Below are 84,412 nucleotides of genomic sequence, written 5' to 3'. Positions count from 1 at the left end.
ACCATCCTCCAAGGCTAAATACTCGTAATCGACCGATAGTGAACAAGTACCGTGAGGGAAAGGTGAAAAGAACCCCTGTGAGGGGAGTGAAATAGAATCTGAAACCGTGTACGTACAAGCAGTGGGAGCCCTTTTTAGGGTGACTGCGTACCTTTTGTATAATGGGTCAACGACTTACATTCTGTGGCAAGCTTAACCGAATAGGGTAGGCGTAGGGAAACCGAGTCTTAATAGGGCGAATAGTCGCAGGGTGTAGACCCGAAACCAGGCGATCTACCCATGGCCAGGCTGAAAGTTAGGTAACACTGACTGGAGGGCCGAACTCACATCTGTTGCAATAGATGGGGATGAGCTGTGGGTCGGAGTGAAAGGCTAATCAAGCTTGGAGATAGCTGGTTCTCCCCGAAAGCTATTTAGGTAGCGCCTCATGTAATTTACTTCCGGGGGTAGAGCACTGTTTCGGCTAGGGGGTCATCCCGACTTACCAACCCGATGCAAACTCCGAATACCGGAAAGTATTATCATGGGAGACACACAGTGGGTGCTAACATCCATTGTGGAGAGGGAAACAACCCAGACCGCCAGCTAAGGTCCCCAAATTATCGCTCAGTGGTAAACGATGTGGGAAGGCATAGACAGCTAGGATGTTGGCTTAGAAGCAGCCATCATTTAAAGAAAGCGTAATAGCTCACTAGTCGAGTCGGCCTGCGCGGAAGATTTAGCGGGGCTCAAGCGATATACCGAAGCTGCGGATGTGTATTTTAAAATATATGTGGTAGGGGAGCGTTCTGTAAGCCTGTGAAGATGGACTCGTAAGAGCCGTTGGAGGTATCAGAAGTGCGAATGTTGACATAAGTAACGTTAATGCGAGTGAAAGACTCGCACGCCGAAAGACCAAGGTTTCCTGTTCAACGTTAATCGGAGCAGGGTGAGTCGGCCCCTAAGACGAGGCAGAGATGCGTAGTCGATGGGAATCAGGTTAATATTCCTGAACTCTCGTATCATGCGATGGAGGGACGGAGAAAGCTAGACCAGCTGGTGATTGGTATGCCAGTGTAAGCAGGTAGGTAGAGATCTTAGGCAAATCCGGGATCTTAATACTGAGACGTGAATGCGAGGAGCTTACGAGCTCCGGAGTGGTTGATGCTATGCTTCCAAGAAAAGCTTCTAAGCAATAGTGATATGAGAACCGTACCCCAAACCGACACTGGTGGTTGGGATGAGAATTCTAAGGCGCTTGAGAGAACTCGGGTGAAGGAACTCGGCAAAATCGTACCGTAACTTCGGGAGAAGGTACACCTTCCTAGGTGAATGCTTTACGCAGTAAGCTCTGGAAGGTCGCAGTGAAAAGCTGGCTGCAACTGTTTATCAAAAACACAGGACTCTGCAAACACGAAAGTGGACGTATAGGGTCTGACGCCTGCCCGGTGCTGGAAGGTTAATTGATGGGGTTAGCGTAAGCGAAGCTCTTGATCGAAGCCCCAGTAAACGGCGGCCGTAACTATAACGGTCCTAAGGTAGCGAAATTCCTTGTCGGGTAAGTTCCGACCTGCACGAATGGCGCAATGACGGCCAGGCTGTCTCCACCCGAGACTCAGTGAAATTGAAATCGCCGTGAAGATGCGGTGTACCCGCGGCAAGACGGAAAGACCCCGTGAACCTTTACTATAGCTTTACAGTGGATTTTGAATCTTTTTGTGCAGGATAGGTGGGAGGCTTTGAAGCAGCGACGCTAGTTGTTGTGGAGCCATCCTTGAAATACCACCCTGAAAGATTTGGACTTCTAACTTAGGCCCATGATCTGGGCTAAGGACATTGTATGGTGGGTAGTTTGACTGGGGCGGTCTCCTCCGAAAGAGTAACGGAGGAGTACGAAGGTACCCTCAGCCCGGTCGGAAATCGGGCTTATGAGTGCAAAAGCAAAAGGGTGCTTGACTGCGAGACAGACACGTCGAGCAGGTACGAAAGTAGGTTTTAGTGATCCGGTGGTTCTGTATGGAAAGGCCATCGCTCAACGGATAAAAGGTACTCCGGGGATAACAGGCTGATTCCGCCCAAGAGTTCATATCGACGGCGGAGTTTGGCACCTCGATGTCGACTCATCACATCCTGGGGCTGTAGTCGGTCCCAAGGGTATGGCTGTTCGCCATTTAAAGTGGTACGCGAGTTGGGTTCAGAACGTCGTGAGACAGTTCGGTCCCTATCTGCCGTGGGCGTTGGAAATTTGAGAGGAGCTGCTTCTAGTACGAGAGGACCGAAGTGGACGTATCTCTGGTGTTCCGGTTGTCATGCCAATGGCATAGCCGGGTAGCTACATACGGACGGGATAACCGCTGAAAGCATCTAAGCGGGAAGCCTTCCTCAAGATAAGATTTCCCTAGGGGTTTAACCCCTCTGAAGGTCCGTCGAAGACTACGACGTTGATAGGTTGGGTGTGTAAGTGCAGTAATGCATTGAGCTTACCAATACTAATTGACCGTGAGGCTTGACCATATAATAGGTCTTAGACAATTTGTCTTACAATGAGACATGAACGTTTCCAAAGTTAAAACGAAGAATACAGTCTACTTGCTGTTACTAACCAACTAATCAAATTTATTCGTGAGTGGAGTATTTAATACTTCAAACACAAACCAGTTTTCCTGGAGACAATAGCGCTATGGAACCACCTGATCCCGTCCCGAACTCAGAAGTGAAACGTAGCAGCGCCGATGGTAGTGTGGGAGTTCCCATGTGAGAGTAGGTCATTTCCAGGGCTTAATACAGAAACCCCTAGTTCAGTGAACTAGGGGTTTTTCTTTTATAGCAAATTTATACAACACTAAGGGTGAAGTGTTATAGTTATAAGCAATCTATTTGATGATTTTATTCATGCTTGATAAATATCAATGAATCTTTTATGTAATACTTTAATGTAAAAAGATAGGGGAAGTAGTAGTGAATTATAATGAAGCAAAATTATTTGTAGCAGATATTTGCGCAAAGGGTAAGGAGAATATTGGACAATTAGATTTATATAGCTATATATTATGTAATGAATTGCAAGCAGTGATTAATATGATCACAACCTTAGAAGGGTATGAGAGAGAAGAGGCTCATAGTTGGGAATATGGCTATCTTTTAGGTCAAGCAATAGGTACTCTTGATACTTCTGATGCTTGGCTTATTTATTTTGGTCAAGTAATGGGGGCAAGCGGTATCGATCTCCAAAATATATATGAAATTTTGAATCAAAAGTTAATAACATTGCACCCTGAATAGTGACATATTAGAGGACAGAACTGGTGAGCCAAATTTCTCAGAATATCGCTGTGTTGATCGATGCCGATAATACATCTCATGCACTAATAGGGGCTATTTTAAAAGAAGTTGCCAAATATGGAACACCTTATGTTAAGCAAGTCTATGGTGACTGGAGTTCCCCAGCTCTTAAAAATTGGAAAGAAAAATGTCTGAGCTATGGATTAGTTGCAATTCAGCAATTTTCTTATACCACTAATAAAAATGCTACAGATATAGCCATAGTCATTGACGCTATGGATTTACTACATAGTCAGCAATTTGATGCTTTCTGTATTGTTTCGAGTGATAGTGATTTTACAGGATTAGTATCTAGAATTCGTCAGAATGGTATTAAGGTTTATGGAATAGGTAAGCAATCTGCTACGGAAGCTTTTCGAAAATCTTGTGATAAATATATTTTTATTGATAATTTATTGATGAGAGAACCAATAGATAATGGCAACAAATCTGCTAATGCAGATAATAAAGAGGTTTGGGATCAAATATCTTTGAGGTCAGATTTGTCATTATTAAAATTGATTCGTAATGCTATTAAAGAACATGATCAAGATACAGGATGGGCAACTTTAGGAATTGTCGGAACTTATATTAATAAAGTAAATCCTGAATTTGATTCTCGAAATTATGGCTATTCAAAATTATCGGAACTGATTGACGCGATCGGCCTGTTTAAATTGGCGGCGCAAAAAAATACTCTTCGTATTGCTTGCGAGTTGCCTAAGAGTGAATTAAAGAAAGTGCGACAAATTATTAAAATGCATAGCTATGACGAGAAAGATGAAAACTCGTTAAATAAAAATCTAATAGGGAGGGCCTTTAAAGAGAGGGGTATTCATTATAAAGAGGCTTTTGGTTGTAATTCTTTGACTTCTTTTTTAGAGAAAATTTATAAATAGTTGATTTTATAGATCTCTAGATATATTAACATGATTATTCATTTATAGATAAACATATTATAAACTATATATTATTAATAATTTTTGTAGTATTATATATTTTACTAAAGTTATATAGTCATATAAATATCATCTAGTTATCCTGTTTATGTGGCTCGATGGGATATTGTTTAGAGTTAAATATATTTATTCAATCTTGGAGAGTATTATGAGCAACAAGAGTGATACATCACTTGAAAAAAAATCACAGTGGAAACGTATAGCGCAGGAGATGTTAGCGCAAGCAGGAATAGAGATTAATGGCTCTAATCCTTATGATCTACAAATACATAATGAAAATTTTTATCAGCGTGTCTTGCAAGAAGGATCTATAGGATTAGGCGAAAGCTACATGGATGAGTGGTGGGATTGTGAACGATTAGACCTCTTTTTTACCCGTGTCTTAAGCGCTAAACTTGATCAGAAGCTCCCCAAAAATTGGCGTGATATAGCTCGTATTATTATAGCTCGTATTTGGAATTTGCAAACTAAGAGTCGAGCTTGGATTGTGGGTAAAGAACATTATGACTTAGGAAATGATCTTTTTTCTAGAATGCTAGATCCTTATATGCAATATTCTTGTGGATACTGGGCGAAAGCTACCACTTTAGAAGAGGCACAACAAGCTAAATTAGATTTGATCTGCCGTAAACTAGATTTAAAGCCCGGCATGCGCTTATTGGATATAGGTTGTGGTTGGGGTGGATTATCTGCTTATGCAGCAACACACTACGGTGTATCTGTTACCGGAGTGACAGTCTCCAAAGAACAACAGAAATTAGCACAAGAGCGTTGCCGAGATTTAGACGTAAAGATATTGCTACAAGATTATCGTGATCTTGATGATCAATTTGATCGTATCGTTTCGGTCGGGATGTTTGAGCATGTTGGTCCTAAAAATTATTCTGAATATTTTGATGTTGTACGTAAAAATATTAAGGAAGATGGTCTGTTTCTACTGCATACCATAGGTTCTAATTATAACAAGATCAATGTTGATCCTTGGATCGAAAAGTATATTTTCCCTAATGGTATTTTGCCATCAATCCAAGGAATTGCGAATGCAAGTCAAAGTAAGTTTATAATGGAGGATTGGCATAATTTTGGTGCAGATTATGATCGAACCTTAATGGCATGGTATGAGCGATTTGTGAATGTTTGGCCAGAAATTGAGAATAATTACACACCAAGATTCAAACGCATGTTTAGCTACTATCTTCTTGCTTGCGCGGGTGCATTTAGAGCTCGTGATATTCAATTGTGGCAAATTCTTTGGAGCCCAAATGGTGTTGATGGTGGTATTAGAGTCCCTCGTTAATCTATCAAACTTTAAGTTAAGCTAATTCATAAAAGATAATCCCCTAATATTGATCTATAAAATTATTAGGGGAATCTTTATTATAGTTCTATGTCAATAACAATATAGAGACAAGAAATAGTCATTTAGATTATGAGAATCCATTAAATTATGCTGTGATTTTTTCTGCTTGGAGCGATGACATCTTTTTAAGAATAAAGTTCAGGAGTAGGCCGTAAAGCGGGAGGAAGAAGATAGCACAAATCAATAATTTAAACGCATAATCCACGAGAGCAATTTCCTGCCAATTAGCCGCCATAAATGGATCATCGCTTTGATAAAATGCAATGAAGAAGAAAACGATTGTGTCTATAAAGTTACCGGCAATTGCCGCTGCACTGGGCGCAACCCACCAACGGTGATTTCTGCGAAGATAACTAAAAACAGTAATGTCCATTAATTGTCCCACAAGATATCCAGCAAAACTAGCAAGTGCAATTCGTGCGACAAAAAGATTGAAAGTTGATAGCTCATTAAAACCTAGCCATTCGCCTTTGAAAAAGATCACTGAGATAACATAGGAGATAATAAGTGCCGGAATCATCACGACAAAAATAATGCGGCGTGCAAGTGAAGCGCCAAATACTCTAATGGTTAAATCTGTGGTGAGGAAGATGAAGGGGAATGTGAAAGCGCCCCAAGTAGTATGAAATCCGAATATGGTGAAGGGAAGTTGTACAAGATAGTTGCTCGAAGCAATAATCAGAATATGAAAGAAAGAGAGCTGATAGAGCGCTCGTCGTCTCTCCGCTTGCGTAAATTGATACATAAATTTTAATTCCTTAGTTTTTTTGCGTGGGAGGTTCTCGAACCACGAGGTGCTGTATTGTAGCCTAAAGTGGAGTAATAAAAAAGCCGCAATAGTATGCGGCAATTAGACAAATAATTTGTAGTTATTTACACGATATCCATAACCTATCTCGAGTTATTTAACTATTGGCTCTAATATTTGACATCATTGACCACATCATTAATATTCTTATGATCCTTTTCTGTAAGGATGTAGTCTGTCACTTTGATGTTCCATTTTTCATCTTTACACTGCAGACCTTGTAGATTGCAACCATCTACAGAGTAAGTTGCAATTCCTAATGAACCAAAATTATTGGTAAATTCTGCGTGTGAAGATGGGCGTAAAATAACTTGAATAAATTCATACCCTTTTGCTTCATAAGACTGAGCCGCTAATTTTAATGTGGCTTCTCTATCACTTTTAGTAACAGCCTCCGGTGCATAGATATCGACAACAATCGCTTTTTTATCGTTATCTGTAATTGGTGTCTCTTTTATAGTGGTAATCTCTGCTGCATGTAGTGATGATAAGAAGGAGAGTGCTAATATTGTTAACAAACTTTTTTTCATGACTAAAATCTATCCTCATATTTTTTGATAAATTGATATTGCGGCTAAAAAATGGAACGTATAAATTAGAAAAAGCCTTAATACTTTTAATTCTAATAAGTTATTTTTTGTTCATATTTGTCATATAATAATATACTTTCCCTTTTTTGTCTCTGAAAGAATGTTTGTTTTGGGTGTAGTACCGTTTTTAATAAGAATACTGTGAATATATATTTATTTAGGTACAGATAATCTCTTTTCTATCGCATTTTGTAACGCAATAATTTCTTGCGTAATAGCTGGAAATTGCGAGATAATTGGCACTGGTCTAATGGTTATTGGATTATTATATTGTAGGGAGTTTGCTAATACTTCAAAGAGATAGATTAGAGAAGCAATTTCCGATTCGGTCGGTATATTTCGGTGATCCACTTCGGCCGCATGCTCTAATAAAAATGCAATCTTTTCAATAGAATAGATGATCGGCCAGTAGTATTCGATTAGCGCTTTTTTAAGCGGAATTTCGCCAGAGGCAGCATCATACAGTGCTGTGAGATTTGTAACATTCGTTCGCATTTTGATAATACGATCATGGATTTGTTGGTGAGAAGAAGATGTTTCTGGAGAGAATAGAAGCAATAACATTTGAGATTGATTGCGAAGCGTGCGCATCATGATCCGCGGGATTCTAAGCGATGCAGTTCTTCTACCCATTAAAATAACGCCAATAAGGCCAATAATACTACCAATGATTACATCGATCATGCGAGCACTTGCAAAGTAAAAAGCGGAAAATTCTCCGCCGGTAATTGTTTCTGCAAGAATTAACGCATTGGGTGTAATAAAGATAATGGCAAGTCCATAATTTTTGACAATAAAAAGTTCAGTGAGCGCTGTAAATAATAGAATGGAGAGTGCCACCGCATAGCCTGAGGGGTGAAAATGGAGAATAATTGTGGCGATGATAATGCCGAGTATTGTTCCCATTGAGCGTTGCAAAGCTCTATGGAATGTAGCAATCATTGAGGAGCCAGACATCACGGCAACACAAGATAGAGGAATCCAGTAGGATCTAGTAAAGTCAAAGCTATGGGCAATAATGGTCGCAATAGAGGTGATAATACCAAATCGAATAGCGGTAAGAAAAACAAGAGAGTTACGATCAAGCGTATTGAGCAAAATCTCTTTGATTGTAATGCGTTTTTCTAGAGAAATAGGTTTCAGATTTTCGGCAGGATCATTGATGATATTCGCCATAGTCTGATAATAGTTTTGTAACGCTATGTCCGATAGCTGTGGAATGGTGAAAAGTGAGGATTTTTTGAGGTTGTTTTTTAAAGCGCTTTCAATTTGTTCAATCAATGCTAAACATTCATCGGGAAGTTTCTCTTTGTGTTCTGCATAATGACTCATAAGATAGAGAAAATACTCATTTCCTGTAATGGTTAAGTGTAATAAACGTTGATATGTTTTTGAAGGAGAACCAGGTAGTTCCCCACTCATCAATATCTCTAAAGTATCCCGTAACAAGCTCATTGTTTTATATTTTTCATCATGAAATTGATCTGTACCGATACTTGCAGTAAAGCGATGAAGTTGATGATAGGCATTACTGACAGCCTTAATCTCAGGGCGATGAGGATTAATCAAAAAACCGCTCATAGCAATTAGCCAAGAGAGAAGCGCCCCTAGTGCAACTAATCCTGCACGGAAAAAAGCCCCTTGTAGATCTGTGATAGGCATATCGGCAGTGAGGGCAAATACCATGATAAAAAAGATGGCTGAAGGACCGATAAACTTTAGTGCATTAAAGATAAAGATCATGACGGTGGCAATGAGTCCAATTAAGATGATCATTGCTATGGGGTAGGGTGCAACAATAGAGCCTAAAAAAGCACATAGTACAATCATCAACCCCACAAATAGAAGTCGTTTGGCAAGATGAGCATAGGGCAAGCGAAAGGCATACAAATAGGTGAATCCCCCTAAACCTGTCATTAGTCCATACTGAAGTTGATTAAACCACAGTCCAATAAAAATCGGTAACGACATTGCTAAAGCTGCGCCGATAGCCCTCTCCCAAGGGAATGGGCGATTATTGACGGCAATGGCGGCTTTAAATATTTGCCTAGCTTTTTGTAATCCGTTCATTTTTAATCTCTATATTTATGCTGAATAACAATATTATACGTGATTTTTAATTTTTTCTTGTGATGAATAAAAAATTAGGTTATAGATAGAAATTAGTTCAAAATAACTCTAGTTTAGTTTGGCTGATAGCAATTGATATAAGGAGGTTTTGAAAGAATATTACAACTGCCTTTTACGGAATTTAATTTGTGTCTTGCTGTTCACTTTTTCATTTAACTGGGACTTTAAAATACCATGGCAATTAATCATCAAATAGAAGCATTTATCTCTGCGCTTGCAACAGACCGGTATTATGTTTGGGATCACTTTTTGGATTCAAGTGAAATTCAAGCAATCAGAGAGGCCATCCCCGATAATGAACTACATGAAGCACGTATCGGCCATAAAGATACTTTACAAAATAATAAAGCGATTCGAGGCGATCAGACATTGTGGTTAGATACGAAAATGGCGCCGCCTATTCAAGATTACCTTGTGAAAATGGATGAAATCCGACAGATTTTGAATAGAGAGTTTTTTTTAGGTTTGAAAGATTTTGAAACGCATTTTGCTCGTTATGAGCCTGGTACTTACTATAAAATGCATATCGACAATCCTAAAGGAGTAAGTCGAAGAAAGGTGACGACGGTACTCTATCTCAATGAAGATTGGAAACCTGGCGATGGTGGTGAGTTAGAGGTCTATAATTTGGCACAAGAGAAGATACTCACTGTAGAACCGATTGCCGGGCGCATTATCTTTTTCTTATCAGAAGATTTTCCGCATGAAGTTACTACGACAAATGTGGTGCGGGATAGTATTACAGGTTGGTATCTCACAGAAAAACTGTTGTAACCATTGAATAAGCCTATTGTCTATTCTTTAGAAGAAAGGGAGCATTCCAAGGGATTTTGCGGTACAATATTGCACAAATTTTTAGATCAATCTCTCTAGGTTAAAGCAAGGAAATGTAACGAATTGCAGTGTTTGATAATCACTTGTTTTTCAAATTAAAATTTTGCATTTAACCATACTAATAAAGGTGAAAATGAGTTTCACCATTTAAAGGTTTCCTTATGAAATTACTTCACGATAGAATTATTCAAGATGGCTTAGCTTTTGATGATGGTACATTAAAAGTCGATAGCTTTATCAATCATCAAATGGATCCTATTTTAATGAAATCCATTGCGGTTGAGTTTGTTCGCCGTTTTGCTAATTTACCTATCAATAAAATTATTACGATTGAAGCAAGTGGTATTGCACCGGCAATTATGCTCGGTTATCTACTTGAATTACCTGTTGTTTTTGTGAAAAAGAAAACCCCAAAAACAATGGAGAAGATGTATCTCTCGTCGGTTTACTCTTACACTAAAGATCGTACTTATGATGTCTGTGTCAGTGAAGAGTATCTCTCTAAGGAAGATAACGTCCTCTTTATTGATGACTTTTTAGCAAATGGCAATGCGGCATTAGGTGTGAAATCGCTCATTGATCAAGCGGGTGCTACGCTCTATGGCATGGGCTTTATCATTGAAAAGAGTTTCCAAGAGGGCCGGGATCGCTTGCTAGCGGAGGGTATTAATATCCAATCTCTAGCGCGTATCTCTTCACTTGCCGGCGGTAAAGTGCAATTTGCAGCAGAACCTTAAAGTTTGATGATATAGAAATATTGATATAATTCGCGAATCCCAATCGCTACAGTGATAAAACCTATAGTGGTAAGTAGGGACTCGCAAAATTAGAGTAAAATCCGGCGCATTTGCGATCTCTTATGGGTAGGAATACATTATGAGGGGGCAAATGCGTATTTGTTTAAGGTCGTGGTTAATTAGGGAAGGGATGCAGATTAGATTAAAAGAGATCGATCTGTTGATCTTTAGAAGGGCAATATGGATATATTATTGATAACGCTTAATGCACGTTATGCTCACGCTTCATTAGGGCTTCGTTATCTCAAGGCGAATCTCTATGAATTAGAAGATCGGGCAGAAATTTTAGAATTTACGATTCAGCAGAATCGGGAGTCAATGCTTGAAGAGATTCATAAGAGATCCCCTAAAATCGTCTCTTTTGGTCTTTATATCTGGAATTTTAATGAAACAACGGCTCTTATTCAGGATTTACGGGCATTAATGCCGGACTTAATTATCAATATTGGTGGGCCGGAAGTCTCTTATGAATATGAAACAATCGCTATTTTTCCATTAGTGGATTACCTCATTACCGGTTGGGGAGATGTTAGTTTTTATCAATTAGCCAAATCGATTCTATTAGAGGGGAAACCTTGGCCAACGAAGGTTATTAAAGGGGTAGAGCCCCCGTTAGAAGAGATTAAATTACCTTATTATCTCTATAATGAGGAAGATATCGCCCATAGAACGGTCTATATTGAAGCTTCTCGAGGTTGTCCCTTTAAGTGCGAATTTTGTCTCTCGAGTTTAGATAAGACGGCGTGGCGCTTTCCTTTAGAGCCTTTTTTGGAAGCGATGGAGGATCTCTATCGAAGGGGCTTGCGGCAATTTAAGTTTGTTGATCGCACATTTAATCTAAAGAAAGATTTTACTTTAGCGATTTTAGATTTCTTCCTTGATAAAATTGCTGATAATCCCGAAGAGCCACTATTTTTACATTTTGAGTTGGTACCGGATTACCTTTCAGATGAACTTAAAGCGAAAATTTTAGAGTTCCCGGATGGATCACTGCAATTTGAAATTGGTATTCAAACCTTAAATACGACAACTCAGCAGTTAATCTCTCGGCGAACAAATCTGCCGGTTGCTAAGGAGAATATCTCTTGGCTCTCGAAAAATACTGATGTGCATCTGCACGTAGATCTTATTGTAGGATTACCTGATGAGGATTTAACGAGTTTTGCACAAGGATTTGATGAGCTCTGGTCGTGGGAGCCTCAAGAGATTCAAGTAGGTATCTTAAAGCGGTTAAAAGGTGTACCGATTATCCGTCATAGTCAGGAATTTGAATATCGTTTTAGCCAAGTGCCACCTTATTCCATTTTGCAAAATAGAGATATGCCATTTACAACTGTAATGGAGATGGAACGTTTTGCTAAGTTTTGGGATAGTGTCGCTAACTCTGGCCGTTTTAAAGCGATTTTACCTATTATTTTAGAGAGTCAACCTTTCAAACATTTTAGCGCGCTATCGCAATCACTTTATCAAGCGTTTGGCCGCAGCTATGGTATTGCGTTAGATCGACTTTTTAGGGCAATTTTTGATCATTTAGTAAATGAGCGAGCATTGCCGGAAGAAGTTGTGCGAGAGGCGATGCGTGAGGATTTTCTACGTACCGGTATTAAAGGTTGGCCTAAATATTTAGGTGATCGTCCCGATGCTTTATTATTTGCACAAGAAACGCCGGCGGAACAAGCGGCAAAGCAAGCATTACCACAAAGACAACGACAACATCGCACTGGATAGAACGGCTTCCTTGCCTCGATCAGCCGATGTGCCGGCATTTAGATAAGCTTATTTTGAACCGATCTTGTTATAATGAGATATTCAATCAAGGGGTAACTCAATCGGAGAATCGGTGTAGAGCATTGAGCGATTTAAACTTTTAAACGGTTGTAATTGCCACTGTTCTTTTTTGGCTAATGATTGAAGGGATTCCCATTTTTCATCTGTGGGTTTAGGGATAAAGAGGCAAGCCCCCGTGCCGGTAATATAGGGAGATAATTCAACCGCTTCAAGTTTTGTCATAATGGTTTGCATAACTGGATAATGCGCAAAGATAGCGGGCAAACAATCATTGATAGCACGGTCTTCTGTAAAATATTGCTCGGTAAAAAGAGGGCTATTGCGAATTAGATGCGGGCTTTCGAAGATTTCTTTGGTACTAATATGAATGCCGGGATTGATCAGAATAAAATCAGACTCAGGAGGTTCAATCGGTGTTAATTGCTCGCCAATCCCCTCAGCCCAAGCACTTTTGCCATAAATAAAGATTGGCACATCTGCGCCGAGTTGTTTGCCAATTTGAATAAGCTCGTCTGTGGTAAGGTAGAGTTCCCACAATTGATTGAGCACAACTAGAGTCGTTGCGGCATTAGAGCTTCCCCCACCAATGCCGGCACCCATAGGTAGATGCTTAATAAGATCAACCGTGACCCCTTTCTCAATTTGGCTATATTCTTGCAGGGCAATCATAGCGCGATAGATCAAATCTTCCTCAAGCGGGAAAAGTTCGTGATCATAATCGAAATGAATCTCACCAGTATCATTGACCTGAAAACCAATTTCATCATAGAGATTGGTAAATTGAAAAATGGTTTGTAAATAATGATAGCCATTCGCTTCTTGTCGAATAATACGAAGCATACGATTGATCTTTGCCGGAGAAGGGAAGTAGAGCATAGTAGAGATCCTATAATTCTATAACAAGTTTTCTAGATTGTGTCGCTATCGATATGATAATGAGAGATATGCATTACAGTATGCATTGTTTAATGGATAATCCAATTATCAATCAGGAAGCGTAAACGAATATCATTACCGCGCGTTAAAGTCATTTTAAGGGGAAGTTGCATACCATTTTTCTCAATCCATTCCTGGTAACTAACTGTCCAGCCATCTTCTTTAAATTGTTTAGGGAGACCTTTATCGTCGAATACAACCTTAGTATCCGGGTGAGTTGTCTTACCTTTGATCCATTGTTGAGAACCTGATACAGGCCAATCAACGCCGGTGAGGTTCGCAAAAAGACGATCAGGGTTTTTATCTTTGAAAGTTTCTTCATCAATAGTAATACTGGTTTCTTGATCATCAATGGCAATATCGACGCGACCTTGTGCGAAAGGGCCTTGAATAATGATATTAATAGCTTCATTTTTAGCCTGTTCAATCGCAAAGCTCACCTGACCACTTTGAGTGGGGTGCTTTATGGCTGTTCGACCAAATACTTTATAACTTTCAGCATCTTCTATTGTTTCGTAGATAGGGACAGTACAGGCTGATATCAGTAGAGCAAGTGAAAAAGGAATAATTTTTAGTCGTTTCATAGTTTTTTTTACAAAATTTGATAGAATTGTTTGCGTTATTTTAAGAGACGGATAAGTTGCTAGTTTATAATAAATGTATAAATTCTGTTGCTTATTCTACACTTTGAAATTGATTATAGACAGAAGTCTAGGTGAGTAAAAAAAACTCAATGCTTTCTAAAAAATCGCTAGACAAATTATAAAAGATGTCTATAATAGTTGTTCTTCAGATGGGCTATAGCCAAGCGGTAAGGCAGCGGGTTTTGATCCCGCCATCCCCAGGTTCGAATCCTGGTAGCCCAGCCAAATTTATAAAGGTATTGCACTGTAATTGAGTTGATTATGTCAAAGAAAAGATTACAATTCGTGGCAATACCTTTTTTCTATTTTAATCCCCCCACTTTACTTTATTTAATAGAGGATTCTTTGTAATGAGCAGCAAAGACCAGATGATGGTGTTTACCGGAAACGCCAATCCAGAGTTAGCTAAGAAGATTGTTAAACATTTAGGGCTTGAATTAGGAGATGCGACTGTTGGCCGCTTCTCAGATGGAGAAGTAATGATCTCTATCAATGAAAATGTACGGGGGAAAGATGTCTTCTTTGTACAGCCTACCTGTTTCCCAACAAATGATAACTTAATGGAGCTTCTGGTTGCGTGTGATGCGCTTCGTAGAGCATCTGCAGGTCGTATTACGGCGGTCATTCCTTATTATGGTTATTCGCGTCAAGATCGTCGTCCTCGTTCAGCGCGCGTACCGATCTCTGCTAAAGTTGTGGCGAATATGATTACAAGCGTGGGTTGTGACCGCGTATTAACAATCGATCTTCACGCTGATCAAATTCAAGGTTTCTTTGAAATTCCTGTAGATAATATCTATGCTTCATCTGTTATTCAAGCAGATATTATGAAGCACGATGCTTCTAATATTACGGTTGTTTCTCCTGATGTAGGGGGTGTACTTCGTGCGCGTTCTGTTGCAAAACAGATTCCCGGCGCAGATTTAGTGATTATCGATAAACGTCGTCCTGCGCCGAATGTATCTGAAGTGATGAATATTATTGGCGAGGTTAATGGTCGTGATTGTATCATCGTTGATGATATCGTTGATACGGCAGGGACTTTAGGCGCAGCTGCTCAAGTATTGAAAGAGCGTGGAGCTAAAACAGTTAAAGCTTACTGTACACATCCGATCTTCTCAGGTAAAGCAATCTCTAATATCGATAATTCAGGTTTAGATGAGATGATTGTGACAGATACAATTCCTCTTCGTGAAGAAGCTAGAAATTGTGCAAAAATTCGTGTGCTTTCTATTTCTGATATTATCGCGAATACAATTCAACGCATTCATGAAGAAGAGTCTGTAAGTACCCTTTTTACCCATGAATAGTTGTTTATATTAGAGTTTTGTTGATTAACGACAAGTTCTAATAAATAGAGATCAAAAATATTCTAGACGTATATTCCTGAAAGGGATATACGTTTTTTGTTATGACATTTTTGAGTTCTGGCAGAAGCAGTGTAGTAATGGAAGAAAAACCATTGTGGTACTGATTTTTTTGTTGAGAATCCCCGCAATTAGACAGTCTATGATATCCTATCTTTCTTAGAATTATATGATCATACAATGACTAAAAAGGAGTTCTTATGACTCGACGTGTATTTTGTGTCAAATTGCAAAAAGAAGCAGATGGTATGCCAAGACAGATGTATCCTGGTGAATTAGGTAAACAAATATTTGAGAATGTCTCTAACGAGGCTTGGCAACAATGGCTTAGAGCACAAACTATCTTAATTAATGAATATCGTATTAATCCGCTTGATCCTAAATCTCGAGAATTCTTAGAGCAACAGATGCATGATTTCTTTTTCGGAAGTGGTGCAGAAGTGCCAGAGGCATTTGAGCCGGAATAATGAATTTGTGATTTAGAAAAAAGTAATAAAACCTTGACCTAACTATTAAAACAGGTTAAGGTTTTTTTATGACTACGAAAAATAACACCTTACTACAACTACGACTTATTCTGCTGTAACCGCAATGGTTGCAGCGTAAATTAGCTTTTGTTCATTAAAAGCGTGTAAATAGCAGTTCAATTATCTAAGCGTTAATACAGTTTAAATACAATTTACATTTTAAGTCTTACTAGGTGTTGTGATGCAATATATTTCCCTATTCTTACTAGATGCTAGCCGATTCCGACGTTTAATTGAAATAATTAGTTATGGTTATTTTCAAGTTGTTATTCGTCAATATAAAATATTACGTTGGCATGTATTTACCTATACATTGCGACTTTATTTCAGAATATAAATGAGATTAATCACAAAAAACTATGTAATCTCGGGCATCATATGACAATATTTCACATTTTATTGCTTAAAATAGACAGTAGTTGAGCCAAAAATGAGATGAAGTTATTTTGAAGTGATTTATCCGTAACTACGAGCAGCTAAAATAAAATATTCATTAAGATTTAAAAAGATTTTAAAAAAGATAATAACACTGAGTTTAAAGAGGAAATAACACAATGATCACTAATCCTGAAGTTAAATATCAACGATTTGAGGCTCCTAATTATCAAAATCGAACCTGGCCTAATAAAGAGATTACGAAAGTTCCTCGTTGGTTGAGTTCTGACCTTCGTGATGGCAATCAATCACTCATTGAGCCGATGAATGTGGAGAAGAAGCTTCGGATGTTTGATCTTCTGATTGAGTGTGGTTTTAAGGAGATTGAAGTAGGGTTTCCTTCCGCTTCAGAAACAGAATTTAATTTTGTTCGTAAGCTCATTGAAGAAGGGCGTATTCCGGATGATGTGACGATTCAAGTTTTAACACAAGCTAGACAAGATCTGATTACGAAGACATTTGAATCCTTGAAAGGTGCGAAAAAAGCCATTGTTCATTATTACAATGCGGTTTCACCGACTTTTAGACGAGTAGTCTTTAAGATGGAGAAGCCTGAAATTAAAGCGCTTGCTGTAAAAGGTGGTGAGATGATTAAGGCAGAGTCATTGAAGTACCCTGATACTGAATGGTTTTTTGAGTACTCACCTGAGATCTTCTCTGATGCGGAGCTTCCTTTCTCTTTAGAGGTTTGTGAAGCAGTTTGTGAAGTCTTTAAACCCACGCCTCAAAAACCACTCATTTTGAATCTTCCTGCAACGGTAGAGGTTTCTACACCTAATGTATATGCCGATCAAGTCGAATGGTTCTGCGATCATATTAGTTGCCGGGATTCTGTTGTGATTAGTGCGCATGTTCATAATGATAGAGGTTGTGCAGTTGCGGCAACAGAGTTAGCATTAATGGCTGGCGCAGATCGTGTAGAGGGTTGTCTTTTTGGTCATGGTGAGCGTACAGGAAATGTGGATCTTGTCACTGTAGCATTGAATATGTATTCTCAAGGGCTTCATCCGGGGCTTGATTTTAGTAAGATTAACACCGTTGTCAGAGAAGTGGAATATTGTACCGATCTTCCGGTTCATCCTCGCCATCCCTACGCAGGTGAATTGGTCTTTACAGCTTTCTCGGGCTCTCATCAGGATGCAATTCGAAAAGGGCTTGCTGATATGAAAGAGAACCCGGATCAATATTGGCGTGTTCCTTACTTGCCGATTGATCCATTTGACTTAGGTCGTTCTTATGAGGCAGTTATTCGAGTGAACAGTCAATCAGGGAAAGGGGGCGTGGCTTATCTATTGGAAGAAGATCATGGTATTGAATTACCACGTCGTTTACAGATTGAATTTAGTAAGGTTGCTCAGCTCTTTGCCGATAGAGAAGGTGTTGAACTGACTTCTGAGCGTTTATACAGCATCTTTGAATCAGAATACCTGAATGCAACACCGGCTATAGAGATCTTAATGCCGATCGATATCGAAGAAGATTCTGATGGTAATACGCATATGCAGTTGAAATTGAAAACAGCGGGTGGAGAAAAATCTTTAGATGCGAAAGGTAATGGACCTATCGCAGCATTTGTCCATGGTATTAATGAGATCTTTGGTTGGAATGTTGACGTTGTGGATTATAATGAACATTCAAGAAGCCAAGGATCTACAGCGGAAGCGGTTTCTTATGTAGAATTGCAGATTGAAAATAGAACACTCTTTGGTGCTGCAACTCATGTGAATACTTCTCGCTCATCGTTAAAAGCGGTCGTCTCTGCGATTAATCGTGCAATTGCACAAGGCTTTTTAAGCATGTAATGATTATAGAATCAGGATAGTTACTATACTGAGGTCATTTCTTTCGAGAAATGACCTTTTTATTAGGATTTAATACTGTTTATGGAGGGCTTGTAGTATAGTAATGTCGGTTCAAAATAAGCATTATTTAAATGCCGGCGCATCGGTTGTAATAAGTAAGGAAGCCGTTCTATCCGGCATCTTGCAAGTGTTGTTTTGCACTGTTTTATGTTTTTTAAAATCTCGCAATAGCTGATGAAAATCATTTTTTATTAAATCAAATTTATTATAAATAGGTAACTCGCAGCTATAATAAATATATTTAAAATAGCAAATAAATGATTCAATATAAATATATGTAAATTTAATATTATTAATATGCAGATATAAATAATATATAGTGTATATAATTATAATACTCTATGTTGAAAGTCGCCTATTTTCAATGGGTTTGAAGCTATAAGACTGCAGGTTCTTTATTCGATAGGGGCGTACTTAAGTCTATTTCTAGGATATTTATTCAACAAGTGATGCAATAAAATGGTAGAATCTTTAAATCTTAAAGCAAATTAAGCGTATGGAGTTATACAATCAAATTTTGGATTGTATCAAGTTCATATTCGTGAACGATCATTTTCATTGACTATTAGAAAGAAAAATACGTTATGACAAATTTATTTACCTCTGAATCAGTTTCTGAAGGACATCCGGATAAGGTTGCAGATCAGATTTCTGATGCCGTTCTTGATGCAATTATCAAGCAAGACAAAAATGCGCGTGTAGCTTGCGAAACGTTAGTTAAAACCGGTGTTGCCATTGTTGCTGGTGAAGTTAGTACTAATGCGTGGGTAGATTTAGAAGATTTAGTCCGCCATGTGATTACTGATATTGGTTATGATTCCTCAAAAGTAGGATTTGATGGTAAGACCTGTGGTGTTCTTAACATCATTGGTAAACAGAGTAGTGAGATTGCCCAAGGGGTTGATCGACAATTACCTGAAGAACAAGGTGCCGGTGATCAAGGCTTAATGTTTGGTTATGCTTCTAATGAAACAGACGTGTTAATGCCTGCGCCAATTACTTTTGCACATCGTTTGATGGAGTGCCAATCTGAAGCACGTAAAAGCCGTCAGTTGTCCTGGCTTCGCCCAGATGCAAAGAGTCAGGTTACATTGGCTTATAATAATGATGGTTCTATTTCCCACATTGATGCTGTAGTCTTATCAACACAGCACGATGAGGAAGTGAAAGCGAAAGATCTTGAAGAGGCTGTCATGGAGCTGATTATCAAGAAAACATTGCCGGCAGAATGGTTAACTAAAGAAACTAAGTATCATATCAATCCAACCGGAAGTTTCACTATTGGTGGACCTGTGGGGGATTGTGGTTTAACAGGGCGTAAAATTATCGTCGATACTTACGGGGGTATGGCGCGTCATGGTGGTGGCGCCTTCTCTGGGAAAGATCCCTCTAAAGTAGACCGTTCAGCCGCCTATGCAGGTCGTTATGTTGCTAAAAATATCGTAGCAGCAGGGCTTGCGGATAAATGTGAGATTCAAGTATCCTATGCAATTGGTGTCGCGGAGCCAACGTCGATCTCTATCACAACATTTGGCACGAATAAAGTCCCTGAGGCATTAATAGAAGAACTTGTGCGTAAGCATTTTGATCTTCGTCCTTATGGGATTGTGAAGATGCTTGATCTTCTACATCCGATTTATCTACCAACCGCAAGCTATGGCCATTTTGGTCGCAACCCTTATGAGATTACTTATAAAGATAGTAATGATCAATTGGTGAAAGCGACGGCATTTAGTTGGGAGAAAACGGATAAGGCAGAGCTTCTTCGTGCAGAGGCAGGATTACCGCTCTAAGTTATTTAAGTTAGATGATGCTATTATTGAGTAATCTTTTAGATTAAAAGCGCTAAATAACAGCAAGTTGAGCAAATTAAAAGCAGTAGACAATTCGATTATTCTTGACTTTAAAATGGAAAAAGCTAGAATAATCCGTTGTCTTAGTATGAATTTGATGCTCGCATTAAAAACTTTTTAATTGCGAGTGTTGTCACTTATATAAAATTAAAGGAATTAAGCATGAAACGTACATTTCAACCAAGTTTAATCAAAAGAAAACGTAATCATGGATTCCGTGCACGTATGGCAACTAAAAACGGTCGTAAAGTAATCAACCGTCGCCGTGCTCGTGGACGTGCGCGTTTATCAGCATAATAAAGTATAGAGTCTATATACAGATTCAAGGCGCTTGTTATTGATTAAATAATAGGCGCTTTTTTATTTTTACCGTTTGAATAGTGTTCTACTGTTTAAGTTTTTATGGATATAAATGATATGAAGTATGGTGATAATGGATAGTTTTCGATTTGAACGAACAAAGCGGCTTTTAACCGCAAAGGATTATCAAATTGTCTTTGCTTCAAATCAATCTTTTAAAGATCGAGATTTCTTGATTTTAGTTCGAAAACAGCTATTATCAGAGCATATTGAAATATCATCGGATATAACGTTGGGGGTTCCAAGATTAGGATTGGCTGTTTCTAAAAAGAACTTTAAAAGAGCGGTGGATCGAAATCTTATAAAACGCGTTATTCGAGAATCTTTTCGCTTACATCAACAGGCGTTGATGGGACTTGATATAGTCGTGATGAGCCGAGCAACAACAAATGTTCAAGACTCAAAGCGCTTACATCAATCACTCGCACATCATTGGGGGCAGATTATAAAAGCGACCCAAGATCGAGCAAATTAGTCAGAGTGGGCGAGGATGGATATTCTTAAACCACTCAAGTTATCTAAGAATGTGGGACAGAGATCAATTAAGTGGGTAAAATATGCAAATCATCTTAATTTGGCTCATAAAAGGCTATAAACTCTTTTTGAGTCCGCTTGTGGGGAATCAATGTCGGTTTGAACCTACATGCTCAACTTATGCGCTAGAAGCCATTACGCGCTATGGTGCAATCAAGGGGAGCTGGTTGACAATCAAACGCCTTGTTCGTTGTCAGCCACTTTGCAAAGGAGGAGAAGATCCTGTACCTTAGATCTTCTCTATTCATGTTTAACGTTAATTAAAGAAACAATTTATGCAGAATAATCAGCAGCGTCTTTTTCTCTTATTGATTTTAGCTGGCATTATCTATTTTCTCTACACGAAATGGGATGCTTATAAGAATCCAACACCCGTTGTTGAAACAGAACAAGTTGTCACAACTAATCAAGCAGATGGTTCAAGTGCTGTACCGAGACTTGGTTCATCGCACTCTGAAGGGCAGCATGTCGCAAATCTTGACGACTACATTACGGTTGTAACAGATCTCTATGAAGTCAAAATTGCAAAACAAGGTGGGGATATCATTGAAGCTGGGCTTCTTAAATACCCTGAAAGTTTAGAAGCACAAGATGTTCCTTTTAAAATTCTTGATAACTCACCCAAATTATTCCAAGTAGCCCAAACAGGTCTACTTGCAGAGAGTGAGAATGGTTCAGTGCTTCATACGGATAGCTATTTTACTTCAGGTGCAGACCATTATGAGATGGCTGAAGGGGATGATTCTCTTATTGTGCCGCTTACTTACGTTGATCCCGAAACTAATTTAGCAGTGACAAAAGTATATGAGTTTAATCGTGATCATTATACGATTGGCTTCTCACAACAAGTGGAAAACCGCTCAAGTCAAGATTGGGTAGGTCGTGAGTATCGTCAAATAGCAACTAAAAAACCGCATAATCCTAAGGGTAGTGCAATAGGTGCTTCAAGCTTTGACGGTAGTGTATTCTCATTGCCACATAATGATTATAAGTATGAAAAACTTGCTTATGAGAAGATGACGACTGTTGAGCGTGGATTTAACTCAGAAGGTCGAGAAGTGACCCGTCATAATCCTAAAACTTTTGAAGGTGATGCGGGCTGGATTGCGATGATTCAGCAATACTTCGTAGCCGCTTCGGTAGCAGGTAAAGATAAAGAAGCGACAAAGCAGACGCAAAATATTATTCAAACTTTCCAAATTGGTGATTATAAAGATATTTCGCAAAATACTTATGTCATCAGCATGATGAATAAGAATCCTGTGACTATCAAACCCGGTGAGTCTTATAACTTTGAAAGTCGTTACTTTATGGGGCCAAAGCTTAAAGAGCAACTAGAAGAGACAGCAGATTACTTAGATTTAACGCTTGATTATGGTTGGTTTAGTCCGATTTCTGAATTAATGCTCTGGATTTTGAAATTCTTCCATTCATTTATTGGTAACTGGGGTTGGTCAATTATTCTCCTAACCTTAACGGTTAAGCTAGCACTCTTCTACTTTGCAAATAAAGGTTATACCTCAATGGCGAAGATGCGTGCAGTGGCACCGAAGCTTGCTTTGATTAAAGAGGAGTATGGGGATAATCGTCAGAAACAATCTGAAGAGATGATGAAGCTCTATCGTAAAGAGAAGATCAATCCTCTAGGTGGTTGTTGGCCGATCATTATTCAGATCCCTGTCTTTATTGCACTATTCTGGATGTTGATGGAGAGCGTTGAGTTACGTCAAGCGCCTTGGATTCTCTGGATTAAAGATCTCTCATTAAGAGACCCATACTTTATCCTGCCTGTGATTATGGGTGTTACGATGTTCTTCCAACAACGTCTAAATCCTGCACCGACAGATCCGATGCAGCAGAAAGTAATGAAATGGTTACCGGTAGTCTTTACCTTTATGTTTATGTGGTTTGCAGCAGGTATCGTTCTTTACTGGATTACCAATAACTTACTCACGATTCTTCAACAATCGTTCATTATGAAACGTGTTGAACGTGATATTAATAAACATAATCACAATTAAGAGCTTGAGATATGCTTACTACCTTTCGACAGAGATCGAGTAGCGAGAATTTCAATCAAGTTCCACAGTGACAATAGACAATCCCCTATATGGGGATTGTTTTTTATAAGAGGTTTTTGAATGTTAAAAGATCAAACAATTGCGGCAATTGCAACAAGTACAGCTATCGGTGGAATTGGTATTGTACGTATTTCTGGTAGTGATGCAGTTAATATCGCAAAAGCGATGACGAAGATTACAGAATTTAAACCGCGCTATGCTTATTTTTCCCCTTTTCTAAAAGAGGATGGGGAAGTCATTGATGAAGGGGTTGTTATCTTCTATCGAGGACCTAATTCATTTACCGGGGAAGATGTAATTGAGTTGCAAGGGCATGGAGGTTTGATTGTACTCAATCGTGTACTTAATCGTGTGCTTGAATTAGGGGCGATAATGGCTCGTCGAGGGGAGTTTTCAGAACGTGCATTTTTGAATGGTAAGCTTGATTTAGTCCAAGCTGAAGCGATTCATGATCTGATTGTCAGTCAAAGTGAAGCTCAGGCACGGGCGGCAATGAACTCATTGACGGGGAATTTTTCCCATAGAGTGAATGCGTTATTAGAAACGCTTATTAAGATGCGTGTCTATATCGAAGCTGCTATTGATTTTAGTGAAGAGGATATCGATTTTATCTCTGATGGTAATGTTGTTTCAGGATTAGAGAATCTTCATCAACAAGTCTCACAACTATTACAATCTGCCGGGAATGGTAAAGTGCTAACTGATGGCTTGAAAGTTGTTATTGCGGGGAAACCCAATGCCGGTAAATCTAGCTTACTGAATGCGCTTTCAGGAGAGGAGAGTGCGATTGTTACGGAGATTGAGGGGACAACTCGAGATGTGCTCAGAGAGCGTATTATTATTGATGGTGTTCCTCTTTCGATTATTGATACGGCAGGGCTTCGAGAGACAACGGATAAAATTGAAGCAGAAGGTATTAAGCGTGCGAAAAAAGAGATGGAGAGTGCAGATTTAGTATTGTGGATGCACGATGATAATGAACCTTTTGTGGGAATAGATGCCGACATAGAGGCTCTGAAGATCCCCACGATTATTATCCATAATAAAGCAGATCTATCCGGCAACAATATTGGCCGTACAGAGAGTCATATTACAATTAGTGCTAAAGATCTACAGGGGATTGAGCTCGTTAAAGCAGCGATTCTTGAGTATGCGGGTTTTGAATCACAGGAAGGTTTATTTAGTGCTAGAGAGCGTCATTTACAAGCATTAAAGCGAGTATTACAACATTTTGATGTTGCATTAGGTCTGATTGGTGAAGCAGTTGCCATTGAGCTAGTTGCGGAAGAGTTACGTTTAGCGCAAATAGCATTAGGTGAGATTACTGGTGAGTTTAGTTCTGATGCATTATTGGGCGAAATTTTCTCAAATTTCTGTATTGGTAAATAACCTAGAGTTAATGGTACGAAAGCGATCTTAAGCTAGGGTTTTAGATTAATAGTAAAGAGAGGGAGATCTATGTTATCTAAGGAGAATTTAGTCAAACTTGCGACCATGAAAATGCCCTTTGGTCGCTATCAAGGTCGTTATTTGATTGATCTTCCTGAAGAGTATTTATTGTGGTTCAATCGCCCGGATAAAGGTTTCCCAAAAGGGGAGCTTGGCGCATTGATGGAACTTGCTTTGATGCTAAAAGTGGATGGTTTAGATCATTTAGTGAAACCTTTGAAGCTAATGTAAGAAGGCTGTTGAAGGTGAGTTGACTGTTCGAGTGAATGATCTATGGTCATTACTCTCTATGATTGCTAGTAACCATTTATTAGTAGATCATTAGTAAAATATGGTAGATGTTGTAGAGATTGATGCTGATAGAGCCGCAATAAAGTAAAAGCCCTCATTTGAGGGCTTTTGTACGTTACTGATTTATAGCTGTTAATCAGTCAATTAAAAGACATATTTTAAAAGGTTTATTTTTTGATTAAATCACCTACTGCATTTTTAGTATCTTCTACAGTTTTGTTCATTGCATCTTCAGCTGCTTTTTTCATCTCATCAGCAATTTCAGCGGCTGCTTCTTCTGCTGCTTTTTTAGCCTCTTCAATTTTATTCATGTTGTCGCCTGCTTTTTCAGCGGCTTCAGCTGCTGCTTTTTCAGAAGCATCTACAGTTTTTTCAACGCTTTTAGCCGCAGCTTCTTTCGTTTCAGCAACTTTTTCAGCTGCTTTATCGGCTACTTTCTCTTGCGCTTTAGCGGCTTCAACTGCTGCTTTCTCAGCTTCTTTAGCGGTTTTATCTGCAACTTTCTCAGCTTGTTTAGCTGTTTCCTCTACTTTTTTAGCAGCTTGATCTGCAGCATCTTCTGCCTTCTTGGCAATTTCTTCAGCTTGTTTTACAGCTTCAGGGCTATCTACTTGTGCTTTTGCCGCCTCTTCAGCTTGTTTTGCAGCTTCTTCAGCTGCTTTTTTCTCAGCTTCAGCTTTAGCTTTTGCCTCAGCTTCTGCTTTTTTAGCCGCTTCTTCTGCTTTTTTAGCTTCAGCTTCAGCTTTTGCTTTTGCCTCAGCTTCTGCTTTCTTAGCCGCTTCTTCGGCCGCTTTTTTGGCTTCTTCAGCTTGTTTTACTGCTGCTTCTTCCGCTTTTTTAGCATTAGCCTCAGCTTGTTTTGCAATTTCTTGGGTTTCTTTCACTGCAGCTTGTGCTACAGGATCTTTGTTTTCGTCAGAACAAGCAACCAAACCTGCAAACGCGATTGAGCTAATTAAAAGTAATTTAGTGAAATGTTTCATTTTATTTGTATCCTTATTTTTTATAATAAATATCAGTGAGTAAACGCTTATGGTAATTATACTACCATATTGCTAAACCAAGTCGGTACTAATACTATTTAGTAGTTAAGTCCTTAAAAATCATAAAATAATACTTATGCAGTTATGAATTGTACTCTATTTTAGCTTCAAAAAAAAATAGAATAATTTTTTAGAAATTCTTTTTAGAATGCTAATGGGGTTTGATTTTTTAATGGGAAGCATATAGTGGAAAAAAGCATAGTAGAAAAAGAATAGTTATAATATTTGTTAATGTATAAATCACCAACCGCCGGAAGCACCACCACCGCCACTTCTACCGCCACCACCACTTCGGCCACTAGAGCTGCCACTTGATCGACTGCTTGACCCGCTAGAACGAGATCCGCCGCGACTTGTACTAATGCTGCCATTACCGATAGCAATATTAATGGGGCGTTTCATCCAACCGAGGGTTAAGGCAATCGTCTGTATTAACAAGAGCCCAATGCCAATTAAGATACCAATAGGGGATCCCATCATCAAGGTCACAGCAAACCCTAAGATGATTGAGGATGGAAGCGCAGCAAAGAGCGATTGAAACCAGCGATATTTCTTAAAAGAGGTGGAATGATAGAAGAATTGACCAATAAAAATTACCATTCCCGCACCGACGCCGAGTAAGAGATTTTCGAGAAATAATCCTATGAAAATACCGCCGACAAAGGCGGAACCTGCCGCTTTAAGTGCGGCAATTTTGAAGGGAGCAGGTTGATCTTTTGGAACATTAAGGCTTTTTTCTAAATTCTTGGCTCTCTCTTCCCACTTGGTCATTTTTGAGGGCATTGTTTGTGTAATGGTTGCCGGTGCTTGATGGTTATCGATGCCCCCTTTAGTCAGCTTATTGCCTTGCTGTCGGCGATGTTCTTCCCAACTGATATTGTTAGAAGCGGTTTGCCGGCGCGCAAAGAGAAAGGTCGCAAGCCCAATAAAGAGGACAAAACCACCCCCAATTAAGAGTAGATATCCCCCAAAAGAATTGAAAAGAGAAAATGTCTGATGAGATTGATTAGCCGTGGATCTATTACCGGTTTGATTTGTGGCGGGGATAAAAGGCGCATCTTTAAGGGAAGGAAGCGCTTCCCCCTTAATTTGACTAATAATCGCATCGACTGCTTGATCAATGCCTTGACTAAATTGACCAATCTTAAATTGTGGCACTAGATACTGATCGATAATCTGTTTTGCTAGTAGATCCGGAATAGCTCCTTCTAAGCCATAGCCCGTTTCAATACGCATCTGCCGATCATTGACCGCGACTAGTAAGAGTAGGCCATCATCGATCCCTTTACGACCTAATTGCCACGATTTCATCACTTTTACGCCATAATCGACAATATCTTCTCCCTCAAGAGAGGGAATAATGAGTACCGCAATTTGGGAACCTGATTCTCGCTCTAATTGCATAATCTTGCGATCAATTTGATCTTGATCGACCGCAGAGAGTAAACCCGTCTTATCCATCACGCCGGCAGTGAGAGGGGGGATCGCAGTTTGTGCAATACTCAGCTGGTTCAATGAGAGGCTTGCCATCAATATTATTGCGATAAAAATCAACGCGCGTCCGATGATTTTTGAAATAGGGTGTATTGATGAAATGAACATTTGTGGATGTCCTATATCAAAAAGGCGTTGCAAATAAGATCTAAATGTCATGCTGAAAAGCTCGGTATAGGATAGAAATATTGATTTGAATAATACCACTATGATAACCGCTTCTAGGTAAATGATCTATGTGCGACTAGATATGAGCCTATTTTTCATTAAGGTGATTATATGTTGATAGGACTTCAAGTGAGCGTGATTAGTATTTTTTATCAATATTTCTTTGTGTTTGGATAATAAAAAAACGGGGTTTGTTGTAAATATATTTTATTTATGTAAATTATTATTGATATGGTTAAATGTTTGTTTGTCGAGAGATATTTTAAAAAATATATCAACAGCAACAGTTTAATTTAATAAATATACAATAATGAGTATTGAGAGGCCTTTATGAATCGTAATATCTATAAATTAGTTTGGAATAAAGTATCAAAGCTTTGGGTTGTTGCTTCTGAATTGGCAAAAATATCAAAGAATAGTGGATGTTCGAGAGACAATTCCTGTCAACATACAGAACCTATTATAGGCACTAAGAGTAAAATTGCCTTATCAATAGTTTTGGCCTTGGGAATGAGCTCATTGGGCTATGCAGAAAGCTTAAAAGAATTATTAAATAATGGTAAAAATGAAGGGACAGCTACAGATAGAGCCTTTTACTATACTAATGACCCTTTCACGATGAAGAATAAAACATATACTCTATCTTTCAGCTCGAATGAGGCTGATAAAAGAGAGATAAAATGGATTAATAATGGAGGAAATGCTGATATTCCAAGTTTTACGATGGATAATAGTAATTTCATCGTGAACGGACGATTCTATACGGGCTATGATCCTTCAGGCATTACACCTTCAGAAAATAAAAAATACTATACGCTTATTAATAATAAAAGTGCCTTAGATATTAATGACTGGGCTTATGTAGGTGTTTCTGATAGTGGTACACAGTATTCTTTTATTATTAAAATAGATAATAAAAGTGCAATGAATACGCGTACACTATTTCTCGGCAGTATCGGTGGAATAGAGCTAGATAATCAATCGACACTGAGTGTTTATAATACGAACTTTTTTAATAAAACAGGCATTGATGCTTTAGATCTTGATAGAGGAAAAAAAGGTTTTATTTCTCTAAAAAACGGTGCGATTGTTAATATCGGGGTTAATGAAAGTCATTACACATCAGGAGATAATTTACGACTCATATCGGATGGAACAGGAATTTATAATTTAAATAACGTCGATATGAATGCCAAAACTTCTAATCCTGATTATAAAGGAATTATAAATGTCGGTAATGGCAAGAATAGAACCGTACTGCGTCTTTATAAACTTGATGCTTACGGCGCTTCAACCTTAAATGTAGAGAAAAATGGGACATTAGAAACGCTAGCAGATGGTAAGTTTTTAAATACACTTGTCGGGGCCGGATATTTTGCTATAAAGGGTAATAATAGCTTTGATCAATCTCAAGATAAATTTACAGGAACAACAGAGATCACAAACGGTAAGGAGGCGACCGTTGCCGCTGATAATGCTTTTGGCCCATCAGGAACCGTATGGGTGAAACCCGAAGCTGTTCTTACGTTTTCAAATAATAAAGTGAATAGCTTTAGTAATGCGCTGCGATCAAGTGGTGTTATTAATGTTGGAGAAAATCTCATTAAAGCAACCGGTGATCATTCACTATTTGATGGTATCGTTAATATTGCAACACCTAAGTCCACTTGGAGTGTCATCCAGAAAGGTAATTATAATTTTAAGTATCAATTAAAAGGGGAAGGGAATGTTATTATAAAAACAGGTACTCCTCTCCAAGAAATAGCTTTTAAAAATAATAAAGAAAATCAGGGTTTTACTGGTAAGTTTACGGTAGCTCAAGGTACGCTTAATATTGATAAATTGAGCCAAAATGTGCTTGGTAATGCGAATCTTATTCTCAATAGTACCAATAGTTCCGGTAAAGTACTCGATGATGTCACCGTGGGTAGTTTAACGATTGATAATAGTAAGTTATCAGTGGTACAGGATAGTAATAATGAATTTAATCTCATCACAGCGACCAATGGCATCACTTTAACGGGGAATAATAAGGTTGAGATTGCTAATAAAGATCTCTTAGGGAAAACATCGGCGATTAATAGTATTCAACCAGAAGGAACGCTTCTTGATCAGCAGAATCAATTGGTTACAGGTGAAACTTTCGCCTTAGGAAAAACAGAAGGTGATCGAGATTCAATTATTTTGGTCGATAGTAGCGGTAGTGCCATTACGAATGTGGTGAAAACTTCCAAACCAATCATAGGGCAAGAGAGTAAAGGGACTGCCTATTATGATTATAGTCGTTTAGTGGCTGATAATACCGGCATTCACGCTGGCTATGGTTTAACGGCACTTTCAGCAAATAAAAATCAATCGGTATCGATTAATAGTAGTGATGCAAAGGAGCAAAAACTCTTTGTTAAACTGACCGGAGATGGTGGTTTTACCTATACTGGCAGTAAATTGATCACGGTAACAAATGGTGAGAATAATTATCTCGGGGATTCGATACTAAAGAGTGGTCAAGTACTGCTTGGCGCGAATAACGCATTAGGAGAGCAGGGCGCGTTACTCTTGCAAGATCAGAGCAACTTAGACCTTGCGACATTTGCACAAAATGCGAGTTTTACCACGATCGATCAAAATTCAGTACTCAATCTTAATAGCGGGAATTTAACGCTGACTGCTAATCAGGCGAGTCTGATTGAGGGACAATTACAGGGTGGAAAAGATTCGAGTTTAAACCTCAATCAAGGTGCTTTAACCGTTAATTCGAGTAACGATACATTAAAAGCAGAGATTAATTTAGGCTCAAAAGCTACCGCAACGCTTGCTAAAACCGATGGTTTAGGAAAAGGAAACATCAATCTTATAGGTAGTAATAAGATTGCAATCAATGGTGCCGGCGATTTTGCTAATCGTGTGCAGGGTGATAGCTCTAACCAACTCAATATTAATGGCACAGATGGCGCCATTACATTGACTGCGGATAATAGTAAGTATGCCGGTGAACTCAACATCGCTGACAAAGCGCAAGTCAATGTCAAAGCACTGAATAATCTAGGAACAGGAATAATCGGGATTGCCGGTACTTTATATTTTAATAGCGGTATCGATGGGGATCTTAATAATACGTTAAAAGGTGCAGGAACTGTTACATTAACTGATAATAAGCTTAATATTAAAGGTGATCACGCAGGTTTTACCGGTGTTGCGAATCTTGGTGAGAAAGCCAATTGGAATGTGACTCAAAAAGATAACTATAACCTTAATTATGCCTTAGCCGGCAATGGAACGGCTACGGTAAATGCCGGCGGAACCATTGCACTTAAAAATGCCGGTAACAAAACTTTCACTGGGAACTTTGATGTTACTAAAGGACAGCTGTTGCTCGATCAAACCGGTTTTGATGTTCTTACTAATGCCTCTTTAGGCTTAAAAGGGGGGCAGGCGAATGTGATGCTTGATGGACAGAAAGTGAAGAATCTTACTTTTGAGAATGGCGCACTTTATATAGAGCCTTTTAAGAATGGTGATCGATCAAACCATCTCTATGTTACTGATACGGTAAAACTTGTCGGGCAAGATAACTTGATCAAAGTCGATTCTGCAAAATCAGTGGAGAAGCACGATATTGATTGGGGCTCGAGTTTTGTTGGAAAACCCTCTTTTATTGATCAGCAATTTGGGGTGATTGGGGAAACGCTTGTTTTTGGTAAGGTGGATAAAACTGCCGGCACGATCTTCTTGGCAGATAAAGATGGGAATTATATCCGTGCAGAAGATGTAGAGATGAGTGACCGGGTGCTTCAAAGTGGGAATGGGAAAGCCTACTATGGTTTTAATGGGCTTTTATCTAATGATGAAGGAATCCATCTTAACTATGGGTTAGCCGTATTAGAAGCTTATCAAGCTAAAAATATCGAGGTCTTATCTACCACAGAAAATGTGACAGGAATCTCGAATATTCTCCGCGCTAAACTGACCGGCGATGGGGGCTTTATCTTCAAAGGGGACAAAGCGATTGTCATTGATGGTTTTGCCAATGATTACAAAGGAGATACTGATATTGTTGGTACTGATATTACCGCAAAAAGCCACAATATTTTTGGTCAGCAAGGAGCATTAACGCTGACAACTGAAGCTGGGAAAGGCGCGAAACTCGATCTTGATCAATATACCCAAAAGGTGAGCAAGCTCGATCTTAACGAAGACTCGGCGCTTAACCTTAACAGAGGAACTTTAACACTTTTAGATGCAAAAACCTCAACAATTGATGGTTCACTTCAAGGAACTCAAAAGTCTAAGCTCAATATCAATCAAGGCATTGTCAATGTTAATTCAAGTAATAGTGAGCTTCAAAGTAGTGTGAATCTTGGCACGAAAGTGACGCTCAATCTTGCAAAAGCCGATGCTTTAGGTACAAGTGCCATTACATTGAATCAGGGCAGTAACACGATTAATCTCAATGCCGGCGGTCAATTTGCCAATAAACTCACAGGCGATGCTTCTAATACCTTCAATATCAATGCGAATGATGCCAAAGAAGCGGTTGACTTGAGTGCAGATAACAGTGGCTATGCCGGCGCGATCAATATTGCTACAGATGCGACAGCAAATGTCAATGCGCTTAATAATGTAGGAACCGGTGTGATCGGGATTGCCGGTAATCTTGCTTTTAATTCTGATGCTTTGGGTGATTTTAATAATCAATTTAAAGGTGATGGGGGGATTTTACTTAAAGGTAATTCTCTCAATGTGACCGGCGAACACGATGGGTTTACAGGCTTACTCAATCTCGCCGATAATGCCACTTGGTCAGTGACGGATCGACAAGAGGATTACAATATCAACTATGCCCTTGCCGGCAATGGCACAGTGAATGTGAGTACAGCGCAAAATATTTTGTTGAATCACAAAAAAGAGAATCAGTCATATAGCGGTAACTTCAATGTTCAACAAGGAAATTTACTGCTCAATGCTACAGCCGGTTATGCGCTGAAAACGGGGAATCTACATCTATTAGCCGGCACAAAAGGAACGGTTGAGAATGACTTAATTGTTGGTTCGCTTGAGCTTAATAACAGTACTTTGAAAGTCACCACATCCGATGGCAAGTTCAATCTTCTTACCGCAACGAATGGTATTGCGCTCAAAGGTGATACAAAAGTACAAATTAACAATCAATCTCAATTAGGCAATGCCGAAATTGATACCGATAAAGGATTATTAGATCAACAAAATATCGCCAATCTCGGTGAGCTCTTTGCCAAAGGGAAAACTTCAGGGGATAAAGAGACGATTACCCTGATCGATGCGGCTGGTAATGAGATTACAGAAGTGAAGGATATTCATATTCAGCTCAAAGGGCAGGAAACTGCCGGCGATGGTATCTATGATTATACGGGGTTAGTCGCTAATGATACCGGGATTCACGCAGGTTATGGACTCAAAGCACTCTCGGCAAATAAGGATCAGTCCATCAAAATCGATAGTACTGGTGCTGAAGAGCAGAAGCTTTTTGTGAAGCTTACCGGCGATGGTGGCTTTACCTATACCGGCGATAAAGCGATCACAGTTACTGGCGAAAATAATGATTACTTAGGGGATTCTACATTTGCAGAGGGTCAAGTCGCGCTCGGTGCAGATAATGCGCTCGGTCAGCAAGGGGCCTTGATCTTTACCGGTGCTAGTAGCCTTGATTTAGATACATTTTCACAAATGGCTGATAGCGCAACTCAGGATAAGGATTCTACGCTCAATCTGAATAGTGGTCACTTAACCTTAACGGGCAAGCAAGATTCTACTTTCAAGGGGGCTTTAAGCGGAACCGATCAATCTTCCTTAACAGTTGAGAATGGCGCGTTAAATGTTGAATCGAGTAATGGGTCGTTAGCTTCAGCGATTAATCTTGGTTCGGCAGTGACGGCTAATTTGACTCAGGCAGATGGCTTAGGAAAAGGGCAAATGACTTTGCAAGATGGCGCTACCCTCAATATTAATGGGATGGGCGACTTTGCTAATAATCTTATAGGTCAAGGTGTCCAAAGTGTTGTTAATATCAATCAAGGCGAGGTCAATCTTTTAGGAGATAATAGCCATTTTGCAGGAACGATGGTGATTGCTAAGGAAGTAAAAGCAGATGTAAACCATCTCAACAACTTAGGCGAAGCGCTCTTAGGAATTGATGGCACTTTACACTTTAATGAAGGTGTGAATGGGGATTTACGCAATGCATTTTCTGGAACTGGCGAGATTATCTTGACCAATAATCAGATTAAGATGCTCGGGGCGAAAGATGATACTGATTTTACAGGTTCCTTAACGTTAGGGGTAGATGCCAACCTCAGTATTGAAAAAGAAGGTTCTTATCATATTAATTATGATCTTTTAGGAAGCGGTACCATCGGTGTGGTGGCTGACAGTGTTATCAATTTTATGCCCGAAGCCGGCCGTAATCCGAAAGAATTCAACGGAACCTTCAATGTCCATAATGGGGGATTGCAACTTAATCAAAAGGCTTTTGATGCTTTAACAACAGCAAATCTTGGTCTACTCGGCGGAGAAGCTCATTTAACCGTTTCCAATCAGTCGGTCAAAAACTTGACGATGAAAGAGGGGACTATTTATTTAACAATTCCGGAAAATGTTAATATTAACAATCATCTCAAAGTAACGGAAACAATCATTTTAGAAGGTGATAAGAACTATATCGGTGTTAATAAAGAATCACTTGAGAAGAAAGGTGTTGATGCTAATGAGATTATTGCCGGGAATCCGTCATTCTTAGACCAACAGTTTGGTGCGAAAGGGGAGGTTCTACTCTCATCCGGTAATGAGATTGTGGTTAAAGATAATAGTGGTGAGATTAACCAAGACTTTGAAGCGATTTTCCTCACAGATCTCAATAAGAAATTGATTACGGGAAAAGATCTAGAGCATAGTACTGGGTCTATTCAAGAGGGTGCCGGGACGGGATATTATGGCTTTAATGGTCTTCGTACGGAAGGAAAAGAGATCTATCTCAGCTATGGTTTAGATGAAATTGTTGCGCAGACAGATAGGGCCGTATTGATCACTTCTAATGATGAGGAGATCAAAACCAAGAGTCGCGATCTGCGCGTGCGTTTAACAGGAGAAGGTGGATTTACCTTTGCCGGCAATGCACCGATCACGCTCTCGGGTAACCTCAATACCTATACCGGTAATACAATTCTTGATAACACCCAGATAACCGCCGGAATGGATCAAGTCTTTGGGGTTGGAGGTAACCTTGATCTTAATGGTAAATCACTCTTTGATCTTGGAAACTTTAGACAGCAGATTGATACCTTAAATATCTCTGAGGATTCTACTTTAAACTTAAATGGGGGAACTCTACAGTTAGTTGCCAATGAGACTTCTGAAATTAATGGAATAATCGAAGGATTAGAAAATTCACAGCTCCATATTAAGCAAGGCATCGTGAATGTTCAGAGTTCTAATGCTGAACTAAAAACTGCCATTGATCTTGATAGCAATGTTACATTGAATCTAACGCACGCAAATAGCTTAGGTTCTGGTGATATTGATCTGAATGCCGAAGAATTAGAGGCCGGCAACAATATCATTAACCTCAATGGTGATGGTCAATTTGCCAATAAACTCACCGGCGATGCTTCTAATACCCTCAATATTAATGCGAATAGTAATGAAATGGCGGTCAATCTCGGTGCAGATAATAGCGGCTACGCCGGCGCGATCAATATTGCTAAAGATGCTACCGCGAATGTCAATGCGCTTAATAACTTAGGAACCGGTGTGATCGGGATTGCCGGTAATCTTGCTTTTAATTCTGAGGCTTCTGGTGATTTTAATAATCAATTTAAAGGTGATGGGGAGATTTTACTTAAAGGTAATTCTCTCAATGTGACTGGTGAACACAATGAATTTACAGGCTTACTCAATCTCGCCGATAATGCCACTTGGTCAGTGACGGATCGAGAAGAAGATTACAATATCAACTATGGCCTTACCGGCAATGGCATGATCAATGTTGCTTCTGCAGAAAATATCACTCTTAAAAATGAAACTGAAAATCAAAATTACAAGGGGCATTTCAAAGTACATAATGGGAATTTAGTGCTCAATACCACTGCAGAGAAAGCACTGAAAGAAGCTGGTCTTCATCTGTTAGAAGATACCAAAGGCACCGTTGAGAATGCGTTAACTGTCGGTTCTCTCACACTCGATAACAGCACCCTAAAAGTGACAGATCAAGATGGGAAGTTTAATATCCTAACCGCAAGCGGTGGTATTGTGCTCCAAGGCGACACGAAAGTTGAAATCGACAATAAAGAGCTCTTAGGTAAAGGCCAAGCGATTGAAGCGATTAAGCCTGAGGGCACGCTTCTTGATCAGCAAAATCAACTCACATTAGGAGAGACGTTTGCACTCGGCAACGTCACCGGTAATAAAGAGTCGATCACGTTAGTGGACAGAGAAGGAAATGTGGTCAGTGGTATCTTTGGTGTCAAAAAAGCCATTGTCGGGCAGGAAGATAATGGTGATGCGATCTACGATTACAGTAAGTTAGTTGCTGATGATGGTATTCACGCTAGCTATGGCTTAGCTGCGCTTTCAGCTAAATTAAATAAAGCGGTCACGATTGATAGTACTGGTTCAAAAGAAACAATGCTCTCAGTGAAGCTCACCGGCAAAGGGGGCTTTACCTATACCGGCGATCAAGCGATCACGGTTACTGGCGAACATAATGATTACCAAGGGGATTCCACCTTTGAGGATGGTCAAGTCGCGCTCGGCGCAGATAATGCACTCGGTCAGAAAGGGGCATTGATCTTTACCGGTATTAGCAATCTTGATTTAGATAAGTTTTCCCAAATTGCCGATGGTGTAATGCAAAATGAAGGGTCGACATTCAACTTGAATAGTGGGCACTTAACCTTAACTGGCAAGCAAGATTCTACTTTTAAGGGATCTTTAAACGGAACAAACCAATCCTCTCTTACCATCAAGAAAGGAACGTTAAATGTTGAATCGAGTAATGCGAATTTAGCCTCAACAGTGGACTTAGGATCTCACGTTGTTGTCAATTTAGCGAGTGCTGATGGTCTTGGTAAAGGGAATCTCAATTTGCTTGGAGCAAATAAAGTTGAGATCAATGGTGGTGGCAACTTTGCTAATAACCTTACTGGGAAAGATCGCAATAATATCCTTAACCTGAATAAGGGCGATATCAATCTTTTAGGGAACAATAGCGAATATGCTGGAGCGGTGAATATTGCGCAAAAGGCTCAAGCTAATGTCAATCGTCTGCGTAATCTTGGAACCGGATTAGTGGATATTGCCGGAAAGCTCAATTTTGCTAACTCAACAGTAAGTGGCGATTTCAAGAATGCCTTTACCGGCGATGGTGAAATTAAGCTCAATGGTAATACACTCAATGTGACTGGCGAGCATGATGGCTTCGACGGGCTTCTCAATCTTACTGAAGGATCTACTTGGTCAGTGACGGATCGAGAAGAAGATTACAATATCAACTATGGTCTTACCGGCAATGGCATGATCAATGTTGGTGCCGAAGGCACGATCGCACTTAAGAAAGATCCTGCCGATAATTTTGTAGGCGATTTTAATGTCAAACAAGGAGATTTATCCTTAGATAATAATGGTTTATCGACCATTGAGAAAGCATCGCTTGGATTGATTGGCGGTTCTGCAACCTTAATGGAAGATGGTAAATCTTTGGCAAATCTCACATTTGATAAAGGTGCCATAACATTGAATACCGTCACTAATGAGAAGCGCTTTAATCATCTGACTGTGACCGATACCATTTCATTGATGGGAGATCAAAATAAGATCCAAGTCGATCCAAGCATTATTCCCATTCATGATAAAGATTTAGGTAATGTAGATCAAAAGATCTCATTCTTAGACCAACAGTTTGGTGAAAATGGAGAAACTTTAATCTCAGGTAAAGTGGTTGTTAAAGATAATAATGGCGTGGTGAATCCCGATTTTGAAGCGATCTTCTTAGCGGATAAAGATGGGAAATTGATTGAATCGAAAGATGTAGGTCAAAGTACTGCGTTCATTCAGAACGATGCCGGCCAAGCCTACTATGGTTTTAATGGCCTTAAAACTGATGATAAGGGCATTCATCTCAACTATGGGCTTGATGAGCTTAAAGCCTTTAACGATAAGAATGTGGTTGTTTTATCTAATTTAGATAATGTGAAAACGGATAGCCGAGATCTTCGTGTAGAGCTTGTTGGTGACGGTGGGTTTATCTTTAAGGGCAGTGAAGCAATAATCCTATCAGGGAATGAAAATAGTTATACCGGCAACACCTTAATTGATGGAACTTCAATTACTGCAGGGATGAATAATGTCTTTGGTAAATCAGGTAATTTAACCATCTCTAACAAGGGTCATTTTGATCTGAGTGGTAAATCTCAGATTGTGGATACTTTAGCGATCAGTGATTGCTCAATACTCAATATTAATGAAGGAGATCTAACAATCCGACAAAGCAGTACATTGAAAGGTGGCACGCTTTTAGGAACTGCTGGAAAATTAAACTTTGTAGGTCAAATAGCTGATGATGAATTAACTATCGAAGGCAGTCAGTCTGTGGGTATCAATACCACTGTCCAAAATGGTCGTATGAATATCGTAAAAGATGCGATTTATGGTAATGGTGATGGCACTATTACCGTTGCAGATAACGGTCTATTAGGCGGTTATGGCTCTGTAAAAGGTCATGTGCTATTACAAGGACAATTGAATGTAGGTAGCACAATGTCCCGTACAGTAGGAGAACCTTTAGGGGACTTTACGATTTTTGGAGATTTTAAGGCTGTTGATGGCAGTTTGATTCGTATTGCTAGTAATGGTAAAGAGGCCGGCCGCTTAATCATTACCGGAAATGCCGAAGGAAATAGCTCGCTACAAGTGAATGATATACATGGCCAACCTTTAAAAGAATTGGCAGATGGCACTAAAAAGGTGGAAGTCGTCACTATTGGTGGAAAAGTGAATACATTAGATCTTAAACAACATGGTCGAGTAGTTCGCGGTGCTTACGATTATTTCTTAGTGAAAGAAGATGATGGCAATTGGTGGTTAGTGAATGATACTGGCGGAAACGGATCTGAAGGAAACGGATCTGAAGGAAACGGATCTGAAGGAAACGGATCTGAAGGAAACGGATCTGAAGGAAACGGATCTGGAGGCAGTAATGGATCTGGAGGCAGTAATGGATCTGGAGGCAGTAATGGATCTGGAGGCAATGGTTCTGGAGGCAATGGATCTGGCGGTAACGGTTCCGGCAGTAACGGATCAGGAGGCAATGGCTCCGGTGGTAATGGATCTGGAGGCGGCAATGGTTCCAGCGGTAACGGTTCCGGCGGTAACGGATCTGGAGGCGGCAATGGTTCCAGCGGTAACGGATCTGGAGGCAATGGCTCCGGCGGTAATGGATCTGGAGGCGGCAATGGTTCCAGCGGTAACGGATCTGGTGGAAACGGATCTGAAGGAAACGGATCTGGAGGCGGCAATGGTTCCAGCGGTAACGGATCTGGTGGAAACGGATCTGAAGGAAACGGATCTGGAGGCGGCAATGGTTCCAGCGGTAACGGATCTGGTGGTAACGGTTCTGGCGGTAATGGATCTGGCGGTAATGAATCTGGCGGTAATGAATCTGGCGGTAACGGATCAGGAGGTAATGGATCAGGAGGCAATGGCTCCGGTGGTAATGGATCAGGAGGCAATGGCTCCGGTGGTAATGGATCAGGAGGCAATGGCTCCGGTGGTAATGGATCAGGAGGCAATGGTTCTGGAGGCAATGGCTCCGGCAGTAACGGATCTGGCGGTAACGGTTCTGGTGGCAATGGAGATGGTCCAATATTACGACCTGAAACGGCTGTCTATACTGCAGGCTTAGATACGGCAAACCGACTCTTTGCACATCAGTTATCTGATCGTAACTATCTCGATCCTTCGAGTCGTTTATGGACAATTGTAGGAGGAGATTTCAGCAAAGCTTATGACCGTAATAAAGGGAATAAGGTAACCGTTGACAGTTTTAGAATGATGGTTGGGGGTGATCTGATTAAAGATCAGTTGGATGAGAATACCCCAATTACCGTAGGTCTATTTGCGGCTTATGGACACAGTAGCATTGATGCTAAACAGCAGCGTCAACGTCACTATTCAGCCAAAGGCCGAAGTAATGGATTTGGATTAGGGGCATATGTGACTCTAGGGGATCAATTGAAAGAGGGCTCTTATTTCGATAGCTATGTGCAATACGTCAACTTTAGAAATAAAGTTTCTGGTGAAGGCCTTCAAGATGAAACGATGAAGATTCGTGGATTTATTGGATCCGTGGAAACAGGTTACACCTGGCAGATTGATCAGGATATCTATGTCCAGCCGCAAGGACAGTTGACTTGGATGGGCGCGCATATGAAAGGAATGACCGATCATAGCGGTACACATATTACGGGGAGTGAAAATAATCTGGAAACCCGTTTAGGAGTACGCCTCTTTATGGAGAAAACGCTTGAAAATGGTCATAAGATTAATCCTTATCTTGAAGTGAATTACTATCATAATTCTAAACCTTTCTATACTTCGTTTGATGGAGAAAAAGCGGAGTTAAGAGGAATGAAAAATGTGGGTGAGATCAAAGCTGGAGTCGAAGGAGAAGTAAAACCAGGGTTAAATCTCTGGGGAGGCGTTGGCTATCGTAGGGGGTCTCATAGCTATCGGGATATCTCTGTCAACTTTGGTCTTCGTTATAACTTTGAGAAAGATCCATTGTAGGTATATTTTAAAAGAGTGTGAGGGTTGATAAGGATATTGACCTCATTCCGATCATCTATTGATACGTGATTAATCAATAAGCCCAATACTTGAAGAAGTATTGGGCTTTTCTTTAGTGAATAATTTTATTGTTTACAACATTCTTCTTAAAAAGAGATTACCGGCGCTTGCTCGATACCGGGAGTTGCACTCATTTGTGGTAGTGGGCTATAACCTAATACTTTAGCAAGTAGCACATAAGGAAATCGGCGAATCAGCGTATTATACTCCCGAACGGCTTCAATATTGCGATTGCGGGCAACAGCTACCCGATTTTCCGTCCCCTCTAGTTGCACCATCAAGTTTTGATAAAGATTACTTGCTTTCAGGTCAGGATAATTTTCTACAATCACCATCAATTTAGAGAGTTGCGATTGTAGCGTTTGTTGTGCATCTTCATAGGCTTCTAGCTTCGCCGGATCTTTGAAATCGTCGGGATTAATTTGCATTGAACCGAGTTTCGCACGTGAATCAGCAATATCAGTAAAGATGGATTGCTCGTGATTGGAATAACCTTTCACGGTATTTGCAAGGTTCGTAATGAGATCTGCTCGGCGTTGATATTGATTGATAATTTCAGCTGCAGTAGCATTCTGTTTTTCCGCTAAACCTTGAATAGTGTTGTAATATCCCATTGAGAGAAATCCAACAATGATGACAATCAAAGCAATAGGAATAAAAGCCCAATTGGCAGGTTTATTCATAATAAATATCCTTTAAAATCCTTTAAATTTTGTTTGATAGTGGTCATTTATGAGTATCTAAATCTCTTTTAAAAATAAAAATTTAATATTTTATTTAGAGAGTAATGAGTCCATTAATGAATTACAATATCTTGAGTGACTGCGGCTCCTTTAAGGAAAGCCGCTTTATATCGTATAAAGCTGAAGCTCGCAACGGCAAGGGCAACAGCCATAATTGCAAATGCGAAAAGAGGAACTTCTACTAACGAGGTCTTGGTAATCACAATGTTGCCAATTAATGCGCCTGCACCAATACCAATATTAAAGATTCCTGAATAGATTGCCATCGCAATATCTGTTGCATCAGGTGCTAGTTCTAAGACTTTTAGTTGTAGAATCAAACCTAAAGAGGTAAAAGAGATTCCCCAAAGTACAGATAAATAGAGAATGCCATTAGGAATATGGGTACTCGGTAAGACAAGAATTAGCGAAAGCATAATTAAGGCAATTGCACCGGGTAAAAAGAGTAAGGGGAATTTACCATTTAAACGGCTAAAAAGCATACTTGCAATAATGCCTGCGCCTCCAAAAATTAAGAGAAGTAAGGTGGTCTGATTAGGGCTAATGTTTGCAACGGTCTCACTGAAAGGTTCAATATAGCTGTAAGCAGTAAAATGACCTGAAACAGCGATTGCAGCAATAAAGAAAATGCCGACTAGAGCAGGGCGTTTGAATAGAAGCGGAACACTTTTTGCAGATCCTGCATTTTGGCTCGGTAGACGAGGGAGGATAAAGTAGAGAATAATAAGCGTAGCAAGGGCTACCGCTCCAATCAGTAAGAAAGTATAACGCCAACCAATCATTTGGCCAATGATGCGACCTAAAGGAATTCCTAGAACAGTTGCAAGAGCCGTTCCTGTTGCTAAAATTCCTAGTGCTTGAGAGCGTTTTCCATTCGGTGCAACTCGAATGGCCAATGCTGTTGTAATAGACCAGAAGATGGCATGTGAAATTGCAACGCCGATTCGTCCGATTACTAATATTTCAAAGCTACTCGCCATAAATGTTACTAGATGGCTAATGATAAAGAGAATGAAAACACTGCTTAATAGACGTTTTCGTTCAAATTTTCCAACCAATAACATTAAGGGGAGTGATGTTAGTGCTACAATCCACGCATAAATAGTAATGATAATTCCTGTTTGTTCCGCAGTTTTTCCAAAGCTAGCACCAATATCTGTTAAAAGAGCAATAGGTACAAATTCAGTGGTGTTGAAGACAAAAGCGGCAATAGCCAGCGCAATTACTCTTATCCAAGCAAGATTAAATTGCTTATTATCTTGAGATGCATGTAACATTGTTTTACCTTGATTGTTTGTTGAAAAATAGAGCGTTTATCTGCTGTCTTATCCTAAAGGATAATAATCCATTAATAGCTACTCAATAATGAAAAAAATAGTCTCTTATTCTATCGTACTTCCTAATAGATGCATTGAATTTTAGTGTAAATATCTTTCAATAATAGATAGATATTTCTATTCAATTAGCCAATAGTCACATTATTTTTCTTGTTTGATCGGGCGTAATCTATTTGAAATTATTTATGAATAAAGGCTATTTTGAAGAACACTATAGATGATCCATTAATTCATTAATCTTCGCAACGCCAATCACTTCCATATCTTGAATCGGTTTCTTCGGTTTATTGGCAATAGGAACAATGGCCCGTTTAAAGCCATGTTTTGCCGCTTCTTTGAGACGCTCTTCACCATGAGGTACAGGGCGAACTTCTCCGGCAAGCCCAATTTCCCCAAAGATCACAAGATCAGAAGGAAGAATAATATTTTTAAAACTTGAAAATGCGGCAGCGATAACGGCAAGGTCAGAAGCTGTTTCTGTAACTTTTACACCGCCTACCGCATTGACATAGACATCTTGATCCATCATCGCAATGCCCGCATGACGATGAAGGACTGCAAGAAGCATTGTTAGGCGATTCTGTTCAAGACCAAGCGTAACCCGCCGAGGTTGGCCTCCGAGTGAATCATCTACTAGGGATTGAATTTCGATGAGAAGTGGGCGAGTTCCTTCCCGAGTCACCATAATGACGCTGCCGGAGCTTCTTTCAGGCTGACGAGAGAGGAAGATCGCCGAGGGGTTGCTAATGGGGCGAAGTCCTGTTTCCGTCATAGCAAAGACCCCAATTTCGTGAAGTGCGCCGAAACGATTTTTATAAGAGCGCATAATTCGAAAACGAGAATCCACTTCTCCCTCAAAGTAGAGAACACAATCAACCATATGCTCAAGTACACGAGGGCCGGCAATTGCGCCCTCTTTCGTCACATGACCTGCAAGGAAGATTGAAACGCCGGTTCGTTTAGCAAAACGAGTGAGTAGCGCGGTACTTTCCCGTACTTGTGCCACATTCCCCGGTGCCGAGTTAAGAAGCTCTGTGAAGATTGTTTGAATAGAATCGATGACAATCACATCAAGCTTCATTGGTTCTGCAACCCGTAGGATCTTTTCTACATTTGTTTCGGAGAGAAGCTGCAGTTTTGAACCATCAAGTTGTAATCGATCTGCGCGTAATGCGACTTGGCTTGGGGATTCTTCACCCGTCACATAGAGCACATTTTTATTGCTATGACTTAAATGAACTAAGGTCTGCAATAAAATAGTAGATTTACCAATTCCTGGATCGCCACCAATTAAAACCACTGAACCAAGTACTAAGCCACCGCCTAATACTCGATCTAATTCATTAAGACCGGTTGGAAAGCGGGAGAGTTCCTCTTTTTGGACATCCGTTAATATCTGCACACCTTCTGTACCCGCAGTTCCTGAATAACCGGATAAGCGAGTAGGGGTTTTCTCAACAACCATCTCTTCAATGGAGTTCCACGATTTGCACTCTAAACATTGCCCTGCCCATTTAGTGGCAATAGCGCCACAATCTCGGCAGACAAATTGTTTTCTCTCTTTGCTCATTGTCAAACTCCTTGAGAATAGAAGATGTATAGATGGATCGTAATAAAGTGTAGCTTATAATCCCATTTTTAGGCTTGCTTCGATAAATTGATCGAGATCACCATCTAGCACCGGTTGTGGATTTCCAACTTCATATCCTGTACGAACATCGCGAATTCTTGCCTGATCTAAGACATAAGAGCGAATTTGACTTCCCCAGCCTACATCGGCTTTTGAGTCTTGAAGTGCATCGGCAGCATCGCGTTTTTTCTGTAACTCTAGCTCATAAAGTTTTGAGCGTAACTGCGACATAGCTACATCTTTATTGCGATGTTGTGAGCGTTCATTTTGGCATTGCACTACAACCCCTGTCGGAATATGGGTGATTCGAACGGCGGATTCTGTGACGTTAACGTGCTGACCGCCGGCACCTGAAGCGCGGTAAACATCAATTCGAAGATCTGATGGATCGATCTCAATCTCGATATTTTCATCAATTTCAGGTGAGACAAAGACGGAGCAGAATGAGGTATGGCGTTTATTATTAGAATCAAATGGCGACTTACGGACTAAGCGATGTACGCCTGTTTCAGTCCGAAGCCAGCCGTAAGCATGATCCCCTTCAAATCGAATAGTCGCCGATTTAATGCCGGCAACATCGCCGGGAGAGGTTTCAAGAAGTTCTGTTTTAAAACCATGATCTTCCCCCCATCTTAGATACATCCGTAGCACCATTGAAGCCCAATCCTGTGCTTCCGTTCCGCCGGCACCTGCTTGAATATCTAAGAAGGCATTACAAGCATCCATTTCACCGCTGAACATTCGCTTAAATTCAAAGGCCTCAATCTCTTTCTGATATTGTTTAAGATCATCAGAAATCGCTTCTAGTGTTGCCTCATCTTCTTCAAGTGCCGCGAGTTCTACTAATTCTTTAGCATCTTTCAGCGCTGTATCAAGTGTTATCATACCGCTGACAAAATCATCTAATGTCGCGCGTTCTTGTCCAAGTTTTTGGGCTTTTTCAGGATTATCAGACCAGATATTAGGATCTTCAAGTTCCATTAAGACTTCGGTTAAGCGCTCTTGCTTCTGATCGAAGTCAAAGATACCTCCGAAGATCGGTGGCTCGTTGTAAAAGATCATCAATAGTATGATTGAGTGTATTAATCAGTTCCATGTCGATAGCACCCTTATGTGAATTATTAGGCTAGTTTATGTGGGATTGAGTAGAATTTGATTCTTTTTGATTCTTATGAAAACCCACTATTATACTTGATCTTCAATAGAGATGTTGTTTTTCATTAGTCCTTAGAGAAGCTGTGGAGAGTATTGCTACCCTTGATACCATTGATACTCATCATTCTGAAATAAGCTGATAAAACAAAAAATATGACAAAACAAAACCGATGAGAGAAATCTGTCATCGGTTTATCTTTATGTTAGCGATCCACTAAAGGCAATATCTGTAAGAAGTTTACGAATATTGCTTATCGAGATATCTATTATTTAGATATGGCTATCGATAAATTGCGCTAATTGGTTTTTATTTAATGCACCAACGTGTTGCCCTACAATTTTGCCATCTTTGAAGATCATGAGTGCAGGAATACTACGAATTTGGAATTGTACCGCAGCCTCTTGGTTATTTTGCACGTCTAGTTTAACGACTTTTAATTTGCCTGCATACTCTTCTGCTGCAGCTTCAATGATAGGCGTAATCATTCGGCAAGGTGCACACCAATCTGCCCAGAAATCGACGAGAACAGGAAGATCTGCTTTGAGTACTTCATCTGCAAATGTTGCATCGGTTGCATTGATTAACTGACTCATTATTAACTCTCCTTAATGAATTGGATTGAATTTGATCAAGATATCCAAAATTAGATTTGGAATTTCTTATATAAAATATGATAATACCAAAGCTATTACAACCGAAAACAGGGTAAATGACAAGGTTTAGGTTGAATAATATTTTTCAAATGTAGTGATTAAAGAATTTTATAGAAATAGCATGGAAACGGGCATTGTAGGGATCTGTTTATTCAGTTGAATCGATAACAATAAACGATATAATGAACGGGATTATAATCACTATTACATTTTATATATTAAGGGTTTAAGTTGTCATCTATGGGAAAACCACATTTAACTTCGATGAAGTTTGCAGATTTAGATTTACACGATTCACTGAAAGAGAGCTTAGCAGATAATGGGTACGAATTTTGTACCGAGATTCAAGAAAAAGCATTACCCGATCTACTGAAAGGGCGCGATGTCACAGGCCAAGCACAGACAGGAACCGGTAAGACGGCCACTTTCTTATTAGCAACGTTAAACCACTTGATGACAACGCCGGTCGAGGAAGAGAAGAAAGGCCCTTATGCCATTATTATGGCACCGACTCGGGAGCTTGCGGTTCAGATCTATGATGATGCGAAAATGCTTGGTCGTTATACCGGACTTAAATATGCACTTCTTTATGGTGGCGCGGCTTATGGCACTCAAAGTGAAGCGTTAGAAGCGGATCCTGATATTGTCATTGGGACAGTGGGGCGGATTTTAGACTTCTTTAAACAGCGGAAATTTAATCTGCGCAGTGTAGAAGTATTTGTATTAGATGAAGCAGATAGGATGTTTGATTTAGGCTTTATCAATGATATTCGTTTCCTTTTAAAACAGATGCCGAAAGCGACAGAACGTCAAAATATGCTCTTCTCAGCCACATTTTCTCAGCGGATTTTAGAGCTTGCTTATGAACATATGAGCGATCCTTTAACGATTAAAGTAGAATCGGAGCAAGTGACCGGCGCACGAATTACGCAGCAGCTCTATCATGTCTCATCGGATGAAAAATTACCGCTTCTCTTTGGACTTTTAAAGAAAGAAAAAGCGGAGCGTTCTATCGTCTTTGTGAATACTAAACGGGCAGCGGATCAGGTTTTTGATACCTTAAATGTCAATGGTTTTAAAGCAGCGGTATTGTCAGGGGATATTCCGCAAAACCGCCGGGAGAAACTGCTTGAAGAATTTAAAAATGGTGAGCTAGATATTATGGTCGCAACGGATGTTGCTGCACGTGGCTTACATATTCCAGCTGTTTCTCACGTATTCAATTACGATCTACCGCAAGATGTGGAAGATTATGTTCATCGTATTGGCCGAACGGCTCGTGCAGGTGCTGAAGGTACGGCAATTAGCTTTGCTTGTGAAGAGTATGTCTACTCTTTAATGGATATCCAAGATTATATTAAAGAGGAGATTCCTGTTGCGGTTATTACGGAAGAGCTTCTTATTACGCCCGAAGTGACTGCAGAGAAACGTAAATATCCTCGTAAAGGTCGTACACCGCGTTCTGCAAATGGTCATCAAGGTAATGAGCGCAATCATAATCGGGGGCGAGGCAATAATCGTAACAATCCCCGTAATAGCGCTCGTAATAGCCATAATCGTAATGATAATGCCGGTCATAACGATGAGACAAAAGCGAGTGACCAAATCGTAGAGAATGCCCAAAATAGTGTGCAGACCGAAAACAAAGGGCAACCCACTAACGATCATCAAAAGAATGATACTAATGGCGAGAACAGTAATCGTCGTAAGCCTCGGACACCGCGCCGCACACCTCGTAGAAGACAAGAAGGGCAAGAGAATTCGCAAAACAGTGAAGTGGATAATGTCGCATCAGCGAATAATGGTAAGGTGGTGGATCAGGGCGAAGGACAAAATAACGAGCGTAAAACACAGCGTCGTCCTCGTCGAACACTGCGTCGTAATCGCCGACCTAATCAAGTGAATTCGAATAAATCAGAAGGAACGGAATTATAGTTAATGCGAGGGTAATGGCTATCATTATTCATTTTATGTCATTCGTTATCTCTTCGGTAGATATGAATCGATGCCTAGATGGGGGATTCAGTCAGTGTTAAGTTTGCGTTAAGTTAATTCTGTTATACTCAAAAAGGTCTCTCTACTATTAGGGAGATCTCTTTCTATTATAGAGAATGCAAAGGGCTCTATAATGGGCTTTCTCAAATAGCTTTTTCTTACATCACTTTTTCAGAAGCTTTTATAACTATTTTTATGAATACTTTTACGAATAGCGTAAAGAACCCTAAAATTATAATGAGATAAGAAGGATTATCTACAATGAAAAAATTAATGTTAATCGGATCAACACTATTATTACTTGCCGGCTGTGCAACGGGTTTAGAAGATGGTTTAGGGAGTTATTCAGGGAAAGGCAAAGTGGTTTCGATCGTGATGAACGAAGAAGGTAATAGTGAAATTGATGTGGAAACTACCGATAAGAAGCATATTCCGGTGATTGTTTCAGGGGAAGTAGCGGTCTATCCAGGGCAAGCAGTGAGTATTAAACGGAATAGCCGTGGATTTGGCTCTGTTACAGCGTTGTAGATCTGTAGCAATTAACTTATATCCATTTATTTACTGTAATACCTTTTAATACCAATTCAAGTGTTACTAATTCAAGTACTATCAATTTAATGTTATTAATTGAGTAGTATTGGTTTATTGATCTATTGATTTTATCTGAGCTGAGTATTGTATTAAACCCCTAGAGGAGCTATGTGTGACATTTAGAACGGATGCCGAGCAAGCCAATATTGAGAATTTCCCAGAACCATCAGCGGAAGATTATGCATTGTCATCGGCTTTAGTGGCGGAGATTGCTTCGGAAATTGAACGGCAAGGTGCGATTCCTTTTTCTCGCTTTTTTGAACTTGCGCTCTATCATCCACAATATGGTTACTACACAGGTCCACAGGCAGTATTTGGGCGGGACGGGGATTTTATTACCGCGCCACTGATCTCGCCATTTTTCTCAAAATCTCTTGCAGAGCAGGTGGTCGAGGTAAGTCAACATCTCTCTGATGATTGGCAAATTTTAGAGATTGGTGCAGGCAATGGCACAATGGCGAAGGATCTTCTGCTCCATCTTGCGGACAAAAATCGATTGCCGGCGCAATATCTTATTTTAGAAGTCTCCCCTAATTTACGAGAAAGACAAAAAGCGCTTTTAACAGAATATCTGCCAGATTATATTGCCCAAGTACAATGGATTGAAGTACCGCCGGAATCCGCTTGGGAAGGGGTGATCTTAGCGAATGAGGTTTTAGATGCACTTCCGGTTGAGCGTTTTCGCATTGTCGATGGCAAACCCTATTATGTGGATGTGACGTTATCCCCTTTTTCTGAAAATAGGGAGCGTCAAGAGCCATCATCAGATAAAATCGCTTCTACAGAAGAATTAAACTCAACTTTCTCACAGGATTCGGCACTGCATTTTGCACCTCAATTACGAGAAGCAGATAGCGCACTCAAAGCCTATTATCAATCGTTAGTGGAGAAAGGGTTTCACTTTCCAGACGGGTATGAGAGCGAATATTGCCCGATGTTACAATCGTGGCTAGCCCCATTTTTTACCCATTTAGCGCGCGGTGTTGCGCTCTTCATCGATTATGGCTATGACGAGAAAGAGTATTATCGCCCTGAACGAATGACCGGAACCTTAATCGCCCATTATAAGCATCGTGCTCACGAAGATTTCTATCTCTATCCAGGGTTACAAGATCTCACTGCGAATGTAAATTTTACAGAAGTAGCGACGATTTTAGTGGATATGGGATTGGAGTTTTTAGGCTATACCGCACAAGCGTACTTCTTAATGGGGAATCATCTACAAACGATGATTGCCAAAGAAAAGGCTCGTATTGAGGAGAATCAGGCGAATGCAGTGGAAGCAGAAGGGGGAGCGGGCGATGATACTGAAAGTAAGGTGGCCCGAGAATTAGCTTGGTTTGAGCTCTCAAAACGGGTACAGCACCTCATTCACCCTGAAGAGATGGGTGAGCGCTTTAAGGTGTTAGCGGTAGGTAAAAACTTTGAAGAGGCGCTACAAGGTTTCTCAATTCACGATTATGCGCATCATTTGTAAATAAAACACTCCCTCAAAAAAATATAGATATATCTTTTGAGGGACGGAGATTATTTTAAATCAATTTTTGAATTATTGAACATAGCTTTGAATTCACCGACCGACGAGTCCCCTGATAATTCATCTTGGAATTTTGAATTATTGGATTTGATATTTAAACAGCCATTAAAGTTATTTTTTATAATCTCTATTTTTGCATTGTTAGATATAATATCTATATTATTATTATACTTATTGAATAAAAAAATGCCATTTAAGTTTGATGATTTTAGAATCAAGTTATTTATGGAAGAAATGTTATTTTCAAATTTTAAATTACTGCAATCAATAGAAACACAGGGTATTTTTATATCTAGGATAGAGAAAACTATGTCTATGTTATCACCTTTTATATTTAATTTATCAGTATCATGAATGTAAATATTTATTTCAATTGGTAAGTCAGTACTTTTTTTTAATTTTACGTAATTGAGAGCATTAGCAATACCACCTAGAATACTTGACTTTTCTTTAAAAGAATTAATCAATTCTTCTTGATTAATATGATCATCATTTTTAAATAAGAAAATGTCATCTTTGAATTCATAGCATTGATTATTTGAATTTAATTTTACTTCAATGTAGTTCTTACCTATATTTGAGGGCAATATTATAATATGAGCATCACCTGTAATAGAAGCAGTAAATAGTTTTCCAAAATAATCTTTTTTAATCATTTCATTTTTCATAATAATTCATCACCTGTTCTGTTAAAAAACTGACATCAGATTTTAAAGGGGGGCATATTTTTTTTGAATTTTTGATATTAGCTAAAGGACAAGAATTTCCTTGACAACTTTTTTGTAAAAAGCAACTTTTACAATTAGAATCCGAGTAATCTTTAGTCCACATAGGAAAATTATTGTTTTTTATAATACTTCCATTGGGTAGAACATTGCCAACTATATTAATAGGATCATTCATTGCAACAGTGCATTTTCGAATAGAAAAATCTGGCGTTATAACTAAGCTATTTTCATTACCTGCGTAACAACAATATCCAGAATTATTGGTTGCTAGAAAGGATGAAGCTGATAATAAATTATTCTTAATTAGATATTCTTCTATTTTACGAATTACAGTATTGGAGGCCTTACAATAGCTAGTTTGTGCTGAAACATTATCTTTTAAATTAAGGTGTGAATAGTCAGATATAGGCTTGGGTAAGATAAGAAATCTAGGGTCATCCGAGGGAACAAGATTTTTAATAAAATTCCCAAATATTGTTAAATACCCATCATCTATTGTGGATTCATTAACATTTAATCTTAGGACTACTCTAATATCATTTTTGTTGGAATTTTTTAATGTTTCAATAGCACGAACTACGGACTTAAAGGAGTTAATATTTTTGCTTTTGGATACTCGAAGTTCGTTATGTTTATCTTCAAGCCCATCTAAAGTGATTTGGTATGATTTTACATTAGATGAGTAGAGAGTATTGAAGGTACTTTCATTAAGGAGAGTGCCATTAGTTGTAATAGAAATTGAGTAACTAATATTTTTATTACTCATTAAATTTGAAAAATATGAAATAAAATTAATATTTAATAGAGGTTCTCCCCCGAAATACTCTATATGAACATGCTTTTTATTTAATTTTAATATCATTTTTAATAATATATCGGCATGCTCAATTGTCATTCTACTTTTATCATCATGATCTTCGTAACAATAGACGCAATCCAAATTACATGCTTCACCTGCCGGCAATAAAATCAGATGCAAAATCTCGGAGTTAAATTTTTCCTCTTTAATTATAATTGGGTCATCTGTTGACTCAATTATAAATTTATTATTAATTAGCCAATTAATGTCATCAATATATTTATCTGTTTTATATCCAATAGAATTTTGATTTATATATTGATAGGCTGGATGATATTTATCATATATTTGAACACTAAAATTATTCCACCAATTAAATAGTATTAATTGGTGGCCCTTTTCTGTTTTTGTAACCCAATAAGGTAATTTTAAATTAACCATGTAATTTAACGGCATGGTAAGTTAACGTTACAAAATACGTCCACAGTAGTTATAAAATATAACTTTTTATTATTTATGTTTTTTTTCATTATTAAGTAGTCCTTATAGTTGAATTTACCAACAAATACCATTGCAATTAGTATCTGGTTTTGCGATATTAGGTTTATTTATATTAATTTTAGGTAACTTTTTAATCATAAGATATATCTCTAGAATATTAAAAATAACAGATCTTAATTATAATTAAGATCTATTAAAAGTACAAATTAAATAATAATTTTATTGATGGCGAATTAATTCAATTAATCGCTCGCCATAGAGATCAAATTTCTTAACGCCAATACCGTGAATCTGCAACATCTGTCCTTGAGTGGTCGGTTGTTTCTCTGCAAGTTCTCTAAGGGTTTTATCGCTAAAAATGGTATAGGCCGGCACATCTCGCTCTTTAGAGAGTATTAAACGAAATGCGCGTATCTCTTCATAGAGCGGTGAATGATAGTGATTTTCCGGTGCTGAAATAGTTTTATGCAGTAGCAGATCTTGTCGATGAAAGAGCTGTTTTTGTCCGGTTAAAATCAACTTTGCTTTGGCAATATTGAGCTTAAGTAGTGGTCTTGCTTCGGTTGTTTGATAGAGGTAACCTCTTGCGATTAGCGTCATAATCATCTCTTTGAGTACTGATTCCGAATATTCCCGCATAATGCCATAAGTAGAGAGCTGATCGAGATTACGGGAGAGAATGTGTTGATTTTTCGAGCCTCGTAGAATCTGAATAATGGTTGTAATGCCACAATTTTGTTCGGCACGATAGACACAGGAGAGAATCTTTTGGGCTTCGATAGTGATATTGATCTTCGGCACTGTATTAGTGCAATTACTACAATTATTACAGTGATCGAATTGAGGTGTCTCAGAAAAATAGTGAAGAATCTCTGCACGTAAACACTCTTCGGTATGACAGTAATCGATAAGTGCTTCGAGATTATGATAGAGAATATCTTTACGCTCAGGATCGGTAATAAAATCATTATGTTCAATCAGATATTTTTGATTGGAGACATCTCTCGGTGCATAGAGCAGTAAACAGTGCGCTGGCGCACCATCTCGGCCTGCTCGCCCGGCTTCTTGATAATAAGCTTCCATATTTTGAGGCATATTATAGTGAATCACAAAGCGGACATTCGATTTATCAATGCCCATACCAAAGGCATTGGTGGCCACAATAATCTGCACTTCATCGCGAATAAACGCATTTTGATTCTTTTCCCGCTCGTGATGCTCCATTCCGCCGTGGTAAGCCAAGACTTTAAGGCCGGCATTTTTAAGAAATTCTGTGAGTTTTTCCACATTGTTGCGGGTTGCACAGTAGATAATACCGGATTCATTGGGATAGAATCGGCGTATAAAATTGACGATATACCGGCGTTTATCAGAGATTTTCAGCACTTCAAAGGTGAGATTTGTGCGGTCAAAACTGATAATCGATTCGATAGGATGATGAAGTTGTAACAACGTTTTAATTTCGTGGATCACTTCCGATGTGGCTGTTGCTGTATAGGCACCAATCACCGGGCGATTGGGCAATTGATGGACAAAATCGATGATCTCGCCATAAGCAGGGCGAAAATCGTGGCCCCATTTGGAGATACAGTGGGCTTCATCTACGGCAATAAAACTAATGGGTAGCGCACTAAAAAGTGAGCGAATAAGATAACTATTGAGCCTTTCCGGCGCAATATAGATCAGCTTATACTGTTTTTGTCGTATCTCAATGAGGCGAGTGCGTAGCGTTGACTCATCTAGAGTACTGTTAATAAAAGTAGCGGAAATACCGATCTCAAGTAGCGCATCTACTTGATCTTTCATCAGGGAGATCAGCGGAGAGATGACAAGTGTCATATGAGGTAAAAGCAGAGCCGGAATCTGATAACAGAGAGATTTACCGCCCCCTGTGGGCATAATTCCAAGAACATCCCGGCCGGATAGTACGCCTTCCACAAGCGCTGCTTGCCCTTCACGAAATTCGGTATAACCGAAATACTTCTGAAGCGCCTCTGTGGCATCAAGAAGCGGTGAATGGGAGAGCGCTACCGATTCACTCGAATGTTGGAGCGATTCGTGCTTATGGGTGGATGAATTGAAACGATTGATATCTTTCCCCCTACAATAAGAATTTAGCCGATTTCATTGAATTCATTAGATTATGCATTTTGATAATGTGTGTTTCTGAAAACAGTATAGTTTATCACTAATTCCATTGGGACAATAGTGAGTTCAATAGATAGACAAACTATTGAGAGCTTACCTCTCTACTTTAATTGTACAGTTATTGATTCAGCTAATTTATTCAGCTAATTTGATAAGTATATGAATAGTAAAGAATATTACACAGGGATATCGCTATGACAGGAAAGATATTAATCGAGTCGCTCGTTAAAATGAATATAGAATTGACGTAATGCCATCTGATTAATACGGTAAAAGATCTAACAAGCATTGATTGATCTCAATCTCATTAGATCTTAGGTTTTACCATAAAGTGTGTTTGGGGAAGATACCTTGTTGTGATTAAATCTCTTGTGATTAAACCTTTTCTGACTAAATCAAATAAGGGTTCAATCCAAAAGTTTGATATTCATCTTCTGATAGTCGAAGAGAGAGGGGCAGCGTTAAGATATCTTCGATAAAAGGATCGGCGATAAGTGTTTTAGTGCGATCAACGGTTTTGAGATAAGTATGACATTCATCACAAACTTCCGCATAGATCGGACGATCGAGCGCTTCAATTTTACTCTGATAAAGTGATTTATTGCTATGACATTCCGTACATTGTCCTCGTACAACGTGCCATTTTGTCTCACAGAAACTACAGTAGAGATAACGAAGACCATTATCACTATTATCGAGCACGCTACTGATGGCCGGCATATTACAGCAAGGGCAGAGTTCTTTGTTGCGAAGTAGATAATCCTCATCGACCTGAATGCGACTGGTATCAAAATGAAGTAGGACTTGCAATGCAGTTGCGAGGAAAAGGCGTTGATGTTGAGGAAGATCATTAAACTCTAAAGCGATGAGCTTCTGATAATATTCAGTAATGAGTGCTTCATCTTGTTGATCGATCTCTGCTTGTAGCGCGATAAGGTGGGTTTTAATCTCATTATTGATTTCTGGATCTACCAATAGCGTCTCAATCATAGTGAGTAATGCTTGCTTGTAGAGCGGTGTGATCGATTGATCTACTGATAAAAAGGGAGTCTTCGCATTATTATCGTTATTTACAACGATGGGTGATAATGGGTGATCTTTTTTGAGTGCTTGATAAGCCGCTTCTTGAGCTTTTACAACTGATTGAATAAAAGGTAAGAAATGTGCTTCTGGCTGTTTTATGATCGCTTTTTCAATTGCTTTAAGACGATAAGGATAGTAAGAGCCTTTAGGAGGTAGGATAGGGATTATTTTTTCAATCCCGCCGGCAGGTTTCATAGTCATAATTTTGCTCTTTTAAGAAAATAGTTAAATTCATATAGCAACGCACCAATAAATGGTGCGTTCTAAGGTGGGTGGGAATGGAAAATTTTAAGCTTTTAAATTTTATTCACACTCAATTTTTATAGGCGTTTTACTACTTATGGTTGGACTGCGAAGCTTGTTGTGCAGCTGTATGAGCAGAGGTTTTACGTTTTGTTGAACCTTCAGCTCTATCATAGTTTTCCATCACTTCTTTATACCAAAGTGGGTGATGGCTCTCTGCCCATTTTTCAGTCACAACGCCTTCAGTCATCGCGCGAATCGTCCCTTTTACCCAGATCGCTGCATAGACATGAACAATGATAGAAGCGATCAGGATCAGTGCACACCATGCGTGGAACAAGATCGCTACTCGGCGAAGTGGAATGCTGAATGAGTTAGCAAAATAAGGCTGCCACATGATGATGCCGGTTGTTACCAATACAATCATTGAAAGTGTCATGACCCAGAACATGATCTTTTGACCGGCATTATATTTGCCGACGTTAGGAAGATGCTCACCTTTGATCACCTCTTTAACAGACATTGCCCATTTCACATCATATTTGTTCACGAAGTTACGTTTGTAATAGCGGAAAAACTGAACAAAGAAGCCCACAAACATAATCACACCCACGAAAGGATGGATGATACGAGCCATTTGGGGTGTTCCAAAAATTTGGCTAAACCAGAAGAAACTTGGATAGAAGAAAGCAAGTCCAGAGAAAGCCAATACAATGAAGCATCCTGCAACAATCCAATGATTGATACGTTCAGATGCTGAATAACGTTGAATTAATTTATCTTTAGCCATGATCTATTTTCCTTCTTTTTCCACTTTCTTTGGATCAATCACTTCTTTACCCTCATCAGGGTCATCTGCACGGCTTGGACCGACAGTGACATAATGTAAGAATCCCGTAAAGACAGCTGCTGCAATACCCACAGTTGAAAGCGGTTTGAGTAACCCTTTCCAGAGGCTTGTCACAGGGCTGATATGCGGATCTTTCGGTAAGTTACTATAGAGTTCAGGTTGATCTGCATGGTGAAGGACATACATGACATGTGTACCACCAACACCGGCAGGATCATAAAGGCCAGCATTTTCATAACCACGTTCATTTAAATCTTTGATACGTGTTGCGGCATATTGTTTCATATCTTCTTTTGAACCAAAGTGAATTGCGCCTGTCGGGCATGATTTCACACAAGCGGGTTCTTGACCGACTGCTACGCGATCCGAGCAGAGTGAGCATTTGTAAGCCTTATTATCTTTCTTGCTAAGGCGAGGAATATTAAATGGGCAACCAGTGATACAGTAACCACAACCAATACAGTTCTCTTGGTTAAAATCCACAATACCATTGTTATATTGTACGATAGCGCCAGGAGAAGGGCACGCTTTTAGGCAGCCAGGATCTTCACAGTGCATACAGCCATCTTTACGAATCAGCCACTCTAATTTGCCATTTTCGGTGGTTTCATTAAAGCGCATCACTGTCCAAGACTCATTAGTGAGGTCTGGCGGATTATTGTAGGTACCATCACAAGTTCCGACTTCATCGCGAAGATCATTCCATTCAGAACAAGCAACTTGACAGGCTTTACAACCAATACAAGTTGTGACATCGATTAATTTAGCGACTTCAATGCCCTGACGTGCATCAGGGGATTTGGTGGAGGTCGCTGAGCGACGTTTAATATCTAAAGATTCTAAAATCATTGTTAGTTTCCTTTATGCATTCAGTGGCTCAACATTCACAAGGAATGTTTTATATTCAGGTGTTTGAGTATTGGCATCTCCCACCGCAACCGGTAAGAAGTTCGTTAAGAACCCTTTGCGTGCAACACTCTCAAAGCCCCAGTGAAGCGGAACACCCACTTGATGAACCACTTTGCCTTCAATCATTAATGGAACAATACGTTTAGTCACTACTGCCACAGCCTCAATATAACCACGGTTTGAGGAGACTTTAACTTTATCGCCAATTTTGATGCCTTTTTCTTTGGCTAATACCTCACCAATTTCGACAAATTGCTGTGGTTGAGTAATAGCGGCTAGACGGGCATTTTTAGTCCAGAATTGGAAGTGCTCTGTTAAGCGATAAGTTGTTCCAACATATGGGAATTGCTCATGGCTACCTAACATTTCTCTATCACGTTTGAAAATCCGGACAGCCGGATTGTTGACCGGAGTATAGAGTGGGTTATAACCCAGAGGGTTTTCCATCGCTTCAAAGTGTGTAGGGAATGGACCATCTACAAGTTTATCTGCAGAGAAGAGGCGACCAACACCTTCAGGATTCATAATAAATGGATCGAGTGCTGAACCTGGTGCCGCTGTTGGATTAAAGTCTGGCACATCCCAACCGGTCCAACGTTGGCCTGTCCAAGTAAAGAGGCGACGTTTAGGATCCCAAGGTTGTCCCATTCTATCCGCTGAAGCACGATTATAGAGAATGCGACGATTTGCAGGCCAAGCCCAAGCCCATCCGAGTGTGATTCCTAATCCTGAAGGATCACTATTGTCTCGATTTGCCATTTGGTTTCCATCTTCTGTCCAAGAACCAGTGTAGATCCAACAACCTGAGGCAGTTGAACCATCAGCTCGTAACTCTCCGAAGCTACTGAGAAGCTCCCCTTTTTTACGTACTAATTTACCCGTTTCATCATAGAGATCCTCAAGAGCATAGCCATTTTGCTCTTTGGTAATCTCTTCAGGTGATGGGTGAAGTGGCTGTGCATAATTCCATTGAATATGCATAATAGGATCGGGGAAAGCACCGCCCTCTGCTTGGTAGAGCTCACGTAATTTAAAGAGTAGGCGTGAGAGAATCTCTGCATCGCCTTTTGACTCACCAGGGCCTTCCGCTGCTTGATAATGCCATTGTAGCCAACGAGCAGAGTTGACGATTGAGCCGCTACCTTCCACGAAACAGTGCGCAGGTAAGCGATAAACTGTGGTCATGACTTCTTCTGTTTTAATCTCATTATGTACCCCATGATTCTGCCAGAAACTCCCTGTTTCTGTTGTTTGAGGGTCGATGATGACGAGATATTTTAGTTTAGCAAGCGCTTCACGATTTTTATTACTATCAGGAATTGCCGCTAACGGATTGAAACCTTGACAGATATAACCATTCATCTCCCCATTATGCATCATCTCAAAAGAGTTGATAATGTCATACATTTTGTCCCATTTAGGGAGATAATCAAATGCAAAGTTATTCGCTGGTGTTGCATGAGGCCCATAGAAGGTTTTCATCATGCTATTGAAAAATTTTGGCGTATGTTGCCAATAGTTCATCTGACCTGGGCGAAGGGCTTTAGGTGTTGTTTCTGTAATATATTTTTTATAGCTATTTTGCGCTTCACTAGGAAGATTTAGATAGCCTGGAAGTTGTGTTGAGAGAAGGCCTAAATCAGTTAACCCTTGAATGTTTGAGTGGCCACGAAGTGCATTGACACCGCCGCCAGGGACACCCATATTACCAAGCAATAATTGCACCATTGCCATAGTCCGGATCATCTGTGTTCCGACAGTATGCTGTGTCCAGCCTAATGCATAGAGAATAGTGGACGCTTTATCATTAACCGCGCAATCACCTAATGTTTTTGCTACATAAAGGAAATCTTTCATCGGTGTACCGGTGACACGCTCAACAACCTCAGGGGTATATTGATCGTAATGTTTGCGCATTAGGTTAAATACACAACGAGGATGGCTTAAAGTCTCATCGACTTTTGCATAACCATTTTCGTCAAGTTCATAGCTCCAAGTTGCTTTATCGTATTTATTGGCCTCTTCATTCCACCCCGAAAAGTAACCATCATCAAAATTATAGTCCGGGTGGACAATAAATTTAGCATTAGTGTACTCTTTGACATATTCAAGATTAATCTTGTTATTATCCACCAACCAGCGAATTAAGCCACCGAGGAAAACGATATCTGATCCAGAGCGGATAGGAGCATAGAAGTCGGCAACAGAAGCTGTACGGTTAAAACGTGGATCAACGCAGAGTAATTTTGCGCCCCGCTTTTTGGCTTCGATTGCCCATTTAAAGCCAACTGGATGTGCTTCAGCAGCGTTCCCACCCATCACGAGCACAACATCGGCATTGCGGATATCAACCCAATGGTTCGTCATTGCGCCTCGACCAAAAGAAGCGGCTAAACTGGCAACCGTCGAGCCATGACAAACCCGCGCTTGGTTGTCGATTGCGAGCATTCCTAGAGCACGAACAAACTTACCGGTCACGAAACCATTTTCGTTAGTGGTTGCAGAAGTGGCAAGAAAACCTGTAGAAGTCCATCGATTTACTGTGATGCCATCTTTATTCTTATGTTGGAAGTTTGCATCGCGATCATCTTTCATAAGGCGAGCAATCTCATTGATTGCTTCATCCCAAGAGATGGGTTCCCACTTATCAGAGCCAGGGCGACGAACTTCAGGATATTTAACCCGGTTAGGGCTATGAACATAATCAATAACGCCTGCGCCTTTAGGGCAGAGTGATCCGCGGCTTACCGGATGATCAGGATCTCCTTCAATATGCATAATTGATGGTAAGGAATTTTTAGGTTTACCACCCATAGAGTAAACGAGCATGCCGCAACCGACTGAACAGTAAGTACAGACTGTGCGGGTCTCTTTGGCTTTCAAAATTTTATATTCCCGAACTGCCGCCTCAGAAACCGCTGGCATCATCCCTAAAGCTGCAAGGCTGGTTCCACCGATTGTTCCGGCCGACACTTTGAAGAATTGTCTTCTTGATAATTGCATTGTCGTATCCTTTTATGATGTTGAATCACCGATGCACAGAAAACCCGTATTATCTTTTAATCATTGATATAGATCATAAGAAGTTGATGGTCTGTATATTGGTGTGAAAAGTAATTTAAACGACAAATTATAACTAATTTAACGAATTTTTTCTTAAATAAATGTAAATAGAGCGTTAGTCAATCGGCTTATATGCCTAATCAATATCCATTGATTATTTTTTACAAATCATTGTTTGTTAAAATAAAAATTAACAGTTTTAAATGCTGTAAAGTAATCACTAGATATTTTGAGCCGCTATTTTTAATTTACCGCTTAAGAGATTAAGCGGTGCATAAAATGATGCTTTTTGATATTACGAGTTCTAATGTGTTCAGTTAGATGAGTATCAGATGCAAAATGGCTATAGGGAGGAATCAGATTGCGCTAATAAGACTTCAAAAAACATAACAATCGGTTCAAGGTATGAACTATCTGGTCGATCTTTAATGATTAATGCATTGAGTTGTCTTATAATCTTTAAATATCACGGGTAAACTCAATAAATCATGATTTATTAAATAAGACTTACGAATAATATTCCTGTCTTAGTAATTAAGTCTAATCAAATTAAATCTAATCATATATAGACAACAATTCTGTCTTTGCGAAAAAACACCTTTTATTAAGATACTCAACATAGAGTTAAAAATATGAATAACTTAAAACTAGAAATAATACTCAATGAATTTTTAAATAGTCATCGGATCAAAGATTATACAATGAATGGCCTTCAAGTTGAGGGAAAATCGGATGTTAAACGAATTATTACCGGGGTAACAGCGAGTTTAGAGCTCATTGAGGCGGCTATTGAATATAAAGCTGATGCAATATTAGTGCATCATGGCTATTTCTGGAAGAGTGAGGCACCCGCTATTCGCGGAATGAAATACCAGCGCATTAAACGTTTGATTGAAGGCGGGATTAATCTCTATGCATACCATCTCCCGCTAGATCTTGAGCCGACATTGGGTAATAATGCAATGCTCGGGAAGTTATGGAATATTGTTAATATAGCGCCTTTATCAGATGAGCAACCTTTAGTATTAACCGGTGAGTTGTCTGAAGCTATGGATGTTGTTTCATTAGCGAAACTCATCGAACAGAGTTTAGATCGTAAACCTTTCGTAGAAGCTTCCGGCCCGAAGCTAATTAAACGAATTGCGTGGTGCAGTGGTGCAGCGCAGGATATGTTAGAAGAAGTGGCTGAAGCCGGGTTTGATGCCTTTATTACCGGTGAAGTATCAGAAAGAACAATTTATATTGCCCGGGAACTTGGGATTCACTTTTTTGCCGCCGGACATCATGCAACAGAACGTGGCGGTGTAAAGGCGCTTGGTGAGTGGTTGCAGTCGGAATACGGACAGAGCTATGGACTTGAAGTCGAATTTATGGATATTGATAATCCGATCTAGCTGATATCTGTTATAACCAGTTGTTTTTATTTGTGATCCCCTTTATCAAGAAGCTATTGTTAAACACTTTATTGTTAAACACTTTATTGTTAAATACGCTATTGTTAAAAATTTTATTATTATTTTAACAGGAAGAGTATAGGGTCTTTCTATTACAGATACCGAACTATTTCAATCTTGCTATAAAACAAGGTAGAATATCAGGTATTTCCTATTTTGATCATCGTAAGTAAACGCTATTACAAATAGGCATGAATTGGGATAAGTAGGGTCATCAGATCATATTTCATGATCAATAATCACGTGAATTTAAAAGGTGAAGATGAGCGATAAAGCGGAAAAGTCATCTATGAATAGTAATACTGATAAAGTACACCAATCGGAAGAACCAACTGTTCAAGAAGCTTCTAACATTGAAAATGAGCAAGATCAAATGCAGGAAGCAATGGGTGACTCAAAGTCAGAAAAAGCTAAAAAAACTAAAAAAGCTAAAAAACCTAAGCGCAGAAGACGTACGCTTTTAGGTCGCTTTTTGACGTTTATACTAAATCTGCTGTTAATTTTAATTGTGGTCATTGTTCTACTCTTCTTCTATCTATTAGATACAGAATCAGGGCTTCGGACGATTGTTAATGTTGCAAATCATTATTTTCCACAATATGTCTTAATTCACAATGCTGAAGGGCAGCTAGGAAAACGTTTTACACTTGAAGATGTGACACTCAATTTGCCTAATTATGAGCCTTTAGAGATTCCTAAATTAACGTTAGATTGGAATTATGGCCAACTATTAGAGAAGAAAGTTGCGATTAATCACCTTGAAGTAGAGGGCGCTAACCTTAATTTTACACCGATTGAGAAGATCGAGACAGAAGAGGAAGCGAGTGAGCCATTTGCTCTTAAATCTCTCAATATTCCCATTAATGCTGAAATTAAAACCATTGATATCACAAACAGCACTTTAAAGGTCGATGATTTCTATTTAGCGATGAATGATATTCAATTAATCAATGCTAAGCTTGAAGATAATCATGTCACAATTGAAAATACGATCGGGGATTTACAAGCATTAGCAGGCCCTGATGTCGACCTTCCATTTGTTGTAGCACTGAATGGAAATATTGATATTCCCACCGAAACTTTTGATCTCAATTTAGCGATTTATGCGCAAGAAGCCTTTATTAGTGGTAACGAACTCAATTTAGCACTAAATACCGAAGTAAAAGGCGAATTAGAGAAGTTTACAGCTGATTTAAATGGCCGGGTGGATTGGGCAAATTTCTTGAATGATCCTATCTTATTGAAAGTGGATAATGAGGTGACGGGATTAAGCGATATTAAGAGTTATCTGCATCTTAAAAATCTTTCGAATCAGATTATGCTCAATAGTGAATGGTCAGCTAAAGATCCACTAAATGTCGATCTCAATCTAAAGATGAATGCACCTTACTTATCGCAGTTACACCCGGATATCAGTGGCTCTTTAATGGGGGACATCAATCTTAAGGGTGAAGTGCTCAAACCTATCTTAGTGGCAGATGTTAATATCTCGAATATCAATGCTTTTGGTTTGCAATTGCAATCCTTATTACTAAAAGCGAATCACGAAAACTATAATGCTGATATCTTGTTGCAACTTGATAAAATGCGGTTTGATACGATCTATTTGTCGCTCTTAAAGTTACAGTTTGATGGAAGCTTAACGGATGAGTTTGATCTTGATCTTTTAGTGGAAAATCTAGAACAGGCTAAAAGTGCTAAATCAGCAGATCAATCTGTGAATAAGATTGAAGTGGCCAATATTAAAGAATCTGATGGTGAGATTGATGAGACTTTAACTTATCAAGAGAATAAACCGATGGCGCTATTGCCTGCAGATGACCGCCAGATCCTTGTGAAGAAGATGGAATATAAAGTTGCAGGAAAAGCAGATTCCCATCATTTTAACTTTGATCTTGATAGTATTGTTGGGACGATTAAATCAGATGGGATTGCGGCCTTAACCGATGTATTTACAGATCCTACCTTTACGCTCTATCTACAAAATTCCGTGGTAAGTTCTGATTTTGTGGGGGATTATAAGCTTAATAAACCTGCTTATTTCTACTATCGTGCTAAGGATAATACCGTCTCACTAAGTTCCGCATGTTATGAGCAAGGCTATATCGTTTTCTGTGCTGAAGGTGGCCGGAGCGTGGAAGGTATTAATACAGCAGTTATTACCCTTAATAATCTACCTTCGTCACTAATTGAGAGTTATTTACCACCCGATCTCTCGATTAATACTAAAGCAAATGTGACCATTGCCGGACAATTTACTACCGAAGAAGATTTTGTCGGCGTTGTAAACTTAGCCTTGGCAAAAGGGGACATCCGTTACCGCTTTCAAGGGCGAGAAATCTTAATTCCCTTAGATAAAACATTATTAGAAGTGCATGCTCTTCCTGAAAAAGTGACCAGTAATCTCAATGTCGATTGGGGAAAATATTTGCGTGTTCAGGGTAAAGGAGAGATGAACGATCTCTTTAAAGAGAACCTTGTAGATGCCAGTGTTGTCGCTAATATCCCAAGTTTTGATTGGGTCTCTCCCTTAATGCCGGTATTACAGGATATTGGAGGAGAGGTTCTCTTGAAGGGGAAAGTGCAAGGGCCGATTGTACATCCCCAAATTGGTGCTAATCTCTCAATTAAAGATGGGTATCTCTATATCGCATCATTGAATAGCCGTTTGAAGGCGATTAATTTAGATGTTGCTCTACAAGAGGGAGCGCCAGAATTCTTTATTAAAGGAAGTGTAGGCACTAACAAAGGAACTTTAAACCTCGATGGTTACTATAATATTGCCAATTTTAGTACAGAATTGAATGCATCAGGCGGTGATATCCAATTAGCGGATAGTCGTGATATTAAAGTGATGATCTCTCCTAAAGTACAATTTACCGGCAAACATTCAGGTAATATTCAGCGCTATCAATTGAAAGGATCAATATTAATACCTGAACTCTACTATATGCATGCCTCTATGGGTGGCGCTGGTTCTGTCGTGAAAGTTTCAGAAGATACTATTATCGTAGGGGATGGCTATGATCAAAAGCGTAGCGAAAGCTTTATGGATAACTTCTCTATGGATCTGAATGTGATCTTAGGAAATGATATCTTAGTCGGCGCTGAAGGGCTTAAAGCTCACTTAAGCGGCGGTTTAAAAGTCTTAAAAGATTATGGTAGCCAACCAATTCGAGGATTAGGTGTGATCAATGTAGGACAAGGACAATTTGATATCTATGGCCAAGTATTACAGTTAGATCGCGGTAAAATTCAATTCTCAGGCGCATCGATTACCAATCCTGCACTTGATATCCAAGCCTCACGACAATTTATGAATGAAATTGAAGGTCGAGAGCTTCGAGTTGGTGTTAAAGTCTTAGGTAGTGCAGAAGCACCAAGAGTGGAACTCTATTCATCGCCTACCATGACAGATATCGAAATTGCCTCTTACTTGTTCCTCGGCAGAAGCCCTAACTTAGGTTCAGCGGCTGAAAATTTAATGCTTCTGAATATGCTGCGTAAGATTGCGATGGGTGAGCCTGTATCAAGTTCTGATACGAGTCTTGCGAGCAAAGTAGGGCTTACTGATCTTGGTTTTATGGAGACACCGAATGGGCACATTGGTGTAGGTTTAGGGAAGCGATTTGCCAATAGTTTCTATGTGGGGTTAGGCGTTGGCGTTGAAGAGGGTGAGAGTGCATTTGCGCTATTACGTTATAGCTTCTTAAAATACTTCAATGTGAATGCCGCCTTTATGAGTGAGGGCGAGAGTGTGAACTTGAACTATTCACGGGATTTCTAGAATTGAAATTAGATAGGGATGACCGACTTTCTACACTTTTTTATCTCTCTCTCTGTTCTTATTGGTTTTTAAGTAGCTGGTATGATATTTGAAAGAATATACTTACTAAACAAAAGCTTGTAAAATGTCGGATAGAATAGCCTCCTCGCCTTGATAGGCTGATGTGCCGGCATTTAAATGAGCTTATTTTGAGCTGATCTTGTTATAAGTTAGATAGAATATGTCTCTATAATTTATATGTTTATATTGGCATTGAATAGCAAAAAGGCTAAGTAACGATATGGTTACTTAGCCTTTTTGTTGAAATTATTGAATCTTATTAGAGTCTTAATTGTTAAGTCTCAATAATCTCATTGCAACTTAATCTTAGATGATATCTAGACAACCTTAGGAATCACAACACGAGGTTGGAATGATTCTGCTTGTGCAATATTCCAAATACTTGAGTAGTAATTACTGTCAATCTCATCTCCAAGTAGCGCACCTTCCGGTAGATAGAAGTGCATATTAGAGAAGAGGCGAATCTCATTTTCAGAGGAACGCATCACTAAATGTTGAGGTAATAGTTTAGATGGATGGGAAACGCCGGCAGAAGAGAGCATTTCAGAGAGCGCATGAAGGGTATTGTGATGGAAATTTTTGACGCGCGCCATTTTATCTTCAACCACTAATGCTTTTTGTCGTAAGGGATCTTGTGTGGCAATTCCTGTAGGGCAATTATTGGTATGACAGCTTCGAGATTGAATACAACCTAAAGCGAACATAAATCCACGAGCTGAGTTAACCCAATCAGCACCAATAGCAATGGTTCGAGTGATATCAAATGCAGTAATGATTTTACCGCTAGCCCCAATTCGGATTTTTTTACGTAAGCCTGTTCCCACTAAAACATTGTGTACGAAGAGTAGCCCTTCTTGTAGTGGCGTTCCAATATGGTCGGCAAATTCAATAGGGGCTGAACCTGTCCCACCTTCTTTTCCATCTACGACAATAAAGTCAGGGAGAATATTGGTAAGAAGCATCGCTTTAGCAATCCCCATAAACTCCCAGGGATGGCCGATACAAAGCTTGAAGCCAACAGGTTTTCCACCACTTAATTCACGGAGCTTCTTAATAAATTCAAGAAGCTGAATCGGTGTTGAGAAAGCACTGTGATTAGAGGGAGAGATACAATCTCGATCTCGAGGTACTCCGCGAGTTGCTGCGATCTCTTCACTAATTTTATCTTTGGGTAATACGCCACCATGTCCTGGTTTTGCGCCTTGGCTTAGCTTAATTTCAATCATCTTAATTTGAGGATCAGCCGCTTGTTGCTCAAATTTTACAGGATCAAAGAAGCCATCTTCGGTGCGGCAACCAAAGTAACCGCTTCCTAATTCCCAAATCAGATCACCACCATGTTTCCGGTGATAAGGGCTAATGCCGCCTTCCCCTGTATCATGGGCAAAGTTGCCCATTTTTGCACCTCCATTGAGTGCCTCGATTGCATGAGCGCTCAGTGCACCAAAACTCATTGCGGAAATATTGAGAATAGAGGCAGAATAAGGGTGAAGACAATCATCACCACCGATGGTCACCCTGAAAGTTGCAGGGTCACTTGCAGGGACTGTTGCCATCGAATGGGTAATAAATTGATAACCTGGTTCGTAGGTGTTTTGTAGTGTTCCAAATGCTTGTACAGAATCCTGCGCAATATTCTTAGCGCGTGCGTAGACAAGCTTGCGTTCAGCATGGGTAAAGGGAACGGCATCGTTATCTGACTCGATAAAGTATTGGCGGATTTCTGAGCGGAAATGTTTGAGTAGATAGCGCAGATTCCCGACAATAGGGTAATTTTTTCGGACAGCGTAACTATTTTGTGAGATATCGATGATTCCGATCACTGAAAGAATCGCAGTAATGCCCGTCAGAACCCATATAGTTGTGGTATGATGAGCGAAGAATAATCCATAAATTGTAAAGAGAATCGACAAAATAAGGGGTAGATAACGCCCAAAGCGAGCAAGCGTATGCATGTTAGGAAGCTCCTGTCATGATCGTTGAATGGTTATTGTAAATTGCCTCTATCATAACGCATTCCTTAATTAAATTTTAAAAATTTTTAAGATTTATTCTAAAGAATGAATGTAGGGAATTTATATTTATTATCAATATTTGTATATGCGGAATCGCTTTTTCTATAATTTTTAAAGAGCCTATGAAGAGAGAAGAATTGAATCCTTGGGATGATGAGATCGTTCCTCGTAAAAAATTAGATGAGATAGAGGTCAAAGGTAGGCTTCGTAATGTGCAACGTGAAATTGGTAAGATGTCCCGTAAACGCTCACCTGAAGAGACTTACAAGATGCTCACAATCTACCTTAAAAGATCACTACAACTCTCCTACATAGAGCCTTGGTTTCAGTTTTTTTTACCGCCGAGATTAAAAGGGCGACTTTTTATTGCGACGATTGGCAAGTACTATTGGGTGATTGGAACGCCACGAGGCGAGTTTGGGGCTGCATTTAATTTCTATCAGAAAGAGATTCGTAAATCATTAGAAACTCACCTAAATAAGATCTCTAAAAAGCGTTGGAAAATTCCGCCATTTCGGATCTCAATTATGCCAGAGAACCCTAATACTCGCGCCTTTGATGAAGAGATTGCTGCATTGATGCAGATTAAATCAGTGCCGATGAAATCTCAAGAAGAGAGACGAGCAATGCTTGCTAAAGAACGTCGGGAGCGATTAGCAAAACAAGCATTCAATGAAAAATCAGCGGATATTGGCACAACGAATAATCAGCAGATAGATCCAGCGGAGTCGGACAAACCAGAAGAATCACAAGAAGCACAGCATATTATTTCCGATCTGTTTGCGGAAGTTCTACAATATGAAGTTCGTCGGCGGACTCGGCAGTAGAGGTGATGTGATGAGTGAATCAAATATGAATGGTGCAATGAATAGCGAGAAATTTGCAGCACTTGTAGAAGAGATCAAACAGCGAGATTCTCACAGAAAGCAATCCCGAAGTGGGCAACAACAAAGCCATAGCTCCCGAAAGGATCATTCTTTCATAAAAGCAGATAACGCTATGGATTCCCAAGATGTTGAATGTATTGAATATAGAGATCAAGCACTGAAAGATTGTGTTTTAGAAGAGAAAGAGGGGCTATCGCAAGAAGCTTTAACTACACAACTGCTAGCAGAGGCGCAAAGAGAAGAAGAGAAGGCGCGAGAATGGCACTATTGGCGAGAGCGGGCGATGAATTTCTTGATTCGTCGAGAACATAGCGAAGTGGAACTTCGGCAAAAACTGCAACAGAGACAATGTCCGCCGGCGCTGATTGATCCGATTATTGATTGGCTTTATGGGGAGCGCTATTTGAGTCTTGAACGATTTGCTTATAGTTATAGTAAAAACCGCGCGGACTTAGGTTATGGGCCCATTCGAGTTCGTTATGAGTTAGCGCAAATTCATCGGATATCTGAGAAAGATATTAAAGCCGCTTTCAAAGAGATTAATTGGCGCAATGCGCGTGCGATCGCTGAACGTAAGGTGGGTAAAAAAGAGGGGGCTAAATATTATGCTGCACTCTACCGCCGAGGGTTTAGTGGGGAAATGATAGTCGAGGATGATTTTTGAATTCTATACAATTTATGTGATCAATAGGATATAGGATTTGTAAAAGAAAGGGACTGTAAAAGAAGGGGGGTATGATAAATGAATTTGCCTGCTTTTGATCTAACTTCCGCCATTCGAACAAAATCAAGGTATAATGTTGTGTTAGTTTATGTTTATTTGATTGAGGCGTCATTTTATTGAAGCGGATTTTCAGTTTTTAACTTATTTAGATTTGAGTAATGCATAAGAGGATGAGATATGGCATTAGAGGAACAATTGCAGAAGTATGGCTTGAGCTTTCAGGATTTGCAAAATCATCAGGGCTTAACGGAAGTTGATACATTATTCCAACAGTTTCTACCGGATGAAACATTGCAATCACTACTTCAATGGCGTCGAGGCGAGCTCAATTTTACCGCAATTGAAGAGTCAGAATTTCAAATTCTCTTAGGGCAATATATCAATGGCTTTATAGCGAAGCTCTTTGGAATTGAGAAAGAGAGTCAAAAATTAGTAGATCGGGCAGCACAATATAATCGTTTGATGCGCTTTAAAGAGCAATTTATTCAGCGAGGTGCTAAGCGCTATCGGCAAACGATTGAAGGGGATTTTGCCACACATCATGCTGCATTATTAGCAAAAATGGGTGTGAGTGATGAGGACCCGAATTTAGAGGCGAAGATTGCAGAGTATGCGCTCTCTCTTGATGCAGAAAAAAATGCTTCAGAGATCGAGGCGCTCTATCAATGGGGTTCTTTAGCAGAATCTGATCCTGTCGGTGCGGCACGGGTTGCGGATTGGATGACTTTTAAATTCCCCGCGCGTTTAGATTATGATCATCTTGTCTCTACCAAGGAGGAGTCATTCCAAGGGATTCCTGTGAAAGTGGGGACGCATCCACTTCGTAAACGGGATGGCTTTGCGCTTACAGATCAACGCATGAATCGTTATGAAGTGGCTAGTGAAATTGAATATTGTAAGTATTGCCATGATCATGATGGGGATTTTTGTAGTACCGGTTTTCCCGTGAAAAAAGGGGATCCCGCCCAAGGTTTCCGTAAAAATCCTTTTGGTGCTGCACTGACGGGTTGCCCGCTTGATGAGATGATCTCAGAGATGCAGCGTCTTGAAAAAGAGGGGCTTTCAATTGGTTCTTTGGCAATTACTATGGTTGAAAATCCTATGGTACCGGCAACAGGCCATCGGATCTGTAATGATTGCATGAAATCCTGTATTTATCAGCGTCAAGAGCCGGTCAATATCCCTCAAATTGAGACCAGTGTACTTTCAACAGTTTTAGATCTGCCATATGGTGTTGAGATCTATAATCTGCTTGCGCGTTGGAATCCTCTTAAACCAACAGATTATCTCCCTGCAAAAGAGAATAATCGGAAAGTATTAGTGGCCGGAATGGGGCCTGCGGGCTTTACGATGGCGCATTATCTATCGCAACAAGGTTGTTATGTTGTAGGGATTGATGGCCTTAAAATTGAGCCGCTCCCACAAGCATTACTCACTGCACCTATCAAGTCTTGGGCGGAGTTAGAAGAGAATCTTGGCGATCGGATATTAGCAGGATTTGGTGGTGTTGCAGAATATGGCATTACCGTTCGTTGGGACAAAAATTTCCTTAAATTGATCTATTTGACCTTAGCACGCCGAGAAAATGTCGATATCTATGGCGGTGTCCGTCTAGGTGGGACTTTAACACTCGATGATGCTTTTGACTTAGGGTTTGATCATGTTTCATTAGCTGTCGGCGCAGGTTTACCTCGTGTTCTTAAAATTGAAAATTCCTTAGCAAAAGGGATGAAGCAAGCCTCAGACTTTTTAATGGCGATGCAGTTAACAGGTGCCGCAAAAGATAGCTCCATTGCGAATCTTCAAGTAAGATTGCCAGCCGTTGTGATTGGCGGCGGATTAACTGCAATTGATACCGCAACGGAAGTACAGGCTTACTATATTAAACAGGTAGAAAAAGCCCTTCATCGCGTTGAGATCTTAGGGGAAGAGAAAGTTCGGGAGAATCTATCGCCGGAAGATAATGAGACTTTAACGGAATTTTTAACCCATGGTCGAGAAGTGCGCGCCGAGAGGACTCGTGCAGCAGAAGTCGGTGAAACACCTGATTTCAATCCACTTCTAGCAAAATGGGGTGGTGTTATGGTGGCTTATCGCCGGAAGATGCAAGAATCACCCGCTTATACGCTGAATCATGAAGAGATTACGAAAGCCTTTGAAGAAGGTATTCATTTCGGTGAGGAGCTCAATCCTCTAGGGGTAGAACTTGATCAATATGGCCATGTGAAAGCCATTCGCTTTATGAAATCGGGAGAGACGGAAGTAACAGTTCCGGCACGAGCGGTCTTAGTGGCGGCAGGTACATCGCCGAATACTATTTATGGCACAGAGTATCCAGGCTCTCTTGAAATTGAAGAGAAGCATCATTTCCAAGGATATGATTTAGATGGAAATTTAGTACCTTTTGAGTGGGGGACAAATAATAAAGAGGCATTTGCGCCCTTTACCTCTTTTAGACGAGGTGAGAAACGTGTCTCTTATATCGGTGATACCCATCCTGTTTTTAATGGTAATGTGGTTAAAGCGATTGCAAGTGCGAAAAAGACCTCGAAATTTGTGATGGAAGCATTGGCAAGATTGCCGGAGAATACCTTAGGCAATGAATCATTAGCCACGACAATGAATGGAGGGTTAGTAGCCACCATTGAATCGATAGATAGTAGCAATCCCACTGTATGTGAAGTGTGGGTCAAAGCGCCAATGGCGGCCAAAAACTTCAAGCCAGGGCAATTCTTTAGAATGCAGACCTTTGAAACAGGCAGTGAGATTGTTGCTGGAACACGTTTACAAATTCCACTTCTGACAGTTTCCGGGACAGGATCTACAGAGGATGCAATTCGTCTTTTAGTATTCCAATGGGGAACAGGTCAACGATTAATCCCCTCTTTAAAACCTGGTGATCAAGTCATCTTAGCGGGTCCTACAGGCGCACCAACGGATCTTCCATCAGGTAAAACAATCTTGGTGGTTGCCGGTAAATGGGGCGCTGCTGTTATGCTTGATATTGGATCTGCACTTCGTAATGCCGGCAATAAGGTCATTTACCTTGCGGCAATGGGCTCAAAAGATGATGTGGATCAAATGGATGCTTTAGAAGAGGGCGCAGATCAAATTATCTGGGCTGTCGGTAAAGGTGAGCCGATTGAAGCAAGAAGACCCCAAGATCATTCAGTTGTCGAGTGGGATGTGATTAAACTGATCAAAGAGCTAGATGATCAAGGTATTGTCGAGATGAAAGCTGTTGATCGTTTAATGGCAATGGGTTCAACAGGAATGTTAAAAGGTTTCCAAAAAGAGCTCTCTGAAGGCGGATCTCTCTATGATCGTTTCAAAGAGGATCTACATATTACCGGTACTATCGGTAGCCCAATGCAATGTATGATGAAAGGGGTTTGCGGGCAATGTCTACAGTGGCAGATCGATCCTGTGACGAAAGAGCGTACCCAAGCTGTATTTACCTGTTCACAACAAGATCAACCCCTTAAAAATGTGGACCTTGATAACTTGACTGCCAGAACCAGTCAAAATCGTTTGCCTGATATTATCTCTTCTCATTGGCTTAGCTATGTATTAGCAGAGAAGTCGAAACAGCAAGAATCATAGTTTATTCCTTAATGCTGTATAAATTGACGTTATATAAAGTTTAAACTGTTGAAAGCCTCTTCGTCAGAAGGGGCTTTTTAGTATTGAGGAGTTAAGGTAACGGGGGTAGATAGTTAATGAGATAGTAAGATCGGTTCAAAATAGGCATTGTTTAAATGCCGGCACATAGGCTGATCGAGGCGAGGAAGTCGTTCTATTTGGCATCTTGAAAATATTGTTTAGTAAGATCTTATGTTTTTTATAGTAAGATCGGTTCAAAAAAAGCATTATTTAAATGCCGGCGAATCGGCTGTAAGAGACAAGGAAGCTATTCTATCCGGCATCTTGCAAGTGTTGTTTAGTACGGTTTGATATTCTTTTAAAGTTTCACACTCGCTACATAAAAAATCATTTTTCTTAAACCAAATTGACTATAAAACGACGAAATAAATAAATCCCGCATTATCTCTCGATAGTGCGGGATTCGGTTTAATTATGAATAGAATTTTAAGAATTTAAGTATAGCAATTTTAATTTAAAGTTGCACGGGTAATCCTACTAATTTTAGTTGAAAGTTTTTACCCAATCTTAAAAGATCATTAAAAATGTCTATTTTTACTTGCGGCAATACGTAAGCGAAGAGCATTTAATTTGATAAAGCCGCCAGCATCTTTTTGATCGTATGCGCCACCATCATCTTCGAAGGTTGCGATATTTTCGTCGAAGAGGGAATCATCTGATTTACGGCCTACAATGATCACATTACCTTTATAGAGTTTTACACGGACAACACCATTGACGAATTTTTGTGATTCATCGATCATCGTTTGAAGCATTTTACGCTCAGGTGACCACCAATAACCGTTATAGATCAAGCTTGCATATTTGGGCATTAATTCATCTTTAAGATGAGCGACTTCCCGATCAAGTGTAATTGATTCAATAGCACGGTGCGCTTTTAACATTACAGTACCGGCAGGTGTTTCGTAACAACCGCGTGCTTTCATGCCCACATAACGGTTTTCAACGATATCCACACGACCTACACCATTTTCGCCTGCGAGTTTATTGAGTTTTGCCATCACATTCGCAGGAGAGGTTTCAACGCCATCAATAGCAACAATATCCCCATGACGATAAGTTAATTCAACATAGGTGGGTTTATCAGGTGCCGCTTCAGGGGAGACAGTCCAACGCCACATATCAGCTTCAGGCTCTGTCCAAGGATCTTCTAATACTAAACCTTCATAAGAGATATGGAGTAAGTTTGCATCCATTGAGTAAGGAGATTTTTTACCACCGCGATCGATTTGGATATTATTTTTCTCCGCATAATCGAGGAGTTTTTCACGAGACATTAAGTCCCATTCACGCCAAGGAGCAATAACTTTAATGCCTGGTTTAAGTGCATAAGCACCCAGCTCAAAACGGACTTGGTCATTTCCTTTACCTGTTGCGCCATGAGAGATCGCATCTGCATTGGTTTCATTGGCGATTTCAACAAGGCGTTTTGCAATTAATGGGCGCGCAATAGAGGTACCAAGAAGATATTCACCTTCATAGATCGCATTTGCACGAAACATTGGGAAAATAAAGTCGCGGGCAAATTCTTCACGTAAATCATCAATATAGATCTCTTTTACACCTAAAGCTTTAGCTTTTTCACGTGCAGGCTCAACTTCTTCACCTTGGCCGATATCTGCGGTAAAGGTGACCACTTCACAGTTATACTCATCTTGTAACCATTTAAGGATCACAGAGGTATCTAATCCGCCTGAGTAGGCGAGCACGACTTTATTGATTTTGTCCATTCTAGTCTCCTAACGACTTTGGTATTGATCATAATTTATGATAAGTAATTTTATAATAAGTAATTGATTTCATATTTGAAATCAATAATGGGCTTATTTTCTAAGCTCAAAAAGATCTTCCACTTCAGGAATACTCTCTTTATCGGTGATAAATAAAATCAGATGATCGTTCTGTTCAATAAACATAGACGGTTCAATCTTCATCACTTTACCACGACGGATAAGGCCGGCGACAACCACATCTTCGGGCCAGCGAATGCCTTCTAAGGATTTGCCGACGATTTTAGAAGTCTCTGCATTACCATGGGCAATAATTTCCATAGCTTCTGATTCACCCGATCTTAAAGAGTATACCTGAACGATATCCCCTTTTCTAATATAGGTAAGTAGGGTGCTTAATGTTACCTGTTGTGGGGAAAATGCAAGATCAATATTAGACTCATCTTCAATCATCTCAAGGTAAGAGGAGCGATTGATGAGCGACATGGTGAATTTAGCCCCTAATCGCTTAGCAAGCATTGCCGCCATAATATTGGTTTGATCATCATTAGTCAGTGCGCAGAAGAGATCAGTATTTTCAATATTCTCTTCAAAGAGAAGTGCCTCATCAGTACAATCGCCATGCAAAATTAAGCTTCGATTCAGTTTAGAGGCGAGTGCATTGGCACGTTCAGCGCTCGCTTCAATGAGCTTAACATGGGCAAATGATTCTAGCGCTTCTGCGAGTGCTGCGCCAATATTGCCACCGCCGGCAATCGTGACCCGTTTAGCGATCCGCTGCTTTGATTGGAAGAGTTCAATCACTTCCCGAGCATCAGAGCGAGCACAGAGGAAATAGACCTCATCATCTTCCTCTAGAACAGTATCTTCTTCAGGAATAAATTCACAACCCTCGCGGTAGATCGCAACATAGTTGATATTAAGATGACGTGTTCGGCGTTTAATCTTAGAGAAACGACGCCCAAAGAGCTGTGAATCTTTCTCCACTCCCATTGAGACAATTAAGGCTTCCCCTTTAGCAAAACGAAGGACATCGAGTGCGCCGGGGAGTTCAATGATATTTTTAATATAGTTGGTGATGAGCGTTTCGGGGCTAATGACCACATCGATATGGAATGTAGAGTCAAGTTTATTGCCAAAAAGATCGCCCGCGCGTAAGTAATCTTGTGAGCGGACACGGGCAACTTTGAGCTTGATACCAAATACCGTGTGCGCAATTTGTGAGGCGACAATATTCACCTCATCACTTGAGGTCACTGCGATCAAAACATCCATACTCTCGGCGCCCGCTTCTTTAAGAAGAAGAGGGGAAGCGGCATTGCCACGGATAGTGCGAATATCATAGCGTTCTTTGAGAGCTGCTAATGGTGCATATTGATTATCAATGATAGTGATATCATTTTGTGCCTCTTTTGAGAGTACATGCGCAACAGTTGAACCCACTTGACCTGCGCCTAAAATTAGAATTTTCATGAGATCTTTTACTTGAATTTTAGATAGTGCAATCATACCGCAAATAAAAGGCGTTGTGCATATCAATTTAATGATTCTCTATGATTAAAACAGCATTTATTGTCTATTTGAGCTATATTTAGAGTCAAATTGTATTTAGACAATTAATGTGATCGATATTATTCATGTTTTTAATTCATATTTTGAGTGTGCAAAAGGAGTGGATGATGATATTACCTCTTATCAATATGGGGCGTGCACGACGTTCGGTATCGAGGCAAGCAATATTACTAAAGGCAATATTATGGTTATTGCTGATTGTGATGTTAATTCCTATCGCTTCTTTTGCTGAAGAAACAGAAGGTCAGATTAAAAAGGTTTATATCTTACATACTAATGATACCCATGCGCGAGTGATTGGTGATGACGTTCCTGCTAAAGATGGGAAACCGCTTGATCATGGCTTAATCGGTTATGCTCGTTACAAAGGCGCGATTAATGCTTTTAAAGAGCGTTATCCTGAGCAAGTATTAATTTTGGATGCCGGTGATACCATTCATGGAACTAATTTTGCCACTTTATCGAAGGGGCAGAGTGTGATTCGTCTTTTAAATGAGATAGGTTTAGATGCGATGACGCTTGGCAATCATGAGTTTAATTATGGGCAAGAGGCTTTAAAAGCAGCTATTGCAGAAGCACAATTCCCTGTATTAGCGGCGAATGTCCTTAATAGTGAAGATCAACAGCCGGTATTTGAAAGTAGCACAATTTTAGAAGTCAATGGTTTAAAAATTGGGGTGATCGGTTTAGCGACACCTGAAACTAAGGTGAAATCATCCCCTAAAAATACCGAGGGTTTAGATTTTGTTAATCCTGCAATGATTGCTGCAAAAGAAGTTGAGGAATTGAAAGGGCAAAATGTTGATGTGATCGTTGTATTAAGTCATTTAGGAATGGATGATGAATCAGAAATTACCTCTTATTCAGTGCTTGATCAGGTAGCGGATATCGATCTTTTAATTGATGGTCATAGCCATACGCTGCTACCGAAAGGAGAGCGTTATAAAGATACAATGATTGCCTCAACAGGGAATTACCTTGAAAATATTGGGCTTGTAACTTTGACATTTACCAATGATCAATTAACTGATCTCACGGCAGAAACAATCGATTTTGTGCATGCAATGCAGTACCCGGTAGATGAGGAAATTAGTAATGCAATTGACGCCATTAATCAAGAGAATGCGCGTGTGACTGCAGTTGAGGTAGGCACATTACTCAATGATCTGAATGGCGAACGGGAAAATGTTCGAGGTAAAGAGACAGACTTGGGGCAGTTATTAGCAGATTCAATGCTTTGGGCAACAGATGCCGATATTGCATTGACTAACGGCGGGGGGATTCGAGCCTCTATTCCGGCGGGTAAGGTGACTTATGGTGATTTCTTAACGGTGTTCCCATTTGGCGGTTTAGTGACTGTCATTGAGGTGAGTGGTCAAGATATTCAGGATGCCTTAAATCATGGTGTGGATGCCTATCCGGCAGTTGCCGGTAAATTCCCGCAAGTGGCAGGTTTAACTTATCAACTTATCGCACCTAACGGGGATCAACTTGAAAAAGCGCATGTTACCAATATCATGATTCAAGGAAAGCCACTTGATCTTAATGCGACTTATCGTTTAGCAACCAATGATTTTATGGCCATTGGTGGAGATGGTTATGAGATGTTTAAAGGGAAGCCACAATTATTACTTCAAGGTTTAATGGTGGATATTTTGATTGATTATATCAAAACACAATTGATGAATGAGCAGGGTGAATTTCAATTTCAAATGGAAGCACCCAGATTAATCCTTGTAGAGTAGTTGCTGATGAGCTAGTGACTTTAAATTTGTAGAGTACTAAATAGAGCATTAATGCTATATCGTTATGAGTGAATGGTGGGATAAATTATCCCACTGAGAGAGAAAGGGATTGTAGAGAAAAAGAATACAATTCCTTTTTTATTATTCCATATCGCTAACAATATGATAGGCATCTATCTTTATGGGTACTATTGTCATCACCTTTATAGTTATCTTTATAGCCATCTTTTATTGGCGAAAAGAGTAATATTGAATTTATTGGTAATAAAAGCTACAATGTCGGCCTTTCAAACCTGATCATTCCTATGATTCTTTTTCGCTAGATTTAGCACTGTTGCGATGATTTAAGTTAGCTAGAATGCTTTAAATAGGGATTATTCAGATCGGTTAGATGTCCCTGCTACGATTTTCGTCTGATGTTAGCATTAACCACTATAGCTTCGATATGAGCTAATTACTAGATGCAGACGTTTCTCACCTCGTTTTTCGGTCACAATTACTTACAGGAGTATGTTTATGGCGCCACAACATGTTGCAAAACGCCCACAACACTTTGCCGAAGAAACCGTTGGTTCTTTGATGGACTTTGATTTTATCTGCGTTCCAGAGAGCTATACCGTAGGAGAAACTTTCAAATATCTGAGGAAGAATGTTCATGGTAAGGCCAATATTCACTATAGTTATGTGATTGATCCATTGGGTGTCTTAGTGGGCGTGCTCTCTTTGCGTCAATTATTAGGGGCGGAAGAAGATCAGGTTTTACAAGACATTATGTCACCGGCAACTTTACGTCTTGATTATGAATTAGACCAAGAGCAAGCAGCGAAAATCTTTCAAGATAGTGATCTTGTCACACTTCCTGTGGTTGATAGTAATGGCCGAATGATTGGGGTGCTCCATGTTGATGAGATGATGGATGTTATGCAGCAAGAAGCTACTGAAGATATTCATAAAATGGCTTCAATCTCGGTAGATGACGATGAAGAGGATAAGGGATTATTAGAATCTTCTTTTGGTTGGCTCTATAAAAAACGTATTGGTTGGCTCGTAATTCTTGTGTTTGTGAATCTCTTATCCGGTGCCGGAATTGCAAGTTATGAAGATCTTTTAGGAAAATATCTACATATCGTCTTCTTCCTACCACTTCTCATTGCAAGTGGTGGAAATGCAGGATCGCAATCGACAACGCTCGTGATTCGGGCAATGGCTGTCGGTGATGTGACGGTCAAAGATTGGTTTAAGGTAATTAGTAAAGAAGCGCTGGTCTCTTTTGCATTAGGTTTAACGATGGCAGTGGCGATCTCTTTAATTGGTTATTATCGAGGAAATGCTTATCATGTCGGTGCAGAAACAGCGATGATTGTTGCGATTGCGATGGTGGTGGTTGTGATGTTTGGAAGTTTACTAGGTGCAATTCTTCCTTTTGTTTTCCGTCTCTTCAAACTCGATCCTGCAACTGCGAGTACTCCATTGATTACTTCAATTTGTGATATTGCAGGTGTCTTTATCTATCTCGGTACTGCAAGCCTTTTTTTAGTGTTTGATTAGTCAATAATAGATAGGAAGTACCTATGAAGTATCAAAATTGGGTGAGTTGTTTTATGCGTTATTTCTCAAAACAGAATCTATCCGTAGCACTGTTAGGTTTCTCATCGGGATTGCCGATTTTAATGACACTTTCAACGCTCACCTATTGGCTCTCAACACTCAATATTGAGAAGGGGACTATTGGGCTTGCTTCTCTTTTGGGTTTACCTTATCTTCTGAAGTTCCTATGGGCACCTTTATTGGATATTTTTCATCTGCCTATATTAGGAAAATTAGGCAGAAGAAAAGGCTGGATTATCTTTTTTCAGATTCTCATTGCGTTGATCTTTGTAGTACTAGCTTGGATTGATCCTTTGGAAAGCCCTTATCTTTTAGGGTTTATGATCTTTCTGTTAGCGTTTGCTTCGGCAAGCCAAGATATTGTTGTAGATGCTTACCGTATCGATTATCTTGATAAAGAGAATCAAGCGTATGGAGCAAGTGGTTATCTCTTTATGTATCGTATTGCGATGCTCTTTATGGGGGCCGGCGTTCTGATGCTATCTGACAGTTATAGTTGGTCTTTTATTTTTCAGATGATTGCTATTTTAGTGGGGATTATTATTGTATTAACGTTGATGATCCCAGAACCAAAATCAGAAAAGGCAACAGAAATCGTTGCAATAGACAATGAGACTGCTTCGGAAGCCTTGCTGCGAGTTTTAAATCGATTTATCGAAGGGTTTGTCCACTTTTTTCAGCGGGAAAGAGCACCTTGGTTTCTATTATTGGTGGTATGTTACAAATTGCCGGATGCTGTTTCTGGAGTTATGGTCACCAACTTTTACTATGAATCAGGATTTACCGGCACTCAAATTGGATTAGTCACAAAAGTATATGGCTTAATCGCTACATTGGTGGGCGCATTTTTAGCAGGTACGATTATCAATCAATTAGGCCTCTATAAGAGCCTTATTATTTCGGCTATTCTGATTGGCATCACCAATTTAGGCTATCTTCTGATTATTATTTATCCCGGTAGTACGACAATGCTGACGGTTGCCATTAGTGCGGAGAATTTCATTTCAGGATTCTCAAGTGCGCTCTTTATTATGTTTTTAGGGCTACTTTGTGATCGAAATGCTTCAGCAACACAATATGCGCTATTAAGTGCTTTAGCGGCTTTCGGGCTCCGAATTTTAGGTGGTGCTTCAGGGTTTATGGTGGAAGGACTTGGATGGACTGATTTCTTTATTATGACGGCAGTATTATTTATCCCTAGTTTAATTTTGATTATCATGCTCCGATCTCAAATTCAGAGATTGAAAGCGCCAGAATAGAGCACTGAAATAGACAAAGCCTGCAATGAATGCAGGCTTTTTATATGATCGATATCTCTAAGGATATTCTTCTGTTTATTGAGCAATGGGAAGCGCACCTACAACAGGGCAGTGAACTATCCATAGTTTAGCATGCATTACTATTTCGTTGGATAAAATATTTGATCTCTTCAAACCAATTGAAGCCACCATTTTTGTACCAAACTTGTTCAGTATTATCGTCAATACGAATAATGGTATCCCACTCTTGATCTCTCATAAGGCAGTTACCAACAGATACTGCATTTCCATTTTTATCAATAGGTTGTTTCATATTAAATCTCCTAAATTTTTATTATTAATATGGTGATAGGAATAACTCATATTTTTGAGTTATGGCTTATTAAAATTATGATGATGCTACGAATGAACACAATCGTATTTTAATAGAGTTTTAAATTTTTAATATGTTATATAACTTAGTGTCTTTTCGACAATTTAACTAGAGGGCTAGATAACTTTATGAACTAAAGGATTCAGGTAAATTGATCCTGAACAATATATGCAATCTAGCGCAAACATTGCGACTTAATAAAAGTCAAATTACAGTTCAAATGTTAGAAAAAATTTTAAACGGATTTATTGTAGAGATCGTTACGATTGTTGTTAGTGTTATATAAAATTAAAGAAATAAAATGATCATCTACAATAAGGCATGCATATTTGCATTGAATTAGTGTAGCGCTATCTTACAGGAGATGCAACATTTTTATACTCAATCAAACAATGTTTCTATAATATTTTGATAACAATATATTGATAACAAAAAATATTATTAAAAATAGAATGGCATTCTATTGCATTGAAAGATACGTATCTAATTCATAAAAAAGTGGAATTAATATATTTTGCGAGAGTTTAATTTACTAGAGTTTAATCTAGTGTTTAATTGAAAATTGATATTTGTCTTATCTGATGACGGTTTTCTATTGTGGGAAGAGCCAAGTCGGAATGATATCTGTTATGATGAACGAGTGTTTTTATATCGATAAAACAACTAGGAGAATACTATGTTTCAAGCCCTCTACTTAGATCAGAATCCTGAATTTAGCTGTCAAATTGAAGCATTATCATTAGATACCTTAAAGGCGAATGCGCGTGAAAAAGGTGATGGCGATACGCTTGTGAAAATTTATTACTCAACGCTCAATTATAAAGATGCGTTAGCGGTCACCAATAAAGGCCGAATTGCGCGGCGTTTTCCGATGATCCCTGGAATTGATTTTGTTGGAGAAGTGGTCGAAACCACTCATACAGAGCTCAAAGTAGGTGATCTTGTCTTTATGAATGGGCTTGGATTAAGTGAAAATCATTTTGGCGGATTATCTGAATATGCTTTTGTGCCGGGCAGAGATCTATTACAGGTTCCTGAATCCTTTACCGCATTTGATGTGATGGCTTTAGGGACGGCGGGTTATACAGCAGGACTCTGTATAAATCGTTTACTTGAGCATGGAATCAAAGCTGATAATGGGGAAGTATTAGTTTCAGGTGCCACAGGTGGTGTTGGCATGGTAGCATTAATGTTACTCGGTAAATTAGGGTTTAAAACGGTCGCTTTAACTCGTAAAGCAGATGCTGAGCATTTTTTTGAGGCTTTAGGTGTCAGTAGAATTGAGCAAAATCCGGCTTTTTATGAGAAGGGAAAGGTATTACAGAAAGAGCAATATCAAGCCGCGGTTGATGTATTAGGTGGCCATCCTCTTGCGAATATTTTAGCGCAGACTCAATATAGTGGGATTGTCGCAGCGTGTGGTTTAGCTAGTGATATGGCGCTTCCTACAACTGTTGCACCGTTTATTTTACGAGACGTAACGCTTGCAGGTGTTGATAGTGTCATGGCTCCAAAGGAGAAGCGGGTAGAAGCTTGGGCGTTATTGAGTCGATTACTGACCTCAACAGATCTTCAGGATAAAGTAATAGAGATCCCGCTTTCTGAAGTGACTTCAGTAGCAGAAGCGATGATTTCAGGGACGATTAAAGGGCGCTTTGTAGTAAAAATTGCTTAACTGATTACCCGGCGCAATGTCATAAAATGTAACGTAATTTAACAAAGTCGCAGTCTTGACCCTTGATTGACTCTAGGATTAAGAAGGATGCTTTAGAGTATAGAAGGCGCGGTTGAAATAGATCAGCGCCTCTTTCTCTTCTGATGCGCGAATTTCAAAGAGTTCTAGGATGAAGAGTGTATGAGTACCAACCTCATAAGTTTCAATAATATGACCCTCAAGTTGTGCGAGAGCGCCTGTTAGCAAAGGTAACCCTAATTCCCCTTTTTCAAATGAGAAACGGGCAAAGCGGGCTTCCATAGAGACAGGATGCAAGCCACCAAAATATTCAGCTACGAGTTGTTGTTTAGCGCTTAAAATATTGACAGCCATTGTGCCATTTTCTTTAAAGATCGCATTCACCGCACTGTTGCGATTCACTGAGATCATCATCGTAGGCGGTGTATCGGTAATAGAAACCACTGCGGTTGCCGTTAATCCTGCGCGACCAGCAGATCCATCTGTCGTGATCACATTAACGCCGGCACCAAGTGTTGCCATCGCATCTCGAAAAAATTTTTTGACATCTTGATGTTGTGAATCCATACCCATTATTTTTTATTTCCCTATTGGCACTCTATGATTACTCAGTTGGATAGTCTATTTGCTAGGTTAATTGGCTAGGCTATTGAGTCAGTAATCTTCGTACTCTATTTTTATATTGTATTTTATATTTATTATAGTTAGCTCTATTGATTCTAGCGGTTAAATATCATTTTGCAAAAAATAATCACAGAGGACATTATTCTTTGAAAAGATCTATAGAATCAAAATTGAAAACTTAAAATCAATGGTGGGAATATGAAAAGATATTTCACAAATAGGGGGTGTTTGGGTAGAAAAGAGCCAATTTTTAGGACAATTGTTGGGTTATCAAGCGATACACGTCAGGGTAATTCTCTTTCCATTTATCATGACCTGCAATAATCTCAGTGCAATCGATGTTATGAATGCGAGGATGTTTACTGTCAATACGGTAGTAGCCTATTGCTTTACTCAATCCCGCATTTGCGATTTTGTAGCCATAGCGCAATGTATCATCATTTTTAGAGTAGCAATTGTAGATATTGCCGGTAATATGATCGGCAATTTTTTCCCAATCTTCTGTCTGATTTCCGACCGCACCGCCCAGTAGATAGAGGTTGTGGAGTTTCTTTTCGGGCTGTTGTAGAAGCGATTCTGCGGTATAGTAGATTACTCGGCAACCTAGGGAGTGCCCGACAAGTGAGTAGGAATCTTGAGTCTGTTGTAAAATTTCCCCGAGCATTTCGCCGGCATCTTCTGCTTTTTTCATAGAAACATGCCAAGGATTAGTCGCAAGGCCATAAGCAACCATCGTCCATGGTGTTCGTCGAAGAAGTGTCGTTGCAGC

The 84,412-nt window shown here is 39.6% G+C and carries 54 protein-coding genes, 1 tRNA gene, 2 rRNA genes, 1 pseudogene and 1 riboswitch (2 of these 59 cut by a window edge); of the genes and pseudogenes, 33 read left to right on the top strand and 25 right to left on the bottom strand.

Features of this window, described 5'->3' with window-relative positions; all coding sequences use genetic code 11:
• The 5 genes from WMO13_RS06185 to cfa form a co-directional block, all read left to right on the top strand.
• Positions 1–2,493, top strand: a 23S ribosomal RNA gene (locus WMO13_RS06185) (it extends 419 nt beyond the left edge of the window).
• 148 nt (positions 2,494–2,641) lie between these two features.
• Positions 2,642–2,756, top strand: a 5S ribosomal RNA gene (gene rrf, locus WMO13_RS06180).
• A 181-nt stretch (positions 2,757–2,937) separates the two neighbouring features.
• Positions 2,938–3,261 (top strand): hypothetical protein, encoded by a 324-nt coding sequence (locus tag WMO13_RS06175; protein ID WP_026878676.1) that lies wholly within the window; start codon positions 2,938–2,940, stop codon positions 3,259–3,261.
• A 23-nt stretch (positions 3,262–3,284) separates the two neighbouring features.
• Complete coding sequence (locus tag WMO13_RS06170; protein ID WP_026878675.1) at positions 3,285–4,199, top strand: NYN domain-containing protein; 915 nt, start codon at positions 3,285–3,287, stop codon at positions 4,197–4,199.
• 208 nt (positions 4,200–4,407) lie between these two features.
• Positions 4,408–5,556: a cyclopropane fatty acyl phospholipid synthase gene (gene cfa / locus WMO13_RS06165; protein WP_026878674.1), complete on the top strand. Its 1,149-nt coding sequence runs from the start codon at positions 4,408–4,410 to the stop codon at positions 5,554–5,556.
• 148 nt (positions 5,557–5,704) lie between these two features.
• Here cfa and WMO13_RS06160 read toward each other — a convergent pair whose 3' ends face one another.
• The 3 genes from WMO13_RS06160 to WMO13_RS06150 form a co-directional block, all read right to left on the bottom strand.
• Complete coding sequence (locus WMO13_RS06160) at positions 5,705–6,364, bottom strand: 7-cyano-7-deazaguanine/7-aminomethyl-7-deazaguanine transporter (RefSeq protein WP_026878673.1); 660 nt, start codon at positions 6,362–6,364, stop codon at positions 5,705–5,707.
• 7 nt (positions 6,365–6,371) lie between these two features.
• Positions 6,372–6,416: riboswitch (PreQ1 riboswitch) on the bottom strand.
• A gap of 121 nt (positions 6,417–6,537) precedes the next feature.
• The gene (locus tag WMO13_RS06155) at positions 6,538–6,957 is read right to left on the bottom strand and encodes a hypothetical protein (protein ID WP_026878672.1); all 420 of its coding nucleotides are present in this window, start codon (positions 6,955–6,957) and stop codon (positions 6,538–6,540) included.
• Positions 6,958–7,170: 213 nt separating this feature from the next.
• Positions 7,171–9,087, bottom strand: a complete 1,917-nt coding sequence (locus WMO13_RS06150) for an FUSC family protein (protein ID WP_026878671.1) — start codon at positions 9,085–9,087, stop codon at positions 7,171–7,173.
• Positions 9,088–9,321: 234 nt separating this feature from the next.
• Between WMO13_RS06150 and WMO13_RS06145 the strand changes: the two genes are divergently transcribed.
• From WMO13_RS06145 to WMO13_RS06135, 3 genes are all read left to right on the top strand, one after another.
• Entirely contained in the window at positions 9,322–9,921 is a 600-nt protein-coding gene (locus tag WMO13_RS06145) for a 2OG-Fe(II) oxygenase (RefSeq protein ID WP_026878670.1), read from the top strand.
• A 221-nt stretch (positions 9,922–10,142) separates the two neighbouring features.
• Positions 10,143–10,718 (top strand): xanthine phosphoribosyltransferase, encoded by a 576-nt coding sequence (xpt, locus tag WMO13_RS06140; protein WP_026878669.1) that lies wholly within the window; start codon positions 10,143–10,145, stop codon positions 10,716–10,718.
• Positions 10,719–10,958: 240 nt separating this feature from the next.
• Complete coding sequence (locus tag WMO13_RS06135) at positions 10,959–12,506, top strand: B12-binding domain-containing radical SAM protein (protein WP_026878668.1); 1,548 nt, start codon at positions 10,959–10,961, stop codon at positions 12,504–12,506.
• Between the two features lie 81 nt (positions 12,507–12,587).
• On the opposite strand, the gene ispE is transcribed toward WMO13_RS06135, so the two are convergent.
• Together ispE and lolB are read right to left on the bottom strand one after the other, a co-directional pair.
• Positions 12,588–13,442 (bottom strand): 4-(cytidine 5'-diphospho)-2-C-methyl-D-erythritol kinase, encoded by an 855-nt coding sequence (ispE, locus tag WMO13_RS06130; protein WP_026878667.1) that lies wholly within the window; start codon positions 13,440–13,442, stop codon positions 12,588–12,590.
• 89 nt (positions 13,443–13,531) lie between these two features.
• Positions 13,532–14,086, bottom strand: a complete 555-nt coding sequence (gene lolB, locus WMO13_RS06125) for a lipoprotein insertase outer membrane protein LolB (RefSeq protein ID WP_084331458.1) — start codon at positions 14,084–14,086, stop codon at positions 13,532–13,534.
• A gap of 210 nt (positions 14,087–14,296) precedes the next feature.
• On the opposite strand from lolB, the gene WMO13_RS06120 reads away from it, so the two are divergent.
• From WMO13_RS06120 to WMO13_RS06070, 11 genes are all read left to right on the top strand, one after another.
• Positions 14,297–14,371, top strand: a tRNA-Gln gene (locus WMO13_RS06120).
• Positions 14,372–14,496: 125 nt separating this feature from the next.
• Positions 14,497–15,456 (top strand): ribose-phosphate pyrophosphokinase, encoded by a 960-nt coding sequence (locus tag WMO13_RS06115; RefSeq protein ID WP_034855488.1) that lies wholly within the window; start codon positions 14,497–14,499, stop codon positions 15,454–15,456.
• 257 nt (positions 15,457–15,713) lie between these two features.
• On the top strand, positions 15,714–15,980 hold the full coding sequence (locus tag WMO13_RS06110; protein ID WP_026878664.1) for an oxidative damage protection protein: 267 nt from the start codon (positions 15,714–15,716) through the stop codon (positions 15,978–15,980).
• Between the two features lie 614 nt (positions 15,981–16,594).
• Positions 16,595–18,277: a 2-isopropylmalate synthase gene (gene leuA / locus WMO13_RS06105; protein ID WP_026878663.1), complete on the top strand. Its 1,683-nt coding sequence runs from the start codon at positions 16,595–16,597 to the stop codon at positions 18,275–18,277.
• A 644-nt stretch (positions 18,278–18,921) separates the two neighbouring features.
• Complete coding sequence (gene metK / locus WMO13_RS06100) at positions 18,922–20,130, top strand: methionine adenosyltransferase (RefSeq protein ID WP_026878662.1); 1,209 nt, start codon at positions 18,922–18,924, stop codon at positions 20,128–20,130.
• Positions 20,131–20,352: 222 nt separating this feature from the next.
• A complete protein-coding gene (rpmH, locus tag WMO13_RS06095) occupies positions 20,353–20,487 on the top strand; it encodes a 50S ribosomal protein L34 (protein WP_026878661.1) in 135 nt (44 codons plus the stop codon).
• 136 nt (positions 20,488–20,623) lie between these two features.
• On the top strand, positions 20,624–21,025 hold the full coding sequence (gene rnpA, locus WMO13_RS06090; protein ID WP_026878660.1) for a ribonuclease P protein component: 402 nt from the start codon (positions 20,624–20,626) through the stop codon (positions 21,023–21,025).
• Positions 21,026–21,107: 82 nt separating this feature from the next.
• A complete protein-coding gene (gene yidD / locus WMO13_RS06085) occupies positions 21,108–21,317 on the top strand; it encodes a membrane protein insertion efficiency factor YidD (protein WP_026878659.1) in 210 nt (69 codons plus the stop codon).
• A 42-nt stretch (positions 21,318–21,359) separates the two neighbouring features.
• Entirely contained in the window at positions 21,360–23,105 is a 1,746-nt protein-coding gene (gene yidC, locus WMO13_RS06080; protein ID WP_026878658.1) for a membrane protein insertase YidC, read from the top strand.
• A gap of 120 nt (positions 23,106–23,225) precedes the next feature.
• Positions 23,226–24,554 carry a tRNA uridine-5-carboxymethylaminomethyl(34) synthesis GTPase MnmE gene (gene mnmE / locus WMO13_RS06075; RefSeq protein WP_026878657.1) on the top strand — a complete coding sequence of 443 codons (1,329 nt, stop codon included), beginning with the start codon at positions 23,226–23,228 and terminating at the stop codon, positions 24,552–24,554.
• Between the two features lie 69 nt (positions 24,555–24,623).
• Positions 24,624–24,845 carry a DUF3820 family protein gene (locus WMO13_RS06070; RefSeq protein ID WP_026878656.1) on the top strand — a complete coding sequence of 74 codons (222 nt, stop codon included), beginning with the start codon at positions 24,624–24,626 and terminating at the stop codon, positions 24,843–24,845.
• Positions 24,846–25,072: 227 nt separating this feature from the next.
• Here WMO13_RS06070 and WMO13_RS06065 read toward each other — a convergent pair whose 3' ends face one another.
• Entirely contained in the window at positions 25,073–25,888 is an 816-nt protein-coding gene (locus WMO13_RS06065; protein WP_051396162.1) for a hypothetical protein, read from the bottom strand.
• A 300-nt stretch (positions 25,889–26,188) separates the two neighbouring features.
• On the bottom strand, positions 26,189–27,550 hold the full coding sequence (locus tag WMO13_RS06060; RefSeq protein ID WP_051396161.1) for a TPM domain-containing protein: 1,362 nt from the start codon (positions 27,548–27,550) through the stop codon (positions 26,189–26,191).
• Positions 27,551–27,940: 390 nt separating this feature from the next.
• Here WMO13_RS06060 and WMO13_RS10670 point away from each other — a divergent pair.
• Positions 27,941–28,033: pseudogene (locus WMO13_RS10670) on the top strand (ESPR-type extended signal peptide-containing protein); the annotation flags it as partial.
• Between the two features lie 195 nt (positions 28,034–28,228).
• Positions 28,229–40,423, top strand: coding sequence for a hypothetical protein (locus WMO13_RS06055; RefSeq protein ID WP_342386819.1), 12,195 nt, complete (start codon positions 28,229–28,231; stop codon positions 40,421–40,423).
• Positions 40,424–40,569: 146 nt separating this feature from the next.
• On the opposite strand, the gene WMO13_RS06050 is transcribed toward WMO13_RS06055, so the two are convergent.
• The 5 genes from WMO13_RS06050 to trxA all read right to left on the bottom strand — a co-directional run bounded on the left by WMO13_RS06050 (position 40,570) and on the right by trxA (position 45,942).
• Positions 40,570–41,166, bottom strand: a complete 597-nt coding sequence (locus WMO13_RS06050; protein WP_026878655.1) for a LemA family protein — start codon at positions 41,164–41,166, stop codon at positions 40,570–40,572.
• Positions 41,167–41,279: 113 nt separating this feature from the next.
• Positions 41,280–42,503, bottom strand: a complete 1,224-nt coding sequence (locus tag WMO13_RS06045) for a sugar transporter (RefSeq protein ID WP_034855485.1) — start codon at positions 42,501–42,503, stop codon at positions 41,280–41,282.
• Between the two features lie 271 nt (positions 42,504–42,774).
• Entirely contained in the window at positions 42,775–44,133 is a 1,359-nt protein-coding gene (gene radA, locus WMO13_RS06040; RefSeq protein WP_026878654.1) for a DNA repair protein RadA, read from the bottom strand.
• 54 nt (positions 44,134–44,187) lie between these two features.
• Positions 44,188–45,289, bottom strand: a protein-coding gene (gene prfB, locus WMO13_RS06035; protein ID WP_156923258.1) for a peptide chain release factor 2 whose coding sequence is annotated in 2 segments (ribosomal slippage) — positions 44,188–45,213 and positions 45,215–45,289 — 1,101 coding nt in all. Because the reading frame shifts where the segments join, the coding sequence is not laid out codon by codon here.
• 329 nt (positions 45,290–45,618) lie between these two features.
• Positions 45,619–45,942 carry a thioredoxin gene (gene trxA, locus WMO13_RS06030; RefSeq protein WP_026878652.1) on the bottom strand — a complete coding sequence of 108 codons (324 nt, stop codon included), beginning with the start codon at positions 45,940–45,942 and terminating at the stop codon, positions 45,619–45,621.
• A gap of 300 nt (positions 45,943–46,242) precedes the next feature.
• Here trxA and WMO13_RS06025 point away from each other — a divergent pair, with 300 nt between their 5' ends.
• From WMO13_RS06025 to WMO13_RS06015, 3 genes are all read left to right on the top strand, one after another.
• Positions 46,243–47,937: a DEAD/DEAH box helicase gene (locus tag WMO13_RS06025; protein ID WP_084331455.1), complete on the top strand. Its 1,695-nt coding sequence runs from the start codon at positions 46,243–46,245 to the stop codon at positions 47,935–47,937.
• Positions 47,938–48,258: 321 nt separating this feature from the next.
• Complete coding sequence (locus tag WMO13_RS06020) at positions 48,259–48,525, top strand: hypothetical protein (protein WP_026878651.1); 267 nt, start codon at positions 48,259–48,261, stop codon at positions 48,523–48,525.
• A gap of 175 nt (positions 48,526–48,700) precedes the next feature.
• A complete protein-coding gene (locus tag WMO13_RS06015) occupies positions 48,701–50,065 on the top strand; it encodes a class I SAM-dependent methyltransferase (protein ID WP_026878650.1) in 1,365 nt (454 codons plus the stop codon).
• Positions 50,066–50,115: 50 nt separating this feature from the next.
• On the opposite strand, the gene WMO13_RS06010 is transcribed toward WMO13_RS06015, so the two are convergent.
• The 7 genes from WMO13_RS06010 to fdnG all read right to left on the bottom strand — a co-directional run bounded on the left by WMO13_RS06010 (position 50,116) and on the right by fdnG (position 60,389).
• Positions 50,116–50,793: a hypothetical protein gene (locus WMO13_RS06010; RefSeq protein ID WP_026878649.1), complete on the bottom strand. Its 678-nt coding sequence runs from the start codon at positions 50,791–50,793 to the stop codon at positions 50,116–50,118.
• The gene (locus WMO13_RS06005) at positions 50,783–52,093 is read right to left on the bottom strand and encodes a radical SAM/SPASM domain-containing protein (protein WP_169727763.1); all 1,311 of its coding nucleotides are present in this window, start codon (positions 52,091–52,093) and stop codon (positions 50,783–50,785) included. Before WMO13_RS06005 ends, WMO13_RS06010 begins: the two co-directional genes overlap by 11 nt.
• Before the next feature lie 279 nt (positions 52,094–52,372).
• Positions 52,373–54,244 carry a DNA helicase RecQ gene (gene recQ / locus WMO13_RS06000; protein ID WP_084331453.1) on the bottom strand — a complete coding sequence of 624 codons (1,872 nt, stop codon included), beginning with the start codon at positions 54,242–54,244 and terminating at the stop codon, positions 52,373–52,375.
• A 447-nt stretch (positions 54,245–54,691) separates the two neighbouring features.
• On the bottom strand, positions 54,692–55,585 hold the full coding sequence (locus WMO13_RS05995) for a formate dehydrogenase accessory protein FdhE (protein ID WP_026878647.1): 894 nt from the start codon (positions 55,583–55,585) through the stop codon (positions 54,692–54,694).
• A 133-nt stretch (positions 55,586–55,718) separates the two neighbouring features.
• Positions 55,719–56,417, bottom strand: coding sequence for a formate dehydrogenase subunit gamma (locus WMO13_RS05990; protein WP_051396160.1), 699 nt, complete (start codon positions 56,415–56,417; stop codon positions 55,719–55,721).
• A gap of 3 nt (positions 56,418–56,420) precedes the next feature.
• Positions 56,421–57,326: a formate dehydrogenase subunit beta gene (fdxH, locus tag WMO13_RS05985; protein ID WP_026878646.1), complete on the bottom strand. Its 906-nt coding sequence runs from the start codon at positions 57,324–57,326 to the stop codon at positions 56,421–56,423.
• A 12-nt stretch (positions 57,327–57,338) separates the two neighbouring features.
• Positions 57,339–60,389 carry a formate dehydrogenase-N subunit alpha gene (gene fdnG, locus WMO13_RS05980; RefSeq protein ID WP_084331452.1) on the bottom strand — a complete coding sequence of 1,017 codons (3,051 nt, stop codon included), beginning with the start codon at positions 60,387–60,389 and terminating at the stop codon, positions 57,339–57,341.
• A 692-nt stretch (positions 60,390–61,081) separates the two neighbouring features.
• On the opposite strand from fdnG, the gene WMO13_RS05975 reads away from it, so the two are divergent.
• Both WMO13_RS05975 and WMO13_RS05970 read left to right on the top strand, forming a co-directional pair.
• Positions 61,082–61,843 carry a Nif3-like dinuclear metal center hexameric protein gene (locus WMO13_RS05975; protein ID WP_026878644.1) on the top strand — a complete coding sequence of 254 codons (762 nt, stop codon included), beginning with the start codon at positions 61,082–61,084 and terminating at the stop codon, positions 61,841–61,843.
• Positions 61,844–62,165: 322 nt separating this feature from the next.
• Positions 62,166–65,690: a translocation/assembly module TamB domain-containing protein gene (locus WMO13_RS05970; protein WP_026878643.1), complete on the top strand. Its 3,525-nt coding sequence runs from the start codon at positions 62,166–62,168 to the stop codon at positions 65,688–65,690.
• Between the two features lie 377 nt (positions 65,691–66,067).
• Here the strand turns inward: WMO13_RS05970 and WMO13_RS05965 are convergent, their stop codons facing one another.
• A complete protein-coding gene (locus tag WMO13_RS05965; protein ID WP_026878642.1) occupies positions 66,068–67,705 on the bottom strand; it encodes an FMN-binding glutamate synthase family protein in 1,638 nt (545 codons plus the stop codon).
• Positions 67,706–67,887: 182 nt separating this feature from the next.
• Between WMO13_RS05965 and WMO13_RS05960 the strand changes: the two genes are divergently transcribed.
• The 3 genes from WMO13_RS05960 (at position 67,888) to WMO13_RS05950 (ending at position 72,979) form a co-directional block, all read left to right on the top strand.
• On the top strand, positions 67,888–68,592 hold the full coding sequence (locus WMO13_RS05960) for a hypothetical protein (protein ID WP_051396159.1): 705 nt from the start codon (positions 67,888–67,890) through the stop codon (positions 68,590–68,592).
• Between the two features lie 10 nt (positions 68,593–68,602).
• Entirely contained in the window at positions 68,603–69,316 is a 714-nt protein-coding gene (locus WMO13_RS05955) for a regulatory protein RecX (protein ID WP_051396158.1), read from the top strand.
• 237 nt (positions 69,317–69,553) lie between these two features.
• A complete protein-coding gene (locus WMO13_RS05950) occupies positions 69,554–72,979 on the top strand; it encodes an FAD-dependent oxidoreductase (protein WP_026878640.1) in 3,426 nt (1,141 codons plus the stop codon).
• Positions 72,980–73,557: 578 nt separating this feature from the next.
• Here the strand turns inward: WMO13_RS05950 and WMO13_RS05945 are convergent.
• A complete protein-coding gene (locus WMO13_RS05945) occupies positions 73,558–74,769 on the bottom strand; it encodes an argininosuccinate synthase (protein ID WP_026878639.1) in 1,212 nt (403 codons plus the stop codon).
• Positions 74,770–74,862: 93 nt separating this feature from the next.
• Positions 74,863–76,278: a Trk system potassium transporter TrkA gene (gene trkA, locus WMO13_RS05940; RefSeq protein ID WP_156923256.1), complete on the bottom strand. Its 1,416-nt coding sequence runs from the start codon at positions 76,276–76,278 to the stop codon at positions 74,863–74,865.
• A gap of 167 nt (positions 76,279–76,445) precedes the next feature.
• Between trkA and WMO13_RS05935 the strand changes: the two genes are divergently transcribed.
• From WMO13_RS05935 to WMO13_RS05925, 3 genes are all read left to right on the top strand, one after another.
• On the top strand, positions 76,446–78,086 hold the full coding sequence (locus WMO13_RS05935; RefSeq protein WP_169727762.1) for a bifunctional metallophosphatase/5'-nucleotidase: 1,641 nt from the start codon (positions 76,446–76,448) through the stop codon (positions 78,084–78,086).
• Positions 78,087–78,602: 516 nt separating this feature from the next.
• The gene (gene mgtE / locus WMO13_RS05930; RefSeq protein ID WP_051396156.1) at positions 78,603–79,634 is read left to right on the top strand and encodes a magnesium transporter; all 1,032 of its coding nucleotides are present in this window, start codon (positions 78,603–78,605) and stop codon (positions 79,632–79,634) included.
• 23 nt (positions 79,635–79,657) lie between these two features.
• Complete coding sequence (locus WMO13_RS05925; protein WP_245601149.1) at positions 79,658–80,953, top strand: AmpG family muropeptide MFS transporter; 1,296 nt, start codon at positions 79,658–79,660, stop codon at positions 80,951–80,953.
• A 127-nt stretch (positions 80,954–81,080) separates the two neighbouring features.
• On the opposite strand, the gene WMO13_RS05920 is transcribed toward WMO13_RS05925, so the two are convergent.
• Positions 81,081–81,266, bottom strand: a complete 186-nt coding sequence (locus tag WMO13_RS05920; protein WP_026878636.1) for a hypothetical protein — start codon at positions 81,264–81,266, stop codon at positions 81,081–81,083.
• Between the two features lie 736 nt (positions 81,267–82,002).
• On the opposite strand from WMO13_RS05920, the gene WMO13_RS05915 reads away from it, so the two are divergent.
• Entirely contained in the window at positions 82,003–83,001 is a 999-nt protein-coding gene (locus WMO13_RS05915) for an MDR family oxidoreductase (protein WP_026878635.1), read from the top strand.
• A gap of 78 nt (positions 83,002–83,079) precedes the next feature.
• On the opposite strand, the gene WMO13_RS05910 is transcribed toward WMO13_RS05915, so the two are convergent.
• Positions 83,080–83,592, bottom strand: a complete 513-nt coding sequence (locus WMO13_RS05910; RefSeq protein WP_026878634.1) for a flavin reductase — start codon at positions 83,590–83,592, stop codon at positions 83,080–83,082.
• Between the two features lie 301 nt (positions 83,593–83,893).
• A protein-coding gene (locus WMO13_RS05905) for a DUF726 domain-containing protein (RefSeq protein ID WP_051396155.1) crosses the window boundary here: on the bottom strand, positions 83,894–84,412 show its 3' portion. The gene runs 363 nt beyond the window's last position; the window shows 519 of its 882 coding nt (coding positions 364–882); its start codon lies beyond the right edge, outside the window; the stop codon is at positions 83,894–83,896.

Origin of the sequence: Ignatzschineria larvae DSM 13226, assembly GCF_038500265.1 — a bacterium.
Lineage (GTDB): Bacteria > Pseudomonadota > Gammaproteobacteria > Cardiobacteriales > Wohlfahrtiimonadaceae > Ignatzschineria > Ignatzschineria larvae.
Note: the sequence above shows the minus strand (reverse complement) of the source record. Positions and strands in the feature narration are given on the sequence as shown.

Bases quoted from the DNA above. Each gene is read 5' to 3' on its own strand.
- cfa (WP_026878674.1), top strand. From the start codon at position 4,408: ATGAGCAACAAGAGTGATACATCACTTGAAAAAAAATCACAGTGGAAA.
- WMO13_RS06160 (WP_026878673.1), bottom strand. From the start codon at position 6,364: ATGTATCAATTTACGCAAGCGGAGAGACGACGAGCGCTCTATCAGCTC.
- WMO13_RS06155 (WP_026878672.1), bottom strand. From the start codon at position 6,957: ATGAAAAAAAGTTTGTTAACAATATTAGCACTCTCCTTCTTATCATCA.
- WMO13_RS06150 (WP_026878671.1), bottom strand. From the start codon at position 9,087: ATGAACGGATTACAAAAAGCTAGGCAAATATTTAAAGCCGCCATTGCC.
- WMO13_RS06145 (WP_026878670.1), top strand. From the start codon at position 9,322: ATGGCAATTAATCATCAAATAGAAGCATTTATCTCTGCGCTTGCAACA.
- xpt (WP_026878669.1), top strand. From the start codon at position 10,143: ATGAAATTACTTCACGATAGAATTATTCAAGATGGCTTAGCTTTTGAT.
- WMO13_RS06135 (WP_026878668.1), top strand. From the start codon at position 10,959: ATGGATATATTATTGATAACGCTTAATGCACGTTATGCTCACGCTTCA.
- ispE (WP_026878667.1), bottom strand. From the start codon at position 13,442: ATGCTCTACTTCCCTTCTCCGGCAAAGATCAATCGTATGCTTCGTATT.
- lolB (WP_084331458.1), bottom strand. From the start codon at position 14,086: ATGAAACGACTAAAAATTATTCCTTTTTCACTTGCTCTACTGATATCA.
- WMO13_RS06115 (WP_034855488.1), top strand. From the start codon at position 14,497: ATGAGCAGCAAAGACCAGATGATGGTGTTTACCGGAAACGCCAATCCA.
- WMO13_RS06110 (WP_026878664.1), top strand. From the start codon at position 15,714: ATGACTCGACGTGTATTTTGTGTCAAATTGCAAAAAGAAGCAGATGGT.
- leuA (WP_026878663.1), top strand. From the start codon at position 16,595: ATGATCACTAATCCTGAAGTTAAATATCAACGATTTGAGGCTCCTAAT.
- metK (WP_026878662.1), top strand. From the start codon at position 18,922: ATGACAAATTTATTTACCTCTGAATCAGTTTCTGAAGGACATCCGGAT.
- rpmH (WP_026878661.1), top strand. From the start codon at position 20,353: ATGAAACGTACATTTCAACCAAGTTTAATCAAAAGAAAACGTAATCAT.
- rnpA (WP_026878660.1), top strand. From the start codon at position 20,624: ATGGATAGTTTTCGATTTGAACGAACAAAGCGGCTTTTAACCGCAAAG.
- yidD (WP_026878659.1), top strand. From the start codon at position 21,108: ATGCAAATCATCTTAATTTGGCTCATAAAAGGCTATAAACTCTTTTTG.
- yidC (WP_026878658.1), top strand. From the start codon at position 21,360: ATGCAGAATAATCAGCAGCGTCTTTTTCTCTTATTGATTTTAGCTGGC.
- mnmE (WP_026878657.1), top strand. From the start codon at position 23,226: ATGTTAAAAGATCAAACAATTGCGGCAATTGCAACAAGTACAGCTATC.
- WMO13_RS06070 (WP_026878656.1), top strand. From the start codon at position 24,624: ATGTTATCTAAGGAGAATTTAGTCAAACTTGCGACCATGAAAATGCCC.
- WMO13_RS06065 (WP_051396162.1), bottom strand. From the start codon at position 25,888: ATGAAACATTTCACTAAATTACTTTTAATTAGCTCAATCGCGTTTGCA.
- WMO13_RS06060 (WP_051396161.1), bottom strand. From the start codon at position 27,550: ATGTTCATTTCATCAATACACCCTATTTCAAAAATCATCGGACGCGCG.
- WMO13_RS06055 (WP_342386819.1), top strand. From the start codon at position 28,229: ATGAAGAATAAAACATATACTCTATCTTTCAGCTCGAATGAGGCTGAT.
- WMO13_RS06050 (WP_026878655.1), bottom strand. From the start codon at position 41,166: ATGAATAAACCTGCCAATTGGGCTTTTATTCCTATTGCTTTGATTGTC.
- WMO13_RS06045 (WP_034855485.1), bottom strand. From the start codon at position 42,503: ATGTTACATGCATCTCAAGATAATAAGCAATTTAATCTTGCTTGGATA.
- radA (WP_026878654.1), bottom strand. From the start codon at position 44,133: ATGAGCAAAGAGAGAAAACAATTTGTCTGCCGAGATTGTGGCGCTATT.
- trxA (WP_026878652.1), bottom strand. From the start codon at position 45,942: ATGAGTCAGTTAATCAATGCAACCGATGCAACATTTGCAGATGAAGTA.
- WMO13_RS06025 (WP_084331455.1), top strand. From the start codon at position 46,243: ATGGGAAAACCACATTTAACTTCGATGAAGTTTGCAGATTTAGATTTA.
- WMO13_RS06020 (WP_026878651.1), top strand. From the start codon at position 48,259: ATGAAAAAATTAATGTTAATCGGATCAACACTATTATTACTTGCCGGC.
- WMO13_RS06010 (WP_026878649.1), bottom strand. From the start codon at position 50,793: ATGAAAAATGAAATGATTAAAAAAGATTATTTTGGAAAACTATTTACT.
- WMO13_RS06005 (WP_169727763.1), bottom strand. From the start codon at position 52,093: ATGGTTAATTTAAAATTACCTTATTGGGTTACAAAAACAGAAAAGGGC.
- WMO13_RS05995 (WP_026878647.1), bottom strand. From the start codon at position 55,585: ATGACTATGAAACCTGCCGGCGGGATTGAAAAAATAATCCCTATCCTA.
- WMO13_RS05990 (WP_051396160.1), bottom strand. From the start codon at position 56,417: ATGGCTAAAGATAAATTAATTCAACGTTATTCAGCATCTGAACGTATC.
- fdxH (WP_026878646.1), bottom strand. From the start codon at position 57,326: ATGATTTTAGAATCTTTAGATATTAAACGTCGCTCAGCGACCTCCACC.
- fdnG (WP_084331452.1), bottom strand. From the start codon at position 60,389: ATGCAATTATCAAGAAGACAATTCTTCAAAGTGTCGGCCGGAACAATC.
- WMO13_RS05975 (WP_026878644.1), top strand. From the start codon at position 61,082: ATGAATAACTTAAAACTAGAAATAATACTCAATGAATTTTTAAATAGT.
- WMO13_RS05970 (WP_026878643.1), top strand. From the start codon at position 62,166: ATGAGCGATAAAGCGGAAAAGTCATCTATGAATAGTAATACTGATAAA.
- WMO13_RS05965 (WP_026878642.1), bottom strand. From the start codon at position 67,705: ATGCATACGCTTGCTCGCTTTGGGCGTTATCTACCCCTTATTTTGTCG.
- WMO13_RS05960 (WP_051396159.1), top strand. From the start codon at position 67,888: ATGAAGAGAGAAGAATTGAATCCTTGGGATGATGAGATCGTTCCTCGT.
- WMO13_RS05955 (WP_051396158.1), top strand. From the start codon at position 68,603: ATGAGTGAATCAAATATGAATGGTGCAATGAATAGCGAGAAATTTGCA.
- WMO13_RS05950 (WP_026878640.1), top strand. From the start codon at position 69,554: ATGGCATTAGAGGAACAATTGCAGAAGTATGGCTTGAGCTTTCAGGAT.
- WMO13_RS05945 (WP_026878639.1), bottom strand. From the start codon at position 74,769: ATGGACAAAATCAATAAAGTCGTGCTCGCCTACTCAGGCGGATTAGAT.
- trkA (WP_156923256.1), bottom strand. From the start codon at position 76,278: ATGATTGCACTATCTAAAATTCAAGTAAAAGATCTCATGAAAATTCTA.
- WMO13_RS05935 (WP_169727762.1), top strand. From the start codon at position 76,446: ATGATGATATTACCTCTTATCAATATGGGGCGTGCACGACGTTCGGTA.
- mgtE (WP_051396156.1), top strand. From the start codon at position 78,603: ATGGCGCCACAACATGTTGCAAAACGCCCACAACACTTTGCCGAAGAA.
- WMO13_RS05925 (WP_245601149.1), top strand. From the start codon at position 79,658: ATGAAGTATCAAAATTGGGTGAGTTGTTTTATGCGTTATTTCTCAAAA.
- WMO13_RS05920 (WP_026878636.1), bottom strand. From the start codon at position 81,266: ATGAAACAACCTATTGATAAAAATGGAAATGCAGTATCTGTTGGTAAC.
- WMO13_RS05915 (WP_026878635.1), top strand. From the start codon at position 82,003: ATGTTTCAAGCCCTCTACTTAGATCAGAATCCTGAATTTAGCTGTCAA.
- WMO13_RS05910 (WP_026878634.1), bottom strand. From the start codon at position 83,592: ATGGGTATGGATTCACAACATCAAGATGTCAAAAAATTTTTTCGAGAT.